The sequence below is a fragment of the Nonomuraea sediminis genome, assembly GCF_018531495.1.
GTDB classification, from domain to species: Bacteria; Actinomycetota; Actinomycetes; order Streptosporangiales; family Streptosporangiaceae; genus Nonomuraea; species Nonomuraea sediminis.
On sequence record NZ_JAHDTI010000002.1, the window covers coordinates 844,232 to 956,823 of the forward strand.

112 protein-coding genes, 1 tRNA gene and 1 pseudogene (1 of these 114 cut by a window edge) are annotated in these 112,592 nt (G+C 68.7%); 62 read left to right on the top strand and 52 right to left on the bottom strand.

Annotation, left to right across the window (positions count from 1 at the left end):
- On the top strand, positions 1-478 hold the 3' portion of the coding sequence (locus tag KIK09_RS12040) for a FadR/GntR family transcriptional regulator (protein ID WP_214318987.1). The gene continues 197 nt to the left of window position 1, outside the view; the window shows 478 of its 675 coding nt (coding positions 198-675); the start codon falls outside the window, past its left edge; the stop codon is at positions 476-478.
- A gap of 155 nt (positions 479-633) precedes the next feature.
- Here KIK09_RS12040 and KIK09_RS12045 read toward each other — a convergent pair whose 3' ends face one another.
- Positions 634-1,473 carry an SDR family oxidoreductase gene (locus KIK09_RS12045; protein WP_214318988.1) on the bottom strand — a complete coding sequence of 280 codons (840 nt, stop codon included), beginning with the start codon at positions 1,471-1,473 and terminating at the stop codon, positions 634-636.
- Position 1,474: 1 nt separating this feature from the next.
- The gene (locus KIK09_RS12050; protein ID WP_214318990.1) at positions 1,475-1,774 is read right to left on the bottom strand and encodes an antibiotic biosynthesis monooxygenase; all 300 of its coding nucleotides are present in this window, start codon (positions 1,772-1,774) and stop codon (positions 1,475-1,477) included.
- Between the two features lie 61 nt (positions 1,775-1,835).
- On the opposite strand from KIK09_RS12050, the gene KIK09_RS12055 reads away from it, so the two are divergent.
- Entirely contained in the window at positions 1,836-2,291 is a 456-nt protein-coding gene (locus tag KIK09_RS12055) for a MarR family winged helix-turn-helix transcriptional regulator (protein WP_214318992.1), read from the top strand.
- Here the strand turns inward: KIK09_RS12055 and dnaN (KIK09_RS12060) are convergent.
- Positions 2,274-3,371 carry a DNA polymerase III subunit beta gene (gene dnaN / locus KIK09_RS12060; protein ID WP_214318994.1) on the bottom strand — a complete coding sequence of 366 codons (1,098 nt, stop codon included), beginning with the start codon at positions 3,369-3,371 and terminating at the stop codon, positions 2,274-2,276. The two genes, KIK09_RS12055 and dnaN (KIK09_RS12060), sit on opposite strands and share 18 nt — an antisense overlap.
- A 124-nt stretch (positions 3,372-3,495) precedes the next feature.
- Between dnaN (KIK09_RS12060) and KIK09_RS12065 the strand changes: the two genes are divergently transcribed.
- The 3 genes from KIK09_RS12065 (at position 3,496) to KIK09_RS12075 (ending at position 4,949) form a co-directional block, all read left to right on the top strand.
- The gene (locus KIK09_RS12065) at positions 3,496-4,068 is read left to right on the top strand and encodes a TIGR03086 family metal-binding protein (protein ID WP_214318996.1); all 573 of its coding nucleotides are present in this window, start codon (positions 3,496-3,498) and stop codon (positions 4,066-4,068) included.
- 78 nt (positions 4,069-4,146) lie between these two features.
- Complete coding sequence (locus KIK09_RS12070; protein ID WP_214318997.1) at positions 4,147-4,593, top strand: MarR family winged helix-turn-helix transcriptional regulator; 447 nt, start codon at positions 4,147-4,149, stop codon at positions 4,591-4,593.
- Positions 4,590-4,949 carry a nuclear transport factor 2-like protein gene (locus tag KIK09_RS12075; RefSeq protein ID WP_214318999.1) on the top strand — a complete coding sequence of 120 codons (360 nt, stop codon included), beginning with the start codon at positions 4,590-4,592 and terminating at the stop codon, positions 4,947-4,949. Before KIK09_RS12070 ends, KIK09_RS12075 begins: the two co-directional genes overlap by 4 nt.
- On the opposite strand, the gene KIK09_RS57605 is transcribed toward KIK09_RS12075, so the two are convergent.
- Complete coding sequence (locus KIK09_RS57605) at positions 4,939-5,343, bottom strand: phosphotransferase family protein (protein ID WP_308164039.1); 405 nt, start codon at positions 5,341-5,343, stop codon at positions 4,939-4,941. The genes KIK09_RS12075 and KIK09_RS57605 overlap by 11 nt on opposite strands.
- Before the next feature lie 29 nt (positions 5,344-5,372).
- On the opposite strand from KIK09_RS57605, the gene KIK09_RS12085 reads away from it, so the two are divergent.
- On the top strand, positions 5,373-5,747 hold the full coding sequence (locus tag KIK09_RS12085) for a hypothetical protein (RefSeq protein ID WP_214319001.1): 375 nt from the start codon (positions 5,373-5,375) through the stop codon (positions 5,745-5,747).
- 79 nt (positions 5,748-5,826) lie between these two features.
- A complete protein-coding gene (locus tag KIK09_RS12090) occupies positions 5,827-6,273 on the top strand; it encodes a universal stress protein (protein WP_214319004.1) in 447 nt (148 codons plus the stop codon).
- On the opposite strand, the gene soxR is transcribed toward KIK09_RS12090, so the two are convergent.
- From soxR to KIK09_RS12105, 3 genes are read right to left on the bottom strand one after another with little or no spacing between them, the layout of a single operon-like run.
- Positions 6,270-6,761, bottom strand: coding sequence for a redox-sensitive transcriptional activator SoxR (gene soxR, locus KIK09_RS12095; protein ID WP_214319005.1), 492 nt, complete (start codon positions 6,759-6,761; stop codon positions 6,270-6,272). The genes KIK09_RS12090 and soxR overlap by 4 nt on opposite strands.
- Positions 6,762-6,785: 24 nt before the next feature.
- A complete protein-coding gene (locus tag KIK09_RS12100) occupies positions 6,786-7,520 on the bottom strand; it encodes an ABC transporter permease (RefSeq protein WP_214319007.1) in 735 nt (244 codons plus the stop codon).
- Positions 7,517-8,422 carry an ABC transporter ATP-binding protein gene (locus KIK09_RS12105; protein WP_214319009.1) on the bottom strand — a complete coding sequence of 302 codons (906 nt, stop codon included), beginning with the start codon at positions 8,420-8,422 and terminating at the stop codon, positions 7,517-7,519. The genes KIK09_RS12100 and KIK09_RS12105 overlap by 4 nt, the downstream gene beginning before the upstream one ends.
- Positions 8,423-8,532: 110 nt before the next feature.
- Between KIK09_RS12105 and KIK09_RS12110 the strand changes: the two genes are divergently transcribed.
- A complete protein-coding gene (locus KIK09_RS12110) occupies positions 8,533-9,921 on the top strand; it encodes a sensor histidine kinase (RefSeq protein WP_214319011.1) in 1,389 nt (462 codons plus the stop codon).
- A complete protein-coding gene (locus KIK09_RS12115; protein WP_214319013.1) occupies positions 9,921-10,571 on the top strand; it encodes a LuxR C-terminal-related transcriptional regulator in 651 nt (216 codons plus the stop codon). The genes KIK09_RS12110 and KIK09_RS12115 overlap by 1 nt, the downstream gene beginning before the upstream one ends.
- 222 nt (positions 10,572-10,793) lie before the next feature.
- Here KIK09_RS12115 and KIK09_RS12120 read toward each other — a convergent pair whose 3' ends face one another.
- Together KIK09_RS12120 and KIK09_RS12125 are read right to left on the bottom strand one after the other, a co-directional pair.
- Positions 10,794-11,438: a LuxR C-terminal-related transcriptional regulator gene (locus KIK09_RS12120; RefSeq protein WP_214319015.1), complete on the bottom strand. Its 645-nt coding sequence runs from the start codon at positions 11,436-11,438 to the stop codon at positions 10,794-10,796.
- Positions 11,426-12,580: a sensor histidine kinase gene (locus KIK09_RS12125; protein WP_214319016.1), complete on the bottom strand. Its 1,155-nt coding sequence runs from the start codon at positions 12,578-12,580 to the stop codon at positions 11,426-11,428. Before KIK09_RS12125 ends, KIK09_RS12120 begins: the two co-directional genes overlap by 13 nt.
- A 112-nt stretch (positions 12,581-12,692) precedes the next feature.
- Between KIK09_RS12125 and KIK09_RS12130 the strand changes: the two genes are divergently transcribed.
- Positions 12,693-13,919 carry a serine hydrolase domain-containing protein gene (locus KIK09_RS12130; RefSeq protein ID WP_214319017.1) on the top strand — a complete coding sequence of 409 codons (1,227 nt, stop codon included), beginning with the start codon at positions 12,693-12,695 and terminating at the stop codon, positions 13,917-13,919.
- A 191-nt stretch (positions 13,920-14,110) separates the two neighbouring features.
- A complete protein-coding gene (locus KIK09_RS12135; protein WP_308164040.1) occupies positions 14,111-14,668 on the top strand; it encodes a GtrA family protein in 558 nt (185 codons plus the stop codon).
- Positions 14,669-15,230: 562 nt separating this feature from the next.
- On the opposite strand, the gene KIK09_RS12140 is transcribed toward KIK09_RS12135, so the two are convergent.
- Both KIK09_RS12140 and KIK09_RS12145 read right to left on the bottom strand, forming a co-directional pair.
- Entirely contained in the window at positions 15,231-15,833 is a 603-nt protein-coding gene (locus KIK09_RS12140; protein WP_214319020.1) for a dTMP kinase, read from the bottom strand.
- A gap of 68 nt (positions 15,834-15,901) precedes the next feature.
- Positions 15,902-16,792 carry a nucleoside triphosphate pyrophosphohydrolase family protein gene (locus KIK09_RS12145; RefSeq protein ID WP_214319022.1) on the bottom strand — a complete coding sequence of 297 codons (891 nt, stop codon included), beginning with the start codon at positions 16,790-16,792 and terminating at the stop codon, positions 15,902-15,904.
- A 140-nt stretch (positions 16,793-16,932) separates the two neighbouring features.
- Between KIK09_RS12145 and KIK09_RS12150 the strand changes: the two genes are divergently transcribed.
- Genes KIK09_RS12150 through KIK09_RS12165 form a run of 4 tightly spaced genes read left to right on the top strand, consistent with a single transcriptional unit; the run spans position 16,933 to position 19,356 of the window.
- On the top strand, positions 16,933-17,175 hold the full coding sequence (locus KIK09_RS12150) for a phosphopantetheine-binding protein (protein ID WP_214319024.1): 243 nt from the start codon (positions 16,933-16,935) through the stop codon (positions 17,173-17,175).
- A complete protein-coding gene (locus KIK09_RS12155; protein WP_214319026.1) occupies positions 17,172-17,594 on the top strand; it encodes a helix-turn-helix domain-containing protein in 423 nt (140 codons plus the stop codon). The genes KIK09_RS12150 and KIK09_RS12155 overlap by 4 nt, the downstream gene beginning before the upstream one ends.
- Positions 17,591-18,499, top strand: coding sequence for an ImmA/IrrE family metallo-endopeptidase (locus tag KIK09_RS12160; protein ID WP_214319028.1), 909 nt, complete (start codon positions 17,591-17,593; stop codon positions 18,497-18,499). The genes KIK09_RS12155 and KIK09_RS12160 overlap by 4 nt, the downstream gene beginning before the upstream one ends.
- A 59-nt stretch (positions 18,500-18,558) precedes the next feature.
- A complete protein-coding gene (locus tag KIK09_RS12165) occupies positions 18,559-19,356 on the top strand; it encodes a hypothetical protein (protein WP_214319030.1) in 798 nt (265 codons plus the stop codon).
- Positions 19,357-19,376: 20 nt separating this feature from the next.
- On the opposite strand, the gene KIK09_RS12170 is transcribed toward KIK09_RS12165, so the two are convergent.
- Positions 19,377-20,411 (bottom strand): nucleotide kinase domain-containing protein, encoded by a 1,035-nt coding sequence (locus KIK09_RS12170; RefSeq protein WP_214319038.1) that lies wholly within the window; start codon positions 20,409-20,411, stop codon positions 19,377-19,379.
- A gap of 49 nt (positions 20,412-20,460) precedes the next feature.
- Here KIK09_RS12170 and KIK09_RS12175 point away from each other — a divergent pair, with 49 nt between their 5' ends.
- Positions 20,461-20,769: a hypothetical protein gene (locus tag KIK09_RS12175; RefSeq protein ID WP_214319040.1), complete on the top strand. Its 309-nt coding sequence runs from the start codon at positions 20,461-20,463 to the stop codon at positions 20,767-20,769.
- 359 nt (positions 20,770-21,128) lie between these two features.
- Here the strand turns inward: KIK09_RS12175 and KIK09_RS12180 are convergent, their stop codons facing one another.
- From KIK09_RS12180 to dnaB, 3 genes are all read right to left on the bottom strand, one after another.
- Complete coding sequence (locus tag KIK09_RS12180; RefSeq protein WP_214319041.1) at positions 21,129-21,578, bottom strand: hypothetical protein; 450 nt, start codon at positions 21,576-21,578, stop codon at positions 21,129-21,131.
- A 62-nt stretch (positions 21,579-21,640) separates the two neighbouring features.
- Positions 21,641-22,378, bottom strand: coding sequence for a TnsA-like heteromeric transposase endonuclease subunit (locus KIK09_RS12185; RefSeq protein ID WP_214319043.1), 738 nt, complete (start codon positions 22,376-22,378; stop codon positions 21,641-21,643).
- 219 nt (positions 22,379-22,597) lie between these two features.
- Positions 22,598-25,441, bottom strand: coding sequence for a replicative DNA helicase (gene dnaB / locus KIK09_RS12190; RefSeq protein ID WP_214319623.1), 2,844 nt, complete (start codon positions 25,439-25,441; stop codon positions 22,598-22,600).
- Positions 25,442-25,741: 300 nt separating this feature from the next.
- Between dnaB and KIK09_RS12195 the strand changes: the two genes are divergently transcribed.
- Positions 25,742-27,037 carry an MATE family efflux transporter gene (locus tag KIK09_RS12195; RefSeq protein ID WP_214319045.1) on the top strand — a complete coding sequence of 432 codons (1,296 nt, stop codon included), beginning with the start codon at positions 25,742-25,744 and terminating at the stop codon, positions 27,035-27,037.
- 68 nt (positions 27,038-27,105) lie between these two features.
- Positions 27,106-28,578 (top strand): APC family permease, encoded by a 1,473-nt coding sequence (locus KIK09_RS12200; RefSeq protein ID WP_250572909.1) that lies wholly within the window; start codon positions 27,106-27,108, stop codon positions 28,576-28,578.
- On the opposite strand, the gene KIK09_RS12205 is transcribed toward KIK09_RS12200, so the two are convergent.
- The 7 genes from KIK09_RS12205 to rpsF form a co-directional block, all read right to left on the bottom strand.
- Positions 28,575-29,324, bottom strand: a complete 750-nt coding sequence (locus KIK09_RS12205) for an amino acid ABC transporter ATP-binding protein (protein WP_214319046.1) — start codon at positions 29,322-29,324, stop codon at positions 28,575-28,577. The two genes, KIK09_RS12200 and KIK09_RS12205, sit on opposite strands and share 4 nt — an antisense overlap.
- Complete coding sequence (locus tag KIK09_RS12210) at positions 29,321-30,163, bottom strand: amino acid ABC transporter permease (RefSeq protein ID WP_214319047.1); 843 nt, start codon at positions 30,161-30,163, stop codon at positions 29,321-29,323. Before KIK09_RS12210 ends, KIK09_RS12205 begins: the two co-directional genes overlap by 4 nt.
- Positions 30,163-31,029 carry an ABC transporter substrate-binding protein gene (locus KIK09_RS12215; RefSeq protein WP_214319048.1) on the bottom strand — a complete coding sequence of 289 codons (867 nt, stop codon included), beginning with the start codon at positions 31,027-31,029 and terminating at the stop codon, positions 30,163-30,165. Before KIK09_RS12215 ends, KIK09_RS12210 begins: the two co-directional genes overlap by 1 nt.
- 309 nt (positions 31,030-31,338) lie before the next feature.
- Positions 31,339-31,785 (bottom strand): 50S ribosomal protein L9, encoded by a 447-nt coding sequence (rplI, locus tag KIK09_RS12220; RefSeq protein ID WP_214319049.1) that lies wholly within the window; start codon positions 31,783-31,785, stop codon positions 31,339-31,341.
- Positions 31,786-31,799: 14 nt separating this feature from the next.
- A complete protein-coding gene (gene rpsR / locus KIK09_RS12225; protein ID WP_020543048.1) occupies positions 31,800-32,036 on the bottom strand; it encodes a 30S ribosomal protein S18 in 237 nt (78 codons plus the stop codon).
- Positions 32,037-32,098: 62 nt separating this feature from the next.
- Positions 32,099-32,647 (bottom strand): single-stranded DNA-binding protein, encoded by a 549-nt coding sequence (locus KIK09_RS12230; protein WP_214319050.1) that lies wholly within the window; start codon positions 32,645-32,647, stop codon positions 32,099-32,101.
- A gap of 87 nt (positions 32,648-32,734) precedes the next feature.
- Positions 32,735-33,025: a 30S ribosomal protein S6 gene (gene rpsF / locus KIK09_RS12235; RefSeq protein ID WP_214319051.1), complete on the bottom strand. Its 291-nt coding sequence runs from the start codon at positions 33,023-33,025 to the stop codon at positions 32,735-32,737.
- A gap of 177 nt (positions 33,026-33,202) precedes the next feature.
- Here rpsF and KIK09_RS12240 point away from each other — a divergent pair, with 177 nt between their 5' ends.
- On the top strand, positions 33,203-33,517 hold the full coding sequence (locus KIK09_RS12240) for a hypothetical protein (protein WP_308164042.1): 315 nt from the start codon (positions 33,203-33,205) through the stop codon (positions 33,515-33,517).
- A 37-nt stretch (positions 33,518-33,554) separates the two neighbouring features.
- Here the strand turns inward: KIK09_RS12240 and KIK09_RS12245 are convergent, their stop codons facing one another.
- Positions 33,555-33,728: a hypothetical protein gene (locus KIK09_RS12245; protein ID WP_214319052.1), complete on the bottom strand. Its 174-nt coding sequence runs from the start codon at positions 33,726-33,728 to the stop codon at positions 33,555-33,557.
- Between the two features lie 99 nt (positions 33,729-33,827).
- On the opposite strand from KIK09_RS12245, the gene KIK09_RS12250 reads away from it, so the two are divergent.
- A complete protein-coding gene (locus KIK09_RS12250) occupies positions 33,828-34,574 on the top strand; it encodes a deoxyribonuclease IV (RefSeq protein WP_214319054.1) in 747 nt (248 codons plus the stop codon).
- Positions 34,575-34,636: 62 nt separating this feature from the next.
- On the opposite strand, the gene KIK09_RS12255 is transcribed toward KIK09_RS12250, so the two are convergent.
- The 4 genes from KIK09_RS12255 to KIK09_RS12270 all read right to left on the bottom strand — a co-directional run bounded on the left by KIK09_RS12255 (position 34,637) and on the right by KIK09_RS12270 (position 40,018).
- Positions 34,637-35,698 (bottom strand): mannosyltransferase family protein, encoded by a 1,062-nt coding sequence (locus KIK09_RS12255; protein WP_214319056.1) that lies wholly within the window; start codon positions 35,696-35,698, stop codon positions 34,637-34,639.
- Positions 35,695-37,032 carry a glycosyltransferase family 87 protein gene (locus KIK09_RS12260; protein ID WP_214319058.1) on the bottom strand — a complete coding sequence of 446 codons (1,338 nt, stop codon included), beginning with the start codon at positions 37,030-37,032 and terminating at the stop codon, positions 35,695-35,697. Before KIK09_RS12260 ends, KIK09_RS12255 begins: the two co-directional genes overlap by 4 nt.
- Positions 37,029-39,494 (bottom strand): transglycosylase domain-containing protein, encoded by a 2,466-nt coding sequence (locus KIK09_RS12265; RefSeq protein WP_214319060.1) that lies wholly within the window; start codon positions 39,492-39,494, stop codon positions 37,029-37,031. Before KIK09_RS12265 ends, KIK09_RS12260 begins: the two co-directional genes overlap by 4 nt.
- 137 nt (positions 39,495-39,631) lie before the next feature.
- Positions 39,632-40,018, bottom strand: a complete 387-nt coding sequence (locus tag KIK09_RS12270; protein WP_214319061.1) for a DUF5318 family protein — start codon at positions 40,016-40,018, stop codon at positions 39,632-39,634.
- A gap of 133 nt (positions 40,019-40,151) precedes the next feature.
- Here KIK09_RS12270 and KIK09_RS12275 point away from each other — a divergent pair, with 133 nt between their 5' ends.
- Together KIK09_RS12275 and KIK09_RS12280 are read left to right on the top strand one after the other, a co-directional pair.
- Entirely contained in the window at positions 40,152-40,727 is a 576-nt protein-coding gene (locus KIK09_RS12275; RefSeq protein WP_214319626.1) for a PadR family transcriptional regulator, read from the top strand.
- A 13-nt stretch (positions 40,728-40,740) separates the two neighbouring features.
- Positions 40,741-41,820, top strand: coding sequence for an inositol-3-phosphate synthase (locus tag KIK09_RS12280; RefSeq protein WP_214319062.1), 1,080 nt, complete (start codon positions 40,741-40,743; stop codon positions 41,818-41,820).
- Between the two features lie 528 nt (positions 41,821-42,348).
- Here KIK09_RS12280 and idi read toward each other — a convergent pair.
- Positions 42,349-42,933: an isopentenyl-diphosphate Delta-isomerase gene (gene idi / locus KIK09_RS12285; RefSeq protein ID WP_308164043.1), complete on the bottom strand. Its 585-nt coding sequence runs from the start codon at positions 42,931-42,933 to the stop codon at positions 42,349-42,351.
- A 156-nt stretch (positions 42,934-43,089) separates the two neighbouring features.
- Between idi and KIK09_RS12290 the strand changes: the two genes are divergently transcribed.
- Complete coding sequence (locus KIK09_RS12290; protein WP_308164044.1) at positions 43,090-44,328, top strand: MFS transporter; 1,239 nt, start codon at positions 43,090-43,092, stop codon at positions 44,326-44,328.
- Here the strand turns inward: KIK09_RS12290 and KIK09_RS12295 are convergent.
- Positions 44,273-45,679: a CCA tRNA nucleotidyltransferase gene (locus KIK09_RS12295; RefSeq protein WP_214319627.1), complete on the bottom strand. Its 1,407-nt coding sequence runs from the start codon at positions 45,677-45,679 to the stop codon at positions 44,273-44,275. The genes KIK09_RS12290 and KIK09_RS12295 overlap by 56 nt on opposite strands.
- A gap of 232 nt (positions 45,680-45,911) precedes the next feature.
- Here KIK09_RS12295 and KIK09_RS12300 point away from each other — a divergent pair, with 232 nt between their 5' ends.
- The 8 genes from KIK09_RS12300 (at position 45,912) to trxA (ending at position 54,627) form a co-directional block, all read left to right on the top strand.
- Positions 45,912-46,355, top strand: coding sequence for a YbaK/EbsC family protein (locus KIK09_RS12300; RefSeq protein ID WP_250573092.1), 444 nt, complete (start codon positions 45,912-45,914; stop codon positions 46,353-46,355).
- A gap of 47 nt (positions 46,356-46,402) precedes the next feature.
- A complete protein-coding gene (locus tag KIK09_RS12305) occupies positions 46,403-48,490 on the top strand; it encodes a DUF6049 family protein (RefSeq protein WP_214319072.1) in 2,088 nt (695 codons plus the stop codon).
- Entirely contained in the window at positions 48,487-50,103 is a 1,617-nt protein-coding gene (gene murJ / locus KIK09_RS12310) for a murein biosynthesis integral membrane protein MurJ (RefSeq protein ID WP_214319074.1), read from the top strand. The genes KIK09_RS12305 and murJ overlap by 4 nt, the downstream gene beginning before the upstream one ends.
- A 148-nt stretch (positions 50,104-50,251) precedes the next feature.
- Positions 50,252-51,742 (top strand): protein kinase family protein, encoded by a 1,491-nt coding sequence (locus KIK09_RS12315; protein WP_214319076.1) that lies wholly within the window; start codon positions 50,252-50,254, stop codon positions 51,740-51,742.
- A 15-nt stretch (positions 51,743-51,757) separates the two neighbouring features.
- Positions 51,758-52,393 (top strand): RNA polymerase sigma factor SigM, encoded by a 636-nt coding sequence (gene sigM / locus KIK09_RS12320; protein WP_214319077.1) that lies wholly within the window; start codon positions 51,758-51,760, stop codon positions 52,391-52,393.
- Entirely contained in the window at positions 52,383-53,240 is an 858-nt protein-coding gene (locus KIK09_RS12325) for an anti-sigma factor family protein (RefSeq protein WP_214319079.1), read from the top strand. The genes sigM and KIK09_RS12325 overlap by 11 nt, the downstream gene beginning before the upstream one ends.
- A 129-nt stretch (positions 53,241-53,369) precedes the next feature.
- Positions 53,370-54,302: a thioredoxin-disulfide reductase gene (trxB, locus tag KIK09_RS12330; RefSeq protein ID WP_214319081.1), complete on the top strand. Its 933-nt coding sequence runs from the start codon at positions 53,370-53,372 to the stop codon at positions 54,300-54,302.
- A 10-nt stretch (positions 54,303-54,312) separates the two neighbouring features.
- The gene (trxA, locus tag KIK09_RS12335; protein ID WP_214319083.1) at positions 54,313-54,627 is read left to right on the top strand and encodes a thioredoxin; all 315 of its coding nucleotides are present in this window, start codon (positions 54,313-54,315) and stop codon (positions 54,625-54,627) included.
- A 449-nt stretch (positions 54,628-55,076) separates the two neighbouring features.
- Here the strand turns inward: trxA and KIK09_RS12340 are convergent, their stop codons facing one another.
- Positions 55,077-55,694, bottom strand: a complete 618-nt coding sequence (locus tag KIK09_RS12340; RefSeq protein WP_214319085.1) for a GNAT family N-acetyltransferase — start codon at positions 55,692-55,694, stop codon at positions 55,077-55,079.
- 248 nt (positions 55,695-55,942) lie between these two features.
- On the opposite strand from KIK09_RS12340, the gene KIK09_RS12345 reads away from it, so the two are divergent.
- The 3 genes from KIK09_RS12345 to KIK09_RS12355 all read left to right on the top strand — a co-directional run bounded on the left by KIK09_RS12345 (position 55,943) and on the right by KIK09_RS12355 (position 60,678).
- Positions 55,943-57,175 (top strand): aminotransferase-like domain-containing protein, encoded by a 1,233-nt coding sequence (locus KIK09_RS12345; RefSeq protein ID WP_250573096.1) that lies wholly within the window; start codon positions 55,943-55,945, stop codon positions 57,173-57,175.
- Positions 57,176-58,115: 940 nt separating this feature from the next.
- Entirely contained in the window at positions 58,116-59,072 is a 957-nt protein-coding gene (locus KIK09_RS12350; protein WP_214319089.1) for a D-alanine--D-alanine ligase family protein, read from the top strand.
- Positions 59,073-59,631: 559 nt separating this feature from the next.
- Positions 59,632-60,678, top strand: coding sequence for a threonine aldolase family protein (locus KIK09_RS12355; RefSeq protein WP_214319091.1), 1,047 nt, complete (start codon positions 59,632-59,634; stop codon positions 60,676-60,678).
- Between the two features lie 521 nt (positions 60,679-61,199).
- Here the strand turns inward: KIK09_RS12355 and KIK09_RS12360 are convergent.
- The 8 genes from KIK09_RS12360 to rpmH all read right to left on the bottom strand — a co-directional run bounded on the left by KIK09_RS12360 (position 61,200) and on the right by rpmH (position 67,945).
- The gene (locus KIK09_RS12360) at positions 61,200-62,159 is read right to left on the bottom strand and encodes a ParB/RepB/Spo0J family partition protein (RefSeq protein ID WP_214319092.1); all 960 of its coding nucleotides are present in this window, start codon (positions 62,157-62,159) and stop codon (positions 61,200-61,202) included.
- A 1,092-nt stretch (positions 62,160-63,251) separates the two neighbouring features.
- Entirely contained in the window at positions 63,252-64,100 is an 849-nt protein-coding gene (locus KIK09_RS12365) for a ParA family protein (protein ID WP_214319628.1), read from the bottom strand.
- A 245-nt stretch (positions 64,101-64,345) separates the two neighbouring features.
- The gene (rsmG, locus tag KIK09_RS12370) at positions 64,346-65,017 is read right to left on the bottom strand and encodes a 16S rRNA (guanine(527)-N(7))-methyltransferase RsmG (RefSeq protein WP_214319100.1); all 672 of its coding nucleotides are present in this window, start codon (positions 65,015-65,017) and stop codon (positions 64,346-64,348) included.
- 644 nt (positions 65,018-65,661) lie between these two features.
- Positions 65,662-66,150 carry a Jag family protein gene (locus KIK09_RS12375; RefSeq protein WP_214319629.1) on the bottom strand — a complete coding sequence of 163 codons (489 nt, stop codon included), beginning with the start codon at positions 66,148-66,150 and terminating at the stop codon, positions 65,662-65,664.
- Positions 66,151-66,170: 20 nt separating this feature from the next.
- The gene (yidC, locus tag KIK09_RS12380) at positions 66,171-67,097 is read right to left on the bottom strand and encodes a membrane protein insertase YidC (protein WP_214319102.1); all 927 of its coding nucleotides are present in this window, start codon (positions 67,095-67,097) and stop codon (positions 66,171-66,173) included.
- Positions 67,098-67,101: 4 nt separating this feature from the next.
- Positions 67,102-67,380 carry a membrane protein insertion efficiency factor YidD gene (yidD, locus tag KIK09_RS12385; protein ID WP_214319103.1) on the bottom strand — a complete coding sequence of 93 codons (279 nt, stop codon included), beginning with the start codon at positions 67,378-67,380 and terminating at the stop codon, positions 67,102-67,104.
- Between the two features lie 14 nt (positions 67,381-67,394).
- Positions 67,395-67,739, bottom strand: coding sequence for a ribonuclease P protein component (rnpA, locus tag KIK09_RS12390; RefSeq protein ID WP_308164046.1), 345 nt, complete (start codon positions 67,737-67,739; stop codon positions 67,395-67,397).
- A gap of 68 nt (positions 67,740-67,807) precedes the next feature.
- Entirely contained in the window at positions 67,808-67,945 is a 138-nt protein-coding gene (gene rpmH, locus KIK09_RS12395; protein ID WP_043614899.1) for a 50S ribosomal protein L34, read from the bottom strand.
- A 449-nt stretch (positions 67,946-68,394) separates the two neighbouring features.
- Between rpmH and dnaA the strand changes: the two genes are divergently transcribed.
- From dnaA to KIK09_RS12445, 10 genes are all read left to right on the top strand, one after another.
- Positions 68,395-69,951, top strand: a complete 1,557-nt coding sequence (gene dnaA, locus KIK09_RS12400; protein WP_214319108.1) for a chromosomal replication initiator protein DnaA — start codon at positions 68,395-68,397, stop codon at positions 69,949-69,951.
- A gap of 523 nt (positions 69,952-70,474) precedes the next feature.
- On the top strand, positions 70,475-71,614 hold the full coding sequence (gene dnaN / locus KIK09_RS12405) for a DNA polymerase III subunit beta (RefSeq protein WP_214319630.1): 1,140 nt from the start codon (positions 70,475-70,477) through the stop codon (positions 71,612-71,614).
- A 58-nt stretch (positions 71,615-71,672) separates the two neighbouring features.
- On the top strand, positions 71,673-72,596 hold the full coding sequence (gnd, locus tag KIK09_RS12410) for a phosphogluconate dehydrogenase (NAD(+)-dependent, decarboxylating) (RefSeq protein WP_214319110.1): 924 nt from the start codon (positions 71,673-71,675) through the stop codon (positions 72,594-72,596).
- A gap of 19 nt (positions 72,597-72,615) precedes the next feature.
- Positions 72,616-73,848: a DNA replication/repair protein RecF gene (gene recF, locus KIK09_RS12415; RefSeq protein WP_214319111.1), complete on the top strand. Its 1,233-nt coding sequence runs from the start codon at positions 72,616-72,618 to the stop codon at positions 73,846-73,848.
- Positions 73,838-74,338 carry a DciA family protein gene (locus KIK09_RS12420; RefSeq protein WP_308164047.1) on the top strand — a complete coding sequence of 167 codons (501 nt, stop codon included), beginning with the start codon at positions 73,838-73,840 and terminating at the stop codon, positions 74,336-74,338. The genes recF and KIK09_RS12420 overlap by 11 nt, the downstream gene beginning before the upstream one ends.
- A gap of 303 nt (positions 74,339-74,641) precedes the next feature.
- Positions 74,642-76,585, top strand: coding sequence for a DNA topoisomerase (ATP-hydrolyzing) subunit B (gyrB, locus tag KIK09_RS12425; RefSeq protein ID WP_214319112.1), 1,944 nt, complete (start codon positions 74,642-74,644; stop codon positions 76,583-76,585).
- A 34-nt stretch (positions 76,586-76,619) separates the two neighbouring features.
- Positions 76,620-79,121 carry a DNA gyrase subunit A gene (gene gyrA / locus KIK09_RS12430; protein WP_214319113.1) on the top strand — a complete coding sequence of 834 codons (2,502 nt, stop codon included), beginning with the start codon at positions 76,620-76,622 and terminating at the stop codon, positions 79,119-79,121.
- A 3-nt stretch (positions 79,122-79,124) separates the two neighbouring features.
- The gene (locus tag KIK09_RS12435; RefSeq protein ID WP_214319114.1) at positions 79,125-79,733 is read left to right on the top strand and encodes a DUF3566 domain-containing protein; all 609 of its coding nucleotides are present in this window, start codon (positions 79,125-79,127) and stop codon (positions 79,731-79,733) included.
- A 113-nt stretch (positions 79,734-79,846) separates the two neighbouring features.
- Positions 79,847-79,920: transfer RNA gene (locus tag KIK09_RS12440), tRNA-Ile, on the top strand.
- Positions 79,921-80,628: 708 nt separating this feature from the next.
- Entirely contained in the window at positions 80,629-80,922 is a 294-nt protein-coding gene (locus KIK09_RS12445; protein ID WP_214319115.1) for a DUF1330 domain-containing protein, read from the top strand.
- A gap of 610 nt (positions 80,923-81,532) precedes the next feature.
- Here KIK09_RS12445 and KIK09_RS12450 read toward each other — a convergent pair.
- On the bottom strand, positions 81,533-82,348 hold the full coding sequence (locus tag KIK09_RS12450) for a class I SAM-dependent methyltransferase (RefSeq protein ID WP_214319116.1): 816 nt from the start codon (positions 82,346-82,348) through the stop codon (positions 81,533-81,535).
- An 89-nt stretch (positions 82,349-82,437) separates the two neighbouring features.
- Here KIK09_RS12450 and KIK09_RS12455 point away from each other — a divergent pair, with 89 nt between their 5' ends.
- The 3 genes and pseudogenes from KIK09_RS12455 to KIK09_RS12465 all read left to right on the top strand — a co-directional run bounded on the left by KIK09_RS12455 (position 82,438) and on the right by KIK09_RS12465 (position 83,853).
- The gene (locus KIK09_RS12455; protein WP_214319118.1) at positions 82,438-82,920 is read left to right on the top strand and encodes a GbsR/MarR family transcriptional regulator; all 483 of its coding nucleotides are present in this window, start codon (positions 82,438-82,440) and stop codon (positions 82,918-82,920) included.
- 52 nt (positions 82,921-82,972) lie between these two features.
- Positions 82,973-83,157 (top strand): annotated as a pseudogene (locus KIK09_RS12460) (ribosomal protein L7/L12); the annotation flags it as partial.
- Between the two features lie 78 nt (positions 83,158-83,235).
- Complete coding sequence (locus KIK09_RS12465) at positions 83,236-83,853, top strand: GNAT family N-acetyltransferase (protein ID WP_214319120.1); 618 nt, start codon at positions 83,236-83,238, stop codon at positions 83,851-83,853.
- 176 nt (positions 83,854-84,029) lie between these two features.
- Here KIK09_RS12465 and KIK09_RS12470 read toward each other — a convergent pair whose 3' ends face one another.
- Both KIK09_RS12470 and KIK09_RS12475 read right to left on the bottom strand, forming a co-directional pair.
- Positions 84,030-84,251, bottom strand: coding sequence for a helix-turn-helix domain-containing protein (locus KIK09_RS12470; RefSeq protein ID WP_214319122.1), 222 nt, complete (start codon positions 84,249-84,251; stop codon positions 84,030-84,032).
- Entirely contained in the window at positions 84,251-84,916 is a 666-nt protein-coding gene (locus tag KIK09_RS12475; protein WP_214319124.1) for a DUF2975 domain-containing protein, read from the bottom strand. The genes KIK09_RS12470 and KIK09_RS12475 overlap by 1 nt, the downstream gene beginning before the upstream one ends.
- Positions 84,917-85,246: 330 nt before the next feature.
- On the opposite strand from KIK09_RS12475, the gene KIK09_RS12480 reads away from it, so the two are divergent.
- Both KIK09_RS12480 and KIK09_RS12485 read left to right on the top strand, forming a co-directional pair.
- Positions 85,247-85,873, top strand: coding sequence for a hypothetical protein (locus KIK09_RS12480; protein WP_214319126.1), 627 nt, complete (start codon positions 85,247-85,249; stop codon positions 85,871-85,873).
- Between the two features lie 1,325 nt (positions 85,874-87,198).
- Positions 87,199-87,741: a P-loop nucleotide/nucleoside kinase family protein gene (locus KIK09_RS12485; protein ID WP_214319127.1), complete on the top strand. Its 543-nt coding sequence runs from the start codon at positions 87,199-87,201 to the stop codon at positions 87,739-87,741.
- 88 nt (positions 87,742-87,829) lie between these two features.
- Here the strand turns inward: KIK09_RS12485 and KIK09_RS12490 are convergent, their stop codons facing one another.
- The 7 genes from KIK09_RS12490 to KIK09_RS12520 form a co-directional block, all read right to left on the bottom strand.
- Positions 87,830-88,042: a hypothetical protein gene (locus KIK09_RS12490; RefSeq protein WP_214319129.1), complete on the bottom strand. Its 213-nt coding sequence runs from the start codon at positions 88,040-88,042 to the stop codon at positions 87,830-87,832.
- Positions 88,043-88,109: 67 nt separating this feature from the next.
- Complete coding sequence (locus KIK09_RS12495; protein ID WP_214319131.1) at positions 88,110-88,790, bottom strand: alpha/beta fold hydrolase; 681 nt, start codon at positions 88,788-88,790, stop codon at positions 88,110-88,112.
- A gap of 102 nt (positions 88,791-88,892) precedes the next feature.
- Entirely contained in the window at positions 88,893-91,079 is a 2,187-nt protein-coding gene (locus KIK09_RS12500; RefSeq protein WP_214319133.1) for an ATP-binding protein, read from the bottom strand.
- Positions 91,080-91,142: 63 nt separating this feature from the next.
- Positions 91,143-93,731, bottom strand: coding sequence for an AAA family ATPase (locus tag KIK09_RS12505; RefSeq protein WP_214319135.1), 2,589 nt, complete (start codon positions 93,729-93,731; stop codon positions 91,143-91,145).
- Positions 93,732-93,742: 11 nt separating this feature from the next.
- Positions 93,743-94,165, bottom strand: coding sequence for an SRPBCC family protein (locus KIK09_RS12510; protein WP_214319136.1), 423 nt, complete (start codon positions 94,163-94,165; stop codon positions 93,743-93,745).
- Positions 94,162-95,490 (bottom strand): carotenoid oxygenase family protein, encoded by a 1,329-nt coding sequence (locus KIK09_RS12515; protein WP_214319138.1) that lies wholly within the window; start codon positions 95,488-95,490, stop codon positions 94,162-94,164. The genes KIK09_RS12510 and KIK09_RS12515 overlap by 4 nt, the downstream gene beginning before the upstream one ends.
- Entirely contained in the window at positions 95,487-96,728 is a 1,242-nt protein-coding gene (locus KIK09_RS12520; protein WP_214319139.1) for an MFS transporter, read from the bottom strand. Before KIK09_RS12520 ends, KIK09_RS12515 begins: the two co-directional genes overlap by 4 nt.
- A gap of 246 nt (positions 96,729-96,974) precedes the next feature.
- Here KIK09_RS12520 and KIK09_RS12525 point away from each other — a divergent pair, with 246 nt between their 5' ends.
- On the top strand, positions 96,975-97,862 hold the full coding sequence (locus KIK09_RS12525) for a M23 family metallopeptidase (RefSeq protein ID WP_214319141.1): 888 nt from the start codon (positions 96,975-96,977) through the stop codon (positions 97,860-97,862).
- A gap of 40 nt (positions 97,863-97,902) precedes the next feature.
- Here the strand turns inward: KIK09_RS12525 and KIK09_RS12530 are convergent, their stop codons facing one another.
- On the bottom strand, positions 97,903-98,385 hold the full coding sequence (locus KIK09_RS12530) for a DUF4240 domain-containing protein (protein WP_214319143.1): 483 nt from the start codon (positions 98,383-98,385) through the stop codon (positions 97,903-97,905).
- 54 nt (positions 98,386-98,439) lie between these two features.
- On the opposite strand from KIK09_RS12530, the gene KIK09_RS12535 reads away from it, so the two are divergent.
- Positions 98,440-98,799 (top strand): hypothetical protein, encoded by a 360-nt coding sequence (locus KIK09_RS12535; RefSeq protein ID WP_214319145.1) that lies wholly within the window; start codon positions 98,440-98,442, stop codon positions 98,797-98,799.
- 13 nt (positions 98,800-98,812) lie between these two features.
- Here the strand turns inward: KIK09_RS12535 and KIK09_RS12540 are convergent, their stop codons facing one another.
- Positions 98,813-100,054 carry a ferritin-like domain-containing protein gene (locus tag KIK09_RS12540; RefSeq protein WP_214319147.1) on the bottom strand — a complete coding sequence of 414 codons (1,242 nt, stop codon included), beginning with the start codon at positions 100,052-100,054 and terminating at the stop codon, positions 98,813-98,815.
- A 113-nt stretch (positions 100,055-100,167) separates the two neighbouring features.
- Here KIK09_RS12540 and KIK09_RS12545 point away from each other — a divergent pair, with 113 nt between their 5' ends.
- Positions 100,168-101,256, top strand: coding sequence for an epoxide hydrolase family protein (locus KIK09_RS12545; RefSeq protein WP_214319148.1), 1,089 nt, complete (start codon positions 100,168-100,170; stop codon positions 101,254-101,256).
- 10 nt (positions 101,257-101,266) lie between these two features.
- Here the strand turns inward: KIK09_RS12545 and KIK09_RS12550 are convergent, their stop codons facing one another.
- Together KIK09_RS12550 and KIK09_RS12555 are read right to left on the bottom strand one after the other, a co-directional pair.
- Positions 101,267-101,881 carry a dienelactone hydrolase family protein gene (locus KIK09_RS12550; protein ID WP_308164049.1) on the bottom strand — a complete coding sequence of 205 codons (615 nt, stop codon included), beginning with the start codon at positions 101,879-101,881 and terminating at the stop codon, positions 101,267-101,269.
- Positions 101,882-101,922: 41 nt separating this feature from the next.
- Positions 101,923-102,780, bottom strand: a complete 858-nt coding sequence (locus KIK09_RS12555; RefSeq protein WP_214319149.1) for a LysR family transcriptional regulator — start codon at positions 102,778-102,780, stop codon at positions 101,923-101,925.
- 70 nt (positions 102,781-102,850) lie between these two features.
- Between KIK09_RS12555 and KIK09_RS12560 the strand changes: the two genes are divergently transcribed.
- The 10 genes from KIK09_RS12560 to KIK09_RS12605 all read left to right on the top strand — a co-directional run bounded on the left by KIK09_RS12560 (position 102,851) and on the right by KIK09_RS12605 (position 112,563).
- Positions 102,851-103,696, top strand: coding sequence for a PhzF family phenazine biosynthesis protein (locus KIK09_RS12560; RefSeq protein ID WP_214319150.1), 846 nt, complete (start codon positions 102,851-102,853; stop codon positions 103,694-103,696).
- Entirely contained in the window at positions 103,693-104,619 is a 927-nt protein-coding gene (locus KIK09_RS12565) for an ornithine cyclodeaminase family protein (RefSeq protein ID WP_214319151.1), read from the top strand. Before KIK09_RS12560 ends, KIK09_RS12565 begins: the two co-directional genes overlap by 4 nt.
- Positions 104,616-104,918, top strand: a complete 303-nt coding sequence (locus tag KIK09_RS12570) for an antibiotic biosynthesis monooxygenase family protein (protein ID WP_214319152.1) — start codon at positions 104,616-104,618, stop codon at positions 104,916-104,918. Before KIK09_RS12565 ends, KIK09_RS12570 begins: the two co-directional genes overlap by 4 nt.
- On the top strand, positions 104,915-106,015 hold the full coding sequence (locus KIK09_RS12575; protein WP_214319633.1) for an amidohydrolase: 1,101 nt from the start codon (positions 104,915-104,917) through the stop codon (positions 106,013-106,015). The genes KIK09_RS12570 and KIK09_RS12575 overlap by 4 nt, the downstream gene beginning before the upstream one ends.
- 130 nt (positions 106,016-106,145) lie before the next feature.
- Entirely contained in the window at positions 106,146-107,579 is a 1,434-nt protein-coding gene (locus KIK09_RS12580; RefSeq protein ID WP_250572911.1) for an MFS transporter, read from the top strand.
- A 122-nt stretch (positions 107,580-107,701) separates the two neighbouring features.
- On the top strand, positions 107,702-108,361 hold the full coding sequence (locus tag KIK09_RS12585; RefSeq protein ID WP_214319155.1) for a TetR/AcrR family transcriptional regulator: 660 nt from the start codon (positions 107,702-107,704) through the stop codon (positions 108,359-108,361).
- A gap of 60 nt (positions 108,362-108,421) precedes the next feature.
- Positions 108,422-108,823: a DUF1801 domain-containing protein gene (locus tag KIK09_RS12590; RefSeq protein WP_214319157.1), complete on the top strand. Its 402-nt coding sequence runs from the start codon at positions 108,422-108,424 to the stop codon at positions 108,821-108,823.
- Entirely contained in the window at positions 108,820-109,518 is a 699-nt protein-coding gene (locus tag KIK09_RS12595; protein ID WP_308164050.1) for a beta-phosphoglucomutase family hydrolase, read from the top strand. Before KIK09_RS12590 ends, KIK09_RS12595 begins: the two co-directional genes overlap by 4 nt.
- Positions 109,515-111,902 (top strand): glycoside hydrolase family 65 protein, encoded by a 2,388-nt coding sequence (locus tag KIK09_RS12600; protein ID WP_214319159.1) that lies wholly within the window; start codon positions 109,515-109,517, stop codon positions 111,900-111,902. Before KIK09_RS12595 ends, KIK09_RS12600 begins: the two co-directional genes overlap by 4 nt.
- Positions 111,903-111,912: 10 nt before the next feature.
- A complete protein-coding gene (locus tag KIK09_RS12605; protein ID WP_214319161.1) occupies positions 111,913-112,563 on the top strand; it encodes a sensor domain-containing protein in 651 nt (216 codons plus the stop codon).
- Positions 112,564-112,592: the final 29 nt, after the last annotated feature.

The window sequence follows — 112,592 nt, forward strand, 5'->3', positions numbered from 1 at the left end:
CCGTCAGGGGGACGGCACGTACGTGCGCGCCACCAGCGAGCTGTCGGGGGCCATGCTGCGCCGCCTGCGCCAGGCCGAGCAGCTGGAGATCCTCGAGGTCAGGCGCGCCCTGGAGGTCGAGGCGGCCCGGCTGGCCGCCACCCGCCGCACCGACGAGGACATCCTGCGCATCGAGGCCGCGCTGGCCGAGCGTGATCGCGCCTGGGAGCTGGACGATCCCGACGCCTTCGTCGAGTCCGACCTGAACTTCCACATGTCGGTCGCGCACGCCACGCACAACCTCGTCCTCATCGACCTGTACGAGGACTTCTCCGCGGCGCTGCGCGCCAGCATCACGGCCGCGGGCACCTCGCTCAACAAGACCTACATCCCGCACGACGCGATCGCCCGCGCCATCGCCGCCGGCGACGCGGCCGCCGCCGAGCGCGCCGGCCACGCCTGCATGGAACACATCCTCATCGCCCTCACCGACCAATGACTCTTTCGTAAGAGCTTTCTTTCTCGTACGGCCGGCCGCGCCCACCCGCCGCTGGCCGTACTCCGGCTGAGGGCCCGTGACCGGCGCTTGCGGCGAGTCGATGACGGTGACCCGCCGCCACGGCGCACGGAATGCGCCATGACGGCGGTTCGTGATCACGCCGCACGGAGGATGTCGCGATGATCCTGCGCGAACTCCGCGAACGTCCTCGCCCTGCGGCCCAGCACGGTCTCGAAGTCCGGGGTCGTGAAGTCGCCCCAGTTCCTCGAGTACGCCTTGCCGTACTCGACGCTGACCGCGGCGATCCACTCCGGCAGGCCCATCTCGAGCATCGACCGGTAGGCGTCGTCGAGCCCGACCGGCTGGTAGCCGATCCGCTCGCCGTACACCTGCTCGAGGGAGCCGGCCGCCTCCCCGAGGGAGATGCTGGCCGGACCGGTGATGGTGTAGGTCTTGCCGGCGTGCGGCGCGGGGTCGGTCAGGATCGCGGCGCCGAAGTCGCCGATGTCGCGCACGTCGATCGGGCTCAGGCGGCCTTCGCCGGTCGACCCGTACAGGGTGGCGCCGTTGACCGAGCCCAGCAGGTTCTGCATGAAGAAGGCGGGCTTGATGACGGTCCAGTCAAGCCCGGAGGCCTGCAGCTCGTTGTCGGACAGGGCGTGCAGGCGCCCGTTGCGCGTGGGCGCGTCGTGGCCCGCACCGATCGCCGACAGGCGCACCACGTGGCTCACGCCGGCCTGCTTGGCCGCCCACACCGCGTTGGAGCTGGCATGCGGCGCCTGCGGGCCCATGGCGGTCAGCAGCCACAACGTGTCCACGCCCTGGAACGCTTCAACAAGGGAGCGCGGGTCGTCAAGATCTCCCACCACCACCTGGTGGCCCGCGGGGGCCTTGGCGGCATCACGGACCAGCACTCGGACATCGGCGGAATCGGGCAGGGAACGCAGCACAGCACCCGAGACGTTGCCGTTGGCACCGGTGATCAAGATGGTCATGTCAGCTCTCACTCTCATCAGTGGTGCCCTCTTCCGCGGACACCAGCTCGTCGATCAAGGCGAAGAAGGCGGCGATACCCGGCAGGTTCGCGCCCTTGGCGCGCGAGGCGGCGAAGTCCTCAGACGATCGCCACTCCACGATGTCCAGCCACTCGTCGCCGGGGAGGCGGACCAGCCGTGCGCCGAGGAACCCGGTCCGGTCCGCTCGGAAATCCGCGATCATTCGCTCGCGCGCGGCCGGCAACAGGTCGGCACGCTCGGGAGACACGCGGAATCGCGTGAGTTCTACCGTTCTGCTCATGGACAGGACGGTATAGTAAGAATCAGTGATGGTCAAGATTGATGACTAATTGGAGGGCATAGTGCGGCGGAGCGAGCGCAAGCGGGCCAACCCCGACCTGGGTGTGCTGACGGCGCGGACGCTGTTCGGCCTGCAGCGGGAGCTGTCCCGGTCGCTGGCCGATGAGGGGCATCCGGGCCTGGGTCCGCGGCACGGCGCGGTGCTGGCCTACCTCGACCCGGAAGGCAGCAGGGCGACGGATCTGGCGGCCCAGTCGGGGCAGCACAAGCAGGTCATCGGCACGCTGGTGGACGAGCTCGTCGAGCTGGGCTATGTGGAGCGCAAGCCCGATCCCCACGACCGCAGGGCCAAGCTGATCGTGCCCACCGAGCGGGGGCTCGACCAGATGGCCAGAGCGGACGCCATCGTGGCGCGCATCGAGCGCGAGCACGCCCAGGCCATCGGCGAGCAGGCCTACGCCGAGTTCAAGCGCGTGTTCACGCTGCTGGCCGCGCGCCAGTCAGGCCACACGGAGTGACATGACCAGGTAGCGGAAGGCCGGCTCGGCGTCGCCGGGCACGTCCTGGATCAGGGCGGGCTTCGTGGAGGAGCTCATGTTGATCCTGGCCAGCTCGCTCTCGATGCCGGTCAGGCCGTCGAGCAGGAACTGCGACTGGAAGGCGATCTGGATGTCGTCGCCGCGCAGCTCGCACTCCACGACCTCGGTGCCGCGCCCGATGTCGCCGCCGCCGGCCTGGATGAGCACCTGGCCCTGGCTGAAGGACAGGCGGATGGCGGTGTTGCGCTCGGCGACCAGAGCGACCCTCCTGATCGCGTCGACGAACGGGGCGACCCGCACGTCGGCCCTGATCGGCCAGTCGGAGGTGAGCCGGGCGCGGTAGTCGATGAACTGCTCGTCGAGCAGGCGCACGGTCGTGCTTCGCCCGACGCTCTCGAACCCGGCCACCCCGTCGCCCATCGCCACCGACACCTCGCCGCCGCGCAGCGTCTTGGCCACCTCGACCAGGACGCGGGCCGGCACCATGGCCGACACGGCCAGGTCGGGCGAGACGGGCCGCCAGGTGAAGTCGCGAGCCGCGATGCGGTAGCGGTCGGTGGCGGCCATGGCCACCCGGTCGCCCTCGATGTCGACCCTGATGCCCGTGAGCATGGGCAGCGTGTCGTCGCGGCTGGCGGCGGGAGCCACCTGGCTGACGGCCGAGGCGAACACGCCGCCGCCCACGGCGCCGACGCTCGGCGGCATGGTGGGCATCGTCGGGAAGTCCTCGACCGGCATGGTGATCAGCCCGAACTCGGCCGTGCCGCAGGTCAGCACCGCCTCGGCGCCCTCGGTGACGATCTCGACGTGCTCGGCCGGCAGGCTGCGGCTGATCTCGGCCAGCAGCCGGCCGGGGATGAGCATGGCGCCTCCCTCCGCCACGTCGGCCTCGATCACGGCCTTGGCCGAGACGTCGTAGTCGAACGCGGACAGGCTCAGGTCCTCACCCGCCTCCAGCAGCAGGCCGGCGAGCACGGGAGCCACCGGGCGGCTCGGCAGGACCCTGGCCGCCCACGCCACCGCGTCGGACAGAACATCGCGGTTCACCCGGATTTTCACCCGATCCACCCCTTCGTCTCACCTGCGTTCTATGACGGTAGCCGAGGCTGCTGACAAATCCTATTGGAATAGAGCGTTCCGTTCTGATACAGTAGAGTCATCGACCGAGAGAAAGAGGCGAGCGATGACCGAGTGGATCGTGCTGGACGAGGCGCACCAGGCCCTGCGGAACGTCGTGGCGGGCGTCCCCGCCGACGGATGGCAGCTGCCCACCCCCTGCTCCGAGTGGAACGTCACCCAGGTGCTCCAGCACGCCGCGGGTGACCAGATCGGCTACGCCGCCTTCCTCACCGGCGGCCCCGGCCCCTCCGAGGACCCCTTCGCGCCTTCGGGAACGCTGTCGACCTCGCCCGAGCAGGTGGCGGAGGCGGCCATGCGGGCCTCGGCCGAGGCGTGGGCCGGCGTGGCGGCCGACGCCCAGGAGGTGTCCGTGCCGATCCCGCCGAACAAGCTGTCGGCCGCCGACGGCGTCCGGGCCTGCGCGATGGACGCCGCGGTCCACGCCTGGGACATCGCCATCGCCACCGGCCAGCCCTCGCCGCTGACGCCGGAGCTGGCCAGGGAGTTCCTCCCGGTGGCCAGGAAGCTGGTCGAGCCGCTGCGGCAGTGGGGCGCCTTCGGCCCCGTCGTCGCGGGCGAGGGCGGCGGCGAGGTCGCTGAGCTGCTGCGCTACCTGGGGCGGCAGCCCGTACTGTAGAGTGCCTTCATTATGAAGGACGTACATAAATTGTCGGAAGATTCCGGGGGTCTCTATGACCCCCGGGTCAGGGAAGCGATGGAGCGCTTCACCGGCGGCGGCGACACGGCACTGTTCGAGGCCGCGGCCGCCGTCAGGTCGGCGTTCCACGCCGTGGAGCGGATGCGGACGCAAGGGGCCGAGGGGCGCGGGCTCAGCTCGGGCGCCCTGGACATCCTGATCCGCGTGAGCGACGAGGCGGCCAGCATCGGCGATCTGGCGCAGGCGGCGGGGGTGAGTTCGCGCAACGTGACAGGTCTGGTAGACACCTTGGAGAAGGACGGCCTGGTCCGGCGGGACCAGGACCCGCAGGACCGCCGGTCCGTGCAGGTCAGCATCACCCCCGCGGGCAAGGCCTGGACGCAGGCCTTCAGGCGGCCCTCCCAGCTCGCCATGGAGTCCGTCTTCCATGGCTTCACCCCCGACGACCTCGACCGGCTGCGCCATCTGTGCCTGCGGCTCGTGCAGAACCAGGAGACCCGATGACCGAGACCCAGACCCGCCAGGCTGTGCGCGCCTACCACGAGGCCCGCTTCCGCGGCGACATCCCCGCCGCGACCGCCCAGCTGGCCACGGACTTCACCTTCAGCAGCCCGCTGATGAGCTCCACCGACCCCGAGGGCCACCTGAAGGACCTGCCGGCCTTCCTTTCGGTGGTCACCGGTGTCGACCTGCTCAGCGAGCTGTACGGCGAGGCCGAGGCGACCCTGGTCTACGACGTCTACACCGCCACCCCGGTCGGCGCCCAGCGCACTGCCGAGCACTTCCGCCTCGACGACGGCAAGATCACCTCGATCGTGCTCATCTTCGACGGCACCCCGTGGCAGGAGATCATGGCCTGAGCCGCTCGGCGATGCCGACCCAAGTCTCGGCCTCCGCGCTGAAATGCCTGATCGCCCAGTCGACCTGGCGCAGCGCCAGGTGCGCCCAGTAGGCCTCGGCCCTGGCCCCGTCGGGCAGCAGCCCGTCGAGGCCGCGGCCGAGCTCCGGCGCCCGGCGCTCGAGATCGAAGCGGAGCGTGACCAGGTCGAAGTCGGCATCGCCCCGCCCTGCGCCGTCCCAGTCGATCACCCCGGTGACCCGCCCGGAGCCGTCCACCAGGACGTTCTCCGGGTGGAAGTCGGCGGAACAGCGCCAACCCCGCCCCTCGGCCACCAGCCCCCGGCACGGCGCCTCGTAGACCACTTCCGGCGGTATCGCGGAGACGTCCAGCCGATCGACGCGGGGAAGTGTCACAAACGCGGGTCCTCTCCCGTCCCATCGCCATGAGACAACAGGGATTCGTGAAGGCCGTGGTCGTGCTAGCCGCCGTGGTGTTCCTGGCCGGCGGCGTGTGGGCCTTCGGCTGGCCGCAGAGCTTCTACTCCACCATCGCCACCTACCCGCCGTTCAACCTGCACCTCTTCCACGACCTGGGCGCCTTCCAGCTCGGCATCGCCGCCGCCCTGATCGGCGCGCTCATCTGGTCGGACGCGCTGTTCGTCGCCCTGCTGGGCGGTGCGACCGGCTGCGTGGTCCACGCGATCTCCCACGTGCTGGACCGGCACCTGGGCGGCAACCCCAGCGACCCGTGGACGCTGAGCGGACTGTCCCTGATCATGGTCGTCGGCCTGGTGGTGCGGCTGCGCGCCAGGGTGTGACACACCAGACAGCCGTCACAGGAACAGTGCTGATCACACGGGTGCTTTACCGGACGAACGAAGCGAAGGGAAGCACGCCATGACCATCCTGATCGCCTACGACGGATCCGCCGACTCGCGCGCGGCCATCGAGTTCGCGGCCAAGCACCTGACCGCCGAGCAGACCGTGATCCTGACCGTGTGGGAACCGCTGCTGGTCCAGCTGAAGAAATATCCCCTGGCCGGCGCGGCCGTGCTGTCCGACGCCGCCGACGAGTGGCGCGCCCAGGCCGAGCAGTACGCCAAGGAGGGCGCCGAGCTGGCCAAGGCCTCAGGGTTGAGCGACGTCAGCTTCCGCGCGGTGGCCGACAACGAGTCCATCTGGCAGGCCATCGTGGACACCGCCGACGAGCTGGACGCCTCCCTGATCGTCACGGGCTCCCGCGGCCTGGCCGGCGTCCGGTCGGTGCTGCTGGGCAGCGTGTCCAACCACGTGCTGCACCACGCGCACCGGCCGACGCTGATCGTCCCGCCGGGCAAGAGCTAGCCGGCGCAGGGCACGCAGTTCGCGGGAGGGCACAGCCGGGTGTCGATGCGGCGGGCACCCGGCCCTTCCTCCCCCAGCCGGTCGTGCGGGTTGGCCAGCGCGCACCGGTCGAGCGACAGGCAGCCGCAGCCGATGCAGTCGGTGAGGTCGTCGCGCAGCCGCTGCAACTGCTCGATCCGGTCGTCCAGCTCCGTCCGCCAGGCGGCCGACAGCCGCGCCCAGTCCTCCCGGGTGGGGGTCCGGTTCTCCGGCAGCCGGGACAGGGCTTCGTTGATGGTCTTCAGCGGGATGCCCAGGCGCTGGGCCAGCCGTACGAAGGCGACCCTGCGCAGGGTGTCGCGGGTGTAGCGGCGCTGGTTGCCTGCCGTACGCCGGCTGGAGATGAGGCCCTTGGCCTCGTAGAAGTGCAGAGCGGACACTGCCACGCCGCTGCGCTCGGACAGCTGGCCGACGGTCAGCTCCTTGGAGTTCCACGCGACCTTGGTCATAACCTCGAGCATAGTTGAGGAATCCTATTCCCAGCGGAACAGCCGGGCCGCCAGCGTGCCGAACACCACCAGCCCCACCGCGAGCACCGCCAGGTGCAGCGGCTGCGGCGCGTGACCCGCCCAGGTGTCACGCATCGCCTGCGCGAACGGCCCCGCCACGCTGAAGTCGCTGATGTGCCGCAGCACGTCCGGCATGAACTCCCGAGGGACCCACATGCCCGCCACGAACATCAGCGGGAACATCAGCAACGACCCGAGCCCCGGCGCCGCCTTCGAGTTCGGCGCGACCGCCGCCAGCACCAGCCCCATCGCGAGCAGCGCGGCCGAGCCGAGCAGGAACACCAGCACGAACCCCGGCAGCTGCTTGGGAATCGCGGTCCCCAGCACCACCCGCCCGAGCACGATCAACAGCACCGTCGAGACGATGCCGACCGCCAGGTTGATCACCAGCTGGACCGCCAGCACCCGGCTCGGATGCACCGGCGTGGTCGACATCCGCCGCAGCACCCCGCGCTCGCGGTACTGCGTCAGTACGGCCGGCAGCACGGTGAAGGCCAGCGTCATCATCGCCAGCATCGCCATCATGGCCGGCATCTGGGTGTCGTTGACGCTCTGCCCGCCCATCGCGGGATCCGGCTTGGAGAAGCCGGGAATGCTGCCCAGGATCAGCAGCAGCGCGAGCGGGAGCCCGATGACGATCAGCGGCGACTGCACGTCGCGCAGGTGGAGCTTGACCTCCACGGCCAGGATCTTCTTCATGACAGCTTCCTTCCTGTGAGAGCGAGGAACGCGTCGTCGAGCGTGGCCCGCTCGATCCGCAGGTCGTTGGGGACGATCCCGTGCTGGGCCAGGGTGAGGGTGACGGCCTGGGCCAGGTTCCCCGACCCGGTCACCACGACGTGCCCGCCCGTCGCGGACACCTCCGTGACCTCGGGCAGCGCCAGCAGGACGGCGTGATCCAGGGGCGCCGACGGCCGGAAGCGCAGCCGCTGCTCGGCGGACACCCGCTCGATCAGTCCCGACGGCGAGTCCACCGCCACGACCTTGCCCTCATCGATGAGCGCGAGCCGGTCACACAGCCGCTCGGCCTCCTCCATGAAGTGCGTGACCAGCACGATCGTCACCCCGCTGTCACGCACCTGCTCGATCAGCTCCCAGGTGTCCCTGCGGGCCTGCGGGTCGAGCCCCGTGGTCAGCTCGTCAAGCACCGCGATCCTCGGGTTGCCGACCAGGGCCAGCGCCACGGACAGGCGCTGCTTCTGCCCGCCCGACAGCTTGGCGAAGCGGGTGCGGCGGCTGCCCGTCAGGCCCATCCTGTCCATCAGCTCAGGCCACGGCGCGGGCGAGGGATAGAAGGAGGCGAACAGATCAAGCGCCTCCTCCACAGTGATCTTGTCGGGCAGCGCCGCGCTCTGCAGCTGCACCCCCAGGACCCTGCGCACCTCGTCCCGCTCGGTGTGAGGATCGAACCCGGCCACCTTCACCGACCCGCTGTCGGGAACGCGCAGACCGGCGATGCACTCCACGGTCGTGGTCTTGCCGGCGCCGTTGGGGCCGAGGATCCCGAAGATCTCGCCCTCCTTGACGTCGAGGGAGACGTCGTCCACCGCCACGCGCTCTCCGTAGCGCTTGTGGAGGTTCCTTACCTCGATGGTTTCCATGCCTTCGACGCTAGAAATCTCGCCTGTCGCGGAGAATCGGGCTGGGTACCCGACAAAGGTGTACCTAGGTGCAGTGACGAGCACGCCCCCCGGTGCGCACACTGGAGGGCATGCCCCGCTCCCTCGCCCTGCTCGCGCTGATCGTCGTCGAGCTCGCCGTCCTGGCGATCTCGCTGGTGACCCTGCTGCTGTGCATCGGCATCGGAGCGATCCCGCTCCTCCCGCCACAGGTACGCCTCGTCAGGCGGATCACCGGGCTGCACAGGCGGCTGGCCCGCGACTGGTGCGGCGTCGAGATCAACGCCCCCTACCGGCCCGAACCTCCGCCGCCGCGGCGGCAGGCCGACGGCATGTACCGCTACGACCGCACCCTCTACCGCACGCCTCGCATCCCGGCCTTCAACGCCCGCTGGAAGTGGATGATCACCGATCCCGCCACCTGGCGGGATCTCGTCTGGATGGCCCTGGACCCGGTGGTCAAGCTGGCCCTCGCACCGCTGCTCCTGCTGCTGCCCACCCGCGGCCTGCGCCTGTACGGCCTGTGGACCCCGCTGCTGCTCTCCGCCACTGCCAACAGCCGCCTGGCCGGCCAGGTCAGCCACCTCAACAGGGTCCGCGACCTGGCCGTCGACACCCAGGCCGCCGAGATGCGCAGGATCGAACGCGACCTGCACGACGGCACCCAGGCCAGGCTCGTCGCCATCGGCATGACCCTCGGGGCCGTCGAGCAACTGCTCGACACCGACGCGGAGGCCGCCAAGGCACTCCTGGCCAAGGCCAGGGATGCCTCCGCGGAAACCCTGTCGGACCTGCGCAGGGTCGTCCGCGGCATCCACCCGCCCGTCCTGGCGGAACGCGGCCTCGCCGACGCCGTGCGCGCCCTGGCCATCGACAGCCCCCTGCGCGTCCACGTCGACATCGACCTGCCGCACCGCCCGGAAGCCCCCGTGGAGGCCGCCGCCTACTTCGCCGTCAGCGAGCTGCTCTCCAACGCCGCACGACACGGCGGCGCGGAGACCGCCACCATCGACATCAGTACCAACGGCCGGACGCTGCGCATCACCGTCACCGACGACGGCATGGGCGGCGCCGACCCCGCCAAGGGCAGCGGCCTGGCCGGCATCGAACGCCGCCTGGCCGCCTTCGACGGCGTCCTCGCGCTCAGCAGCCCACCCGGCGGCCCCACCACCGTCACCATGGAACTGGCCAAGGTCCTGCCGGAACACTGGGCAGGCAACCTGCCCAAGATGCCGCGCTGGAAGGCTGCCCTGGTCGTCGCGCTGTGGGGCACCGCCTGGTGCCCGACCTTCCCCCAAGGCCTCGTCGCCGGCGCCTTCAAAGTCATCGGAATCGACGAGAAATCCTGGTTCCTGGCCCTCTATCTGCCCGCGCCCTGGCAATGGCCCACCATTGTCGCCATGACCCTGCTAGGCATGAGCATGTACCTGCTCGCCATCGCCATCCCCGCCGCCCACCGTGGCCCCCTGGGCAAGTGCTGATGAGCCGCGTCCTGATCGCCGAGGACCTCTACCTGCTCAGGGACGGCCTCGTCCACCTGCTGCAGGCCCACGGCTTCACCGTCGTCGCCTCCGTCGAATCCGGCCCCGAGCTCCTCAACGGCCTGCTCGAGCTGCGCCCCGACGTCTCCGTCGTCGACGTACGGCTCCCGCCCACCTTCACCGACGAAGGCCTCCAAGCCTCGCTCGAAGCCCGCAAGCAGATCCCCGGCCTGCCCATCCTGGTCCTCTCTCAGCACGTCGAGCAGCTCTACGCCCGCGAGCTGCTGGCCGACGGCTCCGGCGGCATCGGCTACCTCCTCAAGGACCGCGTCTTCAACGCCGCCCAGTTCGTCGATGCCGTCAGACGCGTCGCCGACGGCGGCACCGCCATGGACCCCGAGGTCATCGCCAAACTGCTGGCCAGCAACGCCCGCAACGAACCCCTCGCCGCCCTCACCCCCCGCGAACGCGAAGTCCTGGAGGCCATGGCGGAAGGCCGCTCCAACGCCGCCATCTCCCAGCGCCTCTACCTCAGCGAGAGCGCCGTCGCCAAGCACACGGCCAGCATCTTCGCCAAGCTCAACCTGGCCCCCTCCGACGACGACAACCGCCGCGTCCTGGCCGTCCTCGCCTACCTCAACAGCCGCTAGCTCCTGTCCCGCTCAGCCCTCGTCGTTTTCCTCGACGACGACCGCGAAGCCGTACAAGACCTCCCGAGTACGGCAGGCACATGTGGGTTCTCGGCATACACGACACGTTGAGCGCCGACGCTGGAGCAGGCGCAGCTGAACACGTGATGCTGTACGCGGCACGGACCGCGGTGGTGCCGGCCCGTTCCCCTACTGGGCGTCGCTGGACCCGGCCCCGGGTCTTTACTGGCTGCTGAGGTAGGTGAGGACGGCGAGGACGCGGCGGTGGCCGCTGTCGTCCGGTGAGAGGCGGAGCTTGACGAAGATGTTGCCGATGTGTTTGTGGACGGCGTTCTCGGAAATGACGAGCCGGGCCGCGATCGTGGCGTTGTCCTTTCCTTCGGCCATCAGGGCGAGCACCTGGCGTTCGCGTGGTGTGAGGTCGGCGATCGGGTCGTGGGTGTGACGGGTGAGGAGTTGCGCGATCACCTCGGGGTCCATGACGGCACCCCCGGCGGCGACCCGCCGCAGGGCGTCGATGAACTCGCTCACCCGGCTCACCCGGTCCTTGAGGAGGTAGCCGACGCCGCCGCGTCCGTCGGAGAGCAGTTCGCCGGCGTACTGCTGCTCGACGTATTGGGACAGTACGAGCACCGGCAGGCCCGGGTACTGGCGGCGGACGTGGATGGCGGCGTGGATTCCCTCGTCGCGGAAGGTCGGCGGTAGCCGTACGTCGACGATGGTGATGTCCGGGCGGTGCTCGGCGACGGCGGCGATGAAGCCCGGGGCGTCCTCAGCGATCGCGGCGACCTCGAAGCCCTTGGCGGTCAGCAGGAGTTCCAGCCCGCTGGAAAGCAGGACGTTGTCCTCGGCGATCACGACCCGCACGGCAGGCTCACAGTGATCGTGGTCGGGCCGCCGGCGGGGCTGTGAAGGTGGACGGTGCCGTCGAGCGCCAGGACGCGGTGGCGGATTCCGGCGATGCCGGTGCCCAGCGTCTCGTCGGCGCCGCCGATCCCGTCGTCGGTGACCTGGATCGACAGCCGGTCACTGTCGCGTGCGACGCGGACGGTGGTCCGGGTGGCCTGGCTGTGCTTGGCAGCGTTGGTGAGCGTCTCGGCGATCGTGAAGTAGGCCACGGCCTCGACCGCGGCGGGAACGGTCCCGAGATCGCCGATATCAAGCCTCGGGGCGATTGCCGATCGGGTTCCCAGCGCCGCCAGCGCTCCGGCCAGGCCGCGGTCGGCGAGGATCGGCGGGTAGATCGTCCGGATCACCTCGCGGAGCTCGACCATGGCCTCCTCGGTACCCTCGTGCGCCTCCCGCAGGAGTCTGGCCACCATCTTAGGGTCCTCGTCCAGCGACTCACGGGCCGCGCCCAGCCGCATCGCGATGGCCACCAGCCGGGCTTGGGTGCCGTCGTGCAGGTCGCGTTCGATCCGCCGGAGTTCTGCGCCGTGCGCGTTCATGGCGCCGGCCCGCGTCTCGGTCAGGGTCTCCACCCGCTGCGCCAACCGCTCCGCAGCCGAGGGGGACAGCAACACCACACAGATCCGGGCGTGCAGGCGCGCCAGCAGTGGAACCAGCCAGTAGGTCAGGGCCGCGAAGATGATGATCTGTACGGTCCCCAGGGTCAACGCCGTGCCCCACCCGGACAGTGGAACGCCGACAGCGAAGCCGCCCGCGCGGGTGCCGGCGGGCAACGCCCACCACAAGGGCACCGTGATGGCCGTGGTCACCGCGTTGCCCGCGCACACCACCACGACGAGTCCGAACGCCAGACTGGTCACGACGTGTGTGCACAGCCACCCGAGAACACGCCACGTACCGACACGGACGGGACCAGAAAGGGGAGAAAGCAGCAGCCGGTCGGCGTGGCGACGATGCCAGGACGCCCACGCGCGGGCCCTCATCGGGACGATGAGGACGGGCAGCACGAACAGGGCAGCCACAGCGGTGAACAGGCTTCCCAGCAGATAGCCCAGACCGCGCCACATCGCCGAAAGCCGGCTGGCCCCATGGTGGTTCATCTGCACAAGTCTGAGCCATGGCGATCGAGCCTGGCACTACAGCCCACTACCCCCTTTTCTCACTGGTGAGCGGTATCGTCCGCTTCCCCTGCCAGACCTAGCGTCAACACCCATGACGAGTTCACCGATTCATTCACCGCGGCGGCGCGGCCGGTCCATCCGGCGGGGCCTGGCCCTGGCCGCCATCGTGGCCGGCGTCCTCTCTACCAGCCTGCCCGGCGCGAGCGCCGCCGGCCGGCACGACGACCAGGCACAGCTTCGGCGCGACGCCGACGCGATCACCGCACTCGGCGTGACGGGCGTCCAGGCCCGCGTGATCACCCCTGACGGCCGGAACCTGACCGTCACCAGCGGCGTCGCCGACCTGACGAGCCGGCGGCCGGTCTCCCCGAACGGCTACTTCCGGATCGCCAGCGTCACCAAGACATTCGTCGCCACCGTGATCCTGCAACTCACCGGCGACGGCAGGCTCTCCCTGGACGACACGGTCGAGCGATGGCTGCCCGGCGTGGTGTCCGGAAACGGCAACGACGGCCACGCGATCACCATCCGCCAACTGCTCCAGCACACCGATGGCATCCACGACGACTACCCCGACTACACCTCGGCGAAGGACTTCTACCGGCACCGATACGACACCTACACACCCGAGCAGATGGTCGCCCGGGCGATGCGCCACCAGCCGGACTTCAAGCCCGGCAAGAACTGGCGCTACTCCAACACCGGCTACGTCCTGCTCGGCATGATCATCCAGCGCGTCACCGGACACCCCTGGCACGAGGAGGTACGGGATCGGATCGTCCGGCCGCTCGGCCTCCATCACACCTTCTGGCCGGGTACTTCGCCCAAGCTGCCCCAGCCACACGCCGAGACCTACCAAAAGTTCCAACCCGGCAAACCGCCCGTGGACGTCACCAAGCAGGTCGGCTCGGGCACCAATGGAGAGGCCGGGCTCGTCTCCACGACGGCCGATCTCAACCGATTCTTCCGCGCCCTGCTCGGCGGCCGGCTCCTGCCACCGGCGCAGCTGACGCAGATGAAACACACCATTCCCGTCAGCAAGGAGTTCCAGCAGCTCATGCCGGGCGCCCGTAACGGGCTGGGGCTCTTCTCACGCCCACTGTCGTGCGGCGGCACGTACTGGGGCCACGATGGCGGCGATTCCGGCTGGATCACCGCCGACGGCGTCACCGCCGACGGACGGCGCAGCGTCACGGTCTCGTTGTCGGGCGTGTTCGCCGATTCGGCGGACGACGTCCTGCGCGTTGCACAGGCCGAGAGCAAGCTGGTCGACGACGCGCTGTGCAAGGCCCCGAACGCCGGCCGCACACCGCGTTGAGATCCTCCCCGTGGAGCCGGTGCGGAACAGCTGCGCAGCGCGCGATTCGAAATCATTAAGGCGGATTCGATCCTCTGCGTAGAAGGGCCGGCCAAGGTGAACCAGTTGGCGATCCGCACCATGACGGGCTCCTCGGCGGTCTCGTCGAAGAGCCCGTCGATCAGGGTGTTCGACTGGTGAGAAGATCGGGGGTGCTCCGAATAGCGAACGCAGTACTCGCAGGATTACCGGAACCGCTGCACGCGCTTGCGCTGAAGCACCGTGAACTGCTGAAGTTCGCGATGGTGGGTGGAACGGCGTTCTTAGTGGACAACGCGGTGTTCTATGGGCTGAAGCTGACCATTTTGGAACCGAAGCCGGTGACCGCGAAGATCATCGCGGTGCTCGTGGCGACGATCGTCTCCTACGTGTTGAACCGCGAATGGTCGTTCCGGACCAGGGGCGGCCGCGAGCGCCGACACGAGGCGGCGCTGTTCTTCCTGGTCAGTGGCGTCGGTCTAGTGCTCAGCTCCGCGCCGCTATGGATCTCCCGGTACGTATTTCGCCTGGAGACCCCGGATGTGAGCCTGGTGACCCAGGAGATCGCCGACTTCATGAGCGCGCAGATCATCGGCACGCTGATCGCCATGGTCTTCCGCTTCTGGGCGCTCCGGAAGTGGGTCTTCCCCGACGAGAAGGCCCAGTCCGGCGGCGTACGGCTGGCTCCTCCGGGTAAGTCCGATATCCCGGAGCGTTATCCAAGCTCATGATCACGCGGATTTGCTCGGACAGTGCCCATGATCAGCCACGGAATCGCGGATCCGACAGCCAGCTGTAGGAACTCAGAGGTCGTGGACAGCTGAGAAGCGCTGACCAGGTAAGACGCTCGCTGTCTCACTGCTTGGCCACCGAAGTCGTCTCAGCCTGGCGAACTTTTCCTCAAACCTGGGCGCGATTGCTTGGTGGGAATTGCGCATGAAAGGGATCATAGAGACCAGATCAACGGATGCGGCAACCAATAGTCGTATCTGCTGTCAGGAAGCAGGCGGCTCAACTTGTCGCAGCTCGCGTTCGCGATCTTGACTGTGGAGCTCTTCGACGCTGGGGGCGAAAGCAGCACCTGCGGTTCGCGCGGCCGACTCTTGGAGGTCTCGGGCCGGCTACTGACGGGAGCGGCGCGGGGACTTGCCAACGCCATTCCCGGCGTCATCGCCAGCAAGGGCCAGGCCAGTGCACAGAGGGCCCGCTTCGACACCCTCGGCGTCGCGCTCCAGGTACGCGGCCAGGCCGACTCGTTCAAGATCACCGCGATGGTGGCAGACACTTGTCCGACTAGGTTCTCACGAGCCTGCGTGAAATCAATTGTTCGACGAGGAAGGCGTTGGTGGCTTGCTCGTCAAGTGCGGGTACCTCGACCGTCAAAGCGGCATTCTGGCGGGCGAGTTCCGCGTAACCGTGGCGGACCTGATCGCGATTCAGGTCATCTCTTTCGAAGGGGGTGGTGAACACGAACACCACGTCGGCCGCCATGTTCGTCCACACCGAGCTGATCATCGCGAGAAACGCTTGTTCGTCCACGCCGAGGCTGCCTAAGTCGTTGCCGTACCAGCCGTAGGCCACGGTGGACCACCACCATCTGTCGAGAATGACGCCGCGTTCTTGGCGAGCCCTGGTTAGTGCGGTCATGTTCTCTGCGTGGCAGGCGAGGTGGAGAAGTTGGCGTGCTAACGCTGAGGTGATCGTGGCGCTTTCGGTCAGGGCATAGATATTCGTCGTCACGTCCGTCAGGCCGGATGGCATGTGCGTGAACAGCGGCGTGGGGGTGGCCCAGTCAAGGGCGGCGAGTTTTTGGCGCTGCGTGGTTTTTCCGGCACGATCCAGCCCCTCCAGGACAACGAGCGAGCCAGGCTGCAGGTGCAGCTGTCGCCATGCCATGTGCGCCGCTCCATGGGTTTTGTTGATGTGGGCTGAGCGATCCGGCACTGGCTCTCGGCCGGGGCCGATCACACCAGGTGCTGGCCGGGGGGTTCGACGGTGAGCGTCTGCTGGTCAAGATCCAGATGGAGGATGCCTCCCTCGCTCTTGCGCAGCTGCCGCCAGGCCGCATACCCGGTCAAAATCGTCCGCTCCCAGTCTGCGGCGGGCAGGACGCTCACCTCAAGGTGGGACGTCATGGCGGCGATGGTCTTGAGCAGATCGTGGTCGATGTGCTGCACGTTCTCGAAGTAGCCGTGCCGGGCGGCGTAGGAGAACACCAGAGCGGAGATGCCCTCCTCGATGGCGATGGCCCGGCCGCCGTCCTCGGCCTCGTCGATCATGGGGTCGCTCTTGCGCTTGCAGCCCAGCAGGAAGCGGGTGACGGGCGACCAGCCCAGGACGGCGGCGTGGGCCAGGTGGAAGACGTCGTGGAAGCGGTAGTCGTCGTCGATGTAGGAGGCGTTGGTGAGGGGGTCCCCGCAGCTGGCGCCGTCGCGGGTGAGCAGCGCGACCGTACGGCCCTGGCCGGTGCGCTGCAGCGCGAAGGTGAGGGTTGCCCGGCGGGGTAGTTGCTCGGCTTCAGGGAAGGCCTCGTCGAAGAGAGTGCGCTCAGCCTGGGGGGTGGGCAGCCACCGATCCTTGATCTTGACGAGGCTGGCCGCGGCGATGTCTTCCAGGTCGAGGTCGAAGCGGTGGGCGAGGGCGGCGACATACCACAGGACGTCACCGAGTTCTTCGCGCAGATACTGCTTGCCGGAGACCATCCCGGGCCCGTCTCGCAGGTGCTTTTTGTAGGCGGTGGCCAGCGATCCGACCTCCCCGACAAGGCCGAGCAGGGGGACGAGCACGGGATCGGCGTCAGGGACTGCCGGTTGAAGGGTTTTGATCGCTGCCTGCTGATATCGGGCGAAGTCCACGCGCACTCCTGTCGGATAGTCCGGAACTGTCGTCGGCTAAGCCGACGCGTGTCGTATGCTAGAACAGTGCTGCTGGAAAATCCGACGAACGGGAGAGTCTCCTGAACGCGATCGAGCCGTCCCTGGAGGACATCGTTGCCGTGGTCGTGGAGTTCCTGGCGCTGCTGCTGGATCGCGACCCCGACGAGTTGCGCATGGAACTGGAATCAGCCGGCCAGGAGTTGCCCGTCGATTCGATCCTGGTCGTGGAGATCTTGACCCGGGTCGAGGCGCGGTACGGGATCACCATTCGCGCCGACGCGGAGGCGGCCCGCTCCACACGGTCGGTCTACACCTTCGCGGCCACCGTCCTGAACACCATCAAGGAGACGCAACCCTCATGACCCCTGCTGCTGCCGACTCCCGCGGCCGCGACCCCGAGGTGGAACTTCTCGGCGAACGCCTGCGCCATACCCGTGACTACCTGGGCATGTCCCAGCAGTACGTGAGCGACATGACCGGGATCCCGCGCTCGGCCGTCAGCGACATCGAGCGAGGTGCCCGGCGCGTGGACAGCCTGGAGCTGAAGAAGCTCGCCCGCCTTTACACCCGGCCGGTGTCCTACTTCCTGGCCAAGGAGGAGGAGGCCGATCTCGGTGAGCACGCGCTGGCCGGGCTTCCTCGTGCACTGGTCGGGTTGACCGATGGCGACTGGGAGGAGGTCATCAGCTTCGCCGAGTTCCTGAAATACCGCCGTGCCCACGAGCAGGAAGCGGAGCACGAGCTGGGCGGTGACACGGTGCCTTCGAGGCAGGCGGAGTGAACTGGGACGTGGCCCACCGGGTTGCCTCGATGGCCGCCGCACAGGCGCATCGCGACCTGGAGCTCGACCGTCTGGAGTATGTCGATGTCTATGCCGCGCTCCGCCAGGCCGGGGTGGACGGCATGGCCCGGCCTATGTCACGGCTGTTCGGGGTGTACGTCTCGCCCCAGCACAACGGGCCCGCCGTACTGCTCAACGCCAACCTCGACATCATCGCCCAACGGCACACGGCTGGGCACGAGCTGGGGCACCACCTGATGCGCCACGGTTCGGCCTTCGATAAGGAGCTGGATCGTGCCACGCGCTGGGGGGATGGCTCGTGGCCCGATGAGGAGAAGGTCGCCGAAGCGTTCGCGGCCTGGTTTCTCATGCCGCCGCCCGCCGTGCACGTCGCGCTCGCGCGGATCGGTGTGCTCCGGCCGCGGCTTCCCGAGCACGCCTACCAGGTGGCCCGCTGGCTGGGCACCTCGTATGCGGGGACGGTGCACCACTTGCACCGGCTGCGCCTGCTGACCGGCGAGCAGAGGGGCGTGTGGCTGAAGGCCAAACCCGCTGCGCTCAAGGCCTCGCTGGCCGACGGGCCCGTCGCCGGCAAGGCCCATGTCCACGTCGTCGCCGCCGGCGCGCACCGCTCCACCGTGCGGGCCGACGTAGGAGACCTGATCGTGCTGCGGAGCCCGGGGGCCCACTTCGACGCCTTGCCACAGGGCTTGCTGCCTGCGGATACAGGACAGGGGCGGCTCTTTGAGGAGGAGTGCGCGCTCATGAGTGCCGCAGAAGTCACCGACGCCTTCACCGGGACGGCCGAGGTGAGGGCCCGAATGTCAGATGGCGTGGACGTCCTCGAGATCACCGTGCAGCGGCAGGCGCCCCGGGCCGACGTCCAGGCTCTCTGGCCGGCCTGACCCGCACTTCCCGCCTCTTGGCATACCGCTTCGACTCTCACCGAATTGCAGGAGCAGCGATGTACACCTTCACCATCGCCGAGGAGAACACATCTCTGGCCTGGAGCGCCGCCTGCCGCGCCCTGGACACTCCCACCAACCCGCGCCGGGACGGATTTCACACCGTGGTCCGCATCGGCGACGCCACCGCCGAAGACCCGCAGGTGCGCGCCCATCTCGACCAGGTGCGCCAGCAGTACGGCTACGACCCGATCGAGACCGTGGCCAACACGATTTTTCCCGCCAGGCTGGCGGCCGCGTGCTCCTCCCCTGCCGAGCTCGCACTCCGCTACCGGAACATGTATCCGCAGCTCAAGCGCATGCACAGGCGAAACCGAGGCGGAACCTACTTCGGCCGTGTCGTCGCCTACCCCGGCGAGCACGGCCAGGTCGACCAGCTGAGCGCCATGATCGACCGCATTCGCACGCAGGCCGCACGCACCGGACCGATGAGTGCCGCCTACGAGATGGACATCGCCCACCCCGGCGACCTGGATCGCGATACGGAGACTTGGTCGACGCCGGTGCACGTCGCCGGCAAGGACAACGGCTACCGCGGCTTTCCGTGCCTGAGCCACTGCTCCTTCCAGCTCGAGCGAGGTCAGGTCCTGCACGCGGTGGCGCAGTACCGCAGTCACTACATGGTGGACCGCGCCTACGGCAACTACCTGGGCCTCGGGCGCCTGCTGGCCTACCTGGCCCAGCAGGCGCAGGTGCTGCCTGGCGGCCTCACGGTGATCGCCGGGCACGCCCAGATCGAAAAGCACCTCACCGTCATCCGTCCAGTGATCCACAACCAGTTGCCGATCCCGGCCTGACACGGGGCCTCATGCCAGCTCTACGCCGGGTGGAGTGCTGGCGTGTTGACCCCCCACTTGGGCGGAAACCATGCCGTCAGAGGGGCTGGATCTGGCCGGTAGAGCTGTTTGATACGGCTGCGCCCGCTGATGCCGGCAATGTCTGGATGCGCCACCCGGGCGTACTTGTCGACCTCGCAGAACAGATTCTGGCAATCGATGAGTTGCAGTGGACGGCCGCGCAGCCCGGTGAAGCACAGCTCCAGCCGGGCAAAGTGCTCCGTTTGGGTGTCGGCCATGTAGCGGATCACCTCGGCCTCGATGCCGTCGGCCGCCGGGCCAAAGCACTTGCGGATACCGTCGCGGGCCCCTGGCCCGGGGACGACGAAGTCCATCTCGGAAAAGGACAGGTGGGCTGAGTAGTTCAGATCGATCAGGTACTGGTAGGCCAGGAACGGGCCTAGCGCCGGGAAGTCCAGCAACACCTCGTAGGCCTCGCGCATGGACGCGGCCTCCTGAATGCGGGCAGGTGCCCTGCCGTTCATCATCATCTCGATGAGCCGCAAGTGGTTGCTGTGCTTACGCTGCTGACCCAGCGCCGGCGGGGGGGTGATGTAGGCGGCAGAGTACAGCCGCTCTCCCGCCGCGAACGCGCTGGACAAGATCCGATCCCAGGCCGTGAAGTCGTATCCGCTCCATGTCGGCTCGCCAAGGTGCCTCTCAAGAAGCTGCCAGGTCGTGACCTTGTTGAACACCTTGAACAGCACCGTACGGAAGTACACCTCCGGCCAGTCCTGCTCTCCTCGGTAGGACACCTGGCCGATCAGGTACTGGCTGACGCGGTCGGCGGCACGAAAGCAGTTCGTGAAGCGGTGCTGAGCCAAGACAGGGTCGTGGGGAGCGCGCGGCGCCTCCCCCAGCCTCGCCAGATATACCTGCTGCCTGGCCGCCGCGAAGCGCCAGTAGGTATCGAAGACGGGCGTGGGCCGCAGCGTACGTCCCGCAATCCTCACCGCAGGAGGCGGGGCCCAGCCTTCCGGTCGAGGTGCGGGCAGAGCTTGCAGCGTGGGTGCCATGGAAGGAATATATATTGAATATAGGCTTCGTTCTAGGAAAAGGACATGGATGAAACTGCTGTGGCGTAGCCAACGCCGCAACACCTTGGTTTCTTGGCCGCATGCCGTCGATGATCGGTTGGAGCGGCTGGTGGCCGCCGGACTCGCGGCCGGCGAGAACGTGAGTCGCTCCCAAGTGCTGGCCGCCCTGGTGGCCAGCACCGAAGTCTCTCCCGAACAGGTATCCGCCCTTGTCCGGGCGTATCGCCGCATGCCTGCGGAGGCGCTTGACGAGCATCCGGACACCGCCGACGAATGGCCACAAGTCCGGCATCCAGGGCCGCGTCGGGGAGCCGGCGAGAAGCCGGCCGGAGCCTAGCCCCGCCGCGATCCGGCCAAAGCGGTGCTCATCGCGTTCGCCACCTCCGGCCAGTCCGCCCGTCACCTGGTGTCGCACGCCGTGGCCGGTAGCCCGCACGCCGCCGCTGCACGCGGCGCTGGTGCCGCGTGGGTCGCTCGTGCGTGCGAGATCGACGTCGTGGCCGAAGCCGACTCGCTGGGGGAGGTTCTGGAGCGGGCTAGAACCGATGGGGCTATCGCCGCTGCGATGCGCCGCTGCCTCATGCCTTCGTCCGGTCGGAGAAGGGGCAGGCGATGGACGGGTCCGGCGGGCCAACGTTCAGCGACTCTCCGTAACGAGGCATGCGAGTTAGGTTAGGTGAGGTTTCCTGCCTCATCTCATGGGGGATCGCCACACATGTTGGCCGCACCAGATGCACCGGCTGGGAGTTTCCGGCCTGATCCTGCGGAGAAGTGCTTTGGTCTAGCTAGACGAGGCTCTGCCAGGCTCTGCCATCTGTTCCGCTTGGTGCTCAACCGGAATATCGGCTGGCGCTGCTCCAGCTCTTCCAAGATTCGAAACGCGGTCGCCCGGCTCGGCAGCTCGATCTCGCCTGGCCCGTGCCGTGTCTCAAGCCGCGCTGCGGTCCGCCGGATCACCATCATGCGCGACGGCTTGGACTCCTCGACATGCTCCGCCATGATTTCCAGCGCCGTCTCGGTCCATCGGGGAGAAATCACCCGAGCGGTGCCGGTCAGCAAGGCGCGGGCTGACACTCGCCGCCAACTGCCTTGCCCGTCCTTAGCCAGTACTTCCAGGCCGGCGGTGGTGGCGACCACCTCCTCCACCGACAGGACCTCACCGTCATGGACGAGTCGGGTTCCGACTCCGAGTCGCACCGATTCGGGGTTCACGGGATCACACTCAGCCGATGGTCAAGGCTCAATGGCTTGCTCAAATCGGTCGTAAGCCGCTGAGTCCAGAGCGCATGCAGAAGTGCTGGTCGCACTTGCCACGATGGCCAGCCATTGAAGCTCTCCAGCGCCTCCGCGAGGGTGACGCCGTCCAGGTTCGCGTTCTGGATCTCGGCCAGGGCCCGTTCGTCAATCAGCCATGCACGCCGGTAACCGGCCAGGAATCGGAGATTCGCCAACTCGGCGACGGGAGGTTCGGACCAGATCTCAAGCCGCCAGCCACGCGCTTCCACGATTGCCCTCGCCCAGCTCAGGGCTCTTGCGACCTTGGGCTTCTGGCGTAGATGGCTCGGCTTGACGTCCACCACGAGCGGGGCTTCGCCAGGTGTAGGGACGAGCAAGTAGTCCGGGACGTGTCGACGCCAGACGCCGTCTACCTGGGCCTTGAGGAGGAACGGCTGAGCGACGACCTTCCGTACGCCCCGATCGAAATCGACATAGATCAGCCGGGCAAGTTCGAGACGTGACTCATAGATCACATGATCATGGTTGGTGGCGCACCAGTAGGTTCCCGAGTAGTGCTTCTGACCGGCGTGCGAACGAAAGTTCCGCCACGGTACGGCCGCACCCCAGGCGTCGGCGGGGATCTCGCGCCAGGCACGGTCCTCCTCCATGCGCCCATCTTCCGTACGGAGACTGACCAGCGCGGTGTCGACCTCAACGTCAACCGCCATGCGCCCCTCCCCACAGGTCGATGGCTACAATTCGCGCCAAATCGACCACATAGAGCGACGTCTTTACGGCCTCGAACGTACAACCCCGTGGCTAATGCGCCAAGAGGGACGTAGGACAAGGTTGCTACCCATGCCGTCTCAGCATGACGGCCAACTGGCCAGACCGTGGCCGTGGCCAATGAGACTTGGCCACGATCGATGAGAACCTACACCAGCCCGTCAGTGCTGAGCCATATCCACAAACCTGCTGTAGTGACCCTGAAACGCCACCGTCACCGTGGCCGTGGGCCCATTACGATGCTTGGCCACGATCAAGTCCGCCTCCCCAGCCCGAGGCGACTCCCGCTCGTACGCATCCTCCCGATGCAACAGGATGACCATGTCGGCATCCTGCTCGATGCTGCCCGACTCGCGAAGGTCGCTCACCGCTGGGCGTTTGTCGGTGCGTTGTTCGGGGCCTCGGTTGAGCTGGGAGATGGCGATGACGGGGACCTCGAGCTCCTTGGCCAGCAGCTTGATGGCTCGGGAGATCTCCGAGACCTCGTTCTGGCGGCTCTCGGTCTTCTTGGGCGAGCTCATCAGCTGCAGGTAGTCGATCACGACGAAGCGCAGGTCGTTACGCTGCTTGAGGCGGCGGCACTTGGCGCGGATCTCCATCATCGACATGTTCGGCGAGTCGTCGATGAACAGCGGCGCCTCGGCCACCTCACTCATCCGCCGCGCCAGCCGCGTCCAGTCGTCATCACCCATCATCCCGGACCGCATGGCGTGCAACGCCACCCGAGCCTCAGCCGACAGCAGACGCATGGTGATCTCGTTACGCGACATCTCCAGCGAGAAGATAACGGTCGTCATCCCATGCTTGATAGCCGCCGACCTGGCAAAATCCAGCCCCAGGGTGCTGTTGTGCGTCGGGATGCAGGTTCTGCCGGCCAGGTACATGTGGTCGGCGTTGTCCACCTCGACGCAGCGGACGGGCCGCGAGGCGATCGGCCTGACGTCGACGATGTACCGAACCATGGTCGAGGCCGCGGCGACGGCCACCTGCCGCTCCGCCTTGCGCCCCAGCCGGAACACCTTGTCGGCGGTCGTAAAGTTGATCATGTAGCAGGTGGACGATTCCTGGGTTCGCCCCCGGACGGGTTTCGTGCGCATGGTGGCCCGATAGCCGAGGCTCAGGATCAGCTCGTGTACGTCCTCGGCGAGCCTCCTGTTGGTGACCGCGAACTGGATCTGCCCCGCGGTGCTGACGTACCCGTCGGTGTCCAGCAGGCCCGCCAGCAGGGCACGCCGCTGTGCCGCCGACGCGCGGAGGTAGCTCCGCGGTATGTGCTTGTCGCCGAGCACCCCCAGCGTCCGCAGGACGGCCTTGACGGTCCCGTGATGGTCGCGGCATGGCTGGCAACGTCGCAGGCCGCTGGACGGCGCGCCGCAATCGGGACGGGTCGGCGCGGGTACGGGAGCCGAGACGAAGCGGGCCTTGCCGCCACACGTCCGTCCACAGGTGCGCACCTGCGAGGTGGCGGGGGTGAAGCGCGCTCCGCATACGGCGCAGGAGCGAGGAGCGGGTTCTGGCTCGGCGAAAGCGAGCTGGTAGGTGATCCCGTCCGCCACTCGGGTGACCCGCAGTTCTTCGGCCTCGAGGTTCGCCAGGATCTCGGCGTCCATGGAGGTGATCCGAGCCTCCTGGGTGGCGCCGTCGCCCAGCCAGGCGCCCAGGACGTACGGGGACAGGGGGAGGTCGCCCTCCTCCAGGTCGAAGGGGGCCGCTACGGCGACGGCGTGGTTCGGTCGCTGGTCGGCCGACACGCAGCGGAGGGTGGCGGCGATCTCCTCGGTGGTGACGATGTCGGAGTGCCGCGCTGTCGTCGCGGCGTTCTTGGGCCTGCCTACGCGCTCGAGCAGGGCGCCCAGCAGCCTGGCGGCCGGATACGCGGGAGCGCTTCTACCGCTCGTCGGGCCCGTCGCGGTCTGGGGGATGCGGTCGAGTGCGGGGATCGTCCGCTGGACCGTGTGCAGGACGTGGCGGAACTCCTCGCCCACCTCGCTCAGGGCTTGGCGATGGGTGATCAGGCGGTCGGGAGTGATCAGCGATCGGGCATGGGCCTGCCCGACCCGTTCGATCGCGTCGGCGGGCCAGTAGTACGTCCGCTTGTGCTCCTGCGCTTGGCGGCGGGCGGCGCGGGTGGTGGTGCGCCACTGGTGGTGGGCGTCGGCGACGATGACCGTGCCGTCGCTGAATTCGACCTCGTAGCACGGCCTGCCGTGCATGACCTCCGTGGCGGCGACGACGCGGGTGGGCTTGCCGTCGGCGCCGATGAGGTGGTCACCGACCTGCACCTCTCCCATCGTGGTCCAGCCGGACGGCGTCGGCAGCGGGGTGTCCAGAGCGAGCGCCTTGCCGATGGCGGGGCGGGCGGCCACGACGATCATCTGGCCGGGGTGGAGGCCGTTGGTCAGTTGGTCGAGGTCCTGGAAGCCGGTGGGGACGCCGACCATCTGGCCGCCTCGGCTGCCGATGGCCTCGAGTTCGTCGAGGGCGCCGGGCATGATGTCCGAGAGCGGGGCGTAGTCCTCCGAGGTGCGGCGTTCGGTGACCTTGTAGATTTCCGCCTGGGCGCGGTCTACCAGGTCGTCGACCTCTTCGTTGTTGCCGCCGTAGCCGAAGGAGACGATGCGCGTGCCCGCTTCGATGAGGCGGCGCAGGATCGCCTGCTCGCGGACGATCTTGGCGTAGTAGCCGGCGTTGGCCGCGGTGGGGACGACGGCCGTGAGCGTGTGGAGGTAGGCGGCGCCGCCCACGCGGGCCATCTCGCCGCGCTTCTGCAGTTCGTCGAAGACGGTGACGGCGTCGGCCGGCTCGCCCCTGCCGTACAGGTCGGTGATGATGTCGTAGATCATCTGGTGGGCGGGGCGGTAGAAGTCGTCGGAGCGCAGGATCTCGACCACGTCGGCGATCGCGTCCTTGGACAGCAGCATGCCGCCCAGCACGGACTGCTCCGCCTCGATGTTGTTGGGTGGGGTGCGCTCGAAGCCTGGGCCTCCGCCGCCCTCTTCTTCCATACTGCTCACCGCGCCCCCTCGAACCTTGCAGGCGGTCGCACCACCCCCACTTGTAGCCGACCGGGGTGACAGTTTGGCGGGTTCTCGTCGGGACGGCAACGAGGGTTGTGGACAACCCTGTGGCCAAGCTGTGCACTATCGCGTCCAGGGTGTGAAAGCTCTGTGGAAGAGCCTGGGGATAACTCGGAAACTGTTTCCACAAACCCTTGCCGACCTGGGAAAAGTCTGTCCACCTCCTGTGGAGGAAAGAAAGTGGACCCCGGAGTGACCGACACGCCGAGTAATGCCCATAATGGGTAAATGCCCATTACCCGCCAAGACAGGGAGATCCTTCGCCTTGCCGTGCCCGCGTTCGGGGCGCTGGTGGCGGAGCCGCTCTTCCTGCTCGCCGACTACGCCATCGTCGGGCACGGGTTGGGGACGGTGGCGGTGGGCGCGCTGGGTGTCGCGGGCACGGTGCTGACGACTCTGGTGAACCTGTGCGTGTTCCTGGCGTACGGCACGACGGCGTCGGTGGCGCGGCAGACGGGGGCGGGCAACCACGCGCGGGCGATGCGCAGCGGGGTGGACGGCATCTGGCTGGCGCTGGGCATCGGGGTGGCGCTGATCGCGGTGTGCTGGCCGCTGGCGCAGGACATCGTCGCCCTGTTCGGGGCGGGCAGGGACCAGGCGGCCGAGGCGGTGACGTACCTGCGGATCAGCCTGCTCGGCGCGCCAGGGATGCTGGTCGTGCTGGCGGGCACGGGCGTGTTGCGCGGGTTGCAGGACACGGTGACGCCGCTGGTGGTGTCGGTGGGTTCGTTCGCGCTCAACGCCGGGTTGAACGCCTGGTTCGTGCTGGGCCTGCACTGGGGCATCGCGGGTTCGGCGTGGGGCACCGTACTGGCTCAGTCGCTGGGCGCGGCGGTGTATCTGGCGGTCGTGGTCAGAGGGGCGAAGAGGCTGCGGACGTCGCTGCTGCCCGATCTCAAGGGTGTCCGGCAGGCGGGCACGGCCAGTTTCGCGCTGCTGGTCAGGACGGTGTGCCTGCGGATCGTGCTGCTCGTGGCGACGATGCTGGCGACGCGGATGGGGCAGGCGCCGCTGGCGGCCTACGCGATCGCCGCGCAGATCTGGTCGCTGCTGGCCTTCGCGCTCGACGCGATCGCGATCGCGGGGCAGGCGATCACCGGCAAGACGCTGGGCGCCGGCGATGTGGAGTCGACCAGGTCGGCGACCAGGCGGATGGTGCAGTGGGGCATCTGGTCGGGGATAGGGCTCGGGGTGCTGGTCGTGCTGGTCAGGCCGTTGCTGCCCGGGCTGTTCGACGCCGATCCGCAGGTGGCCGAGCAGTTGCTCGCGGTGCTGTGGCCAGTGGCGCTGTTCCAGCCGGTGTGCGGGGTGGTGTTCGTGCTCGACGGCGTGCTGATCGGCGCCGGCGACCAGCGCTACCTGGCCTGGGCCGGGTTGTGGACGACGCTGGCCTACCTGCCGGTGGCGCTGCTGGCCTCGAACGTGGTGTTGCTGTGGTGCGCGCTCGGCGTGTGGATGATCGCGCGGTTGATCACACTGGTACGGCGAGCCGCCGGTACCGCCTGGCTGGTAACCGGGGCGTAACCGTCCCGTGCTTGTCGGCCTCGTGAGTGATGAGGCACTGTGGGCGAGTTCCATGAGCGGGGTGTGCCTTGACCACGATTCTGCGACGACTGCCGCCGTCTGAGGCGACCGGGTTACGTACCGGCGCCCGGCACAGCCTTGCCCAGCTCTACCGCCCGCTCGACCTGGTCGTTCTCGGGCTGGGTGTGATGATCGGCGCCGGGATCTTCAGCATCGCCGGTCGGCAGGCGGCCACGATCGCCGGGCCGGGCGTGATCCTCTCGTTCATGATCGCGGGCATCGCCAGCCTGCTGGCCGCGCTGTGCTACGCCGAACTGGCCTCGACGATGCCGACGTCGGGCAGCGCGTACACCTTCACCTATGTGATCTTCGGTGAGGTGTGGGCGTGGATCATCGGGTGCGCGCTGGTCCTGGAGATGCAGCTGGCGGTGGCGGTGGTGGCCAGGGCCTGGGCCGGGCTCGCCGTACAGACGATCACCGACTTCGGCGTACGGCTGCCGCAGCAGGGCGTGATCGGGGACGTGTTCGTCTTCGTGATCCTGGCGGCGCTCACGGGCGTGGTGGCGCTGGGCGCGCGGATCGGTCTGCGCGCGCTGTGGATCATGGTGTCGGCCAAGCTGCTGGCCATCGGCGCGGTCATCGTGGTGGGCGCGCTGAACCTGGACGTGGCCAACTTCGGCGACTTCTACGTTCCGCCCAAGCCGGTCGCGGCGGCGGCGCCCACGGTGCTGGAGGTGTTCCTGGGTCAGGGGCAGGCGTTCGGATGGTTCGGGATCTTCGCGGCGGCGCCGGCCATCGCGTTCGCCTACATCGGCTGGGACATCATCGCGACGGCGGCCGAGGAGACGGTCAACGCGTCGCGCGCGGTGCCCAAGGGGATGATCCGCAGCCTGGTGGTCGCCACGATCCTGTACATCGCGGTGGCAGTGGTGATGGTCGGCATGATCCCCTACACCCGGATCTCCACGGACGCCCCGCTGTCCAGCGCGTTCAAGGTCGTGGGCGTGGACTGGATGGTGCACGTCATCGACCTGGGCGCGGTGCTGGGCCTGACGACGGTGATCCTGGTGCTGATCGTGGGCCAGACCCGAGTGCTGTTCTCGATGGCGCGCGACGGGCTCCTCCCCCGCGGCCTGGCCACGATCAGCAGGAACTACCACACGCCCTCACGGGTGACGCTGGTGATCGGCGCGGTGTCGATCGTGCTGGCCGAGTTCGTGCCCGTGCTGACGCTGCAGGAGCTGGTCGTGATGGGCACGCTGTTCGCGTTCCTGTTCGTGGCCGCCGGGGTGATCGTCATGCGGCGCCGGATGCCGCAGCTGGAGCGCGGCTTCACGGTGCCGCTCTCCCCCGTCGTCCCCGCCCTGTCGCTGGTGGCCACGCTCTGGCTGATGGTGAACCTGCACGTGGTCACCTGGGGCTGGTTCGCCCTGTGGATGGCCTTCGGCCTGCTGGTCTACCTGCTGTACGGCAGGCGGCACAGCCTGCTGGCCCCGGCCCGGGTCAAGGAGACGGCGGGCCGCGGCCGTCACAGGCGTTAGAACCGGCCCGCCTCCAGCACGGTCCGCAGGAAGTCCCTGGTCCGCCCGTGCTCGGGATCGGTGAAGATCTTCTCCGGCGGTCCCTTCTCCAGCAGCACGCCGCCGTCGAGGAAGCACACCGTGTCGGAGATGTCGCGGCAGAAGCTCATCTCGTGGGTGGTGAGGATCATCGTCATGCCCGACTGCTTGAGCTCGCGGATGATCTCCAGGACCTCCCTGACCAGCTCGGGGTCGAGCGCCGAGGTGACCTCGTCGAGCAGCATCAGGCGCGGCTGGGTGGCCAGCGCCCTGATGATGGCCACCCGCTGCTGCTGCCCGCCGGACAGCTGGTCGGGGAAGGCCTTGGCCTTGCCCTCCAGCCCGAACCTGGTCAGCAGCTCGTGCGCGCTCTGCTCGGCCTCGGCCTTGGTGACCTTGTGCACCTGGCGCGGGGCGAGCGTGATGTTCTCGAGCACGCTCATGTGCGGGAACAGGTTGAACGACTGGAAGACGATGCCCAGCTTCTTCCGCACGTCGTCCACGTTCGCCCGAGGATCGGTGATCTCGTCGCCGTCCAGCAGGATCCGTCCGTCGTCGACGGTCTCCAGCAGGTTGACGCAGCGCAGCAGGGTGGACTTGCCGGAGCCTGAGGCGCCGATGAGCGAGACCACCTCGTGCGGCTGGACCTCCAGCTCGATGCCGCGCAGCACCTGGTGGCCGTGGAACTCCTTCCACACGCCGTCGATGCTCAGCAGGCTGCCGCTCATGCGCCCCGCCTCCTTCGCGTCCGCTCGGCCAGATGGTCGGTGAAGCGCGCCATCGGGATCGTGAGCAGGATGAAGAACAACGCCGCCACCAGGTAGGGCGTGTAGTTGAACTTGCTGGCCGCGTAGATCTGGGCCTGCCGCAGCGCCTCGACCGCGCCGATGGTGGCCACCAGGGCGGTGTCCTTCTGCAGCGAGATGAAGTCGTTGAGCAGCGGTGGGACGACCCGCCTGACGGCCTGGGGCAGCACGACGAAGCGCAGGGCCTTGGCGTGGCTGAGCCCGAGCGACCTGGCGGCGGCTATCTGGCTCGGGTGGATCGAGTCGATGCCCGACCTGAATACCTCGGCCACGTACGAGCCGTAGGAAAGCGTCAGCGCGATGATGCCCAGCACCATCGGATCGTTCGGGATGCCCTGCAGCCTCAGCCCGGGAAAGCCGAACCCGACCATGTAGATGAGCAGGATTGTGGGGATCCCGCGGAAGATGTCGGTATAAGCGATCGCCAACGCCCGCAGCGGGAAGAACACCGGCGACCGCAGCCCGCGCACCACCGCCACCAGCAGGCCGACTACCAGGATCAGCGGCTCAGCGATCAGGAACATCTTGACGTTGAGCAGGAAGCCGTGCCACACGTCGGGCAGCGACTTGACGAACCACTCCCAGTTGAAGAACGAGTCCTGCACCCGGGGCCAGCCGGGTGCGTTGGTGACGACGGTCGCCACGAGCACCAGGAACACGATCGTGGAGACCGTCGCGATCGACGCCGAGCGGCGGCCCCGCAACCTGCGGATCCGCTCGCGTTCGAGCTGGTGCTCGCTCTTGACCCAGGCCGTGGCCATCACGAGAGCTCAGGCGCACCCGCGGCCGCGCCGAGCCACTGCTGCTCGATCTTGGCCAGCTCACCCTTGGACTTCAGCGCCTCGACGGCCTTGTCGACGCACGGCTTGAGCGCGGAACCCTTCTCCATGACCAGGCCGAACTCCTCGGGCGTGCCGCCGGTCGAGCTGAACTGACCGACGATCTTGGAGTTGTCCACCTGGGCGGCGGTCACGTAGAAGGCGGTGGGCAGGTCCACGACCAGGGCGTCGACCTGCTTGTTCTTCAGCGCGTTGACCGCGTCGATCTGCTCGTTGTAGACGTTCGCCTCGGCGGACGGCTTGATCACGTCCTTGACGGCGTCCAGCGAGGTGGTGCCGACCTGGACGCCGATCTTGGCGTCCTTCAGCTCGGCCAGGCTCTTGGCGTTGGCGAACTTGCTGCCCTGCACGGCGACGACGGCCTGCTTGACGGTGTAGTAGCCCTTGCTGAAATCGACGGCCTTGGCCCGGTCGGGCGTGATGGACACCTGGTTGACGTCGAAGTCGAAGTTCTTGGCGCCGGGTGCGAAGGCGGAGTCGAACTTGACCGAGTTCCACTTGACCTCGGAACGGTCGAAGCCGAGCTCGCCCGCGACGGCGAAGGCCACCGCGCTCTCGAATCCCTTGCCGTTGCTCGGGTCGTCGTCCTGGAACCAGGGATCGTAGGCGGGCTTGTCCGTGCCGATGGTCAGCTTGCCCGCGTTGACCAGCTTGAGCTGGTCCTTTGTGCACGTGGTGGACGCCGACGCCGCAGGGGACGAGGTGGTCGCCGTATTGTCCACGGGCGCGCACGCTACGGCCGCCGCCGCCAGCGCGCCAACCGCCAGCAACACCGAGGGACGGGCCATGACAGAGCCTCCAAGGGGGAGCTACAGGAAGAACCAGCAAATTCTACTGGGCTCAACTAGGAAATACGCCACCACCAGGTGCTTTACCGGACCCGGACTCCGCTTGTACGGCGGCGCCGGGATCCTGTGCGCCGTGGCGGCGGGAAAGCGGCCCCGACTCGCCGCGAGCGCCGGGCGCGGGCCCTCGGCCGAAGTGCGGCGGGCGGCCGGTGGTGCGGCTTGCCGTACACGCGGCTTGCCATGCACGCCGCTTGCCGTGCAAAAGAGAAAGCCTCCCTCCCAGGACGGGAGAGAGGCTTTCAGTGCTCGCTAGCCGGCGACGACCTCGACGTCGACGGACGCGGACACCTCAGGGTGCAGCTTGACGCTGACCTTGTGGGAGCCGACGCTCTTGATCGGGTTGACGATCTCGATGCGGCGGCGGTCGAGCAGCGGGCCGCCGGCAGCCTTGACGGCGTCGGCGATGTCGCCCGTGGTGATCGAGCCGAACAGGCGGCCCGACTCGCCCGCGCGGGTGCTCAGGCGGACCCTGAGCGCACCGAGCTGGCCGGCGACTTCCTTGGCGGTGCCCAGGTCGCGGATCTCGCGCGCGTCACGAGCCTTGCGGATCGACTCGATCTGCTTCTCCGCGCCGCGCGTCCAGCGCATCGCGAAGCCCCGGGGGATGAGGTAGTTACGGCCGTAGCCGTCCTTGACCTCGACGACGTCACCGGGGGCGCCGAGGCCGGAGACCTCGTTGGTGAGGATGAGCTTCATATCGACAGGCCTCCTTAGCGCGCGGTGCTCGTGTAAGGCAGCAGGGCCACCTCACGCGCGTTCTTGATCGCGGTCGCCACGTCGCGCTGGTGCTGGGTGCAGTTGCCCGTCACCCGGCGTGCACGGATCTTGCCGCGGTCGGAGATGAACTTCCGCAGCAGCGCCGTGTCCTTGTAGTCGACGTAGGAGATCTTGTCGTGGCAGAACAGGCAAACCTTCTTCTTGGGCTTGCGCAGTGCCGGCTTAGCCATCGTGGTGCTCCTTTCAGAGCCCCGCCGTCAAGCGGGAATGGACCGGTTGGGTGGGTTTGTGGTTAGAAAGGCGGTTCGTCGCTGAAGTCGCCGCCGCCGCCGAAGCCGCCGCCCTGCGAACCACCGCCGCCGCCGCCTCCGAAGCCGCCGCCACCGCCGCCGCCCTGGGGCGGGGCGGGCGAGGCAGAGGCCCACGGGTCGTCGGCGGGACCGCCGCCAAAGCCGCCACCGCCGCCACCCTGACGGGAGGTGCGGTTGACCTTGGCGGTGGCGTTACGCAGGGACGGGCCGACCTCGTCGACCTCGACCTCGTAGACCGTGCGCTTCTCGCCTTCCTTGGTCTCGTAAGACCGCTGCTTGAGCCGCCCCTGCACGATGACCCGCATGCCGCGCTGGAGGCTCTCGGCGGCGTTCTCAGCCGCCTGCCGCCACACGTTGCAGGTCAGGAAGAGGCTTTCGCCGTCCTTCCACTCGTTAGTCTGGCGATCCATGAACCGCGGAGTGGACGCGATGCGGAATCGAGCCACGGCTTGACCCGTGGGGGTGAAGCGCAGCTCCGGATCGTCGACGAGATTGCCGACGATGGTGATTACTGTGTCGCCTGCTGCCATGGCTAGCGCTCGCCTTCCTGCACGTCTTCGCTTGGGTTACGGCCCAGAGTACGGCTGCCGCCCGACAAAAGCCGGGCAACGAGCTGCTTAGTGCACGTCGGGGCGGATGACCTTGGTACGCAGGATCCCCTCGTTGAGGTTCATCTGCCGGTCGAGCTCCTTGACCGTCGCGGGCTCCGCGGACAGGTCGATGACGGCGTAGATGCCTTCCGACTTCTTGTCGATGTCGTAGGCAAGGCGGCGACGGCCCCAGACGTCGACCTTCTCCACGTTGCCGCCGTCGTTGCGGACGACAGTGAGGAACTGGTCGAGGGACGGCGCCACAGTGCGCTCATCGAGCGAAGGGTCCAGGATGACCATTACTTCGTAACGACGCATGCGGGACTCCAACCTCCTCTGGACTCTGCGGTCACGACACTCTGCCGTGACAGGAGGACGCTGACGTTTCCACCCGGCGCCTCTCTTCGGCGCCACGGGCATATCACAACGCAGCCCGACCAGGTTACCAGCAGCCCACGGGTGGGAAGGCATGTAGGAACGAAGGGGGTGGCAGCTGTGCCACATGTGCTTCAACCCTCCGAGAGCGAGCGCTTCAAGCTCACGCTGAACAGCGACGGTCGCTCGCACCCGGTCGAGAACATCATGTCCATCACCACGTTGGTGCTCGGTCTGGTGGCCTTCGTCACCACGTTCTTCACCGAGCTCCACTGGATCTCCGCGTGGGTCGGCGTGGCGGGCTTCGGGGTCGGTCTCTTCTCCCAGTACATCTCCGTGACCACTCCGCAGCGCTCGATCAACATCGTCGGGATCGTGGCCTCGTTCGTAGGCGCGGCGCTCGGCATCGCCCACGGAGGGTTCCTGCCCAGTTGAGAAACGGCCCCGCCCCGGGGCCGTTTCCTTTTCTATGTCACTTGCCGATGTGCAAGTCCACGCCGAGCAGGACCAGGAACCAGAGGAACACCGCAAGCAGCGCCTCGGCCAGGCTCCTGAGGAACCCCGCGGTGATGTAGCCGTGGACCCACGCCACGTAGATGCCGATCAGGACGTAGATCAAGATGATCAGCGCGCGCCATCGGACCATATCGTTCTCCTCGAGTCAGGGGGCGCTCTGCGACTGCCCTGGGACGAGGTCGCCAAACGGCCGGTCCGAGGCTCACGGCCCCGGGATAGGCTCGGTCGCATGGTCCTCATCGGTGCGCACGTCGACCAGGACGATCCCGCCGCCCGCGCGGCCGAGATCGGAGCCGAGGTCGTCCAGTTCTTCCTGGGCGACCCGCAGGGCTACAAGGGGCCCGAGCTGCCCGCCCAACCGGTCGAGGGGGTGGACTTCTACATCCACGCCCCGTACCTGATCAACGTGGCCACGACCAACAACCGGATCAGGATCCCCAGCCGCAAGCTGCTCACCCAGCACCTGACGGCCGCCGCCGACCTGGGCGCCAAGGGCCTGATCGTGCACGGCGGCCACCTCAACAAGAACGACGATCCCCAGGTCGGCTTCGACAACTGGCGCAAGGTGTTCGAGCGGCTCGAGGAGCACCGCATCCCGGTCCTGATCGAGAACACCGCGGGCGGCGACAACGCGATGGCCCGCCGGCTGGAGCGGATCGCGCGCCTGTGGGAGGCGGTGGGCGACTTCGAGGTCGGCTTCTGCCTGGACACCTGCCACGCGCACGCCGGCGGCGAGGAACTGGTGGACCTGGTCGAGCGGGTCAAGGCCATCACCGGCCGCATCGACCTGGTGCACTGCAACGACTCGCGCGACGACTTCGACTCCGGCGCCGACCGCCACGCCAACCTGGGCCAGGGCACCATCGACCCGGAGGCGATCCTGGCCGTGTGCCGGGCGGCCGGCGCGCCGATCGTGGTGGAGACCCCGGCCGACGGCCAGGCCGACGACATCGCGTTCCTGCGGAAGAACCTCTAGGTAAATACACAGCCTGTGGATAACTTCCCTGGATTACCGAGCGCGGAGACTGGGTAGAGAGATCAGCCCGCCCAGGCGCCCGACAGGAATCTGGTCGTGTTGACCACCATCAGCGGCCCGGCGATCAGGGCATAGCTGACGATCACCCACCTGTGCCTGGTCGCCACCCGCGCCAGCGCCACCCACAGCGGAAACCACAGCAGCAGCGACCGCGGGATCGACAGGTAGTAGGCGGAGGTCATCAGTGCCGCCGCCTGCAGCCCGCAGTAGACGACCTCGCTCCACCTGCGCTGTACGGCCAGCCACCCCAGCACGGCCAGCGCCACCACCGCCCCGACGATCTCCATCCGGAACGCCACGGCGAAGTCGTCGTGGCCCATCGCCGAGTGCCAGGTGGTGAGCCAGGACTTCCACGGCGCCACCATGTCCCTGCCCCATCCGGCCTCCTGCGCGTGCTTCCACGCCAGCCAGTCGCCGGAGCGCAGGTAGTGGTAGATGGAGTAGGCGATCAACGGCACGAAGGGCACGACCAGCCAGGGCGCCTGGCGCGGCTTGCGCTGCGCGACCAGCTCCACGATCAGCGCGACCGCGAGGAACAGGCCGGTGATGCGCACGCACGAGGCCCCGGCCGCCAGCACGGCGGCCAAGGGCCAGCGGCCCTGGCGCGCGGCCAGCCACGCGGGGATGGCGAAGGCCAGGAACAGCGACTCGCTGTATCCGGCGGCCAGGAAGACGGCCATCGGGAACAGCAGCAGCCCGAGTACGGCGGGCCACCCGGAAGCCCCTTCGTGCTCGGCCAGCCGGGCCAGCGCGACCGTCGCCACCGCCCCGGCGGCCAGCGAGACGATCAGCCCGCACGCCGCCCAGTCGGGCACCACCAGGTGGAGCAGGCGCAGGGCCGCGGGCAGGCCAGGGAAGAAGGCGGGCAGCCCGGGGTCCGCCGGCTTGGCGGGGTCGCCGGCGTAGCCGTACTGGGCGATCGTGATGAACAGCCCGGAGTCCCACTTGTTCCACGAGGCCACGTAGGCCGAGAACGTGGATCCCAGCAGGGTCGCGACCAGCAGCCCCGCGCGCGAGCCGAACCAGAGCAGGAGCCCGTCACGCCCCGCCGAGCGCGTGATCATCGGTAGGCGGCACGCAGCGTGAACCGGTCGGGCGCCTCGTCGAAGACGCCGCCGGCCTGGTCGTCCACTCCGGCCTGCCGTACCACGTCGTGGTCGGGGCGCAGGACGTCGCGCACGACGAACGCCATCATGATCGCGATCGTGATGATGCGTCCCCAGACCGCGGTGAAGTAGGTGTCGTCACCGATGCCCAGGTCGGGACGTTCGACCGGCGGCTGGGTGAGCAGATAGAGCCAGATCGCGAAGAAATACCACATCTCGGCGATCTGCCACAGGGCAAGCGGCTTCCAGTTGGGTCTGGCCAGCACGGCGAAGGGCACCAGCCAGAGCACGAACTGCGGCGACCACACCTTGTTGGTCATCATGAACGCGGCCAGCGCCAGGAAGCAGATCTGGGCCAGGCGCGGCCTGCGCGGCGCGGCGAGCGTGAGCACCGCGATGCCCAGGCACAGCACCGCCAGCGAGAACATGCCCAGCACGCTGACGTCGGCGGTGCCCAGGATCGGCCAGCCCTTGTTCTGGAAGAACAGCCAGGGCGAGCCCCAGTCGATGCCGCGTTCCTGGGAGAAGACGTAGAAGCGGCGCCAGCCGTCCCAGGCCAGCACCATGAACGGCAGGTTGACCACCAGCCAGGCCGCCGCCGCCGAGCCCAGCGTGACCAGGAAGGGCCGCCAGCGGGCGGTGCGCAGCGTGAGCAGGAGCAGCGCGCCGACGAACATCAGCGGGTAGAACTTGGTGGCGATCGCCAGGCCGAGCAGCACCCCGGCGAGCACCTGGCGGCGCCGCGCCCAGGCGAGCAGCATGCCCATGGACAGCGCGCCGGCGACCAGGTCCCAGTTGATGTAGGCGGCCAGGATCACCGAGGGCGCCAGCGCGTACCACAGGGCGTCCCAGCGCCTGGTCGGCCCGGCCACCGCGGCCATCAGCAGGACACCGGCGACCAGGCTGACGCCCAGCACGATCACGGTCAGGTCGTAGAACAGGACGGCCTGCGGCGCGGCGTTCTCGATGCCGCCACCGACCACCGCGCGGGCGATCCTGGCCAGCACCTGCATGACCTCGCCCAGCACCACCGGGTACTCGACCTGCTTGTCGAAGGGCACGTGCGCGAAGTACGGGTCCTGCGTGGCCAGCTGCCGGTCGAAGTAGAGCGGGTAGATGTCGGTGTAACAGAAGTTCTGGTACGTCGAGACCTGATCATTCCACCCACCGGTACGGCACGGCAGCCGCACCACGTAGGCCAGTACCGCCCCCAGGGCCGCGAACAGCCCCAGGGGCAGGTACGGCACGGCCCGCATCATCAGCGGCGGCCGCTGGCCGGTGGCCAAGTTCATTGATCCTCGCGCCTGGTGGCCATGGGATCGGGGATGCTCGGCCGCTCGGCACCGCCGCCGAACCCGCCCTGGTCACCCTGATCGGTGGGGAAACCGTTGTTGTTGGGGTCTTCGGTGACGTTGTCGTTGTTGCCATCACACGGGGTGATGATGCCGCAGTTCGAGTTCGGGTCCGTCTCGTCCGAGAACGGGTCGGTCGGCGTGGGCGTCGGCGTCGGGCTGGGCACGATGTTCTCGGGCTCGCCCAGGTCGGCCTTGGCCGGGAACTGCTCGACCGGCTTGTTCTGCAGGGCCAGCTGCATGAACGAGCGCCACACCGAGGTGGGCGGGCCAGCGCCCTCGAAGCGTAGCGAGACCTCCTTGGGCCGGGTGTAGGGGTGGTTGCCGTTGTACTTCGTGCTCGCCTTGCCCTTGGGGGTGATCGGGCAGTTGGAGTAGATCGGCTGGACGATCGTGCCCTTGGACGTCACGCACTGCTCGCGGTACATGCCGACCGCGGCCGTCAGCTGCGGGGTGAAGCCGACGAACCAGGCTTCCTTCTCGTCGTTGTTCGTGCCGGTCTTACCGGCCGCGGGGCGGTTGCCGAGCCCCTTGCCCGCGGCGGTACCGCTCCTGAGCACCTCCTGCATGGCGGTGGTCGCGTCGGACGCGGCCTCCGGGCTGATCACCGACTTCTGCGCGCGCTGCTCGGGGTAGACGATCTGCTTGCCCCGGTAGACGTCCTGGACGACGTGGTACTTGGTGTACCGGCCGCCGTTGGCGAAGATCGAGTATCCGGCGGCCTGCTCGACCGGGGTGACCAGGGCGCTGCCGATGGCGAACTGGTAGGAGTGCGCCTTGACGTCGTTCTCCATGCGGGTCGTGTCGAAGCCCGCGTTCTCCACGATCTTTTTCACGTCGCCCAGCTGCCCGGGCAGTTTGAATGCCATGGAGACGTAGGCGGTGTTGACCGACTGGGCGGTGGCCTTGATCACGTCGATGGAGGCACCCACGTTGTGACTGTTCCTGAAGCCGCCCGCCTGCTGGCCGGGCAGCTCCTTGGGCACGGTGTGGTTACCGGGGACATAGCTCTTGAGCGAGTAGCCCGCCTGCAGCCAGGCGGCCAGCACGTAGGGCTTGAAGGCGGAAGCCGCCTGCTTCTTGGAGTCGAAGGGCTCGTTCCACGGGTCCTTGAGGTAGTTGGTGCCACCGTAGAAGGCCACGACCCGGCCGTTCTTGGGGTTCACCGCGGCCAGGCCGGTGTGGAACTCCTTGGACATGCTCGAGGTGTTGCTCAGCACCGCGGTCTTGGCGGCCTCCATCAGCCTCTTGTCGAAGGTGGAGACGATCTTGTAGCCGCCGCTCCTGACCTCGTCGGGGCTGACGCCGCGCTGCTTCAGCTCCTCCAGCACCTGGACGATCATGTAGCCCTTGATGCCGCCGTACTCGTTGCCGTCGCCGGGCTTTTTCACCTTGGGGAACTTCGCGGTCGCCGGGAGCTGGCCGTACTTCTGCGGCCACAGCTCGGCCATGTTGGTGATGACGGTCTTGAAGCGGTCCTGCAGGGCGGGCGAGTCGTCGGCCCAGCTCGGCGTCTGGATGCGGGCAGCCAGGTAGGCCGCCTGCACCGGGGTCAGGTCCTTGGCGTGGACCTTGGAGCCGAAGTAGGTCTGCGCGGCTGCCTCGATGCCGTAGGCGCGGCCGAAGTTGATGGTGTTGAGGTAGTTCTTGAGGATGTCCTCTTTGGACATGTTCTTGTCAAGCTTGACCGCGATGAAGATCTCGCTGATCTTCCGCTTGATCGAGACCTCTTGGCTGAGGCCGTTGAAGTAGTTGCGCGCCATCTGCTGCGTGATCGTCGAGGCGCCCTGCAACTGCTGGCCGGTGGCGGTCATCCACACCGAGCGGACCATGCCGGAGATGGAGATGCCGGGGTCGGTGTAGAACGTCTTGTTCTCGATGGCGACCGTCGCGTCCTTGATCGAGTCTGCCATGTTCTTGTAATCGATGATCTTGCGCGGCGTGCCGAGCCTGGCGATCTCGGTCTTGCCGTCGTTGTAGTACAGGACGCTCTGCTCGGCCAGCGCCTGGTCCTGGACGCCCGTGGGCAGCGGCGTGTTGGCGTACGCCACGGCGATCATGCCGAAGACGCCCGCCGCGAGCACCGCGAACGAGGCCATGACGATCTTCCAGTTGGGGATGAAGCGGCGCCAGCGCGGCCTGTCGTCATCCCCGCCACGACGCGGGCCCTCAGGACCCTGGGGGCCCGATGGACCGCCAGGCGCGCGCCCGCGTGCCCTGCGCGGCGGCGCTTCGCTGACCACGGTCTCCTGGTTGGACCGGCTGCGGGGCTGGCGCGGCTGCTCTCCCGGCTGGGCGGGCATCGCGCCCGTCTGCTCGAACGCGGCCTCAGGACGACGCTGCGACCCTGCCGCGCCACCCCAGGTGGCGTCGCCTGTTTGCGGAGGCGAGCCTGAGGGCACGGAACGGGACGAGGCGGAGCGACGGCGCCGTCCACCAGGGCGAGCCGTCCCATCATTGCTGCTGTAACTCACACGTCCTCGCATCGTCGTCGGTAGCACGGCGGGTGTGGGCGTGAGGCACCTCGCCGCCCTCGGTATCAGGGTTGGCCGAGGAGATCCGGCGGCCCGTTGCCGAGGACGAACGAAACCGTCAGGTGGTTCCAGGAACAACCTTGGCAGACCTCGACGACGTACACCCGGAACTCGTCGTAATCATGTGCCATCTCGGCGAGTTCCGACGCGCCCTTTGCTTGACCGGCATGTCGTCCGAGGGAATCTCCGTAGACATAGGTCACGTTGGTGACGTTCTCCCGCTCGCACACGGGGCAGGGGCGATCCGTGGCTTCCCCGAAGTGCCGTGCCGCGCGCAGGAGGTAGGGCTGTGCGTCACAGACATCGCCGGGCGACGTGCGCCCGGCGCGGAGCGAGTGGACGACCGCCCGCTTGGCGAGACCGTAATCCACCACCCTTCTCTGTGACCACATGAGCGCCAGACTACGGCTTTTTACCGATTCATCCCAACGGCTTGGTCAACTCATTGATTGCGGGCATATAGCGGAGTGACGTATCTTCGGGATGTATCGGCTCGATACATCGACACGAGAGGGGGCGGTTCCGTTGGTAACTGGACAGGGCAGAGTGCTGGAGCTCGCCGTGCTCGGGTCGCTGCACGAGCAGCCGCTTCACGGCTATGAGCTGCGCAAACGGCTCAACGCTCTGTTGGGGATGTTCCGTGCCTTCTCCTACGGATCGCTTTACCCCTGTCTCAGATCCCTGCTGCAGCAGGGTCTTATCGTGGAAGAGCAGCCGGCGCCCACCACGATCGTGGGCGGCCGATCGAAGATCGTTTACAAGCTGACCGCCGAAGGCAAGGAGCGCCTGCAGGACCTGCTGACGCAGGCCGGGCCCTCCGCGTGGGAGGACGAGAGCTTCGGCGTCCATTTCGCCTTCTTCCGGCACACCGAGGCCGAGGTCCGGCTGCGCATCCTCGAGGGCCGCCGCAGCCGCCTGGAAGAGCGGCTCGACAGCGTCCGCACTGCCCTGGCACGCACCAGGGAGCGCCTGGACAGTTACACACTGGAGCTTCAACGTCACGGCCTGGAATCGGTCGAGCGCGAAGTGCGTTGGCTCAACGAGTTGATCGCGACAGAGAGACAGGCCTCCGAGAGGCCTGAAACACATACGGATGAGTGAAGGAGCGAGTGCGATGGGTTCGGTTCGCGTGGCCATTGTCGGAGTCGGCAACTGCGCGGCGTCGCTGGTCCAGGGCGTTCATTACTACAAGGACGCCGATCCGGACACCCGAGTGCCGGGCCTGATGCACGTGAAGTTCGGCGAGTATCACGTGGGTGACGTCGAGATCGTCGCCGCCTTCGACGTCGACGCCAAGAAGGTCGGCCATGACGTCTCGGAGGCGATCTTCGCCAGCGAGAACAACACGATCAAGTTCACCGACGTGCCGCCCACGGGCGTGATCGTGCATCGAGGTCACACCTATGACGGCCTGGGCGAGTTCTACAGGGAGATCGTCGAGGAGTCCGACGAGGCGCCCGCCGACGTGGTCAAGGTGCTCAAGGACGCCAAGGTCGACGTGCTGGTCTCCTACCTGCCGGTCGGCTCGGAGGAGGCCGACCGCTTCTACGCGCAGTGCGCGATCGACGCCAAGGTCGCCTTCGTGAACGCGCTGCCGGTCTTCATCGCCTCCGACCCCGAGTGGGCAGAGAAGTTCACCGAGGCCGGCGTGCCGATCGTGGGTGACGACATCAAGTCCCAGGTCGGCGCCACGATCACGCACCGCGTGCTGGCCAAGCTGTTCGAGGACCGCGGCGTGGAGCTGCTGCGCACGTACCAGCTCAACTTCGGCGGCAACATGGACTTCATGAACATGCTGGAGCGCAAGCGGCTCCAGTCCAAGAAGATCTCCAAGACGCAGTCGGTCACCTCGCAGATCCCGCACGAGATGGGCAAGGCCGACGTGCACATCGGCCCGTCCGACCACGTGCCGTGGCTCGACGACCGCAAGTGGGCCTACGTCCGCCTCGAGGGCCGCTCCTTCGGCGACACCCCGCTGAACCTGGAGTACAAGCTCGAGGTCTGGGACTCGCCCAACTCGGCCGGCATCATCATCGACGCCGTGCGCGCCGCCAAGATCGCCCTGGACCGCGGCATCGCCGGGCCGATCCTGAGCGCGTCGAGCTACTTCATGAAGTCGCCGCCCGTGCAGTACTCCGACGACGAGGCGCGCGACTACGTCGAGAAGTTCATCCGCGGCGAAGTCGACCGCTGACGTTCGCCCACTTCTGCTGACGTTCGTCAGAACCTCTTTCTGAGGTACGGCAAGCCACCGCCACCGGCCGCCCGCCGCACTTCGGCTGAGGACCCGCGAGCGGCGCTTCCGGCGAGTCGACGCAACAACCTCGCCGCCACGACGCACGGGATCCGCCTCCCCCGGGAAGCGGATCCCGTTCGCGTTTCGGGGGTACGGCAGTCGGGTTGCCTCGGCCCGCGGAACAGGCGGCGACGCGCCGGGTCGGCCAGACCGGGGACGGCGGAGGTCAGCGCCCTGTACGGCGGCGAAGCGGGACCATGGTGCCCGGAGAACGTAACGCCGTGACGGCGGGAAGCGGGACCGTGGTGCCCGGAGAACGAAACGCCGTGACGGCGGGCAAGCGGCACCGACTCGCCGGAAGCGCCGGACGCGGGCCCTCAGCACACGACGGCGGGCGGCCGGTGGCGGCGGCCTCGCCGTACCTTCCAAATCTCTAAAGCAAGTACATCCGAAGTCTCTGAAGCGAGTACATCCGATGCCGTGTCGCTAAAGCCGAGCAGCAGGCGGCAGCTCGGCCGCGGAAGCGGGGCTCCACGAAGCCGGGTCGGCGCCGAGGTCGTCGAGGTGGGGGACCTGTTCGCGGCACCAGGGCGAGATGGCGAGCAGCCCGTTCATGACGCCCTCGGCGAACTCCTTCCACGGCATCCACATGACCTCGGACACCTCGTCCGGGTTGGGGTCCGCGGGCCCGTCGACCTGGACGCGGTAGACCGGGCACAGCTCGTGCTCGACGATGCCGTTGGCCATCACCGCGCGGTAGGCGAAGCTCGGCAGCATCAGGTCGATCCGGGCCGCATCCAGGCCCAGCTCGTAGGACAGGCGGCGACCGACGGCGTGCTCGACGGCCTCGCCGGGCAGCGGGTGTCCGCAGCAGCTGTTGGTCCACGCCCCAGGCCAGGTGGTCTTGTGCTCCGCCCGCCTGGTCAGCAGCACTCTGCCTTCCTGGTCGAAGACATAGCTGGAGAACGCCAGGTGGCGCGGTGTATCCGTGCCGTGCACCGACGATTTGGGTGCGGTGCCGATCGCGTTTCCCTCGCCGTCGACGAGCACCACGTGTTCCTCTGTCGTCACGCTATGAAGCGTACCGTGATCATGAGCACGATTCGGACACGATTCCATCCTGCGGTACCAAGCGGCCGGGGCTAGTCTGACACCGTGTCATTCGTCGCCGATCTAAGCGTTGTCCTGCGAGGTAGGGATTTCCGGCGGCTTTTCGGTACCCGCCTGGTGTCCCAGTTCTCCGATGGGATCTTCCAGTTCGGCGTGGCCGGATTCGCCTTTTTCAATCCCGAGAAGCAGACCACAGCGCTGCAAGTGGCCACGGGCCTGGCTGTGCTGTTGTTGCCGTACAGCATCCTGGGGCCGTTCGTCGGCGTCTTCATCGACCGGTGGTCGCGGCGGCAGATCCTGATGATCGCGCCGCTCGTGCGCGGCGTGCTGCTGGTGACCGCCGCCGTGCTGGTCGCGGCCGGCGCGCCCGACGCCGCCTTCTACGCGGCCGCGCTGGGCGTGCTCGCGGTCAACCGGTTCTTCCTGGCCGCGCTGGGCGCCTCGCTGCCGCACGTGGTGCCGGCCGACCGGCTGATGGCCGCCAACGCGGTCACCCCCACCTCCGGCACGGTCGCCACCTTCATCGGCGTGGGCGTGGGCTTCCTGCTGCGCGACATCTTCGGCGCCGGCCCGGGCGGCGTGGCCCTGCTGCTGGTCACCTCGGGCGTGGTGTTCATGCTGAGTGCGCTCGTGGCCCGCACGATGGAGCGCTCCCTGCTCGGCCCCTCCTACGACCCCGAGCGCCCCCAGGCCCGCGAGGAGGTCCGCAACGTCCTCGTCGGCCTGATCGAGGGCGCCAGGCACCTGGCACAGCACCGCGTCGCCGCCGCCACGATGGGCGCCATGGCCACCCACAGGTTCCTGTACGGCATGGCCACCGCGCTGGGCATCATCCTGTACCGCTACTACTTCACCGACGGCGACGCGGAACAGGCGTTGAAGGGCATCGGCCTGGTGGTGGCGACCTCCGGCGTCGGCTACTTCCTGGCCGTGTTCCTGACCCCGTGGGCCACGGCCCGCTTCACGGTCGAGCGGTGGGTGCCGATGGCGCTGGTCGCGGCGGGCGTGCTCACCGGGGTGCTGGTCGCACCGTTCCAGGAGTGGGGGCTGCCCGTGGCCGGCTTCGTGCTGGGCATCGCCGGCCAGAGCGTGAAGATCTGCGCCGACACCATGGTCCAGCGCGACGTGGAGGACGTCTACCTGGGCCGGGCCTTCTCCATCTACGACATGCTGTTCAACGGCATGTACGTGCTGGCCGCGGCCCTGTCGGCGGCGATCCTGCCCGCCAACGGCAAGTCCTATCTGGCGCTGGCGATCATCGTGATCGGCTACCTGGTCGGCGCGCTGATCTACCGGCTGGTCACGCGCCGTCTCGCGGTAGGTTCTCCTCCGCCCACTTCAGCAGCGCCTCGGTAGCCGCCTCCTCACCGAGCACGCCCTGGTCCAGGCGCAGGTCAAGCAGGAACTTGTAGGCCTTGCCGACGACCGGGCCCGGCCCCACGCCGAGGATGCGCTGGATCTGGTTGCCGTCGAGCTCCGGGCGGATCTTGCCCAGTTCCTCCTCCTCGGCCAGCCGCGCGATGCGCTCCTCCAGGTGGTCGTAGGTGCGCGAGAGCGCCTGGGCCTTGCGCTTGTTGCGGGTGGTGCAGTCGGCCCTGGTCAGCTTGTGCAGCTGGTCGAGCAGGTGACCCGCGTCGCGCACGTAGCGGCGCACGGCGCTGTCGGTCCACTCCCCCGTGCCGTAGCCATGGAAGCGCAGGTGCAGCTCCACCAGGTGGGACACGTCGGTCACCACGTCCTTGGGGAACCTGAGCTCGGTCATGCGCTTCTTGGTCAGTTGCGCGCCGACGACCTCGTGGTGGTGGAAGGACACCCGGCCGCCCGGCTCGTGGCGGCGCGTCTTGGGCTTGCCGATGTCGTGCAGGAGCGCGGCCCAGCGCAGGATCCGGTCGGGCTTGCCGTCCTCCTCCTGGGCGATGGCCTGGTCGAGGACGGTCAGCGTGTGCTCGTAGACGTCCTTGTGCCGGTGGTGCTCGTCGATCTCCAGGCGCAGCTTGGGCAGCTCGGGCAGGACGTGCGCGGCCAGGCCGGTCTCGACCAGCAGGCGCAGGCCCTCGCGCGGGTAGGCGCCGCAGATCAGCTTGTCCAGCTCGTCGCGGATGCGCTCGGCCGAGACGATCTCGATCCGCTCGGCCATCTCGGCCATCGCCCGTACCGTGGACTCCTCGACCGTGAAGCCGAGCTGCGAGGCGAAGCGGGCGGCCCGCAGCATGCGCAGCGGGTCGTCACCGAAGGACTGCTCGGGCGTGCCGGGAGTGCGCAGCACCTTGGCCGCCAGGTCGCCCAGCCCGCCGAAGGGGTCGACGAACTCGTTGCCGGGCAGCCGCACCGCCATCGCGTTGACCGCGAAGTCGCGTCGCTCCAGGTCGGCCTCGAGGGTCTCGCCGTACATCACCTCGGGCTTGCGGGACTTCGGGTCGTAGGACTCGCTGCGATAGGTGGTGATCTCGATCTGCCACCCGTTCTTGCGCAGCCCGACCGTGCCGAAGTCGATCCCGATCGTCCACACCGAGTCGGCCCACGGCCTGACGAGCTCCAGTACGCGCTCGGGGCGGGCGTCGGTGGTCAGGTCGAGGTCGTTGCCGCTGCGGCCGAGCAGGATGTCGCGTACCGGGCCGCCGACCAGGGCCAGCTCGTGCCCGCGCGCGGCGAAGAGGCGGCCGAGGTCGTCGGCCACCGGAGCGATCTTGCGGAACAGGTCGCCCATGGCGCGCTGCTGCGTGTCGGTCAGATTTGAGGGTGACAAGCTGGGTAGGTCCTTCTCGCATTCCGGAACATATCCCCCGAGCCACACCGGGTCCGGGTTACCTTTCGGTCAGAGGACCGTCGGGGGCCAATGGAACGAGGCAAGGAGCGTATACATGAAGGACGCCCTCGCGATCCACCGCTGGCTCCTTGCACACCAGGTCCATCATGAGATCGTACGCCTTCCGCGCCCCATGACATGCGTGGAGGAACTGCCCGGGGCGGTCTCCGCGGCCCCCGAGCGCTGCGTGGCGGTCACGGTGTTCGAGGTCACCACCAGGTTGGGCCGCGAGGTGGTCGCCACCGTCTCCTCCGTGTCGGCTCCCCCCAAACCGGGCGTGGTCGGCGGGCTGCTCGGCGTCCGCAAGGTACGGCCGGCCGCCGCCTTCCTGGTCAACTCGGCCACCGACTACGCCGCCGGACTGGTATGCCCGCTGCTGCTGCCGCGATCGCTGCCTGTGCTGATCGACGACCGGCTGAGACCCGATACGGGACCGATCTTCACCGCCACCGGCGAACGCCACACCGCGCTCACACTTCGCGCTCTTGACCTGCTGACTCTCCTGTCCGGAAAGACGGTGGACCTACGTGTTCCGCGCCCCAGGGGATCGCGTCAGGCGGTCGCGTCGCGGCACTGAGCCCGTACCATTGCGGGCGTGCGCCGTACTCCAGCCGGGGTGGACGCGTGATCCGTAAGGCCGCGCTGATCGCCTCCCTCTCCGCCGCGTTGCTCGCCCCCATGGTGGCGACCGCGCCGAGTGCGGCTGCCGGGAAGCAGGCCGTCGCGCTGACCCTGGGCTCGGTGACGCCCGACTACTCCACGGAGCTGAACACCGAGATCAAGTTCTCGGGCACGGTGTCCAACACGACCTCCACGCCGCTTTCCGGGCTGACGATCCGGCTGCGTTACAGCCCGCAGAGGTTCGCCGATCGGGCCTCGATGCGAGCCTTCCTGGCGGGATCGACGACGCAGCAGTTGACCCCGTCGACGACCTCCCAGCTGTCCAACCAGGCGGTGGCCGCCAACGGATCGCTTTCGTGGGAGATCACCCGGAGCCCCGTCCAGCTCTCGCTGAGGCAGTACGGCGTCTATCCGGTGGCCGTCGAGGTGGTGCAGCTCGGCTACCAGGTGATCGCCGAGCAGCGCACGGTCATCACCTACGCCCCCACCACGCCCGGGCAGAAGCCGCAGAAGACCAAGCTGGCCGTCGCGCTGCCGGTGATCGACCAGCCGCACCGCTCCGACGATGCCCACTTCGTCGACGACAAGCTGGTCAACGCCCTCGGCCAGAAGGGCATGCTCACCAACCTCGCCAAGATCGCCAAGTCGGCGCCCAAGAGCGTCACCTGGTTCGTCGAGCCCGGGCTGCTCGACGACCTCAACCAGATGAGCTCCCCCTACACGGTCAGGACCAAGAAGAACGGCGACCAGGCCAAGCCCGCCAGCCAGGAAGCCAAGCTCTGGCTCGACACGATGCGGGCCGAGCTGGCCAGGTCGCCCGTCGCGGCCCTGCCCTACGCCGACCCCGACGTGGCGGCGCTGGCACATCAGGGGCTCGACACGCAGACCGCCAAGGCGCTCGCGCTCGGCGGCCAGAAGGCCAGGCAGCTGCTCAAGCGCGACGACATCCAGACCGCGCTGAACTGGCCGGTCGACGGCGTCCTCGACGCCGACGCGCTGGACCTGCTGTCGGTCGGCCACGTCCAGGGCGTGCTGCTCAACTCCGCCAACGTGCCCACCCAGCAGCCGGTCACCTACACCCCCGACGCCGCCGCCACGCTCGACACTGTGGGCGGGCCGGTCACCGCGCTGCTCACCGACCCCGAGCTGAGCCGCACGTTCGAGTTCGAGCCCGGCGGCCAGGGCTCGACCACGCTCAACAAGCTGCGCTTCATCGCCGAGACCGCGATGATCGCCGGCGAGCCCGGCCAGACCACGCCCCGCTCGGTCGTCGTGGCGCCCTCGCGCCGCTGGAACCCGAACCCCATGCTGGTCACCACCTTGCTGAAGACCGCCGGCAAGCTGCCGTGGCTGCAGCTCACCCAGCTCGGCTCGATCAAGCCGGGCAAGACTCAGGTGCCGCGGGCCGGGCTGACCTATACCGAGCAGAACCGCAAGGACGAGCTCGGGCCCAAGTACCTCACCCCGATCAAGGAACTGGCCGCCAACGCGGCCCTCACCTCGCAGATCACCGTGAACAAGGGCGATTCGCCGTTCGACGCGGCCGTGCTGCGCGCCGTCTCCGGCGCCTGGCGCAACAGCACCCCGGCAGGGCGCGGCCTGACCAAGCAGGTACAGAGCACGGTCAAGACCACGATGGGCCAGATCCAGATCACCGGCGCCGACCGTCCCCGCACCCTGGCCGGCAGCGAGGGTCAGGTGCCCATCAGCGTCCGCAACTCCGGCACCCAGACGATCTCCCTGTTCATCGACGTGAAGTCCAACGACCCGGACGTCCTGGCCGTCGACTTCAACCCGAAGGAACCGCTGACGATCCTGAAAGGGCAGAGCGGCGGCGTGCAGGTACCGATGGCGGCCAAGTCGAGCGGCGACGCCACGGTCACGGTCCAGCTGCGCACCGCCGACGGCCAGCCGTACGGCAAGGCTTCCAGGCTCACGATCCGCACCACGGGCTACACCGGCATCGCACTGGTCATCGTCGGCGCCGCGCTGGCCGTCATGCTGGCCGCGGTGGTGACGCGGATCCTGCGACGCAGGTCGCTGAAGAAGCCCGCGCGCACCCCCCAGACGCGAGAGAGTGAGTCGGTATGAGTCGACTGCTGCGCGCCAGCGCCGTCATGGCCGCGGGAACGATGGTCTCCCGGGTCACCGGCTTCGTCAGGACGATGGTCCTGGCCGCCGCGATCGGCACCGCCACCATGGGCGACGCCTACAACGCCGCCTACGCCATCCCCTACAGCATTCTCGACCTGCTGCTGCTCGGCGTGCTGAGCAGCGTCGTGGTGCCGATGATCGTCAAGGCCCAGCAGCACGAGCCCGACGGCGGGCGCGCCTACGAGCAGCGCCTGATGACGCTGGCCACGGTGGCGCTGGCCGTCGTCGCCGTGCTGGCCGTGCTCGCTGCCCCCCTGCTGATCGACCTCTACACCACCAACTGGAACGCCGACAGCCACAAGTTCCAGGTCGCGGTACGGCTGGCGCAGTTCATCCTGCCGCAGCTGGCCTTCTTCGGCGTCGGAGCCGTGGCGGGCGCGATCCTCAACACCCGCGACCGCTTCGCCGCCCCGATGTGGGCGCCGGTGCTCAACAACCTCGTGGTCATCGGGGTGCTCATGGTCTTCCTGCTGACCACGCCCGCCGCGTCCCGCACCGACGTCGACCAGATCTCCAACGGCGACCTGGCGCTGATCGGCCTGGGCACCACGGCGGGCATCGTGGCGCAGGCGATCGTGCTGATCGTGGCGCTCAAGCGGGTCGGCTTCTCCTTCGTGCCACGCTTCGACGTGCGCAACGCCCGGCTCGGCGAGATCGGCAAGGCCGGCGCCTGGACCATCGGCTACACGGTGATCACCCAGCTGGGGTTCATGCTGACCACGAACCTGTCCAGCGCCGCCGGCGACGCGGTGCCCGGGCACGGCATCTCGCCCTACACCTACGCCTTCCAGCTGTTCCAGCTGCCCTACGGCGTCATCGGGGTGTCGGTGATCACGGCCATGCTGCCGCGGATGAGCCGGGCGGTGGGCGAGCACCGCTTCGGCGACGTGCGGACCGAGTTCGGCTCCAGCGTGCGGCTGATCAGCTCGGTCATGGTGCCCGTCTCCTTGATGATCATGGTGCTCGGCCCCGCCATCACGGTCCCGATCTACGCGCACGGCGCGACGCCGACCGAGGACGCCATCTACATCGGCAACGTGCTGCAGGTCTACGGGCTCGCGCTGGTGCCGTTCGCGATCTTCCAGCTGCTGCTGCGCGTGTTCTACAGCTTCGGCGACACCCGCACCCCGGTGTTCATCGGCGCGGGCACGGTCGCCGTCAACGCCGTGCTGATGCTGGTCTTCAACTCCCTGCTGTCCCCCGAGTACGCCGTCATGGGGCTCGCCTTCGCCTACGCGGTCTCCTACGCCGTGGGCGCGCTGGGCGCGTGGATCCTGGCCAGCCGGCGGGTCCAGGGCCTGGGCGGTTGGCAGATCGGCTCGGCGATGACCAGGATGTACATGGCGGCGCTGCCCACGGCCGTCCTGGCGCTGGCCGCGGTCTGGCTGGTTCAGGAGGTGTTCGGCGGGCTCAGTTTCGTCAACTCGCTGATCACTTTGGCCATCGGCGGCGGGGTCGGCGGGCTGGTCTACCTGGCGGTGGCACACAAGATGCGCATCCCGGAGGTCAATTCCATCGTTGGGATGGTCGCCGGACGGGTAGGCCGGTAAAGAACACGGACGCGATCGAGGCAGCACTACCATGGTGCCCGACACGCGCGAATGGAAGCAGGAGGGGCGTGGGCGGATCCACCCGGCATAGCGTGCCTACGTGGGCAACCCCCGCGCAGGCGGGTACAGCCATGAGCGGAGTGAGCCTGTGAGCACGTCTGCGGTGGAGCCCGGCACCCGCCTCGCCGAGCGCTTCCGGCTCGAGGACCGCGTGAGCGAGTCCGACGGCGCCACGCTGTGGAAGGCCATCGACGAGATCCTTGCGCGTCCGGTCGCCGTGCTCACCTTCGGGCCCGAGTTCCCCCGCGTCCACGAGGTCGTCACCGCGGCCAGGGCCGCCAGCCGGCTCACCGATCCCCGGCTGACCCAGGTGTTCGACGCGGCCGAGGACGACGACTACTCCTACGTGGTCAGCGAGTGGGTCACCGGCGAGACCCTGTCCGACCTGCTGGCCGCCGGCCCGCTGGAGCCGGAGCGGGCGGCCGGGCTGGTGGCCGAGGCCGCCGAGGCCCTCGCGCACGCCCACGAGTCCAACCTGTACCACCTGTGCCTGCGTCCCTCCCACCTGGTGTGGACGACGGGCAACACCGTCAAGGTGCTGGGCGTGGCGGTCGACGCCGCCCTGTCCGGGCTCACGACCGACCAGCCGGCGCTGGACGACGCGGAAGGCCTGGGCCGCCTGCTGTACGCCGGGCTGACCGGCCACTGGCCGGGCGACGAGGAGGAGGGCGGCCTGCCGGCCGCCCCCATGAGCGACGGCCACTTCTGCACGCCGCGGCAGGTCACCGCGGGCGTGCCCGGCTACCTCGACACCGTCACGATCAGGGCCGCACTGCCCGAGTCGCGCAAGGGGCAGAGCGCGCTGGCCAGCCCGGCCGAGGTCGCCGAGTCGCTGGCCGGCGTGGCCAGGCCGATGCCCATCCCGATCTCCTACACCTCGCCGCCCGCCGTCACCGCGACCTCGCACTCCGAGGGCCTGGAGACGCGCGAGCGTCCGGTGCCCGTCCAGCTGCCGCCCCCGCCGCGCCGTTCCTCCAGCGTCGTCAGCCGGGTGCTCATGACCATCGTGGTGCTGCTGGTCATCGCCGCCGTCGGCGTCGGCGCCTGGACCGTCGGCCGCAGCCTGGGCAGCCCCAGCACCCCCTCGGCCCAGCAGTCGCCGAGCACCTCCACCTCGGCGTCGGCGCAACCGCAGGTCGTCAAGCCGTCCAAGGCCAGCGGGTTCGACCCGCTCGGCGACGGCGACGAGAAGTCGGAGATGGCGCCGCTGACGATCGACGGCAAGACCAGCACGTTCTGGAAGACCGACAACTACAACAGCGCCGAGCTGGGCAACCTCAAGCCGGGCGTCGGGCTGCTGCTCGACATGGGCAAGTCCGTGCAGGTCAGCGACGTCGTGGCGACGCTGGGCGAGGCGTCGGGCGGCGCGGTGGAGCTCAAGGTCGGCGACAAGCCGGAGCTCGACTCCCTCAAGACCGTCGCCACGAACAAGGATGCAGCGGGCAAGATCACCCTGACCCCGAGCCAGCCCGCAAGCGGTCAGTACGTTTTGATCTGGTTTACGCGTCTTCCGGCGGATGCAGGGAAGTTTCATGGCACCATCTATGAAGTAGTGGTGCACTCTCCAGGATCGGCATAATCAGGAATCCCTCTTGTGAACTCCCCACCTGACACACCTTCCGGCGCGGAGCGCCCGGCCGTCACGGACGCCGAGCTGCTGGCCGCGCACATCGACGGGGATCCACATGCGTTCAGCGAGATAGTCAAGAGGCACCGGGACCGCATGTGGGCGGTCGCCCTGCGGACCCTCGGCGACCCCGACGAGGCGGCAGATGCCGTACAGGATGCCTTCGTGTCCGCCTACAGGAAGGCGAACACCTTCCGTGGCGAGGCCGCGGTCACCACCTGGCTCCATCGCATCGTCGTCAACGCCTGCCTCGACCGGATGCGCAGGAAGTCCGTCCGGCCGGTGGCCGACGACGAGCTCATCGAAGCCGCCGAGCGCGACACCCCGATGCCCGACCAGACCGTCGAGCGCGAAGTCTCGATGGAGGTTTCGGCCGCGCTGAAAATGCTGCCCGCCGACCAGCGGGCGGCGCTCGTGCTGGTCGACATGATGGGCTATTCCGTCGAAGACGCAGCTCAGGTGCTTGAAGTACCCAGCGGCACCGTGAAGAGCCGGTGCGCGCGGGGTCGCGCGAAACTTGCCCCAATTCTTTCGCATCTGCGGAACCGATCTGACCTCACTCGCGTCTCATCCGCGAAGGGAGCAGAACTTCGTGACGGGTGATACGCACTACGATCTGGAGATCCTGGCCGAGCTGGCCGAGGGCCTCCTGGACGCCGGTACGGCCCGCCAGGTACGCGAGCATCTCGCGGTATGCGACCCCTGTGGGGAGCTCCTGGCAGACTTGGCGGCGGTTCGCGAGGTGCTCGCGGCGACTCCCACGCCGGCCATGCCGATGGGGGTGGCGCTGCGCATCGACAAGGCGCTGGCCGCCGAGGCAGGGGCCGCGGGCGGGGGTGTCGGCCTTGTGACAGCACCCGACTGGGACGATCTCATGCGCGACGCGCCATGGGAGAGCAAGCCAGTCGAGGAGCCGGTCAGGCTCGGCGTGGTCAACGACGACGGCACCATCAGGGTTGCGCAGCGGAGACGCCGGCGCTGGGCGATGCCCGCGGTGGCGGCGGCCGCGGCCGCGGTGGTGGTCGGCACGGCGGCGGTCTCGACCGGTCTGCTCGCCTCAGGAGGCGGGACCCCGAGCACGGGCGGGCCACAGCTGGCCCAGTCCGCCTCGCCGCCCAAGGACCACACCAAGGCCAAGAGGTTCACGCTGACCGACAGCGGCCACAACTACAGCGACGGCGAGCTGCGCCAGCCGCTGGAGGGCTTCCTGGCTCCGGCGCCCATCGTCGGAGGCGGATCGGCCGACGTCGACAAGGTCACCAAGTGTGTCAACCGGATCAACGACCGGAGCAACCTCAAGGCCTTCGCCGTCGACCAGGGCCAGTACAACGGCCAGGACGCGCTCGTCGTCACCTCGTGGAAGGACAAGGCGGCCAAGCGGGTTCGCGTCGATGTCATCGACCCCTACAACTGCAAGCCGCTGCGTAAGGCGATCCTCGGACGCTGGTAAACCACACAAAGCCCACGCAAGAGCCCGCTTCGGCGGGCTCTTGCGCGTTGTGGGTAGGGGGTGGGAATGCCAACGCCCTAGGATCTGTTGAGGCCAGCAGCAACAGCAGACGAGGAAGGCGTGAGAGCGTTGAGCGACGTTCGTAACGTGATCATCATCGGGTCGGGTCCGGCCGGATACACCGCGGCCGTCTACTCCGCACGCGCCGAACTCAAGCCGCTTGTCTTCGAGGGCTCCGTCACCGCGGGCGGCGCGCTCATGAACACCACCGACGTGGAGAACTTCCCCGGGTTCCCCGACGGCATCATGGGCCCCGACCTGATGGACAACCTGCGCAAGCAGGCCGAGCGCTTCGGCGCCGAGCTGGTCGCCGACGACGTGGTCGAGGTGGACCTTGAGGCCAACCCCAAGGTGGTCAAGACCTACACCGACACCTACTACGCCAAGTCGGTCATCCTGGCCATGGGTTCCGGCTACCGCGAGCTCGGCCTGGAGAACGAGAAGCGCCTGTCCGGCCGCGGCGTGTCCTGGTGTGCCACCTGTGACGGCTTCTTCTTCCGCAACAAGGACATCGTGGTCATCGGCGGCGGCGACACCGCGATGGAGGAGGCCATCTTCCTGACCCGGTTCGGCCGGATGGTCACCGTCGTCCACCGCCGCGAGGAGCTGCGCGCCAGCAAGATCATGCAGGAGCGGGCGTTCGCCAACGACAAGATCCGCTTCATCTGGGACAGCGAGGTCGTCGACGTGCTCGGCGACTCCAAGGTCGAGGCCGTGAAGCTGCGCAACGTCAAGACCGGCGAGGAGAGCGAGCTGGCGACCGACGCGCTGTTCCTGGCCATCGGCCACGACCCGCGCACCGACCTGGTCAAGGGCCAGATCGACCTCGACGAGAACGGCTACATCAAGGTGGCCGCCCCCACGACCGAGACCAACATCGACGGCGTTTTCGCCGCCGGCGACGCGGTCGACCACATCTACCGTCAGGCCATCACCGCGGCCGGCACCGGCTGCTCCGCCTCGCTCGACTCCGAGCGCTGGCTGGCCACCAACGAGAAGTAGGGAGCGCACCGTGAAGGCTGTTACCGACGCCACCTTCGAGGCAGAGGTCCTCAAGAGCGACAAGGCCGTCCTGGTCGACTTCTGGGCGGAGTGGTGCGGCCCGTGCCGTCAGGTTGCTCCCATCCTGGAGGAGATCGCCAAGGAGCACGGCGACAAGCTGGAGATCGTCAAGCTGAACATCGACGAGAACCCGCAGGTGCCGCGCGACTACGGGGTGCTGCAGATCCCGACGATGAACGTCTACAAGAACGGCGAGGTCGTCAAGCAGATCATCGGCGCCAAGCCGAAGGCTCTCCTCCTCCGCGACCTCGAGGGGATCATTTAGCCGTTCTTGGGTACGGCGAGATTCTTGGGTACGGCGAGCCGCCGCCACCGGCCGCCCGCCGCACTTCGGCTGAGGACCCGCGAGCGGCGCTTCCGGCGAGTCGGCGACACTCTCCCGCCATCACGACATACGGGACCCACTTCCCCCGGGAAGCGGGTCCCGTTCGTTTTTGGCCAAACTTTCCCGATGCCCCGCGATGGGCCTCTCCCAGACGCCATGCCGGGCGCCGGGCGCCGGGTCGGCGAGACGGGGTACGGCGGAGATCGGCGCCCTGTACGGCGGCGAAGCGGGACCGTGGTGCCCGGAGAACGAAACGTCGTGACGGCGGGCAAGCGGCACCGACTCGCCGGAAGCGCCGGAAGCGGGCCCTCAGCACACGACGGCGGGCGGCCGGTGGCGGAGGCCTCGCCGTACCAGAGCCCCCGCGGCCCAAAAGCCCCTGAAACGGCCTAGACGGGGCGGAGGGCGCGTTCTGGGGTCATGGAGCCGAGAAGGCGTTCCAGGGCGACCTCGACGTCCTCGCGCCACGACACGGCCGTCTTGAGCTCCAGCCGGAGGCGCGGGAAGCGCAGATGCGGGCGTACCGTCTTGAAGCCCACCGAAAGCAGGTAGTCGGCGGGCACCACGCAGCTCGGCTCCTCCCACTTCAGGTCACCGAACGCCTCGATGGCCTTGACGCCGCGGCGCGTGAGGTCCTTCGCGACGCCCTGGATGAGCATGCGCCCCAGCCCCCCACCGGAGAATTCGGGCACGATGTGGGCGGTCATCAGCAGAACCGCGTCCGCGCTGACGGGCGAGGTCGGAAAGGCCACAGAACGCGGGCTATACAAAGGCGGGCTATAGAGGACAAAACCGGCGGGCACTCCGTCGACATACGCGATCTTGCCGCAACTACCCCACTCGAGTAGCGTGGCCGAGATCCACGCCTCTTTCTCCAGCGCAGGATCGCCTGACTCCACCGCGCGCTCGCCGCTGACCGGGTCGAGCTCCCAGAACACGCACCGCCGGCAGCGCCGCGGCAGATCGTCCAGATTATCCAGGGTGATGTTGACCAGCCGACGCGACAACTAGGGCCCCAATCGTTTGCCCGGAAAAGCGCGCGAAAACCGCGTCTATAGCTGGCATCGTAGCCCAGTGACGATGAGGGGAGCGGGTGCACGCCACTCGTGGCCCGTCACGTACTCTGGTTTCTCAGGTCAAATTGACACCTAGGAGGTGGACCGTGACAGAAGAGCAGGATCACGGTCGGACACCCGCGACCCAAGGGTCGCGCATCGACGCCTACGTCGATCGGTACGCCGCACGAGCTACCGGGATGGTCGCCTCCGAGATCCGAGCTCTTTTCGCCGTCGCGTCGAGGCCCGAGGTGGTCTCGCTCGCCGGCGGCATGCCGTACGTCACGGCCCTCCCCCTCGACATGGTCGGCGAGCTGGTCTCCGACCTGGTCACCAGGCGTGGCCCCGTCGCGCTGCAGTACGGCTCCGGGCAGGGCGATCCGCACCTGCGCGAGCAGATCTGCGAGGTCATGCGGCTGGAGGGGATCGAGGCCGGGGCGGACGACGTGGTCGTCACCGTGGGCTCACAACAGGCGCTCGACCTGATCACCCGGATCTTCATCGACCCGGGTGACGTGGTTCTGGCCGAAGGTCCCTCATACGTAGGGGCGCTGGGGACATTTGCCGCATATCAGGCTCGCGTGGTGCATATCGCCATGGACGATCAGGGCATCATCCCTGAGTCGCTCGCCCAGACCATCCACGCGCTGCAGGTCACGGGCACGCGGATCAAGTTCCTCTACACGATCCCGACCTACCACAACCCCGGCGGCGTCACGATGAACGTGGCGCGGCGGCAGCAGGTGCTCGACATCTGCCACCGTGCCGGGATCCTGATCGTCGAGGACAACCCGTACGGCCTGCTCGGCTTCGACGGCGAGCCGCTGCGCGCCCTGCGGGCCGACAATTCCGACGGAGTGGTGTACCTGGGGTCGTTCTCCAAGACGCTCGCCCCCGGCTTCCGCGTCGGGTGGGCCCTCGCACCGCACGCCATCCGCGACAAGCTCGTGCTGGCGATGGAGTCGGCCGTGCTGTCGCACTCGTCGTTCACGCAGCTGGCCGTCGGGCAGTACCTGGCCACGCAGCCGTGGCGGGAGCAGATCAAGACGTTCAGGGAGCTCTACCGCGAGCGACGCGACGCGCTGCTCGACGCCCTGGAGGCATTGATGCCCCCCGGTGTCACGTGGACCAAGCCGGCCGGCGGGTTCTTCGTGTGGGCCACGCTGCCGGAAGGCCTCGACTCCAAGGCCCTGCTGCCCCGCGCCGTCGCGGAACGCGTCGCCTTCGTGCCCGGCACCGGGTTCTTCTCCGACGGCAGCGGGTCCCGGCAGATGCGCCTGTCGTTCTGCTACCCGCAGCCGGACCGCATCCGCGAAGGCGTCCGCCGCCTCGCCGGGGTCATCGAGCAGGAACTCCGCCTCCGCGACACCTTCGGCACCGGCACCGCCCCCACCCACACAGGCGTAGACACCCCGGGCCCCGACCTCGCCTAACGCCCGATTGGGAGGGGTACAGCGGCGCCGTACCCCTCCCAATCCCGCCACCTCCCCACGCGCCCCTCTCGGCGCGCCCCCTTCCCGCACGTCCCTCCTTCGTGACGCGCCCCCCTTCCCGCCGCATCCCCTTCCCGCACGTCCCTCCTTCGTGACGCGCCCCCTTCCCACCGCATCTCTTCCCCCACCGCATCTCTTCCCCCACCACATCTCTTGCGGCCGCATCCCCCTTCCCGGCGCGCCCCCGCTCCTGCGCTCTCTCCTCGGCATGCCTCCCTTTAGCGCGCCCCAGGCCCGCGTTCCCTTCCCCAGCGCGGCCGCCCCTCGGACATGCCACAACCCCTTCCTGACGGGCCCCTACACACCCCCACCCCCTCCCGCCGCGCACCCCGTTCCCGCGCGTATCCCTTCCCGGCGCATCCCCTTCCTGGCGCACCCCGTTCCCGCGCACATCCCTTCCCAGCGCATCCCTTCCCCTGCGCGTCCCTCTCCCCGGCGTGCCTCGCCGCAGGCGTATCCCACGCACGCCTGCCCTTCGCCACCACCGCCATCCCACGCACTCCCGCGTATCCCATCCCAGGCACGCCCTCCCCTCCTCCTCGGCCACGCCGCACTTCCCTCCCCCGGCGCGTCCATCCGCCGTTCCTTTCGTCCGCCACCTCCATCCCATGCACTCCCGCGCCACTCCTCCCGAGGCGCATCCCACAACTGCCCGCGTCGTAGCACCCAGGCCGCACCTTCCTCCACGTGTGCCCGTCGGAGATCTCTCGTGGCCAAGCCCACACCCCCTACCGGCCACCGCACCAGGCCCCCATACCCTGCGCCATGGCGGCTCGGGGAGGGGTTGGGGGAATCGTGGGGTGTGGGAGAGGCCGGCCGTACATCATGGGGGTCTGACGCCGGTACCTTTGGACAGCGGGCGATCAGCGGAGGAGATGTGATGAGCGATCTGGGCCACGTGCTGGTGCTGGCCGGCGGACTCTCCTACGAGCGGGAGGTGTCGCTGCGCTCTGGTCGCCGGGTCAGCGAGGTGCTGCGGGCGGCAGGCATCGACGTCGAGGCCCGCGACACGGACGCGTCGCTCGTACCCTCGATCCTGGCCGACCCGCCGGACGCCGTGTTCGTCACGCTGCACGGCGGAGCGGGCGAGGACGGCGCGATCAGATCGGTGCTCGAGCTCCTCAACGTGCCGTACGTGGGCGCCGACCCTGACGCGTGCCGGGTGGCGTTCGACAAGCCGACGGCCAAGGCGGTCATCCGATCCGTCGGCCTGCTCACGCCGGAGTCAATCACGCTGCCCAAGGAGACCTTCCACGACCTGGGCGCGTCGGTGGTGCTGGCCAGGATCATCGACCAGCTCGGCCTGCCGCTCTTCGTCAAGCCCGCCCGCGGCGGTTCCGCGCTGGGCGCCTCGATCGTCCGCACCGCCGAGGAACTCCCTGCCGCGATGGTGGGCTGCTTCGCGTACGGCGACACGGCCCTCATCGAGCGCTACATCGACGGCATCGAGGTCGCCGTTTCCGTGGTCGACCTGGGCGAGGGCCCGGTCGCACTCCCGGCCGTCGAGATCGTCCCCGACGAAGGCGTCTACGACTACGCCGCCCGCTACACCGCCGGACACACGGAGTTCTTCGCCCCCGCCCGCCTTTCCGACGAGGCGGCAGCCGCCTGCGCCGAAGCTGCCGTAACGGCCCACACGGCACTAGGCCTCCGCGACATCTCCCGCACGGACCTCATCGTCGACCCCGAGGGCCGCCCCCACTTCCTGGAAGTCAACGTCGCCCCCGGCATGACAGAAACCTCCCTCCTCCCCATGGCCGTCGAAGCCGCCGGACGAGACCTGGGCGACCTCTGCCGCGCCCTCCTCCAATCCGCCGCCCACCGCTCGCGCCCCTAACCCTCCCCCCAGAGGTACGGCTCCCGCCGCCTCCAGAGGTACGGGTCCCGCCCGCCCACCCACGCCCTCCCCAACGCCGCTCCACGCCACCTGAATCCGCGGAGCCCGCGCCGCTATTGCGCCCGATCCCCATGTGGTGAGACCGTCACCCAAACCCGCGCGCTTGCCTGACTCCCCACAAGCTCGCGCCACGAGGGCTTGCCTCAACGTCCGGATGCCTCCCACGCGATCCCCAATGCCCTCCAGCCTCGACCCCGGATGCCCCCGCTCCGCGCGGACAGCCCCGCGCTAACCCTGGACACCTCCTACGCCGCCCCTGGACGGCTCCCCCTGATCCCACATGGCCTCCGGCCCTGACCCCGGACACCCCTCGCTCCGCCCCGGACACCTCCTGCGCTGACCCTGGAGGCACTCCCGCCCTGATCTACATCCCTGCAATCGCCCGATCCCCTGAGGTAGCGTTCCCCGGGCGTAGCGTTCCTCGGGTGTAAGGGCCCTTCAGGCTCCTCCGGACCTAGCGCCCTTCTTGGCGTAGCGGCGGTGAAAGTAGCCTGGCTCTGTGCTGATCGATTCGACTTACCCCAAGAGCTTCGCCAGCGACAACCATGCCGGCGTCCACCCCACGATCCTTCAAGCCATGGCGACGGCGAACGAGGGCGACGCTCCCGCGTACGGCGGCGACCGATGGACGGCCGCGTTCCAGGAGCGGGTGAAGGACGTGTTCGGCCTGGGCGCAGAAAGCTTCCCGGTACTGAACGGGGCCGGCGCCAACATGGTCGGTCTGGCCCTGATCCTCGGCCGCTACGACGCGATCATCTGTGCCGACAGCGCGCACATCGCCACGCACGAAGCGGGCGCGGCCGAACGACTGCTCGGCGTGAAGCTCATCACCGTCCCCACCGACGATGGCAAGCTCCGCCCTGCCGACATCACGAGCCGCCTGGGTGGCATCGGCAACCCCCACGAATCGCAGCCGACCGTAGTCTCCATCTCCCAGGTGACCGAACTCGGCACCTGCTACTCCCCCGCCGAGATCGCCACCCTCGCCGAGACAGCACACGCATCCGGCCTACGACTCCACGTGGACGGCGCCCGACTGGCCAACGCCGGCGCGTACCTCAACTGCGACCTGAAGGCCATCACCACGGAGGCAGGCGTAGACGTGTTCAGCTTCGGCGGCACCAAGAACGGCGCCCTGGCCGCCGAGGCGGTCGTCGTCCTCGACGCCTCCCTGGCACACGCCGTCCCGTTCCTGCGGCGCCAGTCCCTACAGCTCGCGTCCAAGATGCGCTTCATCTCCGCCCAACTTTCGGCACTCCTCGCAGACGACCTCTGGCGCAAGAACGCCACCCACGCCAATGCGATGGCCAAGCGCCTCGCCGACGGCCTCACCGACATCCCCGGCGTCTCGATCGCCTACCCGGTCCAGTCGAACGCCGTCTTCGCCGCCATCCCCCACGACGCCAGCGCGACCCTCCTGGAGCGCTACCTGTTCCACTACTGGGACGAGACAACGGACGTCGTCCGCTGGATGACCGCCTTCGACACCACGGAGCAACACGTCGACGACTTCCTGGAAGACATCCGCAAGGCGATCCCCGCGTAGCCCACAAGAGCCCCGGTTCACCACGGCTCCGGTTTCACGTGAAACATGCCACGGCCTGAATCATTCGTTGCCGCATCCGGCCCCTCTTGATCCTCCGCCGGAATCCCCTGACGGTTTCACGTGAAACCACGCCAAGCCAGCGACCGCACGGGCTCTGTTTCACGTGAAACCGCAACTGCCCGAGAGCGCCCAATCCCAGCCACGTTTCACGTGAAACACCCTGCCGCCATGCCCCAAGCTCGGCCTCATGGGGATCAGCACCGGCCCGAGCTCTGCCCCTGCAGAGCCAGACTCCTGAGGTTGGTAATGCCACGCACCGCAAGGCGTGTGGTGACCCGAGCCCCAGACGTCGGTGATGCCCCCCGAAACCAGCGGGCCCGTAGTGGCTCTCTGCTGCGCGGTCGGTAGCGGTGCGGCGTCGAGGCGCGTGTCGTAGTCGGGTAGGTCGAGGGGGGTTAGGCGTCGAAGCGCGTGTGGTGGTCGGCCGCGTCGAAAGGTTAGGCGTAGAGGGCGAGTGGTGGCTACTCGTCGAGACTGCGGAGGGCGCGGGCGGCCTCGGGGGCCATGGTGCCGATGATGCGCTCGAGGTCGTCGATCGTGGCGAACTCCACGACGATCCGGCCCTTCCGCCGACCCAGGTCCACCTTCACCTTGGTCTCGAAGTGATCCGAGAGGCGGTCGGCGAGATGGGTGAGGCCGGGCGCGGTGGGGCGGTTGGCCTGACGCTCGCGGGGCGCGTTCTTGGCAGCCTTGGCACTCCCCATGGAGACGATCTCCTCCACGGCACGCACCGAGAGGAGTTCCGCCACGATGCGCTTGGCGAGCTGAACCTGCTCCTCCGGGCTCTCCAGGCCGAGGAGGGCACGGGCGTGTCCCGCGCTGATCGTGCCGGCGGCAACGCGGAGCTGGACCTCAGGCGGGAGGTTGAGGAGGCGGAGCGTGTTGGTGATGTGAGAGCGAGAACGGCCGACCTTCTGAGCCAGCTGCTCGTGCGTCGCCTGGAAGTCGTCCAGCAGCTGCTGGTAGGCGGCCGCCTCTTCCAGAGCGTTCAGCTGCTCCCGCTGAAGGTTCTCGATGAGGGCGTCCAGGAGAAGCGCGTCGTCCTGCGTGTTGCGGACGATAGCGGGCACCTGCTCGAGTCCGGCGAGCTGGCAGGCGCGCCAGCGACGCTCCCCCATGATCAGCTCGTACTGCCCACCGCCCACCGAGCGCACCACGATCGGCTGGAGCAGCCCGACCTCCTTGATGGAGGCGGCCAACTCCTGGAGACGCTCCTCGTCGAACACCTCACGCGGCTGGCGCGGGTTGGGGACGATGGCGGTGAGGCTGACTTCCTTGAAGTACGCCCCGGCGATCGGCTTCGGACCGCTGTCGGCCGCCGAGCCGTTCGCGGGGGCCACAGTCCCGGTGCCGTCAACGATAGGACCGGTCGGAATGAGCGCCCCGAGACCCTTGCCCAATCCCCGCCGCTGCTGACTCACTGCGTCTCCTCATCCACCCGGCCGACTCCGGTCACTCCTGGAGAGGTTACCGTCGCCAGCCCAACCCGGTGTCCCCTCACCACACCCGGTTCCGCCGGATTTACCCACCCGCCCTCCGAAAGCCCACAAAACCCACCCCTCCCCACCCCCAACTCCACGCTCCCGTGCCGCCGCGCGGCTCAGGAGCAAGGCATAGACGCGAGCAACGCGCGGCGCGGAAGCAGGGGGCGCAGGCGCGAGCAGCGTGGGGCTCGGAGGCTCGGGAAGCCCGGACGCGGGAAGCGCGAGGAGCGCGGACGCGGGCAAGCCAGCTCGGGCAATGCGGGTTCAGGCAACGCGGACGCGAGCAACGCGGACGCAGGCAACGCGCGAGGCGGGCGGAGGAAACGCGGGCGTGAGCGAGGAGGGCGCCGGCAATACACATGCGGGCGCGGGAACCCGGGGAACGCGGGGAATGCGGGGAACGCGGGGAACGCGGGAAACGCGGGCGCGAGCGAAGCGGGCGCCAGCAAATACGCATGCGGCGCGGGGAGCGCGGGCGGGCGTGCGGCGCAGGCATGGGGCGCGCGGACAACGTGGGGCGCGGACAACGCGGGCAGGCGCAATACAGAGCGAGCGGGGACGCTGGAGCGCCGACGCGGGCGGCACGGAAGCGGGCGTCGCGGGGCGTGGGCGCGGGCGGCGTGAAAGCGTCAAGGCGGGGGCGGGGCGCGCGACTTGGATACGGGCAAGGCAGGTAGGCGCGCGCGATGCGGATGTAGGCAGCGAACTAGGGAAGCCTGGCGCGGTCAGGCGTGGGCTGGGTAGCCGGGTGTGCTGAGGCGGGGTGGGAGGAGTGTGTGAGGGGGCGGCCGCGCGGTGGCTTGGGAGGTGCGGCGGCGGAGAGGTTTGGCGGGCATAGGCGCCCGCGCGGTGGGCTGAAATAGACCCCGCGGGTGGGCTGAGGTAGGTGCCGCGTGGGAGGGCTGAGGTAGATGCCGCGCGGGTGGGTTGAGGTAGGTGCCGCGGGTGGGCTGAGGTAGGTGCCCCGCCGGTGGGTTGAGGTAGGTGCCGCGCGGTGGGATAAGGGTGGTGGGGTGGTGAGGGGAATGGTTAGGCGGGGGTAGAGCGGAAGGCTATTTCGCGGGCTGCGTCGAGGTAGGCCATGGCGCCGCTGGAGCCGGGGTCGTATGTCATGACCGACTGGCCGTAGCTGGGCGCCTCCGAGAGGCGGACGCTCCGGGGGATCACCGTATTGAGGACCGTGTCGCCGAAGTGGGCGCGGACCTCATCGGCGACCTGCGAGGCCAGCCGCGTCCTGCCGTCGTACATCGTCAGGACGATCGTGGACAGGCTCAGCGTCGGGTTGAGGTGAGCCTTGATGAGGTCGACGTTGCGCATCAGCTGCCCGAGCCCTTCGAGCGCGTAGTACTCGCACTGGATGGGGATCATGACCTCGTCCGCCGCGACGAGCGCGTTGACCGTCAGCAGGCCGAGCGAGGGCGGGCAGTCGATGATGATGTAGTCCAGCTCAATCGCGTCAAAGGCCGTGAACGCGCGACGCAGGCGCGCCTCCCTGGCCACCAGCGACACGAGCTCGATCTCGGCGCCGGCGAGGTCGATCGTGGCGGGCGCACAGTAGAGGCCCGGCATCTCCGGCACCTCCTTGACGATGTCCGCCATCGGGAGGTCGTCCACGAGCACCTGGTACACGTCCGGAATGTCACCGCGATGCTCGGTGGCCAAGGCCGTCGAAGCGTTTCCCTGCGGGTCGAGGTCCACGACAAGCACGCGCTGGCCATTCATCGAGAGAGCCGCGGCGATGTTGACCGTCGTGGTGGTCTTGCCGACGCCCCCCTTCTGGTTGGCCACGGCGATCACACGGGTCTTGCCAGGACGCGGCCAAGCCCCACCGGAGGAACCGCCGGACTGGACACTTGAGTCAATGACCTCGCCAGGCATGGGGGCCGTCTGGGTCGCGGATGTTTCACGTGAAACCACTGAGCTAAGCGCCTCTCGTACCAACGGCGAATCACCGGGGTTCAGGGGGGTCTGGGTCACGATTGCCATCCTTTCAACCAGAGGCATGCTGGTGCCGGGAATTCGCTCTCGCGACACGCCCATTTCGGGCCATCCAACCCCGGTTGGACTTTCGGACGGAGGGCTGTCCGGCCAGCCAAGCCCGCTCGACGCGACCGGCACGACCGTCACCTCCTTCGTCGCCGCCTCCCACGCTCCGGCGGGCGACCCGCCACCACCCGAACCAATGTCGCGGGCGGCTCGACCTTACCGCGCCCGACGGTCACAAGCTCAGCGGATCGGACCCCAGCGCTCTTCAACTGAGCCTCCGCCTCAGCAAGCTCCCCCGCCGCGCGCTCCCCCTTCATGGCAATGAGCTCGCCGCCTTCGCCCAGAAGAGGCAGGGACCACTTCAGCAACCGGTCAAGCGGCGCGACAGCACGGGCGCACGCGACGTCGAACTCCCGCTTACCCGCCAACTCCTCCGCCCGACCGCGCAGCACCTCCACGTTGTCGAGCTTGAGCGCATCGACGCACTCCTGGAGGAACACCGTACGGCGGAGCAAGGGCTCGAGCAGCGTCACGGACAGATCGGGACGCACGATGGCCAGCACGAGGCCAGGCAGCCCGGCGCCGGAGCCGATGTCGACCAGGCGGACGCCCTCGGGGATCGCCTCCTCGACCACGGCGCAGTTGAGCAGGTGCCGGTCCCAGATCCGCGGCACCTCGCGCGGCCCAAGCAGCCCTCGCACGACGCCCGGGCCCGCCAGCAGATCGGCGAACGCGTTGGCCTGTTCCCAGGCCTCGCCGACGAAGACCTCCCGCGCGATCTCCGGCGGCGGAGGTAGCTCATCGCTCACTGGTTGCTGGCCCTTTCTGAGGTCCGGGTTCGGCGGAATTCGCCCTCTCGCAAGGGTACTGACACATCAACGGCTTGGTCACACACAGCCCGTACGGCGGGCAACCGCCACCGACCGCCCGCCACACTTCGGCTCAGGACCCGCGCCCGGCGCTCGCGGCGAGTCGGGGCCTCTTGCCCGCCGTCACGGCGCTTCGTAGAGCAGGCACCCCGGTCGCCGGCTTCCCACCGCACAGGCGCCGGAAGACCACCGCACAAAGTCTCACCGACCCCGGCGCGGAAAGGCGGGACGCGGTTCGCACACGGAAAGGCGCAACGCGGATCCCGCCTGGAAGGGCGCAACACGGCTCCCACTCGGAAGGGCGCGACGCGGGTCCCGGTTCGGTGAGGCGCGATATGGGTCCTCGCCCGGTGGGCGCGGCCTGGCCCCGCGCAGTGAGGCGTGACGCGGGCCCGGCCCGGTGAGGGGCGACCTGGGCACCATGTAGTGAGGCGCGACCTGGGTCCCGTCCGGCGGAGCCGTACACAAGAGCCACCCGGACATAAAGGCCCGCCGTACGCAAAGCCCGTCAAACCTAAAGCAAGCCGCACAAACCAACGGCCGCCAGCCCAGGAACCCTGGGCGGGCGGCCGATAAAGAACGTGTCAGGCCGGAAGGACGACGACGTAGCGGTTGGGCTCCTCACCCTCGGACTCGCTGCGAAGCCCGGCAGCCGCCACCGCATCGTGGACGATCTTGCGCTCGAACGGCGTCATCGGGTCCAGCGACTGCGGCTCCCCGCGATCCTTGACCTGGGAGGCGATCTGGGTGCCGAGCTTGGTCAGCTCCGCCCGCCGCCTTTCCCGGTAGCCGGCGACGTCGAGCATCAGCCGCGACCGCTCCCCCGTCTGCCGGTGCACGGCCAGCCGGGTGAGCTCCTGGAGCGCCTCGAGGACCTCGCCCTCACGCCCCACCAGCTCGTTGCCCTTGACGCCGACGACGGAGACGAGCGCGCGGTCGCCCTCGACGTCCATGTCGATGTCGCCGTCGATGTCGGCGATGTCCAGCAGGCCCTCGACGTAGTCGGCCGCGATCTCGCCCTCCTGCTCGAGCGCGCTCACATCAGGAGCCTTCTCCTGCTCGGCCTCGGTCATGGCCGGCCTCTCCTTCATGTTCAAGACTTCTTGCTGCCGGTGCGCTTGCTGCGGGACTGGCGCTGAGGCTGCTGCCTGATGATCTTAGGCTCCGGCGGCGCCTGAGGTGCCGACTCCTCGGAAGTGTCGCTCTTGCGCAGCTTGGCGATGAGGCCGGGCTTGGGCTCGACCGGGATGGCGTTGCCCTTGTCGTCGAACTGCGGCATCGGGTGCCGGCTGTAGAACCAGTGCTGCTGGCCGAGCGTCCACAGGTTGGTGGTCACCCAGTACATGATCAGACCGAGGGGGAAGTTCAGGCTGAAGAAGGCGAACAGCGGAGAGATGTACATCAGGATCTTCTGCTGCTGCGCCATCGGGTTGTCAGGCATCTGCGCCATGGAGCGCGTGACGCTCTGCCGTACCGTCAGGAAGGTCGTCAGCGAGCTGACGGCCACGAAGCAGCCGATCACGATCTTCTGGGAGACCTCGGGAGCGCCCCAGAACGTCTCAGGCAGGTACGCGCCGAAGATCGAGGCGTGCTTGGCGCTGTCGACCAGCTCCTGGGACATGCCGAACTTCGCCTGGTCCGCCGCGATCGCACGGAGCACGGTGAACATGGAGATGAAGATCGGGAACTGCGCGACGACAGGGAGGCAGCCGCCCAGCGGGTTGGCGCCGGCCCCCTGGTAGAGCGCCATGACCTCCTGGTTCATGCGCTGCTTGTCGTTCTTGTGGCGCTTGCGGATCTCCTGGACCTTCGGCGCCAGCTCCTGCATCTTCCGCGACGAGCGCATCTGCTTGAGGAAGAGCGGGAAGATGAGGATCCGCATGCAGATGGTCAGCGAGATGATGGTCAACGCCCAGGTCAGCCCACTGTTCGGATCCAGCACAGTGCTGTAGAACGAATGGATCTGGGTGATGACCCAGGCGACGGCTGTGTACAGCCAATTGAGCCAGGACAGCTCCACCGAGCTAGCTCCCTTGCGTTTCGTGGGACCGAACCGGGCGTGGGGGCACCGGGTCTATACCTCCGGGATGGAATGGGTGGCACCGCCCGATGCGCCGGACAGTCAGCCAGGTGCCGCGCAATGCTCCATGTACGGCTATCGCCTCGAGTCCGTAGGCACTGCACGATGGATAGAAGCGGCAGCGCGGACCGAGCATCGGGCTGATGAAGGCCCGATAGAACCGAATCGGGATGATCAAGATCCGAGCGGGTAGGCTCGGCACCCCTTGCGGTTGCTCCGTCATCTGTCGCACATCCATCAGGACTCGCGCCGCCCTAGTAAACGATCCAGCGCGACGTCGAGTTCGGCGGCAAGCTGCTCGTGTCGCGCAGACGCGGCCCGTGGATTGGCGCGTACCACAAGCAGGCTACCTCTCGGAAGCCGGTGCAGTCGGTCTCGCATCAGGTGTCGGAGGCGTCGCTTGACCTTGTTGCGCACCACGGCGCCACCCACGGCCCGACCTACCACGAAGCCAACCAATGGGTCTTCTTCCCCACAAACGTGGAGATGCACCACCAAAGTGGGCCGGCCGACTCGCTTTCCGCGTTTGACAGCGGTGGCGAAGTCCTCCCCGCGTCGCATGCGGAACTCTCGCGTTAGCACAGAAGACGCCTATCGCCCGCCGGCGAGAATCACCGGCGGGCGGACGAGGTGGATCCGGCTCGGGGCGATCAGGCCGACAGCTTCTCGCGGCCCTTGCGGCGGCGAGCAGCCAGGATGGCGCGACCGGCCCGAGTGCGCATGCGCAGCCGGAAACCGTGGGTCTTCGCGCGGCGGCGGTTGTTCGGCTGGAAAGTACGCTTGCTCACGGGTGGGCTCCAGGCTTGACGCTTAGACACAGGAATGACCTGTCACGGGCCGCCCCAGCGGGCATGCGAAATAGCCGTCGCGTGACAAGCCGACCGTCGTACGTTACGGGTCGAGCATGGCCTAGGTCAAACTGAGGGAACCGGCGCGGACGGTTATCCACGTTTCCACATGTGAGTTTTCCACCGCTGGGCTCACGTCCACAGTATGTGCATCGAGGTGCCACTAGGCTGTGGACAACGTCTTGAACACAGGTGTGCACACAGATACTGTCGGGCCTTCCGGACCCGCTCTACCGCTGTGCACAGCTTGTGGATCTCCTGTGGAGAGCTTGGGGATCATGCGCGGGCGCCGCGTTGTGGACGGAAAGCCCGGGAGCCCGAGTGGGCAGCCGCCATGTGTGGATAAACGATCGCGGGGGGCCGCGAGAGGAAGGAGGGGGAACCACGGCATGAACGGTGGTGACCTCGGCGCGGTCTGGGCGCGAGCCCTGGGAAACTTCCTCAACGACAGCGTCCCCATCCAGCAGCGCACGTGGCTGGCCATGGTGCGCCCGATCGCGCTGGCCGACGACACGATCGTGCTTGGCGTCCCCAACGACTTCCTCAAGGACCTCATCGAGGGCAAGCTGCGCCCGCTGGTGGCCCACGCGCTGTCGCAGGAGCTCGGCAGGAACATGCGGCTGGCCGTGATGATCGACACCACGGCTCCCGACCAGCGTGGGCCCGACCCGCATCCCCAGGCTGTGACTCAGAGTTATCCCCAATCCCCAGAGCCGCAGCCGCGTTTTGCACAGCCCCCGCAAACCCCGTCCTACCAGGCCTCGGAGCCTCCGCAGTTCTACAGCCCACAGCCCGAGCCGCCGCAGATATCCACTGAATATCCACAGCCGCAGTTCGGTTTTGAACAGCCCCAGGTCGACAAGCCCGAGCCGAATCGCTGGGAAGCGAAGAGCAACAAGCCCAGCGAACCGGCCAGGCTTAACCAGAAGTACACATTCGAGACATTCGTCATCGGCGCCAGCAACCGATTCGCGCACGCGGCCGCAGTGGCGGTGGCCGAATCGCCGGCGAAGGCGTACAACCCGCTGTTCATCTACGGCGATTCCGGGCTGGGGAAAACTCACCTGCTGCACGCGATCGGCCATTACGCGCAGTCCTTGTACGACGGCGCGCGGGTGAGGTACGTGAGCTCGGAGGAGTTCACCAACGACTTCATCAACAGCATCCGCGACCACAAGGCCGACGGCTTCCGCAGCCGCTATCGCGCGATCGACATCCTGCTCGTGGACGACATCCAGTTCCTGGAGGGCAAGGAACAGACGCAGGAGGAGTTCTTCCACACCTTCAACACCCTCCACAACGCCAACAAGCAGATCGTCATCTCCAGCGACCGCGCACCCAAGCAGCTGATCACGCTGGAGGACCGGCTGCGCAACCGGTTCGAGTGGGGCCTGATCACCGACGTCCAGCCGCCCGAGCTGGAGACGCGCATCGCGATCCTCAGGAAGAAGGCCATCCAGGAGGGCCTGGCCGCGCCGCCGGAGGTGCTCGAGTACATCGCGAGCCGGATCTCCACCAACATCCGCGAGCTGGAGGGCGCCCTGATCAGGGTGACCGCCTTCGCCAGCCTCAACAGGCAGGGTGTGGATCTCCAGCTGGCCGAGGTGGTGCTGAAGGACCTGATCACCTCCGAGTCGGGTCCCGAGATCACGATCGCCAAGATCATGGACATGACCGCCGAGTACTTCGGCATCAGCATCGACGACCTGTGCGGAACCTCCCGCAGCCGCGCTCTGGTGAACGCCCGCCAGATCGCCATGTACCTGGCCCGGGAGCTCACCGACCTGTCGCTGCCCAAGATCGGTCAGCAGTTCGGCGGCCGCGACCACACCACGGTCATGCACGCCGAACGCAAGATCCGCTCGCTCATCGCGGAACGCCGGTCCATGTACAACCAGGTCAACGAGCTGACGATGCGCATCAAGCAGAACTCTCGCGGATCCTGAGCTTTATGCACACCCTGTGGAAAACGCTGTGGATCAGCGGAAACGCCGGAGACGGCGGGCCATTGGGTGGCATTCGTCCAAAATTCTCCTGCACAGTGCCTGGGGATAAGGGTGGGGACACCTTGGGGAGAACCTGGGGACTACTCGTGGACGACTTGTGGACGCCCTGTGCACACTCTTCTGAGCGGTCACGGGAGTCCCTTTTACCCCGTGGACAACCGGTGGAAACATGGTGGATAGCCAGTGGATGAACCCCCCAAGATCTGGGGACGGCCTGTGTGGATCGGATCGTCATCCCCAGCCGCCACAGTTCTCCCCAGGCGTCACCCACATGTGGAGTGGATGAAAATCCGCCCGCTGACCAGCGGAAACAACGGCTATCCACAGTATCCACCGCCCCTACTGTGAAGACCACACATCTCTCTTACTAAGAAACTCAAGACCCATAGAGGGGTTCTCCCGGAACTCAGGTGCGGGAGAGTGAACACTTGAGTCAACGACGAACAGCAGGAGGCTGATGACCGTGATGTTCCGAATCGAGCGAGACGTCCTCGCTGAGGCGGTGGCATGGACGGCCCGCAGCCTCCCCGCGCGCCCGTCGGTGCCCGTCCTGGCGGGGATGCGCCTGGAGGTCACCGAGGAACAGCAGCTGAAACTGTCCGGCTTCGACTACGAGGTCTCCGCCGAGGTGACGCTCGAGCCGCAGACCGGTGAGGCGGGCGTCGTCCTGGTCTCGGGCAAGTTGCTCGCCGAGATCACCCGCGCCCTTCCCGCACAGCCTGTGGATTTCGTGATCGATGGCGCCAAGGCGATCGTCACCTGTGGCAGCGCCCGCTTCACCCTGCTGACCATGCCTGTGGAGGACTACCCCTCCCTGCCGGCGATGCCGCCGGCCGCCGGGCGGGTGGGCAGCGACGTGTTCGCCTCCGCGGTGAGCCAGGTCGCCGTCGCCGCGGGCCGCGACGACACGCTCCCGATGCTGACGGGCGTCCGGATGGAGATCGACGGCGACACCGTGACCCTCGCCGCCACGGACCGCTACCGGCTTGCCGTACGGGAACTGAAGTGGCAGCCGGGGCAGCCCGACCTCGCGACCGTGGCGATGATCCCCGGCAAGACGCTCGCCGACACGGCCAAGGCGCTCGGCGCCACCGGCGCCGAGGTCGAGATCGCGCTCAGCTCCGCCGGCGGCACCGGCGAGGGCATGATCGGCTTTTCCAGCGCGGGCCGCAGGACCACCACGCGCCTGCTCGACCCCGAGTTCCCCAAGTACCGCTCGCTGCTGCCCACCGAGTTCTCCGCGCGCGCCGACTTGTCCACAGGCCCGTTCGTTGAGGCCGTCAAGCGCGTGGCGCTGGTCGCCGAGCGCAACACCCCCGTACGGCTGGCCTTCAAGAGCGGCGAGGTCGTCCTGGAGGCGGGAAGCGGCGACGAGGCGCAGGCCGTCGAGGTGCTGCCTGTGGATTACGAGGGCGAGGAGATGAACATCGCCTTCAACCACCAGTTCCTGCTCGAGGGCCTGGGCGCGATCGACTCCGACGTCGCGCGGCTGCAGATGACCACCTCGACCAAGCCCGCCATCCTCACCGGCGGCAAGCCTGTGGACGACGACGCCACCCCCGACTACCGCTATCTGATCATGCCGATCCGCCTGTCAAGCTGACCTGTGACAGGATCCCCTGAGCGGGTAAGGGATGATGGATCCTTAGGGGGAGATACAGATGCAGATTGGCATGATCGGCCTCGGCCGGATGGGTGGCAACATGGCCGAGCGGCTGCGCCGCGGCGGCCATGAGGTGATCGGATACGACCGTGATCCGTCGATCAGCGACGTCGGCAGCCTGAAGGAGCTCGTCGACCGGCTGGAGGCGCCGCGGGCGGTCTGGGTCATGGTCCCCGCGGGCAAGCCCACGCAGGACACCGTCGACGCGCTCGGCGAGTTGCTCGGCGAGGGCGACATCGTCGTCGACGGCGGCAACTCCCACTATGTGGACGACCAGAAGCACGCAGCCGAACTGGCCGAGAAGGGCATCGGCTTCGTCGACTGCGGAGTCAGCGGCGGCGTCTGGGGCCTGCAGAACGGCTACGCGCTCATGTGCGGCGGCACCGAGGCCCACGTCCAGCAGGTCATGCCGGTCTTCGAGACCCTCAAGCCCGAGGGCGAGGACGGCTTCGTGCACGCCGGCGACGTCGGCGCGGGCCACTTCGCCAAGATGGTCCACAACGGCATCGAGTACGGCATGATGCAGGCCTTCGCCGAGGGCTGGGAGCTGCTCGAGGCCTCCGACATCGTCAAGGACGTCAGGGGCTCGTTCGCCAGCTGGCGGCACGGCACGGTCATCCGCTCGTGGCTGCTCGACCTGATGGTACGGGCGCTGGACGAAGACCCGGGGCTGTCGAACCTGAAGGGTTATGCACAGGACTCGGGCGAGGGCCGGTGGACGGTCCAGGCGGCTGTGGATCACGCGGTCCCGCTGCCGGTGATCACCGCCGCGCTTTATGCCCGTTTCGCCTCCCGGCAGGACGACTCGCCCGCCATGAAGGTGGTCGCTGCGCTGCGCAACCAGTTCGGTGGCCACGCCGTCGAGGAGACGAAGGGCGCCGACTCGCCTGGAGCCGACGTCACGCCGCCCAAGCTGGCCTGAGGCCCACTACCCTTTTGGGGTGCACGTCGCCCACCTCTCGCTGACCGACTTCCGGTCCTACGCATCCGTGGAGCTCGGCCTGGAGCCGGGCATCACGGCCTTCGTGGGGCCCAACGGTCAGGGCAAGACCAACCTGGTCGAGGCGCTGGGCTACGTGGCGACGCACTCCAGCCACCGGGTGGCCAACGACGCGCCGCTGGTGCGCCAGGGCGCCGCCAGGGCGATCGTGCGCTGTGCCATCCACAGGGAGGACCGGCGCGCGCTGATCGAGCTGGAGATCAACCCGGGCAAGGCCAACCGCGCGCGGCTCAACCGCTCCCCCGTGTCCCGCCCGCGCGACGTCGTCGGGCTGCTGCGCACGGTGCTGTTCGCCCCCGAAGACCTCGCCCTGGTCAAGGGCGACCCGTCCGAACGGCGCCGGTTCATGGACGACCTGCTGGTCGCGCGCAGCCCGCGCTTCGCCGGCGTCAGGGCCGACTACGACCGCGTGCTCAAGCAGCGCGGCGCCCTGCTGCGTACGGCGGCGCAGCAGCGGCGTGGCAGCCGCGGCAGCCGCAGGGCGGAGGCCGACAGCGCCTTCGCCGCGGCAGGCGCCGGCGACGTGCTCAGCACGCTGGAGGTGTGGGACGCACACCTCGCCAGGCACGGCGCCGAACTGCTGCAAGCCAGGCTCGATCTGATCGAGGCGCTGCGCCCGCTGGTCGCCGGCGCCTACGCCGCGCTGGCCCCCTCCAGCGCCCCCGCGACGCTCGCCTACCGCAGCACGTTGTCCACAGGTGGGGACGACGCGGAGGACGAAGACGCCGGTAAACCTGGATCTTCCGATGCACAGACGTTATCCACAGACTTGGGGAAAACCCTTGAAGAGCGGATGCGGGAGCGGCTATTGGAGGTGCGCCAGGCAGAGCTCGAACGCGGCGTGACCCTCATCGGACCGCACCGCGACGACCTGATCCTGGGCCTGGGCGAGCTGCCCGCGCGCGGCTACGCCAGCCACGGCGAGTCATGGTCGTTCGCGCTCGCGCTGCGCCTGGCCGCCTACGACCTGCTGCGGGCCGACGGCGGCGACCCCGTGCTCATCCTGGACGACGTCTTCGCCGAGCTCGACAGCCAGCGCAGGCGCCGCCTGGCCGAGATCGTCGCCCCGGCCGAGCAGGTCCTCATCACCGCGGCTGTGGACGACGACATCCCGCCCGAGCTGGTCGGTGCCCGATTCGACGTCGCCGAGGGGAGTGTGACCCGTGTCCGCTGAGGACAACACGGCCGCCAGAGGCGCCGCCATGGCCAGGGAGAAGCTCGCCCAGGCCAAGGCCGACGCGGCCAAGCGCGGCCAGCTCCCCCGGCGCGAGCCGCGGCGCAAGGCGGCGGGGCCGCGCAGGGAGGCCGGCGATCCACAGCTGTTCGGCCGGGCGATCATGGACCTGCTCGCCGACCGCGGCTGGGAGCAGTCGGCGGCCGTCGGCGGCGTGTTCGGCCGCTGGGCCGACATCGTCGGCCCTGACCTGGCCGCACACACCAAGCCGGACACCTTCGACGACGGCGAGGTGATCGTCCTGGCCGACTCCACCGCCTGGGCCACCCAGGTGCGGCTGCTGGCCCGCACGCTGGTGCGCAGGCTCAACGAGGAGCTCGGCGACGGGACCGTGACGAAAGTCAAGGTCAAAGGACCCCAGAATGCGCCTCGCCCGACGGGGGGTCTCCGGGTGACCGGAAGTCGGGGTCCCGGGGACACGTACGGCTGAGAAAACCGATCAGACAGCCGCAGAGGCGATGACCCCCCAACCCGTGGGGGGATGCTTTGCCCGGGGGGAAAACGGGCGACAGGCCGTTACAGGCGCGTTCAATGCCACCTTGGGCGCTCAGAGCCGGTAGAATGAAAGCGGATTCCGGACACGTCCGCTTGCGTGTCACCCCCGGCATGCGCAGCAGCCGACTCCCCCGGGTGACCAACGCATCGGGGCACTCACGACGGTGACGGGCACGGCAGGGGCAGCACGTACATAGCGCATCCCCCGCCGCGTGTCCGCGGCAGGAGGATTTCGCACTTGTCCTACGACGCTAGCTCAATCACCGTACTCGAGGGGCTTGAGGCGGTTCGCAAGCGCCCGGGTATGTATATCGGTTCGACCGGCGAGCGCGGTCTCCACCACCTGGTCTACGAGATTGTGGACAACGCGGTGGACGAGGCCCTCGCGGGTCATGCCGACCACATCGACGTCACGCTGCTCGCCGACAACGGCGTGCGCGTGATCGACAACGGCCGCGGCATCCCGACCGGCATTCACCCGGTCGAGAAGCGCTCGGCCGTCGAAGTCGTGCTGACCACGCTGCACGCGGGCGGCAAGTTCGACGGCAAGTCCTACGCCGTCTCCGGCGGCCTGCACGGAGTCGGCTCGGCCGTCGTCAACGCGCTGTCCACAGCCATGGACGTGGAGGTCAAGCAGAACGGCCACTTCTGGCGGCAGCGCTACGAGCACTCCAAGCCCGTCGCGCCGCTGTCGCAGGACGAGGAGACCGACGAGTCCGGAACCACGATCACGTTCTGGGCCGATCCCGACATCTTCGAGACCACCACCTGGAACTTCGAGACGCTCTCGCGCCGCTTCCAGGAGATGGCCTTCCTCAACAAGGGCCTGACGATCGCGCTCACCGACGAGCGGCCCGACCACGTCAACGGCGAGCCCGTCCGGGTCGAGTACTGCTACGAGGGCGGCCTGGCCGACTTCGTCGCGCACCTCAACTCCAAGAAGGATCCGGCGCACGCCTCGATCATCGACTTCGAGGAGCACGGCGAGGGCATCTCCGTCGAGATCGCCATGCAGTGGAACAACTCCTACTCCGAGTCGGTCTACACCTTCGCCAACACGATCAACACGGCCGAGGGCGGCACCCACGAGGAGGGCTTCCGCGCGGCGCTGACGACGATCGTCAACCGCTACGCGCGCGAGCAGAAGTTCCTCAAGGAGGGCAAGGACGACAACCTCTCCGGTGAGGACGTCCGCGAGGGCCTGACCGCGATCGTGTCGATCAAGCTGGCCGACCCGCAGTTCGAGGGCCAGACCAAGACCAAGCTGGGCAACACCGAGGCCAAGTCGTTCGTGCAGAAGGCCTGCAACGACCACCTGCGCGACTGGTTCGAGCGCAACCCCGGCGAGGCCAAGGACATCATCAACAAGTCGCTGCAGGCCGCCAGGGCGCGTATCGCCGCCCGCCAGGCGCGCGACCTGACCCGGCGCAAGTCGCTGCTTGAGTCCGGCAGCGGGCTGCCCGGCAAGCTGGCCGACTGCCAGTGGAACGACCCCGACAAGTGCGAGCTGTTCATCGTCGAGGGAAACTCGGCCGGCGGCTCCGCCAAGGGCGGGCGCGACTCGCGTTTCCAGGCGATCCTGCCGATCCGCGGCAAGATCCTCAACGTCGAGAAGGCCAGGGTCGACAAGGTCCTGCAGAACACCGAGGTCCAGTCGCTGATCACCGCGATGGGCACCGGCGTGCACGACGAGTTCGACATCGGCAAGCTGCGCTACAACAAGCTCATCCTCATGGCCGACGCCGACGTCGACGGCCAGCACATCACCACGCTGCTGCTGACGCTGCTGTTCAGGTTCATGCGGCCGCTGATCGAGGGCGGCCACGTGTTCATGGCGCAGCCGCCGCTGTACAAGATCAAGTGGGACAGGCGCGGCGACGACGCCTCCTACGCCTACTCCGACCGCGAACGTGACGCGATCATCGAGGAGGGCATCCGCAACGGCCGCCGCGACCCGCGCCTGCACGACGGCGTCCAGCGGTTCAAGGGTCTGGGCGAGATGAACGCCCAGCAGCTGTGGGAGACCACGATGGACCCGGCCACCCGCCTGCTGCGCCAGGCCACGCTCGACGACGCCGCCCAGGCGGACGAGATGTTCAGCGTGCTGATGGGTGAGGACGTCGAAGCCCGCCGGGCCTTCATCATCCGCAACGCACGAGACGTCCGCTTCCTGGACGTGTAGCGCCCGCCCGCCGTACTGAAAAGGAAATCTCACTGTGACGGAAGTCACTACTCCGCCTCCGGGCGAACGCATCGAACCGGTCGACATCCAGACCGAGATGCAGCGTAGTTATCTCGACTACGCCATGTCGGTCATCGTCTCCCGCGCGCTGCCCGACGTGCGGGACGGGCTCAAGCCCGTCCACCGCCGGGTGCTGTACGCGATGTACGACGGGGGCTACCGGCCCGACCGCGGCTACTTCAAGTGCTCGCGCGTCGTCGGTGACGTCATGGGTTCCTACCACCCCCACGGCGACACCTCGATCTACGACGCGCTGGTACGGCTGGCGCAGACGTGGTCGATGCGGCTCCCGCTGGTCGACGGGCAGGGCAACTTCGGTTCGCCGGGCAACGACGCGCCGGCGGCCATGCGCTACACCGAGTGCAAGCTCGCGCCCATCGCCATGGAGATGCTGCGCGACATCGACAAGGACACCGTCGACTTCCAGCCCAACTACGACGGGCGCTCCCAGGAGCCGGTGGTCCTCCCGGCCCGCTTCCCGAACCTGCTGGTCAACGGCTCGGGCGGCATCGCGGTCGGCATGGCGACCAACATCCCCTCGCACAACCTGCGCGAGGTGTCCGAGGCCGTCAAGTGGGCGCTGGCCAACCCGGAGGCCGACGACGAGGAGCTGCTCGAGGCCGCCATGGCCCGGGTGAAGGGTCCCGACTTCCCCACCGGCGCGCTCATCGTGGGCCGCAGGGGCATCGAGGACGCCTACCGCACCGGGCGCGGCTCGATCACCATGCGGGCCGTCGTCGAGGTGGAGGAGGACAACAAGGGCCGCCACGCCCTCGTCGTCACCGAACTCCCCTACCAGGTCAACCCCGACAACCTCGCCCTCAAGATCGCCGAGCTGGTCAAGCAGGGCAAGATCACCGGCATCGCGGACGTGCGCGACGAGTCGTCCTCGCGCGTCGGCCAGCGCCTGGTCATCGTGCTCAAGCGCGACGCCGTGGCCAAGGTCGTGCTGAACAACCTGTACAAGCACACCCAGCTGCAGGACACCTTCGGCGCCAACATGCTGGCCCTGGTCGACGGGGTGCCGCGCACGCTGCGGCTCGACCAGTTCATCACGCACTACGTGGCCCACCAGATCGAGGTCATCGTCCGCCGGACGCGCTACCTGCTGCGCAAGGCCGAGGAGCGGGCCCACATCCTGCGCGCGCTGCTCAAGGCGCTCGACCGGCTCGACGAGGTCATCGCCCTGATCCGGCGCTCGCCCTCGGCGTCCGAGGCGCAGGGCGGCCTGATGACGCTGCTGGAGATCGACGAGATCCAGGCACAGGCCATCCTCGACATGCAGCTGCGCAAGCTGGCAGCCCTGGAACGGCAGGCCATCCAGGACGAGTACGACCAGCTGATGGCGGCCATCGCCGACTACCAGGACATCCTGGGCTCGGAGACCCGGCAGCGGCAGATCGTCAGCGACGAGCTCGACGAGGTCGTCAACCGCTTCGGCGACGACCGGCGCACCGAGATCATCGCCTACGACGGCGACATGTCCGTCGAGGACCTCATCGCCGAAGAGGACATGGTCGTCACGATCACCCGCGGCGGCTACGCCAAGCGCACCAAGACCGACCTCTACCGGGCGCAGAAGCGCGGAGGCAAGGGCGTCAGGGGCGCGCAGCTGCGCCAGGACGACATCGTCGACCACTTCTTCGTCACCACGACCCACCACTGGCTGCTGTTCTTCACCAACAAGGGCCGCGTCTACCGGGTCAAGGCCTACGAGCTGCCCGACTCGGGCCGCGACGCCCGGGGCATGCATCTCGCGAACCTTTTGGCCATGCAGCCCGACGAAACAGTCATGGAGGTTTTGGACCTACGTGACTACGACGTCGCTCCCTATCTGGTGCTGGCCACCAGGAGCGGCCTGGTGAAGAAGACCCGCCTGGAGGAGTACGACTCCCCCAGGTCCGGTGGTCTGATCGCGATCAACCTGCGCGAGGACGACGAGGTCATCGGGGCACGGCTCGTGTCCGAGGACGACGATCTGCTGCTCGTTTCCAAGGGAGCGCAGTCGATCCGGTTCACCGCCTCCGACGACGCCCTGCGGCCCATGGGCCGCGCCACCTCGGGTGTCATCGGTATGCGGTTCCTTGAAGGTGACGAACTTCTCGCCATGAATCGGCTCGCCGATGGCCAAGATGTGCTTATCGCCACCGAGGGCGGGTACGCAAAACGGACGCCAGTAGAGCAGTATCCAGTTCAAGGCCGTGGTGGTAAGGGCGTGCTGACGGCGAAGATCGTCAGTGCTCGTGGCAAGCTGGTCGGAGCCGTCATGGTCAACCCGGAGGACGAGGTCTTCGCGATCACGTCGGCCGGCGGTGTGATCCGGACGAGTGCCGGCGAGATCAAGCAATCCGGCCGCCAGACCATGGGAGTGCGATTGATGAATCTCGCCGACCGAGACAGCGTGGTAGCCCTCGCCCGGAACGCCGAGTCGATGGAGACTTCGGTGGACAGTGAGGAAGACGGGGGAGGAGAGTAGTACATGAGCGCCCAGGGTGGCAACGCCAAGACCAAGGCGGCTCGCGAGAACGGTCAGCAGCCCAAGAAGCCCGCCGAGACCGAGATCTTCGACTCGGTCGAGGATTCTTCTGACGAGACGGCGAACGAGACGGTCCACATCCGGCCCTCGCTCACGTCCGAGGCTCCCCCGCCGCAGCCGCCGTCGGTCGAGCTGCCCAAGAAGAAGGGCTCCAGCGCCGCCGGAGCCAGGCTCCCCCGCAAGGCCCACCTGGTCCTGCGCCGCATCGAGCCGTGGTCGGCCATGAAGTTCAGCTTCGTGGTCTCCCTGGTCTGCTTCGTGGTGCTCTTCGTGGCAGTCGCCGTCCTGTACGGCGTGCTGTCCGCCCTGGGTGTCTTCGACTCGCTGGTGGACCTGGTCAACCAGCTCGGCAAGGGCGAGAACGGGCAGAACTCCATCCCGATCGACATCGCCTCGTGGTTCGAGCCGGTCCGCATCCTCGGCTACACGGCCCTCATCGGCGCCGTGAACGTCGTTCTCATCACTGCCCTGTCCACGCTGGGGGCGGTCATCTACAACATCGCCTCCGACCTCGTGGGCGGCGTCGAGGTCACCTTCAGCGAAGCCGAGTAGTCCCGCTTCACCCCGTCCGCGGCGCGAGCAGCATCGCAGACGGGGTAAGCTTTTCCTCGTCCGAACAACTGATTCGCGTCCCACACAGGGATGCGATACGGTTCGGTGTGCGCGGGGCTATAGCTCAGACGGTTAGAGCGCTTCCCTGATAAGGAAGAGGTCCCAGGTTCAAGTCCTGGTAGCCCCACTTAGCTGACCAGCGAAAAGGCCGCTATCCGATCTTCGGAAAGCGGCCATTCTGCTGTCTGCGTGTCGATCTGCGTGACTACCCTTCCCGTGTCCTGCAGCGCAGGTACGGTGTGGGCTTCCGCACGATAGAGAAGGCCCTGGCCTCGGTCTGGCCGGCAAGCTCACGCTGCGGGTCCGCACGCGGATCGCCGACCCCTGCTCCTGGCTGGCAGCGCCGTCGTGGTCGGCGGCGGGTTCGCCCTGTTCGCGGCGGCCCGATCGGGCCTGGCCGAACTGTTCGCGGCGATGGGCGCGCTCGGCTTCGGCGCCGGCGGCTTCTCGGCCGCGATGCCCGGCGTCATCCTGGCCGTCACCCCCAAGAGCGAGACGTCGAGCGCCATGAGCTTCAACTACGTCGTCCGCAGCGTCGGTACTCCCGTGGCATTCGTCACATATGTCCCACCCCGGATGATGTGCCATCATGGGTATCGTCACTTCGACGATAAGGGGTGTGCCATGACCGCGCAGCGCCATCGGCGGCCTGATCCTCGCCGCGGGCACCGGCCCCGGCCACCTCTTCCCCGACGACAGCGCCTACACCACCGCGGCGCTGGTCGGCATCGGCGCCATGGCGATCACGACGCTGACAAGCCTCGCTCTCGCCCGCCGACGCTCGTCCGAGACCAACCCGTAAGTCAGATGCACTCATCCCAACACTGGAGGTTCCATGCCCAAGGGCTACTGGGTCAGCGTCTACCGCACCATTTCAGACCCTGAGAAGCTGGCTGCTTACAACAAGCTGGCCGGTCCGGCCGTCAAGGCCGGGGGCGGTCGGACCTTCGTCCGTGGCGGTCGGGTCGTGGCGCATGACGCCGGAATCGCCGAGCGCGTCGTCCTGGTCGAGTTCGACAGCTTCGAGCAGGCCGTCGCGGCGCACGAGAGTGCGGCCTACCAGGAGGCGCTGGTCACCCTCTCCGACGGCGTCGAGCGCGACTTCCGCATCGTCGAAGGCATCGACTGACCGAGGTCCAGCCGGATCTTCACTGAAGATCCACCATCTTGGTTTTCGCTGGTGCGGCTGCTGGTGTGGCGGGGTTCGTGGGTGCTCATGCTGGTCGTGGGCGGCTGTCTTCGGTCTTGATCGTCTGTCAGCGGTCGAGTTCGAGGTTCGTCAGGACGAGCAGGGCGCGGAGCAGGTTGGTGGCGCGGGCGGGGCTCGTGCGGAGTTTGGTGAGGATGCGCCAGGTCTTCAGGTGCGCGAAGCCGTGCTCGACGGGGGCGCGGTCGGCAGCACCGCTACTTCTACCTCAACCTCAACGACGGCAGCAGCCACGTCGCCAACTTCAAATTCAACTAACCACCACACCTGCCGCCGGCCCCGCCACAACAGCGGGGCCGGTCCCATGCCCACAGCCAGAGCTGCGACCCCCTACGCCGGGCACCCGCTCTCGACCGATGATCATCAGGGCATGTGTCCTGTCCCGGGAGATGCTTGACAGTGGCGTCCCAAGACATGCTAGACACCGGTGCCGTGTTCCAGCGTCTCGTGATGCGGTGCTCTGCACGCGGCGCGTTTCCGGGGCGGGAAATGACGCTGGTCGATAACGCGATGAGTGGCTGACGTTGGCGTGTTAGAACCGGAACCGCACGATCCGGGTGGACCGTTTCATGCCCGGCAGCAGGTTCATGAGGCGGTACATGCGGCGTATGTTCGCGGGTGCCTTGGCCATCAGCACCGGTGAGTCGTTCATCGGCGTCTCGTCGACGTATTCGAGCCGCGGGTGCCAATCGGCCAGCGCGGCCGGGTCGTTGAAGCCGCAGTGGAACTGGGCGTCGTATTTGCGCAGCGTGGGGTCCCATTTCGAGGTTCGCCACGCCCAGACAGGCACCGTGTCGAGCTGTATCTGGCCGGTGGGGAAGGCGTCGACGACGCTGGTCAGCAGCCGCCGGACGTCGGTCTCGGTCAGGTAGGGCACCAGTCCCTCGGCGATCATCAGCACCGGTCGGGCGCGGGGGATGCGTTCCAGCCAGGTCAGGTCGGTGACGCTGGAGTCGATCAGGGTGTAGTGCTCGCGCGGTGGCAGGAGTTGTTGCCGCAGTTCGATGACGGACGGGTAGTCCAGGTCGTACCAGTCGACGGTGGCGGGCGGGTCGATCCGGTACACCCGGGCGTCGAGGCCGCAGCCCAGGTGCAGCACCACCGCGTCGGGGTGGTCGGCGAGGAAGCTTCGGGCCCAGTCGTCGTGGGCCTTGGCCCGGACCACGGCGGCGAGGCCGATCTGGCTGGTGCCGAATCTGCGGTTGTCGTAGTCGGGGTCGAGGCGGCGCATCGCCTGCTCGGCGTATTCGTCGCCGAGGATCGGGTCTGGCAGTCGGTTGTCCAGTGCTTTGGCTCGGAGGACGGGGCTGAGGGTTTTCTGCACTCCGACGAGTTCAGTATCCTTCACGACAGCGAGACTACTCTGATTTCACGAATTTTGTGAAATTCGTGATTTACGGTAGAACTGTTGAGGCCGCGACGAGGAAGGGGGCTTCGGTGACGCGAGCGGACGAGAGCGCCATCGCCGTCTTCCGGGAACGGTTCGCGCAGATCATGGTCGAATACGGCATGCCCCGGATGGCCTCGCGCGTGTACGCCGCGCTGCTGGTCACCGACTCCGGCGAGCTGTCGGCCGCCGAGCTAGCCGAGCGACTGGGCGTCGGCGCGTCGGCGATCTCGGGGGCGGTCAAATACCTGGCGCAGGTGCGGCTGGTGGAACGCGGCCGCGAACCTGGTACCCGGCACGACTTCTGCCGGATCCACGAGCACACCTGGAGCCACTTCGTCAGCCAGTCCGACCCGATGCTGGCCCGGATACAGGCCGGCGCCGACGAGGGCATCGCGGTCTTGGATCTCGACTCCCCCGCCGGGCGCCGGCTGGACGAGACCCGCCGGTTCTTCGCGTTCATACGCGAGGAGATCAACCGGTCGATGGCGAAGTGGCGGCGGCTCCAGGAGGCCGACGGCGAGGCCGGCTAGTGCGGTGACCACATAGGTTCACCGGCTCAGGGAGTCGTGCTGGACTGCTTGCGCCGGCGACAAGAAGTCCCAGGTCATCAAGGAGATCCGCGCGCTGACCTCCCTCGGCCTAAAGAGGCCAAGGACCTGGTCAATGGCGCTCCGAAGCGGGTCTTCGACGGCAAGGTCAACAAGGAGCAGGTGGAGAAGGCCAAGGCTGCCCTCGAGGGCGCCAGCGCCACCGTCGGCGTGAAGTAGTTCTACTTCGCTTCCGAGAAGGAGTGACCACAGGGTCGCTCCTTTTCCGTTTTCTGCCACTCGTTACGCTGCCGAGGCGTGATCAACGTTGCATCCGAGTGGACCAAGGGCTGGGCGATCTCACGGGGGGCTGGAAAGCCGGTGGCCGAGCCGTGGGGCTGGCGCATCGAGGTCGAGGGGATCGGGCGATACGTCGTCACCGACCTCCAGTGGCTGGAGAAGCTGCTCCCCACCGTCACCGAACAGGGCGCCTGGCTCAAGCTCTTCGTCTCCCCCGAGGAGGCTGCGCCGTACGTCACTCAAGGGTGGGAACGCACAGACCCCGGCTTCATGATGACCGTGGACCTGGACCGCACCGAACCCCGCTGCCCGGCCGGATACGAGATCGAGGCGACCACCTCCGGAGCGGCCACCTTCGTCCGGATCCTGACCGCCGGTGGCGAGCAGGCCGCGCGCGGCCAGATGGGTTGCACGGGTGAGACTGTGGTCGTCGACAAGGTGCTGACCGAGGAGGCGCACCAGCGGCAGGGACTGGGCACGGTGGTGATGCGCACCCTGCAGAATCTGGCCATCGACCAGGGGGTCAGCGTCGGCGTCCTGGGCGGGACCGGCCAGGGGCGGGCGCTCTATGAGCGGCTCGGCTGGCGCGTGGTCTCACCCCTGACTTCCTTCCAGTACGGCGGAGCCCAGCCCTAACCGATCGCGCCAATTCACCGGAAGTCGCAACCCCCTACATGTGTTCGATTTCCGAATAAGGAAGAGGTCCCAGGTTCAAGTCCTGGTAGCCCCACCCAAGGTCAAAGGCCAGATCCCTTCGTGGAACTGGCCTTTTTCGTGCCCGTACAGCAGTTGACGGCCATGAGCGGGGCACGTCATCCGCCCACGGCATCCTCAGTCTCCCAGCGCAGCAGGTCGCCCGGCTGGCACTGGAGTACCTCGCAGAGCGCGGCGAGCGTCGTGAAGCGCACCGCCTTGGCGCGGCCGTTCTTGAGCACCGCCAGGTTGGCGGGCGTGATCCCTACACGGTCCGCGAGGTCGCCCACGGACATCTTCCGCCTGGCCAGCATCACGTCGATGTCGACGATGATCGGCATCAGATCACCTCGTCCAACTCGGCCTGCATCTGCGCCGCTTCGACGTCGCGCGCGACGGCCTGGACGAGCAGCATCCGCAGCACGAGCACGATGAGCGCGACCCCCAGGATGGCCAGGCCAATCCCGCCCATGATGACGGTGACGCCCGGGTCGTCCCGCTGGCCCGGCGCATTGATGGCCGTGACCGCGAACCATACGAGGGCCGCCGCCACGATCGCGCCGATCACGCCGTCCACGTACCGGAAGGCAGCGTGGGAGAACACGGTTCCGCGTCGCACCATCGTCACCAGCCGCCATACGCAGACCAGGGCGACCTGGACCGTCACCATGCCCAGGATCGTGATCACGCGCAGGGGGGTCAGCGGGAGCGACCCGTCCTCTGGGTCGTTCCCGCTGACCAATGTCCACACCATCAATGCCTGTACGAATACGGTGCCGGCGAGCACCACGACGAGCACGGCGCGCAGCGCACGCACTGCCAGCTTTCCCATGACCCATCCCTCCATCGAGTTACGATGATAATCTATCGAATTTCGATAGGCGAGGCAAGGGTTGGGGCGGAGAGCTGGCGGCGGTTTCGCGCCGTGGTGGGGCCCCATGGCATGGGCGTTCGTGCGAACCGTCTTGATCTTGTCGAAGTCGACGGCAACCCCCTCCCTGTTCAAGCCCCGACGTTTGCCGAGACTCCGGTCAGCGCGGATGGTTGCCAAAGGTCAGCTTGAACAGGAGGGGGCTCGGCTACGCACACAAGGCGCACATCCGATGCGAGGCGCAGGTGTGATCACCACTCTTTGGTGGCCATGAGCCGACGGTGCCGGCAGGCCACCAAATGGTGGTGGCCGGGGCGCGCCGTGACAGCTGGCAGTGTCACGGGCAGGTTACAGGTCAGAAGGGTGCCGCACTTTGTGGCCCCTTCGTGGCACCCCCGCGACCTTCTGCAGCCACCCAACAAGAACTCAGATGCCAGCTCGAAACCTCAATGCCAGACTCTTCGAATGGCCGGAGCAGATCTCAGCGAGCCCGAGTACCTTCGCCACATTGAGCACCTGGCCCGCGAGCTGGTGAACGCAGCAGCAGACGAAGGCTGGCTCACCTACGGCGATCAGTTGACGCACCTGACGCCGCTCCAGCGTGCGGTCACCCAGATAGCCCACCAGATCCGCCACTACCACTTCGACGGAGACGGATGCATCGCCCCGGAGCTACCTCCAATGAGGCTCGCCGGCACCGTCGTCCTCAAACCGGACGCCGTCCCCCTGGGGATGGAAGGCACTTACGCCGAAATCTGTACCCGCCTGGGAGTCGAACCGCGGCCCGAAGGATGGGCCATCTGGAACACCTGGGCCTCAGACGGACAGCCCATCTCGATCATCGTGGTCGACCTGGACGGGACCGAAGGCGTGCTGATGAACTGGACGCGAGGCATCGAGGTCTACCCGGTCATCCCAGTCCCCGCCCAGGTGGTACTGGCCCGGCAAGGATGGGTCGAGCCTATGACGCTGTCTCCGTTCAGCGTGCGAAAGCTCGGCACCAACCGGCCCATCTACTGGCCACCCCCCCAAACCCAGAGGCCTTCGGCGGGGGCGATCCGGCTCCAGAATGAGGAGGCCTCAAAGCCATAGGTCTCGGGGGGTGAGGTGGAAGCCTGATCACCCGCCGCCATCGCCCAGGACGAGCCGAGCAGACCAGCGCCAGACGCCAAGGTCGTTCGTCCAGTGGGTCGCTCCACCTCGCCCCCTGGCCCTGGCCCGCTCCCTTGGCGGATGGGACGGTGGCGACGGGGTGATCAGGCAGGGGAAGCGTGCGCGTCTGCGCGGAATCGGGGCTTGACCGCGTGCTGGTTGCGTGCCCGATGGGGCGGTGATCAAGGGGGTCACAGGGCATTACGGGAACGCGATCAGTGCGATGATCTGGGTCTATGCAGGTCGGGCAAGATCGGCAGGCGTCTTTGCAAGCAGGAAGTCCTATACGGGAGTCGCCTTTGTGGGAGCTACGGTTTCATTTCAGGTCGGCTGTCGCCCTGCAGACCGGTCCGCCGCAACTCTTCAACTATTGGCCACAACGGACTGTCCCGATCAACGTTGTCGATGTCGACAGCCTGGTCTTTTCGAAGATTAGTGCGGCCGACTCGTCGTCTTTCTCGACCCGCGCCGTGATCGATCGATTTATCATTCCTGGGGCGTCGCGGCTCGCCAGATAGAATCCGGCTGCGAGTGTCAGGGACGCGCCAGAGATGAGCGCCAGCCATCGGCGCCGTGCCCGTCTGGACCGGGGCCGTAGCGGTGCTTCCTTGACCACGTACTCCTCCAACACGCGTGAGCAGGTCTGGGGTTCACATGCAAGGGAATGAAAACGATCTATCACCCTACCTTGCCTATGGATCAAGTCCAGCGGCCTGTGAGCCAGCACTTCAGGATGCAAACGGCTCATTGCGCGGTTGCTCCCAGTTGCAGTTCTAGTTGCAATCCAACGCCGTACATGCCGTTCCAGATGGACCAGCCGCACCCATTGGTCCAGGTTGAACCAATCGGGACGGCCATGATCCGAGCTGCTAATGCGGAGGGGGCACTTCTCCCCCACGCTTCCCTACGATCGCCTTGCGGTGGACGATCGCCGTACAGGGTCGGGGGCGATCCGGCGCTTCGTTCCTCGGCAGCGGCTCACTGAGTGTCGCGATGGAGCGTGGCGATACTGCAACGCGTACTGCAACAGCCACATACGCCCCCGCACGTCGACGCTCCCGGGCACCCGCTGGCGTCGCGCTGCAGGGCCTTGATCATGGGATGGATGGTCCTGATAAGGAAGAGGTCCCAGGTTCATGTCCTGGTAGCCCCACTCCACTGCTCAGCGAAAAGGCCGCTATCCGCTCTCGGAGAGCGGCCTTACCGTTCCGGATCATGTCTCAAGAGCCGCTCGCGGGCCGGCGATCGAACCTATGCTCGCCTCCATGATTGTTTGGCTCAATGGGACGTTCGGCGCAGGCAAGACAACCACGGCAAAAGAGCTCGTTCCTCTCATTCCTGATGCTCGGTTCTTTGACCCTGAACAGGTCGGCGGCATGCTGACGACCGTCTCGGACCTTCCCAAGCTCGGCGACTTCCAGCATTGGCCCCCATGGCGCGGTCTTGTCGTGGAGGCCGCTTCGCAACTGCTCGACTACGTCGGCGGCGTTCTGGTCATGCCGCAGACCGTCCTCGTCGAGACGTACTGGCAGGAGATCAGCGCCGGTCTCCGGAATGCTGGAATTCCCGTTCATCACTTCGTTCTGCACGCCGACCAGGGCACTCTTACTCGTCGGATCGAAGGGGATGCTGAGATGGGGATCAGCCAGTGGCGTCTTGATCACCTGTCGGCTTATCGCGACGCGTTCTCCTGGCTCAGTCGTGAAGGTGAGGTCATCGACACGACGGAGATCCCGCCGTCCCAGGTGGCCAAGACTATTGCGGCCAGTCTTGGCCGTGCAGGCTTGGTCTCAAAGATTGATCCATGACCACCGCGCCTCTCTAAGATCGGTCCCTCGGTAGGTGACCTGGAGAGGCGGGCGATATGGCCGGTGTGGTGCTGGTTCACGGTTTGTATCACCAGCCTGAGCACTTTGCGCACGTGGCAGAGGGCTTGATCACGCCGTTCCAGTTGGAGGCGTCGGCGAAGCCGCCGTGCACCAGGACGATCGTGGGCTTGGCCGTATCGGCCATCGCGGCTGCGGAGGGTACCGTGAGCAGCGCGGCGGCCAGGCCGCTCGCGGCGGCGGCGAGCGCGACGCGGCGCGGTAATGCGGTGTGGGAATTCATGGTTGTCTCCAATGCCAGGAGCGGCGCGCGCTTTCGGTACGCCGCCGCCCCAGGTTGGGTGGGATCGTCAGGCGGCGGCTTGGCGGATGAGGTCGGCGACCGCGGCGGGCTGGGAGACGTAGACGGCGTGGCTGCCGATGACCTCGACGACGGACGCTCCGGCGCGCTCGGCCATGGCCCGCTGGGCCGGCGGCGGGATCATGCGGTCCTCGGTGGCGACGAGGTACCAGGTCGGCTTGTGCCGCCAGGCCGGTTCGGTGACCGTACCGCCGAGGGCGTCCACGCCCCAGGGGACCTGGGAGTCGGCCATGAACGCGGCCACCTGGTCGGGCAGGTCGGCGGCGAACGAGCCGTGGAACTTGTCGCGGTCGAGGAAGAGGAAGCCCTCCGCGGGAGGGAGGATGGGCGGCACCGGCGCGCCGGGCGGCGGGTCGGCGATGAGGGTGTTGACCGACTCGCCCTTGTCGGCGGCGAAGGCGGCGATGTACGCGAGCGACGCGACGTTGGGGTGGGTTCCGGCTTCGCTGATGACGACCCCGCCGTAGGAGTGGCCGACCAGGACGGCCGGGCCGTCGAGGGTGTCCAGGACCCGGCGGGTCACCGCGGCGTCGCCCTCCAGCGACAGCGTGGGGTTCTGCACGACGTAGACGCGGAAGCCGTCCCTGGTCAGCTCGTCGTAGACGCTCTGCCAGCCGGATCCGTCCACGAAGCCACCGTGCACGAGCACGATGTTCCTGATGGTGGTCATGGTCGCTCCTGACCTGGATGGACAGGCCCGACGCCTGTCCCTGCGCGCTCAATCCAAGTCGGGCGCGAGAGGCCGGACCATGCAGAACAGCACGCAGAAATGTCAGGCGAGATCGCGGCAGCGGCTGCTCGCCTCGGCGTCGCCGATGGCCTCGTACACCTCGGCCGCCCGCGCGTAGGCCTGACGGCTCTCGCCAGCCCGGCCCTCGTCGGCCAGCAGGGCGGCCAGTGTCTCCAGGGAGCGGGCCTGCGGGGCGGGCAACTGAGCCTGCTCCATGAGACCGATCGCCTCGGTGAGCTTGTTGATCGCTTCGGCCCGGTGGCCGAGCGATCCCACACATTCGCCGACCCGGGCGAGCGCGATCGGCCGGATGAACGCCGCGATGCTCGGCGTCACCCCCGACTGGTCGTCGTTCAGCAGGGCCCACAGGTCGAGGTACTGCTCCAGTGCCTCGGCGTAGCGTCCGGCGTCGCGAAGGCAACTGCCGACGGCGCCCAGACACTGGCAGTACATATCGATGTCGCCATTGGCCTTGTACATCTCCGCTGCCTGGGTTCCCGCCGCGGTGGCCTCTTCGAGCCGTCCGAGTCTTCGAAGCGCGCCTCCCGCGTTGTAGTGGGCCAAGGCGATCTGCTCCGTGGAGCCACTTCGGGTGGCCAGGTCCATCGCCTGGGCCGTGTACCGCAGCGCGGTCTCCGGGTCGTCTTTCGGCAGCAGATGGACCCAGGCCAGCAAGTTCAGCTGCGAGGCCTGCCGGGCCGGGTCGCCCAGGGCGGCGGCGGCCTCGGCACCGAGGGTGAAGACCTCGTGCCAGTGCGGCGCGTGCATCCACCGGTCGGAGAACCAGTGCATCGACTCGGCGCAGTCCAGGACGACGGAGTGCCGGCCGCTGCGGGCCGCCATCCGGAGCGCGCCCAGCCAGTTGTCCACGTTCGCGCGCAGCCAGCGGTCGGCTTCCTCCTGGGAGGACGGGTCGGCGTCAGGTCGGTGGTCAGGTTCGAACCATCGCCCGGCGGAGGTGGCCATCCGTACGAGCCACGAGGTCGTCGTCTTGGTGAGCGTGTCGCGGTCGGCGGCGGTCTCCTCGGCGTGCAGCCGATCCCGGGCGAACAGCCGTACCAGGTCGTGGAACCGGTAGCGGCCCGACGTGCTGTCCTGCAGCAGGCCGAGGTCGACGAGCTCGTCGAGGGCGTCCCAGGCGTCCTCGATCGAGGTCCCGCCGACAACCGCGGCCAGAGCGGCGTCGAAGTCGTGGCCGGGTATCAAGGCCAGCCGCCGGAAGATCCGCCGTGCGGCGTCCGCGAGCTGTGCGTAGGACATCTCGAAGGCGGTGGCGATCTCGAGGTCGCCGGCTTTGAGCTGGCTGAGGCGGCGTTCCTCGTTCGTCATGCGGGCGGCGAGTTCGGCGGGGTCCCATTCGGGGCGGCTGACCAGCCGGTTGCCGATGATCCGCAGCGCGAGCGGCAGGCCGCCGCACAGCTGCGCGAGCTCGGTGAGCGCCGGTCCGCCGCGCTCTCCCAGGATCCCGGTCAGCAGCTCGGTGGCGTCCGGCAACGGTAAGGGTCCCAGGCTCAGCCTGCGTACGCCCTCCAGCCCGGCCAGCAGCCGGCGGCTGGTCACCAGGGCTCCGCTTGCGCCACCACCAGGAAGCAGCGGGCGGATCTGCTCCTCCGCGGCGGCATTGTCGAGCACGACCAGAACCCGCCTGTCCCGCAGCATCGACCGGTACAACGAAGCACGCCCGGGGACGTCCTGCGGTATCTGCTGTTCCGCGGCACCGAGCGCCCGAAGCAGCCGTGCCAGCGCCTCCTCGACGGCGAGGGGTTGCGGGGACATGCCGAACAGGTCGAGGAAGAACGTCCCGTCAGGGAAGCTCGGCCGCAGGCCATGGGCGGCGCGTACGGCGAGCGTGGTCTTGCCCAGACCGGCGGGGCCGGTGATGAGCTCCACCCCGGCGACGCCCGGCGAGGCGTCGGCGTGCAGCAGATCGCCCATCCAGGCCAGTTCGGCGGTCCGGCCGGTGAAGTCGTCGATGGATCCGGGGAGCTCGCACAGGCCGCTGGGGCGGGTCCAGTGATCCCGCAGGCGGCCGTCCCGCGCCAGTTCGATGAGCTCTTCGCGGGCGGCCTCGTCGAGAGAGAGCGCGTCCGCGATCGCCGTGACGGTCCTGTGCTGCGGTCCCTTGCTGTGCCCGCGCTCCATGTCCGACAGGGTTCGGGCACTGACCGCTGAGGCCTCGGCGAGCTGTTCCAGGGTCAGGCGCGCCGCATGCCGGTGGCGACGCAGCAACTCCGCGAAGCTGGTGACGATGGGACGGCTCCTTCTCCGCGCTGGAACGGTGCACGCGTAACATTACGGCCGAATCTCCGGAAGGTCCCGAAGCTGCCGGCGTGAGGTGAGCCCGAGCTTGCGGAAGATGTTGCGCAGGTGCGCGTCGACGGTACGGGGGCTGAGGAAGAGCGTGGCGGCGACGTCCTTGGAGGTCGCGCCGCCCGCGACGAGCCGGGCGATGTGCACCTCCTGCAGGGTGAGCTGCTCACCGCCGGGCGAGGTACGGCTGCGCGCGTGCTCGCCGGTGCTGCGCAGCTCACCCGCGGCCCGCCTGGCGAAGGCCTCGGCGCCCAGCTCGGACAGCTGCTCGTGAGCGAGCCTGAGCTGCTCACGGGCGTCCCTGCGCCGTCCTTCCCTGCGCAGCCACTCCCCGTAGAGCAGGTGGGCCCGGGCCCGGTGGACCGCCATCGGGGTGGCTCGCAGGTGGTCGACGGCTTCGCGGTAGCCGTCCTCCTGCCCGGTGACGAGGGCGCGGCAGTAGGCCTCGACGCCGAGGGCCCACGCGCTTCCGCTGACCTGGGTACGTGCGGTCAGCTCTTTCAGGGTGGAGGCGGCCAGCTCGGGCTGTCCTGAGCGGACGGCGGCCTCGATCAGCTCGGGCAGGGCCAGCCCGGACAGGCCGAGGTCGCCGTGGCCGACAGCTCGGCGGGCCGCTTCCAGGGCGGTGGGGTAGTCGGCCAGGCCGTTGTGGAGGACCGCCGAGGCCCACTGCACGCTGAGGCTCATCTGCGGAGGCACGGCGTCGAAGAGGGCGACGGCCTCGTCCCGCCGTCCGCGCAGGGCGGCCAGGTGGAGGCGCGGATAGATCAGGGGAGCCGCCCCGGTGGCCGAGGCGATGGCCTCCTCCTCCGAGATCATCTCGGCGGCCCGGCCGAATTCGCCCAGGTGCGCGGACAGGGCGGCGAGCATCGCCAGGCCGATGGGCACGAGGTGGAAGGAACCCGACTCGCGTCCCGCGGTCACGACCCGCTCCGCCGTACCGCGCATCGCGTCGAAGTCCCACAGCTCCACGGCCAGCATGTAGGCGAGCGTGGGCCGGGCCGCCCACACCTCGTCGCCGACCTGCCGCACGATCGGCCGCAGCAGTTCGACGGCGGGGGTGACCAGGCCGTCGAAGACCGCGTCGGTGCTGGTTCCCGTGCCGGGCGGCGCGCTCCGGGCGGCGGCGACGATGGCGTCCAGGTCGCCGATCAGGATGCCCATCTCCATCGCGTCCAGGTAGCACGCTCGCGACCGTGCCGGGTCGGTTGCGGCCAGCCGTTCGGCCGCGTGCAGGAGGTAGGCGGTCGGCTTCTCGTCGCCGCGGTGACGGGCGAAGGAGAGCCGCCCGCGCAGCACGTCGAAGCGCGGATCGTCGCTCTCCACGCTGCTCAGCAGGTCGGCTGCCACGTCGAAGGCGCCGGCCGCGAGCTTGGCCTGGGCCGCGGCCAGTACCCGCTCGGCGCGCAGGCCGGGAGTGATCGTCAGCGCCGCCGAGCGCTCCAGGAAGGCCGCCGCGGCGGCGATCCCGCCCCGCGCCTGGGCCCGCGCGGCGGAGGCGTCGAGCTCGGCGGCGATCTCCTCGTCCGGGCCGGTCGCCGCCTGGGCCCGGTGCCAGGCCCGACGGTCCGGCTCGGCGATCGGATCGGTCGCTTCAGCCAGTACGGCATGCGCCTGGCGGCGTTCCCGGTCCGTGGCGGCGGCGTAGACGGCGGAGCGCGCCAGCGGATGACTGAAGCGGATCCGGGTACCGAACTCGACCAGCCCGCCTGTGTGGTCGACCGCCTCGGAGGCGATGCCCAGCCGCTCGGCGGCCCGCCACAGCAGTCCTGGGTCGCCCATCGGCTCGGCCGCCGCCACGGTCAGCAGGATTCTGGCCTGCTCGGGAAGGGCCTGCAGCCGGGACTGATAGCTCTGCTCGATCACCGTCGGCACGTCGAACCCGCCCGCCAGGCCCGCGAGTCCCGCGGTTCTCGGCAGCTCGAGCAGCGCCAGCGGGTTGCCTCTCGCCTCGGACAGGATGCGGTCGCGGACCCGCTCGTCCAGCGGAGCCTGTACGGCTTGCGCGAGCAGGGCCCGGGCCTCGCCCTCACCCAGCCCGCGCAGCACCAGCTCGGGCAGTTCGGCCAGCTCGGCCAGGCCCGGCTCGCGTACGGCGAAGACCATGGCGATCCGTTCGGCGGCGATGCGGCGGGCCAGGAAGGCCAGGGTCCGGGCGGAGGCCTGATCCAGCCACTGGGCGTCGTCCACGATGCACAGGATCGGCCGCTCGCGCAGCCACTCGACCAGCAGGCCCAGCGTGGCTACGCCGGTCAGGAGGGGATCCGGCGTGCCGGTGTCGAGTCCGAACGCCACCTCCAGGGCCTTGCGCTGCGGTGGGCCCAGGTCCCCTGTCCGGCCCAGGAGCGGCGTGCAGAGCTGGTGGAGCGCGGCGTAGGGCAGCTCCATCTCGAACTGCGTGCCGGTGGCCCTGATGATCAGGAACTCGGTCGCGGCCCGCGTCGTCTGCCGCAGCAACGCGGTCTTGCCGATGCCGGGCTCCCCTTTGACGACGACGGCGCCGCCCTGCCCCTGCCGTGCGGCATCGAGCAGAGCGGCGAGTCGGGTGGTCTCGCGGTGGCGACCGATCATAAGCCGATAATTTAGGACATTTCTGCCGTTTCCTTCAGCCGGGCGAGCCAGGAGGTCAGCGACGCCTCCAGCGCGGCCTGCATGCCCTCCACGTCCGCCCGGACCGGCTCGCCGTCCCACGACTCCTCGGTGTGCACGTGCACCACGCCGTCCTCCTCGCGGAAGGTCCACAGGTGCAGGCCGGTGATGCCGTGCGCGGGCCCGCCCCACAGGATGCGGACCCCGGGCTCCACCTCCTGGACGGTGGAGGCGATGTCGAGGCCGAAGGTGCTCCAGTGGAACACCGCGCCGGGGACCAGCGGGCCTTCGGCGGATGCGGAGGTGATGTCGCTCTGCCAGGAGGGCCAGGCGTTGACGTCGGTGTGCAGCTGCCAAACCCGCTCCAGCGGGGCGTCGATGACGATGTCGAGACTGACGACGACGGGGGCGTTCACTTGCTGTCCTCGATCCAGTGTCCGTGGATGCCGGCGGGCACCCGGCGGGGGAGTTCTACGGTGGCGACGGTCGTCAGGTCGGCGGCGTCCAGCACGAGCAGCTGGGAGGCGTCGGCCTTGACGTCGCTGACGACGGTGAGCAGGTAGCCGTCGTCCTCGTTGTTGCTGGCGGCGGCGGGCACGAAGACGGCTTCGCCGGGCATGCGGTGCTCGCCGTGCGAGAACAGCCGCTGCTCGCCGGTCACCGCGTCGTACTTGGCGGTGTGGTACCCGGACAGGCCCGCGCCGGGGAAGGCGATGGCGTAGCTGTAGCGGTTGGTGATGCCGGTGTGGGCGTCGTTGATCGCCGGGAACTCGACGTTCAGGTTGTCCAGGGCTTCCTCGGTGGCCTTGCCGGTGGCCGGGTCGAGAATCCAGCGGTGCATGGTGGCGCCGGACAGCGGGCTGACGCCGTACGCGGGCGCCCCCACCCACCACTTCCACGACGTCTCCCACCCGGAGCGGTCGAAGCGCGGACCTTCGAGCACCACGCGCCCGTGGGCGTCCACGTAGGAGTTGCTGACGTGCAGCAGGGTGCCCTGCTCGGCCTCGAACCAGGTCACCCGGTCGGAGTTGCGCGGCATGACGCCGATGCGGAACGGCACGTCGTCGTGCCAGCGGTAGGGAATCCCCGACTGCTCGGCGTGGTCGAAGACGACCGGCGAGCACATGAAGACGGCGTGCTCGGCGGTGATCGCGAAGTCGTGCATGAGCGAGGGGCCCGCTCCGTCGACGATCTGAGTGCGGACGATCTGGCCGGAGGCGTCGGCGACGTGGTAGGTCAGGTACGGCGGGAAGGGGCTGTAGCTGAAGAAGTGCAGCTCTCCGGTGACCGGGTCCTCCTTCGGGTGGGCGGTCATCGCGCTGGTCAGCTTGCCGCCGAAGTCGTAGACGCCGATCGTGTCGAGCTCGGCGCTGACCTCCCAGGGCAGGTTGGCCTCCTGCAGGGCCAGGTAGCGACCGCCGTGGAAGATGATGTTGGTCGCCGCCGCGGAGACCTCCAGCTCCGTGCCGTGGAAGGGCACCCCCTCCAGGTACGGCGTGCGGACCCACCGGTTGCGGTACCACTCGGCCTTCCCGCCGGCCAGGCGGATGCCGTGGATCATGCCCTCGCCCTTGAACCAGTGGGTGGGGGTGACGCCGGGCTTGGGGTTGTGGCCGTTGCGGAAGTAGCGGCCGTTGAGCTCGGGCGGGAGCGTGCCGTGCACGGTGAGCTCGCGGGCGGTGATCTCGTCGGTGACGGGCGCGTAGTGCCCGGTCAGGTACGGCTTGGCGAGGTCGTTCACGATGATGCCTTTCCGATCGAGAGGATCGCGATGAGGAGGGTGATGCCGGCGCAGGCCAGGAAGGCGCCGCCGTAGGTCGGAAGGAGGGTCAGGACGGACAGGCCCACTGCGCCGCCGACCTGCCGGGTGGCGTTGACCAGCCCACCGGCCAGTCCGCTGTCGCCGGGTGCTACCCCGGACGACGACCAGCCGGTGAGGCGGACGAAGGCGACGCCGAGGCCTGCGCCGATGAGCAGCGACGGCACGATCAGCGCGCCGGTGAGCCCCATCCAGGCCAGGCCCGCGGCCAGCGCGAGAAGGCCGAGCGGCAGTACGGCACGGCCGCGCAGTTTCCCGGTCGCCCAGGACGAGACGGTGATCATCAGGGCCAGCGGAAGCTGGGACAGCCCGGTTTCCAGCGGGGTGTAGCCCAGCTCCCGCTGCTGGTAGAGCGGCAGGAAGTAGAACAGGCCCAGCCAGACCGCGCCGAGCAGCGCCATCAGCAGGTTGGGCCGGGCGACCACCGCCATCCGCGCGGGCAGCAGCGGGTCCGTCGAGCGGCGCTGGAGCACCGCGAACCAGACCAGCAACGCCAGTCCGGCCGGTATGGCGGGCTTGAAACCGGTCAGCCCGAAGGTGAACGTGACCAGCCCGGCCACGAGTGTCGCCGTGCCCGGCAGGTCGAGCCGCCCACCGCGCGGCACGTCCGCGGGCACCAGCCGCCAGGTGGCCACCAGGACCGCCAGGGCGAAGGGCGCGAGCACGGCGAAGACCGCGCGCCAGCCGTACAGGTCTGTCAACAGCCCGCTCAGCAGCACGCCGGCCGCGCCGCCCGCACCGGAGACCGCGCCCCACACGCCGAGCGCCCTGCCTCCGGGGAAGAGCCGCAGGACCAGGGCCAGGGCGGTGGGGGCCAGCAGTGCCGCTCCCAGTCCCTGGACGGCACGCGCGGTGATCAGGAGCGGCGCGTCGCCGGCCAGGGTGGCGCCCAGGCTGGAGAGGGTGAACAGGCCGGTGCCGATCAGGAAGACGCGGCGCAAGCCGTACAGGTCACCGATTCTCCCGCCGGGAAGCAGGAGCGCGCCGAAGACCAGGACGTAGGCGTTGACCACCCAGGCCAGGGCGGACGGCGACAGGCCCAGGCCGGCGCGGATCTGCGGGAGGGCCACGTTCACGATCGACGTGCTGAGCACGACGAGGAACTGCGCGGTGGCCAGTGCGGCCAGGCCTGCGGTCCGGTGGAGCGTGGTGCCGTTCATGGCTCCAAGGTCGCAGCCGGGCCGGGGCATTCGCGTCGGTAGTTTTCGCCTATCCCGTAGGTACCTACGCCGTCGGGGGAGATTTCGGCTCGATCACTGCGTCGCTCAAAAGCCGCAAAATTTCATTCTGTAGAGATTGATGAAGAGAACTTTCAGGTCTATCTTCATGATCGACCGGACTCCCGCGCGCGGTCAACTGAGCGTCCCCGTATCCCCCCCAATACGCACCTGCTCAGAGAGGCAATCATGCCCGTAACCAGGCCGACGACCCTCAAATCCGCGATCTCTGTCCTGTTATGCACGCTGGCGGCGGTACTCATCCCCCAGGCCGCCTCAGCGCAGGACACCCAGGCCAGATCCCTCTCCCACAAGAGCCCCTTCAACTGCGGAAAGACCTTCTACGCCAACAACTGGTATCCAGGCCACAACCCGTCAGGCTCCATCGACTGGCAGAACTACGGCGGCGACGACATCAACGGCGAAACCGTACGCGCCACCGCCGCGGGTACCGCGTATTTCTACGACGCCGGAAGCACCAGCTATGGCCAGTGGATCGAAATCCGGCACAGTGATGGCACCCGCACCCGCTATGCCCACCTCGCGACCATGGTCCGGTCGGCCGGCAGCTCCCTGAGCGTCGGCCAGGGCACCGCCATCGGCACCGTGGGCGCGACGGGCGGCGCCACCGCACCTCACCTCCACTACGAACAGCGCACCTCCACCGGCGCGATGGACACCAGTCCGACCGTGGACGGCGTCACCGTCTCCCTGGGCGAGAAGAAGGCCGTCACCAGCACCAATGCCTGCAGCGGCAACCCCTACACCCCCGAGGAGGTCTGCGGGAGCGGCTACTCCGTCATCGACTCCGCCGGGCTCAGCGGTGGCACGACGTACCTGCTCTACAACTCGGGTAACGGCTACAACTGCGTCGTGACCCTGAAGTCCACCAACCTCGGCACCGACACCGCGGTGTCCGCCTTCCTGGAACCGCAGGGCGAAAGCCGTACCACCGACTCGGGCAACTACGGCTACTACGCCGGACCCGTCCGGCGTGACGCGGCCAACCAGTGCGTCCGCTGGGGCGGCTCGGTCGGCAGCAGCTCCTACACCAGCCCCTTCGAACACTGCGGCTGACCCCACCCCAAAGGCCACTTCCGCACCCCGGAAGTGGCCTTCACCCTTCCCCGACCCCCCGAGCCTTGAGAGCAAGGGCGAAGAGGTCCCAGTTCTTGCCCGTCGCCCGCTCCCATGCCTTGGCGGGCACGTAGGCGAGTGCCTCCAGCTCCGGCAGGTCCTCGTCGGTCCGACGGAGGCCAAGTCGCTGCATGGCGTTGTAACGCTGTACCTCGGGGACGTCAGCCAGGGTGTCCGGATCGTGCACGACCCGTTCGAAGGTCTCGCGGCCCAGGCCGATCAGCCACATGCGGAAGTAGCAGACGCTGTCGTCGCCGCCGGTCAGGTACAGGGCGTTCGACGCGCCGGCCAGCAGGTTCGTGTCCGCGCGGCTGTCGGCTTCGTACAGCCACGCCTTGAAGTCGACGATGTCGTCCGCGGGACGCTGCATGAGGCGTTCCTCGAGCCATCGCAGGCGTGCTTCCTTCCCGCCGGGCACCCCGGCTGACTCCTCGATCAGGTGCCAGAACTCGTCGACGTCCATGGGAGGTGATCGTGGCAGCGGGCTGTGGCAAAAGGGGGCTTTTAGACTGTGGGGGTGATCGAGTTGGGGTCGCGGGAGCGTAAGCAGCCGCCGCCTCCGCGCGTCGTGTGGGGGAGTCTGAGCGATCCGCGGCGGGCGGGGGTGCGGCAGTGGCTGGAGTTGCGGCCCGACGAGGTCGAGCCGCGCGTCCTGCGGGCGGTGGAGCCGGAGCTCGTGGTCTGGTCGTCGCTGTGGCCCGACAGGCCCGATGACGAGATCCGGTTCGACATCCGGCCGGCGCAGGACGACGGCTCCGCGTTGCGGTGGACGCTGCTGACCCCGGGGGAGGTGCCCGGTCCTGGCGTGCTCGGCCGGATGCGGTATCGGCTCAACTTCCTGATCAACGCGCAGCTCCGTTACTCCTACGGCCAGTGAGACGCGCCGGTGGTTAACGGGCGGCGTCCAGTGAGGCGGCCACGGCGGCGGCTCGGGCCGCGGCGGCCTTGACGACGGGGTCGTCGGTGAGGTGCTCGCCACACCTGGTGGCGATCTGGTGGACGCGTTCGCACAGGACCGTCCAGGCCGCATCCCGCCACGGCACCACGTTGCCCAGGGGGTAGTACATCTCGAAGGCGGGGCCTGCCGTACGGCCCTCATGCGCGGGGCCGGCGGGGCGGCGGGTGAGGGCCGTGCCGAGAGGGCGCAGCACACCGGCCATCATCGTGATCGCGCCGCCCACCAGGGTCTCGAGCTGCTCCTGCGTCTCGTCGGTGTGGGTGAAGAAGCGGGTCAGCATCCACAGGATCGCCTCGTAGGCGAGGTTGCACAGCTCGGCCAGGGCCAGCGTATCCGCGTCGCCGATGATCGGCTGAGGTTCCTGCACGTCGAACGGCTGGCGGGTGAAGGCGCCGAGCGCCGGGTGGGCGGGCTCGAAGGAGGGGTCGGCGGCGCGCAGCGCGGTGTACTCCTCCCAGATCTTCAGGAAGCGGCCGTAGTGTGCCTCCTTCCAGTCGCCCTGCGCACCCTCGCCCTGCTCGATGATCTCCTCGATGGCGGCACGGGCGGACTTCAGGTCGGTCACCGCCACCATTTCCGGCCAGCGGAACAACTCGGGCGTGGCCTGCGCCTTGGGCGAGCCGCAGAACACCTGCTCCTCGCCCACCGCGGCGACGAGTGCGGTCAGACCGTCCTGGATACCGCGATAGAGATGGCCGACGGTCTCGAAGTCCTGCACGCGGGGGAAGATCTCGCCGGGGGCGACGGGCTCGGGCGGCAGCTCACAGGAGATGAAACCGGCCGCGTCCGCGCGCTGCATGCCCTCGGGGCGCTCGAGGAAGAGAAAGTGGGTCAGCGCGTCCTCGCCGAAGGGCAGCAGCCGCAACTGCACCGACGGCGGGAACACGCCGCACGCCTGCGGGAAATTGGGCCGGCCGAAGATGGGCGCGGCGCCGATGGCCGACATCAGGTTGGCCACCAGGGCCAGGTGCAGCATCTCCTGTACGGCGATGCCGTGCAGCTCCGCGCGCCAGCGCTCCACCGCGGCCTGCTGCTCCTCGGTGAGCCCCTCGGTCTTGAGACTGAACTCGGCGAACAGGTACTGGCACATGATCATGTGCTCGAGTTGCGAGGCCTGGGCGAGCAGGTACCAGACGTGCTCGCGGTGCTCGATGACGATGGGGGGTTCGGTCATGATTACAGAGTTACACAAAAAGCGACAATGGCGAGGACGCTATCCGTTTCCCGACATCAGGCTTGCGCGGCGCGGATAGTGGCGGGCGTCGCGCCGCTCCTAGGCTCGGCCGCATGTCGGAAATCCAGCCCTTCCACATCGACGTTCCCGACGCCGACCTCGACGACCTGCGCGACCGGCTGCGCCGCACGCGCTTCACCGGCGAGCTGCCTCCAGGCCAGGACCCCTGGGAGTACGGCGTGCCCGTCGACTACGTGCGCGACCTGGTGGAGCACTGGCGAGACGGGTTCGACTGGCGCGCGGTCGAGGCCAGGTTGAACGCCTACCCGCAGTTCACCACCGAGATCGACGGGCAGACCATCCACTTCCTGCACGTGCGCTCGCCGCAGGCCGGCGCGATCCCGCTGATCCTCACCCACGGCTGGCCCAACACGTTCGTCGAATACGTGGGGCTCATCGCCGAGCTCACCGCGGGCGGCTTCGACGTGGTCATCCCGTCGCTGCCCGGCTTCGCCTTCTCCGGCCCCACCCGCGAGCGCGGCTGGAACGCCGAGCGCACCGCGGCCGCCTGGGGCGAGCTCATGCGCAGGCTCGGCTACGACCGGTACGGCGTGCACGGCAACGACGCGGGCGCCATCGTCGCCCCGATCCAGGGCAGGCTGAGCCGCGAGCACGTCATCGGCGTGCACGTCACGCAGATCTTCTCCTTCCCCAGCGGCGACCCCGGCGAGATGGAGGGGATCTCGCCGGAGGACCTGCAGTATCTGCAGTTCCTGCAGTCGTTCGTGAGCCACGCCGTGCACGACAAGGTGCAGGAGGAGCAGCCGCAGACGATCGCCCACGCGCTCGCCGACTCCCCAGCCGGCCAGCTGGCCTGGAGCGGCCAGTTGTTCGGCGACGCGCTCAGCAAGGACGACATCCTGACCAACGCCACGATCTACTGGATCACCAACACGGCCGCCTCGGCCGCCCGCTTCTACTACGAGAACAAGCGGATGAAGCCGGACACCGAGCCGACCACGGTCCCCATGGGCCTGGCCAGCTTCGCCTACGACTTCCGGCCGCTGCGGCGCTTCGCCGAGCGCGACCACGCCAACATCGTGTCCTGGAACGAGTACGACCGGGGCAGCCACTGGTCCGCCCACGACGCGCCCGACCTGCTCGTCGCCGACATCATGGAGTTCTTCCGCGAGCTGCGCTGAGACGACAGGGTCAGCGGGTGAACCAGTCGCGGGCCAGGGCGGCGACCTGTTCGAGAGCGCCGGGTTCCGCGAACAGGTGGGTGGCGCCGGGGACGATCTCCAGCCGGCTCTCGCACCGCAGCATGCGCTGGGCGGCACTGTTCAGCTCGAGCACCTGCTCGTCGTGGCCGCCGACAATGAGCAGGGTGGGCGCCGTCACGAAGGGCAGGCGCTCGCCGGCCAGGTCGGGGCGCCCGCCGCGGGAGACGACGGCGGCGATGTCGCTGCCGGGCTCGGCGGCGGCCCAGAGCGCCGCCGCGGCGCCCGTGCTCGCCCCGAAGTAGCCGATCCGCGCCGACGGCGACCGCTCGCGCAGCCACCCGGTCGCCTGGCGGAGCCGCTCGCCGAGCAGGCCGACGTCGAACACGTTGCGCCGGTCCGCCTCCTCGGCGGGGGTCAGCAGGTCGAACAGCAGGGTCCCCAGCCCGGCGGCGTGCAGTTCGTCGGCCACGTAGCGGTTGCGCGGGCTGTGCCGTCCGCTTCCGCTGCCGTGCGCGAAGACGACGACCGCCTCGCCGCCCTTCGGATCGACGAGGGTCCCCGGCAGCCGCATGGCTCCGGCCGGTACTTCGACCTCGTGCTCCACACTCCACCCCTGCCCGTGACGGGGGATCGACTAACCGAGACCTAGTCCTGGGCGGCTCGGCGCAGGAGCCGTTCGAGGCTGTTGAGGGCCTGGTCGGCGTCGGTGTCGGCGCGGCGGGAGATGGCGATGTCCACCAGCGGCGCCGGCGGCAGGCCGTACGGCTCGGGGTCGACGAGCGTCCCGCGCGGGACGTTGTCCACCAGCAGCGCGCCGAGGCCGATCCCCGCCGTGACGGCCGCCTGGACCGCGTAGACGCTGGTGCTCTGGAAGGCGATCCGCCACGCCCGCCTGTGCCGGCCGACGGCGTCGAGCAGCGGCTGCCGCCACCGGCACGGCTGGGAGAACACCACCAGCGGCAGCGGATCGGCCGCCAGGTCCACGCCGGGAGCGCAGGCCCAGGCCAGCGGCACCCGCCGCTGCCAGCGCAGCGAGGCCTCCGGCATGGCGGCGGGATCACCGAACACCAGGTCGAGCCGCCCGCGATCGGCCAGCCGCCGCAACGACGCCGCCGAACTGACGATCACCTCCAGCTCGACCCGCGGATGCAGCGCCGCGAAGTCGGCCAGCGCCGCGGGGAACGTGGTGATCGCCAGGTCCTCGAGCAGCCCGATCGTGCGCCGCCCCGACGGCTCGGCGCCGGGCCCGGCGATGGAGGTGCGGGCCTCGTCGTGCAGGGCGAGCATGCGCTCGGCGTAGGCCAGCAGGGTCTCGCCCGCCGGGGTCAGCCTGGCGCCCTGCGTGTCACGCAGCAGGATGCGCTCGCCCGCGGCCCGCTCCAGGCGCTGGATGCGCTGGCTGACCGCGGGCTGGCTGAGGTTCAGCACCGCCGCGGCGCGGGTGATGCTGCCGGCCCGGACGGTCGCCGCGAAGGACCGCAGGTCGGCGATCTGGAAGTCCATAAGTATTGATTATGCAGCACACGTGAATATCGCCGTTCTCAATGATCAAGGCCCTGCCTAGGCTGGCCGCATGACCGGCTACCACCACGTCGACGTCTTCGCCGACCGGCCCTACACCGGCAACAGCCTGGCCGTTTTCGTCGACCCGCCACCCCTGGACGACGACCGGCTGGCCGCGATCACCAGGGAGCTGCGGCACTTCGAGACCATCTTCGTGACCACCGGCGACCCGGTGCGGGCGCGCGTCTTCGACCTGGTCGAGGAGCTCGACTTCGCGGGCCATCCGGTCCTGGGCGCGGCGGCGGTCCTGCACGAGCAGGCGCCCGGGTCCGGCGAGCGCTCCTGGACCTTCGCCCTGCGCGCCGGGACCGTCCGGGTGACCACCCGCTCCTCCTCCGAGGGCCGGGTGTCGGCGCTGATGGACCAGGGGGCGCCCGAGGTGATCCCTGCGGACGTCGACCGGGGCGAGATCGCCGCCGCGCTCGGCCTGCGGCACCTCGACGACGCGCTCCCCCTGGAGATCGTCTCGACCGGTCTGCGCTACCTGATCGTGCCCGTCCGCGACCTCTCCGGCGCCCGCATCGTCCACCCCGACTTCGGCGCTCTCCTCGCCTCGTACGGCGCGCAGTACGCCTACCTGCTCGACGCCTCGGCCCCGGAGGGCAGGCACTGGAACAACGACGGCGTCGTCGAGGACGTGGCCACCGGCAGCGCCGCCGGCTGCGTGGCCGCCTACCTGCTACGCCACGGCCTGGCGGCCGACGGCCAGGAGGTGGCCCTGGCGCAGGGCCGCTTCACCGGCCGGCCGAGCCGCATCGCCATCACCGCCTACGGCACGCCCGGACGTGTCGAACGGGTCACCGTGGGCGGGAACGTGTCGTTCGTCGGCACCGGGACCCTGCGGGAGCTGCCGTGAAGCTCTACGGTCCCGACGTCATCGGGCGGGCCGTCGACCTGCCCGACCTCATCGAGCCGGTCTCCCGGGCACTGGCCGACTTCAGCCTCGGGCTCGGGCAGGCGCCGCTGATGGTGTTCGCCCCGGCGGGGGAGCAGGGCGACGTGCACGTCAAGGCCGCCTGGCTGCCCGGGCGCCGGTACTTCACCGTCAAGGTCGGCACCTGGTTCGCCGCGGGCGACCCGCCGAGCGGCGGTTACATCGCCGTCCACGACGCCGCGACCGGCCTGCCGTACGCGCTGCTCTTCGACGACCACCGGCTGACCGACCTGCGGACGGCCGCGGCCGGCGCGGTGGCGACCCGGCTGCTGGCCAGGCCGGACGCCACGACGCTCGCCGTGCTGGGCACGGGCGTGCAGGCCCGGCTGCAGGCGCTGGCCGCCCGCGCGGTGCGGCCCGTCGAGTCGGTGGTCGTCTGGGGTCGCTCGCCTCGCGCCGCGCTTTCGCTGCGCGAGGCGCTGCTCGGCGAGTTCGCCTCGGTGACCGTCGCGCCCGACCCCGAGCAGGCGGTACGGCAGGCCGACGTGATCGTGACCGCCACCGCCGCGCGGAGCCCGATCCTGCGGGGCGCCTGGCTGCGCCCCGGCCAGCACGTCACGGCCGTGGGCGCCGACGACCTGACCAAGGCGGAACTGGATCCCGCCTGCTTCCACCGGGCCGACGTGCTCGCGGTCGACAGCCGCCGCGACACGCCCGCCATCGCGGGCGACCTGAACGCGTCAGGAGCCGAGCCCACGGCCGAGATCGGCGAGATCATCCTGGGCCGTCACCCTGGCCGCGTCGACGAGCGCCAGCTCACCGTGGCCAAACTCATCGGCCTCGGCGTCCAGGACCTCGCCGCCGCGGAGACCACCCTGCCCCTGCTCGAAGAAGCCCCCTCATGATCGCCCGCACCTGGACGGGCCAGGTGCCCCTACGCCACGCCGACGCCTTCCACGACCACCTCCTGGCCACGGGCGTCGCCGAGGCGGCGGCGACTCCGGGCTTCCTGGGGGCGCAGGTGCTGCGGGCCGAGACCGAGTTCCGGTTGATGACCTACTGGAGCTCGTGGGAGGCGATCCGCGCCTTCGCCGGGCCTGACCCGCACAGGGCGGTCCTGTACCCCGGCGACGCCGCCTTCGAGCTGGTCCCCTCGCTGGTCGTCGAGCACCACGAGGTCACTCACAGGGTGGGGGCGTGGTGAACGTCGCGATCACCGGCGGGCGCGTCGTCCCTGTGGACGGGCCGCCGATCGAGCAGGGCACCGTGGTCGTGGCAGACGGCCGGATCGCCGAGGTCGGCACCCGGGTCCCTGAGGGGATCCCGGTGATCGACGCGCGCGGGCGGTGGGTGCTGCCCGGGTTCGTCGAGGCGCACGCCCACCTGGGCATCGGCGAGGAGGGCGAGGGTGACGTCGGCGAGGACCTGAACGAGGCGGGTGAGAGGAACGGCGCGCGGCTCCGCGCCCTGGACGCCGTCAACCCGGCCGACTCCGGGTTCGGCGACGCCCTGGCGGGCGGGGTGACCACCGCGGTCGTGCTGCCGGGCTCGGCCAACCCGATCGGCGGCCAGGCCGTGGCGATCAAGACGTGGGGCGTGATCGCCGACGAGATGGTCGTGCGGGACCCGGTGGGCGTCAAGAGCGCGCTGGGGGAGAACCCCAAGAAGGGCCAGGGGCGGACCCGGCTCGGCACGGCGGCCGCGATCCGCGACGCCTTCGTCCAGGCGCGCGCCTACACCGGCCGGCCGTACGATCCTGGGCTGGAGGTGCTGGCCAGGGTGCTGGCGGGGGAGTTGCCGTGGTGCCAGCACGCCCACCGGGCCGACGACATCGCCACGGCGGTGCGGCTCAGCGAGGAGTTCGGCTACCGCCTGATCGTCCACCACGGCACCGAGGCCCACCTGCTCGCCGAGCGCCTGGCCGCCCGGGGCGTCCCGGTGGTCAGCGGGCCCCTCATCAGCGCCCGCACCAAGCCAGAACTGCGCCACCGCACGGTCCGCAGCCCCGGGATCCTCGCCCGGGCGGGGGTGCGGGTCGCCATCACCACCGACCACAACATGGTCCCCGTCCAGTACCTGGCACTGCAGGCCACGCTCGCGGTCAAGGAGGGCATGGACCCGCGGGCGGCGCTCGAATCGATCACGCTCAACCCGGCCGCGATGTTCGGCCTGGACGACCGGGTCGGGGCGCTCAAGCCCGGGTTGGACGCCGACATCGTCATCTGGTCCGGCGATCCGCTGGACGTCATGAGCCGCCCTGTCCGGGTCCTGATCGGCGGTCGCGAGGTCTACCAGGCCTGACGTATGCGTACATCGTGCGCTCTTGCGTACGCCTATCCTTGAGCGCACGGTGTTCGCATCGAGAGGACGCCGTACTCGGAAGGGCTTAACGATGCAACGTCACCCACGTCGCTGGTGGATCCTGGTTGTGATGTGCCTGAGCACGCTGGTGCTGGTGATCGACAACATGGTGCTGACCGTCGCGATCCCGCCGCTGACGGCGGACCTCGGCGCCGACGCGTCGGACACGCAGTGGATCCTGGATTCCTACATCCTGGTCTTCGCCGGGCTGCTGCTGACCGCCGGCAGCCTGTCGGACCGCTTCGGCCGCCGCAGGATCATGGTCATCGGGCTGGTGCTGTTCGGAGCGGCCTCGCTGGCCGCCAGCTTCGCGGCGGATCCCGTCCAGCTGATCGCCGGCAGGGCGGTGATGGGCATCGGCGGCGCGCTGATCATGCCGAGCACGCTGTCGATCCTGATCACCGTCTTCGACGACGAGGAGCGGCGCAAGGCCATGGCCGCGTGGAGCGCCGTGGCGATGCTCGGCCTGATCGGCGGCCCGGTGCTGGGCGGCGCGCTGATCGCGTGGTTCTGGTGGGGCGCGGTGTTCCTGATCAACGTGCCGGTCGCCGTCGTGGCCATCGTCGCGGCGCTGGTGCTGATGCCCGAGTCCAAGGGGCCGCAGACCAAGGCCGACCCGATCGGCGCCCTGCTGTCCGTCGTCGGCATGGTCGCCCTGGTGTGGACCATCATCGAGGCACCGCACGGCCTTCCCGTCGCCGCCCTGGTCATCGCCGTGGTCGCGCTGGCCGCCTTCATCGCCTGGGAGCTGCGCACCCCGCACCCGATGGTGCCGCTGAGCCTGTTCCGCAAGCGCAACTTCTCCGGCGGCAGCCTGTCGCTCACCCTGGTCCAGGTCGGCAACGGCGGCCTGCTGCTCGTCCTCACCCAGTACCTGCAGTTCGTGCTCGGCTACACGCCCACCCAGGCCGGGCTGGCGTTCCTGCCGATGTTCGTGGCCTCGCTGGCCTTCAACGGCCTCGGCGCGAGCCTGGGCGCCAAGGTGGGCAACCGGATCATGATCGTCGCGGGCATGGGCGTCATGGCCGGCGGGTTCGGCCTGCTGGCCACGCTGTCCACCGGCTCCGGCACGCTGATCACCTCGATCGCCCTGTTCGTCCTGGGCGCCGGCGGCGGCCTGGCGATGCCCGCCGCGATCGCCGCCCTCATGGGCACCATCCCGGCCGAGCACGCCGGCGTCGGCTCCGCGCTCAACGACACGATCCAGCAGGCGGGCGCCGCCCTCGGGGTCGCGGTCCTGGGCAGCCTCCTGGCCGCCGGCTACTCGGCCGCCATGCCCGCCGCCGCGCCCTCCTCGGCCAGGCGTTCCATCGGCGACGCCCTCGCCCTGGCCGACCCCGGCCTCGCCCAGGCCGCACGCCAGGCCTTCGCCACGGCGATGTCCAGCGCCTTCACCATCAGCGCCGTCGGCGTCCTGGCCGCGGCCATCCTGGGCCTGGTGCTCGTCCGCGACCACAAGAACACCCAGACCGCCGAGCCCGAGAACATCCCCGCCGCCGCCTGACCCGCATCCCCCGGCCGCTGATCCCACCCTCAGGATCAGCGGCCTTCTGCGATCCACCGTCGGCCTGGACGCCCTGGGATCAGCTCGCCGCGGAGTGAAGTGCTCCGGATAGGGTGGCGTGGGTGACGACGCCGAGGGGGCGCGGGCCGCGCAGGGTCGAGGCGGAGCGTAATGATCGCGCTCTGCTCGTGGCCGCGCGTGAGGTGCTGGCCGAGGACGGGGCGCATGCGTCGGTGGCCGCGATCGCCGCGCGGGCCGGGGTGGGGATCGGCAGCCTCTACCGGCGGTATCGGACCAAGGAGGAGCTCTTCCAGCGGCTGTGCGTGCTGAGCATGGAGCACTCGATCCAGGCCGCCGAGCGCGGGCTGGACGACGACGACCCGTGGCGCGGGCTGGCGGGGTTCGTGGTCGAGTGCGTGGAGTTCGGGCAGGGACAACTCGGGCCGATCGCCGGGTCCATCGAGGTCACCGAGGAGATGGCGGCCACGGCACGGCGCGGTGACGAACTGGCCGCGGCGCTGGTGCGGCGGGCGCACGCGGCAGGCGTGCTCAGGCCGGACGTCACCCAGGTCGACCTGGCCCTGCTGATCGAACAACTGGGCAGCTCGCCGATGCTGAAGCAGCTGCGCGGCAGGGAGAAGCTGTTCGCGGCGGCCGAGAGGGCGCACCGGCGGATCGTCGCGATCGCGCTCGACGGGCTGCGCGCCCAGGGCGCCTTGAAGTTGCCGGGCGAGCCGCCCACCGACGAGCTCTTCTCGGGCCGCTGGGAAAAACTCCTCTGACCATGTCGAAATCCGGTCGCGGGGTTCTACGTCCCGGATGAGAAGGGGATGGAGGACACCATGAGCTACACCCGCGACCCGCGAGTCGACGACTACATCGACGCGCTGCCCGGCTGGCAGCAGGCCGTCTGCCAGGAGGTCCGCGACCTGGTCCACGCCGCCGACCCGGAGGTGGAGGAGACCGTCAAGCGCACCCGCCAGCCGTACTTCGTGCTCCAGGGCAACGTCTGCGCGCTGCTGGCCGCCAAGGACCACGTCAACGTGTTCATGTACGACGGCGCGATCGTGCCCGACCCGGAAGGCATCATCACGGCCGGGCACGGCAACAAGACCGCCCGCACGGTCGCCTTCAAGGAGGGCGAGACGATCAACGCCAGGGCGCTGAAGGCGATGTTCCAGCAGATCATCGCCAACAACCGGGCAGGTGGATGGCGCAAGCTGAAGGGTAAGAGGCAAATGTGAAGCTGGGACTTCCCGACGGCACGCGCGCGTGCCTCTTCGATATGGACGGCGTGCTCACCGACACCGCCTCGGTCCACGCCGCCGCGTGGAAGCAGATGTTCGACGAGTTCCTGGGACCCGAGCGGGAGCCGTTCGACATCCACCGCGACTACGACGACTACGTGGACGGCAAGCCGCGCGAGGACGGCACCCGCTCCTTCCTGGCCTCGCGCGGGATCGAGGTCGACGAGGTCACGATCACGCTGCTGAGCGACAGGAAGAACGCGCTCGTCCAGGTGAAGATCGCGGAGCTGGGCGTCAAGGTCTTCGACGGCTCGGTGGCCTACGTGCGGGCTGCGACCGCCGCGGGGCTGAAGACGGCCGTGGTCTCCGCCAGCGCCAACACCCACCAGGTGCTGGCCGCGGCGGGCATCGACGACCTGTTCCACGTGGTGATCGACGGGATCGTGGCCAAGCGGCGCGACCTGGCAGGCAAGCCCGCGCCCGACACCTACCTGGCCGCCGCCCACGACCTCGGCGTCGAGCCGGGCGAGGCCGCGGTGTTCGAGGACGCGCAGGCGGGCGTGGCCGCGGGGCGCGCGGGCGGGTTCCACCCCGTGGTCGGGGTCGACCGGGTGGGCCAGGCGGAGGAGCTGCGGCAGCACGGCGCGCACCTGGTGGTCAAGGACCTGAGCGAACTGCTGGAGCCGTCGTGATCGAGCATCCGGCCTACCCCGCGGAGCCGTGGCAGATCAGGGAGACCTCGGTCGACCTCGACCGCCTGGCGCAGAGCGAGTCCGTGTTCGCCCTGTCCAACGGGCACATCGGGCTGCGCGGCAACCTCGACGAGGGCGAGCCGTACGGCCTGCCGGGCACCTACCTCAACGGCGTGTACGAGACGCGCCCCCTGCCGTACGCCGAGGGCGGCTACGGCTACCCGGAGACCGACGAGACGGTCGTCAACATCACCAACGGCAAGCTCATCCGGCTCCTGGTCGACGACGAGCCGCTGGACATGCGCTACGGCACGGTCGAGGCGCACGAGCGGATCCTGGACCTGCGGGCGGGCACGCTCACCCGGCACCTGAGCTGGACCACGCCCACCGGCAGGCGGGTACAAGTCACCTCGACCCGGCTGGTCTCGCTCGAGCAGCGCGCCGTGGTCGCCATCCGGTACGAGGTGACGGCGGTCGACCAGCCGGTGCTGGTCGTGGTGCAGTCGGAGCTGGTCGCGAACGAGACCGTGCCCACCGAGGAGGACGATCCGCGGGCCGCCGCAGCGCTGGCCGCGCCGCTGGAGGCGGAGTACGACGCGGCCGAGGCGGACAAGGCGATCCTGGTGCACTCCGTCCGCCGCAGCCGCCTGCGCCTGGCCGCGGCGATGACGAACCTGGTCGACGGGCCCGCGCGGATGCACACCGAGCTGAACAGCTCCGCGGACCTGGCCAGGTACACGGTCGCGGCCAACCTCGAGCCGGGGGAGAAGCTGCAGCTGGTGAAGCTGGTGGGGTACGGCTGGTCCAGGTCGCGCTCGGTGCCGGCGCTACGCGACCAGGTGGCCGCCGCGCTGACCGCCGCCGAGCTGTCCGGCTGGGAGGGGCTGGCCGCGGGCCAGCGGCACGCGCTGGACGACTTCTGGTCGCGCGCCGACGTCGAGATCGACGGCGACGTGGCGCTCCAGCAGGCGGTCCGCTTCGGGCTCTTCCACATCCTGCAGGCCTCGGCCAGAGCCGAGCACCGGCCGATCCCGGCCAAGGGACTGACCGGTTCCGGCTACGACGGGCACGTCTTCTGGGACACCGAGGCGTTCGTGCTGCCGGTGCTCACGCACACCGCGCCCAAGACTGTCGCCTCGGCGCTGCAGTGGCGGCGGCACACGCTGCCGATCGCGCAGGACCGGGCCAGGCAGCTCGGCCTGGAGGGCGCGGCGTTCCCGTGGCGCACCATCCACGGGATGGAGTGCTCGGGCTACTGGCCCGCCGGCACCGCCGCCTTCCATCTCAACGCGGACATCGCCGGCGCGGTGATCCGGTACGTGCGGGCCACCGGAGACACCGAATTCGAGGCGGACTGCGGGCTGGACCTGCTGGTGGAGACCGCCAGGCTGTGGCGGTCGCTGGGCCACCACGACAAGACCGGCGCCTTCCGCATCGACGGCGTGACAGGCCCCGACGAGTACAGCGCGATCGCCGACAACAACGTCTACACCAACCTCATGGCCCGCCGTAACCTCGCGGCCGCGGCCGACGTGGTGGCCCGCTACCCCGACCACCACGACGTGAGCGACGAGGAGGCCGCCTCCTGGCGGGACGCGGCCGAGGCGATGACGATCCCCTACGACCGGCGCCAGCGGGTGCACCCGCAGGCGGAGGGCTTCACCGCGCACGCCGAGTGGGACTTCGCCAAGGACAACCGCTACCCGCTGATGCTGAACTATCCCTACTTCGAGCTGTACCGGCGGCAGGTGGTCAAGCAGGCCGACCTGGTGCTGGCCATGCACCTGGCCGGCGAGGCGTTCACGCCCGAGCAGAAGGCGCGCAACTTCGCCTACTACGAGCGGCTGACGGTCCGCGACTCCTCGCTGTCGGCCTGCACCCAGGCGGTGCTCGCGGCCGAAGTGGGCCACCTGGACCTGGCCCACGCCTACCTCGCCGAGGCCGCCCTGATGGACCTGGACGACCTCGAGCACAACACCCGCGACGGGCTGCACCTGGCCGCGCTGGCCGGGGGGTGGATCGCGCTGGTGGAGGGCTTCGGCGGGATGCGGCTGCACGACAGCGAGTTGTGCTTCGCGCCGCGTCTGCCCGACGCGCTGTCCAGGCTCGCCTTCCGGCTGGCCTACCGCGGTCGCCGGCTGCGCGTCACCGTGACGCACGCCTCGGCGACCTACGAGCTCGTAGAGGGCGAACCATTGCACGTCACCCACTACGGCAAGGTCGTGAAACTGGGCGCGGAGCCCGTCAAACGGCCGTTGCCGCCGCTGCCCGACCCGGGTCCGACGCCGGAACAGCCGCCGGGCAGGGAGCCGCCGCTCGGTAGGGATATCCCTACCCCCGAGACGCCTGCGGGCGGGGTCGATCGGGGAAGCCGCCGCTCGTAGCGTTCTTGCCATGGAAACCCTCCGGCACCGAATCTCCACCGACACGCGCTACGTCATGGCCGGCTTCCCGGCCTCCGTGATCGCTTTCACGCTGGTCGTCGCCGGTGTATCGGCCGGGCTCGGCAGCCTGGTCGCATTCGTCGGCCTGCTGATCCTGGCGGCCACCGCGCTGGTCGCCCGCGCCTTCGCCGACATTGAGCGGGCCATGCTGCCCGACGTGGTCGGCCAGCCGCTGGCCAGGCCCGAGTACCCGCAGGCCCCCGCGGGCGCCGGGTGGCTGCGCCGGGCGGTGAACCCGCTGGCCTCCGGCCAGGTCTGGGCTGACCTGCTGCACGCGATCGTGATCTTCCCGTTCGCCGTGGCCTCCTTCGTGGTGACCGTGGTGTGGTGGGCGGGCGCGATCGCCGGGCTGACCTTCCCGCTCTACGGGTGGATCCTCGCCAAGATCCCCGGGATGATCGAGGGCGGGCTGCCCGCGCTGCTCGGCCTGGCCCACACCGAGGCCATGTTCGTCACCTTCAACACCGTGGTGGGAGTGGGCTTCGCCCTGACGCTGGTCCCGGTCGTGCGGGTCGCCGCGCTGCTCAAGGCCGGTATCTCCCAGGCGATGCTCACCCGGGCGGTCTACCCCGTCCGATCCGGGATGATCCACGCGGTATAATGAAAGCGAATGGGCCGCTCCCTCCGGGG

Coding starts and splice junctions, on each gene's coding strand:
- KIK09_RS12045 (WP_214318988.1), bottom strand. CDS start 1,473: ATGACCATCTTGATCACCGGTGCCAACGGCAACGTCTCGGGTGCTGTG.
- KIK09_RS12050 (WP_214318990.1), bottom strand. CDS start 1,774: ATGAGCAGAACGGTAGAACTCACGCGATTCCGCGTGTCTCCCGAGCGT.
- KIK09_RS12065 (WP_214318996.1), top strand. CDS start 3,496: ATGACCGAGTGGATCGTGCTGGACGAGGCGCACCAGGCCCTGCGGAAC.
- KIK09_RS12070 (WP_214318997.1), top strand. CDS start 4,147: ATGGAGCGCTTCACCGGCGGCGGCGACACGGCACTGTTCGAGGCCGCG.
- KIK09_RS12075 (WP_214318999.1), top strand. CDS start 4,590: ATGACCGAGACCCAGACCCGCCAGGCTGTGCGCGCCTACCACGAGGCC.
- KIK09_RS12085 (WP_214319001.1), top strand. CDS start 5,373: ATGAGACAACAGGGATTCGTGAAGGCCGTGGTCGTGCTAGCCGCCGTG.
- KIK09_RS12090 (WP_214319004.1), top strand. CDS start 5,827: ATGACCATCCTGATCGCCTACGACGGATCCGCCGACTCGCGCGCGGCC.
- soxR (WP_214319005.1), bottom strand. CDS start 6,761: ATGACCAAGGTCGCGTGGAACTCCAAGGAGCTGACCGTCGGCCAGCTG.
- KIK09_RS12100 (WP_214319007.1), bottom strand. CDS start 7,520: ATGAAGAAGATCCTGGCCGTGGAGGTCAAGCTCCACCTGCGCGACGTG.
- KIK09_RS12105 (WP_214319009.1), bottom strand. CDS start 8,422: ATGGAAACCATCGAGGTAAGGAACCTCCACAAGCGCTACGGAGAGCGC.
- KIK09_RS12110 (WP_214319011.1), top strand. CDS start 8,533: ATGCCCCGCTCCCTCGCCCTGCTCGCGCTGATCGTCGTCGAGCTCGCC.
- KIK09_RS12115 (WP_214319013.1), top strand. CDS start 9,921: ATGAGCCGCGTCCTGATCGCCGAGGACCTCTACCTGCTCAGGGACGGC.
- KIK09_RS12125 (WP_214319016.1), bottom strand. CDS start 12,580: ATGAACCACCATGGGGCCAGCCGGCTTTCGGCGATGTGGCGCGGTCTG.
- KIK09_RS12130 (WP_214319017.1), top strand. CDS start 12,693: ATGACGAGTTCACCGATTCATTCACCGCGGCGGCGCGGCCGGTCCATC.
- KIK09_RS12140 (WP_214319020.1), bottom strand. CDS start 15,833: ATGGCATGGCGACAGCTGCACCTGCAGCCTGGCTCGCTCGTTGTCCTG.
- KIK09_RS12155 (WP_214319026.1), top strand. CDS start 17,172: ATGACCCCTGCTGCTGCCGACTCCCGCGGCCGCGACCCCGAGGTGGAA.
- KIK09_RS12165 (WP_214319030.1), top strand. CDS start 18,559: ATGTACACCTTCACCATCGCCGAGGAGAACACATCTCTGGCCTGGAGC.
- KIK09_RS12170 (WP_214319038.1), bottom strand. CDS start 20,411: ATGGCACCCACGCTGCAAGCTCTGCCCGCACCTCGACCGGAAGGCTGG.
- KIK09_RS12175 (WP_214319040.1), top strand. CDS start 20,461: ATGAAACTGCTGTGGCGTAGCCAACGCCGCAACACCTTGGTTTCTTGG.
- KIK09_RS12185 (WP_214319043.1), bottom strand. CDS start 22,378: ATGGCGGTTGACGTTGAGGTCGACACCGCGCTGGTCAGTCTCCGTACG.
- dnaB (WP_214319623.1), bottom strand. CDS start 25,441: ATGGAAGAAGAGGGCGGCGGAGGCCCAGGCTTCGAGCGCACCCCACCC.
- KIK09_RS12195 (WP_214319045.1), top strand. CDS start 25,742: ATGCCCATTACCCGCCAAGACAGGGAGATCCTTCGCCTTGCCGTGCCC.
- KIK09_RS12205 (WP_214319046.1), bottom strand. CDS start 29,324: ATGAGCGGCAGCCTGCTGAGCATCGACGGCGTGTGGAAGGAGTTCCAC.
- KIK09_RS12210 (WP_214319047.1), bottom strand. CDS start 30,163: ATGGCCACGGCCTGGGTCAAGAGCGAGCACCAGCTCGAACGCGAGCGG.
- KIK09_RS12215 (WP_214319048.1), bottom strand. CDS start 31,029: ATGGCCCGTCCCTCGGTGTTGCTGGCGGTTGGCGCGCTGGCGGCGGCG.
- rplI (WP_214319049.1), bottom strand. CDS start 31,785: ATGAAGCTCATCCTCACCAACGAGGTCTCCGGCCTCGGCGCCCCCGGT.
- rpsR (WP_020543048.1), bottom strand. CDS start 32,036: ATGGCTAAGCCGGCACTGCGCAAGCCCAAGAAGAAGGTTTGCCTGTTC.
- KIK09_RS12230 (WP_214319050.1), bottom strand. CDS start 32,647: ATGGCAGCAGGCGACACAGTAATCACCATCGTCGGCAATCTCGTCGAC.
- rpsF (WP_214319051.1), bottom strand. CDS start 33,025: ATGCGTCGTTACGAAGTAATGGTCATCCTGGACCCTTCGCTCGATGAG.
- KIK09_RS12245 (WP_214319052.1), bottom strand. CDS start 33,728: ATGGTCCGATGGCGCGCGCTGATCATCTTGATCTACGTCCTGATCGGC.
- KIK09_RS12250 (WP_214319054.1), top strand. CDS start 33,828: ATGGTCCTCATCGGTGCGCACGTCGACCAGGACGATCCCGCCGCCCGC.
- KIK09_RS12255 (WP_214319056.1), bottom strand. CDS start 35,698: ATGATCACGCGCTCGGCGGGGCGTGACGGGCTCCTGCTCTGGTTCGGC.
- KIK09_RS12260 (WP_214319058.1), bottom strand. CDS start 37,032: ATGAACTTGGCCACCGGCCAGCGGCCGCCGCTGATGATGCGGGCCGTG.
- KIK09_RS12270 (WP_214319061.1), bottom strand. CDS start 40,018: ATGTGGTCACAGAGAAGGGTGGTGGATTACGGTCTCGCCAAGCGGGCG.
- KIK09_RS12280 (WP_214319062.1), top strand. CDS start 40,741: ATGGGTTCGGTTCGCGTGGCCATTGTCGGAGTCGGCAACTGCGCGGCG.
- KIK09_RS12295 (WP_214319627.1), bottom strand. CDS start 45,679: ATGGGCGACCTGTTCCGCAAGATCGCTCCGGTGGCCGACGACCTCGGC.
- KIK09_RS12300 (WP_250573092.1), top strand. CDS start 45,912: ATGACATGCGTGGAGGAACTGCCCGGGGCGGTCTCCGCGGCCCCCGAG.
- murJ (WP_214319074.1), top strand. CDS start 48,487: ATGAGTCGACTGCTGCGCGCCAGCGCCGTCATGGCCGCGGGAACGATG.
- KIK09_RS12345 (WP_250573096.1), top strand. CDS start 55,943: ATGGTCGCCTCCGAGATCCGAGCTCTTTTCGCCGTCGCGTCGAGGCCC.
- KIK09_RS12350 (WP_214319089.1), top strand. CDS start 58,116: ATGAGCGATCTGGGCCACGTGCTGGTGCTGGCCGGCGGACTCTCCTAC.
- KIK09_RS12365 (WP_214319628.1), bottom strand. CDS start 64,100: ATGCCTGGCGAGGTCATTGACTCAAGTGTCCAGTCCGGCGGTTCCTCC.
- KIK09_RS12375 (WP_214319629.1), bottom strand. CDS start 66,150: ATGACCGAGGCCGAGCAGGAGAAGGCTCCTGATGTGAGCGCGCTCGAG.
- yidD (WP_214319103.1), bottom strand. CDS start 67,380: ATGACGGAGCAACCGCAAGGGGTGCCGAGCCTACCCGCTCGGATCTTG.
- dnaA (WP_214319108.1), top strand. CDS start 68,395: ATGAACGGTGGTGACCTCGGCGCGGTCTGGGCGCGAGCCCTGGGAAAC.
- gnd (WP_214319110.1), top strand. CDS start 71,673: ATGCAGATTGGCATGATCGGCCTCGGCCGGATGGGTGGCAACATGGCC.
- KIK09_RS12435 (WP_214319114.1), top strand. CDS start 79,125: ATGAGCGCCCAGGGTGGCAACGCCAAGACCAAGGCGGCTCGCGAGAAC.
- KIK09_RS12445 (WP_214319115.1), top strand. CDS start 80,629: ATGCCCAAGGGCTACTGGGTCAGCGTCTACCGCACCATTTCAGACCCT.
- KIK09_RS12470 (WP_214319122.1), bottom strand. CDS start 84,251: ATGCCGATCATCGTCGACATCGACGTGATGCTGGCCAGGCGGAAGATG.
- KIK09_RS12480 (WP_214319126.1), top strand. CDS start 85,247: ATGGCCGGAGCAGATCTCAGCGAGCCCGAGTACCTTCGCCACATTGAG.
- KIK09_RS12485 (WP_214319127.1), top strand. CDS start 87,199: ATGATTGTTTGGCTCAATGGGACGTTCGGCGCAGGCAAGACAACCACG.
- KIK09_RS12490 (WP_214319129.1), bottom strand. CDS start 88,042: ATGAATTCCCACACCGCATTACCGCGCCGCGTCGCGCTCGCCGCCGCC.
- KIK09_RS12495 (WP_214319131.1), bottom strand. CDS start 88,790: ATGACCACCATCAGGAACATCGTGCTCGTGCACGGTGGCTTCGTGGAC.
- KIK09_RS12505 (WP_214319135.1), bottom strand. CDS start 93,731: ATGATCGGTCGCCACCGCGAGACCACCCGACTCGCCGCTCTGCTCGAT.
- KIK09_RS12520 (WP_214319139.1), bottom strand. CDS start 96,728: ATGAACGGCACCACGCTCCACCGGACCGCAGGCCTGGCCGCACTGGCC.
- KIK09_RS12525 (WP_214319141.1), top strand. CDS start 96,975: ATGCCCGTAACCAGGCCGACGACCCTCAAATCCGCGATCTCTGTCCTG.
- KIK09_RS12530 (WP_214319143.1), bottom strand. CDS start 98,385: ATGGACGTCGACGAGTTCTGGCACCTGATCGAGGAGTCAGCCGGGGTG.
- KIK09_RS12540 (WP_214319147.1), bottom strand. CDS start 100,054: ATGACCGAACCCCCCATCGTCATCGAGCACCGCGAGCACGTCTGGTAC.
- KIK09_RS12545 (WP_214319148.1), top strand. CDS start 100,168: ATGTCGGAAATCCAGCCCTTCCACATCGACGTTCCCGACGCCGACCTC.
- KIK09_RS12555 (WP_214319149.1), bottom strand. CDS start 102,780: ATGGACTTCCAGATCGCCGACCTGCGGTCCTTCGCGGCGACCGTCCGG.
- KIK09_RS12560 (WP_214319150.1), top strand. CDS start 102,851: ATGACCGGCTACCACCACGTCGACGTCTTCGCCGACCGGCCCTACACC.
- KIK09_RS12570 (WP_214319152.1), top strand. CDS start 104,616: ATGATCGCCCGCACCTGGACGGGCCAGGTGCCCCTACGCCACGCCGAC.
- KIK09_RS12580 (WP_250572911.1), top strand. CDS start 106,146: ATGTGCCTGAGCACGCTGGTGCTGGTGATCGACAACATGGTGCTGACC.
- KIK09_RS12590 (WP_214319157.1), top strand. CDS start 108,422: ATGAGCTACACCCGCGACCCGCGAGTCGACGACTACATCGACGCGCTG.
- KIK09_RS12605 (WP_214319161.1), top strand. CDS start 111,913: ATGGAAACCCTCCGGCACCGAATCTCCACCGACACGCGCTACGTCATG.